Below are 115,343 nucleotides of genomic sequence, written 5' to 3'. Positions count from 1 at the left end.
GGTATTCAGTTCCAAACAATAAAAAACTGTCAAAAGATACAATATATAATGTACTCTTTTGACAGCTTTTTCATTAATTTTTGCTTTTATGATTCATCCATCCATAAATTCTGTTACTATTTTAAGCAAAGATGATACACCGCTGCTAACAATATTGGCAAATTGTTTACCTAATTGAGAGAAAATATTAAAAGCTTCAATTTGTTCTAACTGTTCTTGTTTCTTTTGAAGGTCTTGGCTTGTAACCTCATTCCCCAGGATTGAAGCTTCTACGTCACCAGTCTCATTACTATCAATTTGGAAAGCACCTTGAAAATCAGGGTCATTGTAGCCCTTCATTTTAATCATCCCTTGATTAGCTTGTTGCATCCCTATAAGTACTCCAAAAAGTAGAACAGAACAAAGAACAATGCATTTTAACATAAATTTTACCATCTTGCTTCCCTCACAATAAGTAGTTTACTTTTTTTCAGAAGAAGTTTCCCCATTCACCTTTTCTGCTTGCCAGTAGTATTCACTAAAAACATCTGCCACTGCTGCAATTGTATTTTTTAATTCATCGAGGTTATTATCCACACCACCAAATTCAAGAAGCATGGCATTATTTGATAAATCTTGATTATAAACTCCGTTGTAGCCTTTACCACCTTGTTCAAAAATACCTCTACTTAAACCCGGATATTTTTCTTGTAGTAAATCATGAAGATCTTTTGCAAGCTGTTCATTTTTTTCCGCTGTTGGATTGTCTCCACCTATAACAAATGCAAGCTTCGCGTACGATTTGTCCCCAATTTTTATGGTTGTGACGTCCTTCCTTTGTGAATCACGGTGAATGTCAATCATATACGTTAGGTCCTGATTACTTGCCATTGCACTTTGAACTACGGGACGAGAAGCTGTATAAGACTTGGCATAGTTCCAACCTTTTTGTTTCAAATTGTCTTGGATATCGGTTGTTTCCACTTGACTGCCGATTCCTTCTTCTTTAAGGGCTTTTCCTAATAGTTCACTAACCATTGTTACATTAGCCTTGGAATGAATGGCCCGATTAGGATCGTCTTCACCTTCTAAAAGAGGAAGGTATGACTCCGTATTATGCGTGTTGTAAATGTACACTACTTTTTTGTCACCTGTTGTTAATGCCGGAGGAGTTTTAGGTTCACCATCATCTGCATTGACGACATCATTTTTATCAATTGACGCTTCTCTTTCTTGAAGCAATACTTCTGTTGGTGGTGGTGATTCATACGGCATATTTGTATAGTTTGTCCCATCTCCGGCAACAACAATTTCACTGTCAAAGAGAGAAAAACCCGGTAACTCCCGTCCTAAAAGGCTTCGCGGATCATCAGGGTTAATGCTTGTTGCCACTTTAAACATAATAGAGGATAGTTTTATTGGCTCGGCTTTTTCCGGCATCGCGGAAACAAAATAGCGGTTTTCCGCTCCTAACAATTGCAAAAATGCCTCACTATCAATGTGTTTTGTTAAATCATGAATGGATGAAGAAGTTAATCGGTATTCCGGTTTTAACGATGTTAAAATACCGGAAAGTAAAAAGGTTATGACCAAAACAATGAAGCTTATGACGATTCCCTTTTTTATGCTTGTCCCATTTAAGGTAACAATCATATTGCGACTAGTAGTAGTACGCTTCATTCTTATATCCTCCTTATGCTTGTCTACTAAAATGTATGTCCAAGCATAAGAAAGTAGAACAACGTGTTAATGGGTATAACTGCCTGAATTACTTTGATCCACTTGTTGATGAAGGGCTGAGTTTAAGCCACTTGCAATAACATTTGCCATGTCATCAATAAATGTATCCACCTCTTTAGGTGTTACCATTAAATTATGTCCCAGAGGTGCAAGTACTTCGTGAATGAGCTTACGCTTCTCATCATCCTCCAAGCTCCCGACAATACCCAAAAATTGTTGGCGATGCTCATCACTTGGTAAATCCTCATCTGTTAACACACGGCGTTCGCCAAAATTCATCCCTGCAGGTGTTAATGATCTTGACGGCTTGTTACCTTCGTTCATTTCTCGACCAAAATGCTTTAAGATATAATCGATCGTATCACTTGTTATCGATACAGCGTCTACTACTGTCGGGATACCGATTGCAATAACAGGGATGCCGAATGTTTCTTTACTTAATGCCTTTCGTTTATTTCCTACGCCTGATCCGGGGTGGATACCTGTATCTGAGATTTGAATAGTCGTATTTACTCTTTCTATTGATCTTGCAGCCAACGCATCAATAGCAATAACAAAATCCGGTTTTGACTGCTCGATTACACCCGAAATGATGTCACTTGTTTCAATACCTGTTAATCCCATTACACCTGGTGCTATAGCACTAACCGGTCGGAACCCTTCTTCAACATTCTCGGGTTGAAGCTTAAATAAATGCCTTGTAATTAGGAGGTTTTCTACCGCAAGAGGACCAAGAGCATCTGGTGTTACATTCCAATTACCGAGTCCAACGACTAAACAGCTTGCATCTTTAGGAATATTTAAATCAGAAATAAACTGACTGAAATGTTTTGCAAAAACTTCAATAACTTTTTCTTGAAGCTCTGTGTCTTTTTGTCTAATCCCTTGAACTTCAAGCGTTAAATATTTTCCTGCTTTTTTTCCAACAATTTCAGAACCCTGTTCATCTATCTCCAATGAAGAAAGACCTACTCCCTCTTCCTCCCACTCTTTTATAATAACCCCGCTAATATTGGATGTATTTTCAACCTCTGTCTGCTCAAGTGCCATCGCCCTTGCTTCAACAGCTAAGTCTGTTCGAACCGAATATTTACTTAAATCAAGTGACTTATCCATTTTTCCCATTACCTCCCATTTCATTATTCCTACTATATATCCTTGCCATTTATACACGGAAACATTCTCTAATTTTTGTTCAAAACGGAAGGAGAAATTCACCTGAATCCAAAATGTAATAAATTTTAATGGCTTTCAATGTATTTTCCTTTACATTAGTATTGCAATATGGGTAGCTGTTTGATAGAATATCTTTTGTTCATGTAAAGGAAATGGTCGAGTAATATAGATCTCGATTTACTTCTTAGGAGGTGAAAGATATGCCAAATATTAAATCTGCAATCAAACGCGTAAAAACTAGCAATGAGCGTAATGCACATAACTCTGCTATCAAATCAGCAATGCGTTCTGCTATTAAAAAAGTAGATGCACTAGTTTTAAACAATGATGCTGATAATGCAAAAACTGCACTAGTTGAAGCAAACAGCAAAATTGATAAAGCTGCACAAAGCGGTTTAGTACACAAAAACACTGCTGCTCGTTACAAATCACGTTTAGCAAAAAGTGTTAACGGATTAACTGCATAATATTAAGAGAAAAATATGCTGGAGCTTTAAAGTCCCTGCTATCAAATCTTTCTTAAACAAAAAAACGATCCGGTTTGGATCGTTTTTTGTTATTTTTCATTAAACAACTTTAATAAAAATAGCTCCAAAAGTAGCTGTTTATCTTTTTTCCCTGTCTTCATTTCGTAATCTGCCTCTGCTAACTCCATTAATATCTTGGCCAATTCTTCCGTTTGAAACAGCCTGGCTTGTTGTAAGGCAAGCTTGACTCTGAAAGGGTGTACTTTCACAGTTGTTGCAATCTGCTGCTGACCATATCCTACAGTAGACAATTCCTTAACCTGTAGAATCAGGCGAAATTGATTGACTAACAGAGATAGAATTTTAATTGGTTCTTCATTGTTTTTTAATAGGTCATAGAATATCTGTAAAGCCTGTTTGCCTCTTTTATGAATAACATGATCAATTAAATCAAATATATTTTGTTCGAGTGTCCTGGCGACAAGAAGATTAACCGTATCAACTGTAACGATTCCACCTTCTCCAACGTATGTACTGAGCTTTTGTAACTCTTGATGAATGACCATTAGATCCCCTGCTGTTAATAAAAGCAGCTGATTAACGGCATCTCCCTCTAGTTCAACTTGTGTTTCCCTAGCAACACTTACCATCCACTTTTTTGTATCAGCATCTGATAGTGACTTCATTTCAATTACTGTCGCTTGCTTTTTTAACAGCTTTGTAATCTTTTTCCGCTCATCTAACTTTTCATATGGCGCAACAAATACGACAACTGTATATGGTGCAGGTGATTGTAAGTATTGTTCAAGTTTTTCAATACGGTGTTCCACTTTTTCCTTCTTTTTTTCACTTGTTAAAAATACAGGATTTTTTATTACTACAACACGGCGCTCTCCCATAAATGGCAGAGTTTCCGCATCCTCAATGGCTGTTTCAATTGCCGTATCCTCCATGTCATACATAGATAAATTAAAATCTTTTTCCTCTTCAAGTAAAGAAGCTTGAACAATATAGCGCAATGTTTCTTGCATTAAAAAAGCCTCTTCTCCTAAAAGCAAATATACGGGGTTTAATTTTTTATTCTGGATATCCTTCCATATATCAAAAATCATCTTTATTCTCCAATCGTTCATTTCACTTCACTTATCGTAAAATGAAACCATCACTTTGGCAAGTATGAAAAGGAAACTCTATTTGCATTTACCAGGCTTTTTTTTATAAAATAATTGTAAGGGACCTGAGATTACAGCTCAGATCCCCTTTCATCTATATGAACGTTCCGATCCAGGGCCTAGGTAACCTGAATACGAAACGATGCCACAATGTTATCTATATTGTAGCCATTCCATTTTAAATTATTTGTGAGTAATCAAGGCAACAATGGAAAGAAATAGCCTTTGTTAAGTAGAAGATAATGTAGATTTTTTTAGTGTAATCGCTTATACTAAATATGATATAGGAGGGGTAAACGTGAACGAATTTGAAAAGAACGTCCAGAGTAAGCGTAATGATGCTGTCGATTCAGGTGTAGGATTTGTTGTCTCATTTGGATTCTTCGCGACAATTTTCATTATTGCTACTGTTGTAAAACTAATTGCTACATAACTATGATTGACTACATAAGAGACTGCTCCGTGCAGTCTCTTTTTTCTTTCTATTTTACTTCATCATATGGAGGGTGAATCGAAAAGGTTCCATTTGTTCCTTTAAATTCATATAAAATTCCTCCATGTAAATCAGTCCTAAATATTTTAATATCCCGACTTTTTAATTTTTCAATTACCTCACGATGTGGATGTTGGTATCTGTTGTTATATCCTGCAGAAATAACAGCTACAGATGGTGATAAAGCATCTAGAAACTGTTCAGATGTCGAACCCTTACTCCCGTGATGACCAACTTTTAGAACATCAGCTTGTATGCCCGGGTATTTTCTAAGAAGTTTTTCTTCACTACCGTGTTCAGCATCCCCTGTAAATAACCACTTCACTCCTCCTAACTCAGTCCACAAAACGAGAGAATCATCATTTTTGCTGTCAGTTAGCTCCTGGGGGGATACTATATAAAAAGGAAAATCATTAAACATCAACTGATCACCGGTACGCACAACCTCCACATCAATATTGTTTTCATTTGCTTTATCTATCACCTCTTTTTCAACATCTCCTCTTACAAACCCTTCCGGGATAATCAGGTCCTCAATCTTTATTTGATTTATGAGTTTAACCGCCTCACCAATATGGTCAACATCACCATGGGTTAGAAATAGACCATTTATTTTTGTTATCCCAATTGATTTTAAATACGGTATTGTTATGTTTTCTACAAGAGAATATGTGCTTTTGGTTCTTTCCCATTCTTCTTGCGGAAAAGAAATTCTCCCACCAGTGTCAATCAGGAAAACCCCCTTATTAAACGGTAATTGTATTAACACTGAATCCCCTTGTCCTACGTCGATAAACATAACCTTCCCATATGGATTCACATGAGAAGAGGAAACTTGAATAATAAATAACAGCACTAAAATTCCTACAGAATGACAGATTTTATGTAATGTAACTCTTTGTTCTATTCTTAGAAGAAGAAAATATGTTGCAAGACAATAGAACAAGATAAAAATAATAGACGGTCTCCCAGTTACTAGTGTAGAAAATGGCATTTGCAACACATACAATACAAATTGATGCGAATATGAAAGAATACTATCCAGTAACGAAACAAAGATAGTGCCTAAAGGAGGAAAAGCGACGATGAAAAAAGCAGCGGCAATTGACATCGGCAAAATAAGGTATGAATAGAATGGAACAAACATCATATTTAAAGGTAAACTAATTAGTGACATTTCAAAAAAGTGGAATAACAAAAGTGGTATTGAACAAAGTTGGGCGACGGATGAGACGATGGTTAATATAGCAAAAAAGCTTTTATATTGACTGATTACCTTTGCAGAGAGTAATAAACCTAGACTGACAACAAAAGATAATTGAAATCCAACCTGAAATAGATAATATGGATTAAAAATGAGTAAAAATAAGCAAGTAAAGCTTATGACATCAATAGCCGGGATCTTTAAACGGAAGATTTTAATAAGAAAATAAAGTATTACCATAAAAGATGCACGAATAACAGAGGGAGATCCTCCCGTTATGACCATATATATTGGCAATAATACAAGGAAGATCAATCTTGCTCTTTCATGAGTAATTCCACAATAAATAATGACATAATATACGCCACCTACTAATATAGCTACATGAAGGCCAGAAATGGCTAATAAATGGACAATACCTAAGGCTTGGTACCCTTTTTCAACTTCCTCATCAATTAATTGCCTTTCACCAAATAATAAAGCTTGAACAATCCCCTCTGATGAAGGTGGAAAATGAAGTTCAATTAATTCCAGCCCCTTCAATCGAATATCTAATAAAAAAGTATCCACTTTAAACTGATTTGATGAATAACATCTCTCAATTTTTTCGATTTTATATTGCCAATGAATATGTTGGTCATGAAGGTATTGCTTATAGTCAAATGCATTTGGCATTGTTGCTGCTTTTGGTGTATGTAACTCTCCTTTAAAAATGCATTGATCACCCGGCTTTAGTTTTTTTACCACTTCTTTTTGCTCTATTGTTTCTATCGCATATCGAAAAGTTAGCTTTTCTTTGTCCTCATTTTTCATCAGACCCTGTAGTTGATTTCCATCAACTCTTGGAATGGATATTATTTCACCTAAAGTAAAATACTCCCCTTCAGTTAGACTTGATTGATTATGTTTTTCAGTAACGGTATAAAGAAAAATAAAGAAAAGAATGGTTAAAATATGAAGAATTACGTGGATAGGTTTGAATTTAAGTAGAATATAAAGAAGGAATAATAGAGTGAGACTTAAAGAAAACGGATGATATTGTAAACGGCATAATGATAGGGATAAGGAAGCAGAAATTGCGAAGAAAAGTAGATAACCTTTAATATGCAACACCTCTACATTATTTTCAAATGAAGTTAAGTCAAGTAGAGAAAGAAGTCTAACACTCCACCTCTACTGATCTGACTTAAATTTGGTTATGACAGAATTTGATCTGCTTTGTTTCGAAGAGCTTGTACTACATCATCATCTGTATTTGATTCAGACAGCTTATTAAGTAAGTGTAAGATTAGTTCATCTTTATCCTTGTCAGCCTCACTTATTGTCTTTTCATATTTAACATATTCTATTTTGACATCCGCTTGTTCAAAAAGCTCAATAGCATATGGATGGTTTTTATAATCAGTCGCATAATAAACGGTTTTTATACCTGCTTGAATTAGTGCTTTACAACATTGTAAGCATGGAAAATGAGTGACATAAATTTCAGCGCCCGCAGTCGGCACTCCGAATTTCGCACATTGCAATAGAGCATTCATTTCTGCATGAATTGTTCTTACACAATGATTCTCAATCACATAGCAGCCCTCATCTGAACAGTGAACACCTCCTGCAATTGACCCATTATATCCTCCCGCAATAATACGTTTATCTCTAACAATCGTTGCTCCAACAGCTAATCTTGTACAAGTGCTTCTCATTGCCAAAAGATGGCTTTGAGACATAAAATATTGATTCCATGAAATACGACCCATGATGTTATCCCCCTACTCGACATATTTCTTTCTATAGTGTATCTGCAATACTAAATATTCGTCAATTTAAACTTCCTAAATAAATCATTTTACCGTAATTTCTTCACGTAATTTCTCAAATGATTTGTCTCCAATTCCAGTTACTTCGAGAAGATCTTCAATCTTTGTGAAAGGACCTTCTTCCTCGCGATAAGAAATAATTGCCTCTGCTTTAGAAGGGCCTATTCCTGTAAGTGTTTGAAGTTCCTCACTAGTTGCAAGATTAATATTCACCTTTTTTTGAGAGGGGTCTTCAGCAACATTTTGTGAGATAAAGGGATTTTCTTTTGTTTCTCCTTTAATAGGGATATAAACCACCATTCCATCCTGTAGGGGAGAAGCTAAATTAACTGCTAGTTCATCAGCTTTTTCACTTAATCCACCCGCCTCTTGAATAGCCTCATACACTCTGGCATCCACAGGAACCTCATAAACCCCCGGTTTTAGCACCGCTCCCTTTACATCAATTACAATTGAAGTATGTTCATCTCCATTATCAACGGGTTCCTTTTCATTTACGGAAATGATTTCTTCAAATTCATTCATGTCCATTTCTTCCATCTTAACTACTTCAGATTTCACAGGTTCTTTAGCGTAAAAATAATAAAAACAACAAACAATTAATACACTTATACACATGATTATCATCCATTTTTTGTTTATCTGGAAATTCACGATCTCAAACTCCTTATTACATAATTTTCAGAAAAACTTGGCTTATCACTAAGTCCTAATGGAAAAGTCTTAGTTTTTCTTCTGCTATCATTAATAAAATTTTATCTTCTGATAGTATAAATTAACATTTCATATCATATCGTGTAGGAGAGAATTGCATTCTAAGGAGGGGATATACTTTGAATGTAGGTTTTGTTGGAACAGGGAACATGGGGAGAATCCTTATTGAATCATTCGTTGAGTCGGGTGCTATTAGACCCTCATTCATTTATATGACAAATCGAACAATCACGAAGGCCGAGGTGATAAAAGAAATATATCCAAAGACAAATGTGATGGAAACAGCAGATGAAGTTGTAAAAAGGTCTGATTTAGTTTTTATATGTGTTAAACCATTAGATATACACCCCCTATTAAAAAAACTGGATCACCTTTTAACACCAAACAAGTGCATTGTATCGATTACAAGTCCAATAAGTGTTGAGCAACTAGAATCACTTGTTCATTGTCAAGTAGCCCGTGCCATTCCTAGCATTACAAACCGGGCTTTCTCAGGAGTTTCCCTACTCACATTTGGTAACTCATGCCATAAAGAGTCACAAAGAACGATCGAGGAGCTTTTTGAACAAATTTCAAATCCTGTTCAGATTGAAGATGATATTACAAGGGTTTCATCTGACATTGTTAGCTGTGGACCAGCATTTTTCAGTTATCTACTTCAACGGTTTGTTGATGGGGCTGTAGCTGAAACGAATATTTCAAAAGATCAAGCAGTTGTATTAGCTAGTGAAATGATTATTGGGATGGGTAAATTACTTGAAACAGAATTATACACGTTACCTACCTTACAAGAGAAAGTATGTGTAAAAGGTGGAGTAACAGGAAAAGGAATAGAGGTACTTGAAGAAAATGTTGGAGATATGTTTGAGAAAATATTTCAAGCAACACATAAGAAATTCGATGAAGATCTTGTAGAAGTTTCTGAGCAGTTTAGTAAAATACCAAATAAGTAATTCTACTTAGGAATGATAAACTCCTTTATTTATTTAAAATTTTTTTAAAAAGGTGAACTCACTTAAAATGAGTTCACCTTTTTTTACAAATGAAAAATATTCTCTCAGTCATATCATTAGGATCTTTATTTAATTCGAAGTCTCCACAAATGTTTACTATTTCAAAAGTGGCCTCTTTTAACCACTGTGAATATTGTTCGATAGAAAAGGTACGCTGATAGTGGAGCTCATCGTAGCGTTCATAATACTCATCTCTTTTCACAAAAAAAGTCATATCATGTTCAATACTATTCGGTTCATCACCTAAAAAGGAATTCCAAATAAAACTTACCTCTTCATCTTGATCAGTAAATGTTGCATTCGCGAATACATTGTGAATTTTATGTAGTGAATGGACATCAAAAATAAACAATCCCTCATTTTGAAGCTGTGAATGCACAGCTTCAAACGTTGCTTGTACATCCAGTTCTGTCTCTAAATAATTAAGGGAATCACAACAAATTGTGATGACTTCAAAAGGGGTAGGGAAATCAGTTAAACTTCGCATGTCTTGCTGAAGAAATAAAATGTTTGCTTTATTTTTATCCGCTTTTGACTGCGCGACAGCTAACATATCCTCGCTAAGATCAACACCTGTTACTGACAGCTGTTTATCTGCTAATAAAACCGCAATTTCTCCCGTTCCACAACCTACATCTAATAAGGTTGATGCCCCCGGGTGATAGAGTGAGATCGATTCTTCAATAATATTTACCCACATTTCATAAGGAGCATCCTTCATTAATTGATCATAAATATAGGCGAAGCCTTGATAGATCATTGCTCAAGCTCACTTACAAGATCTTCGATAGGCGCATCTCCCCATAAACGTTCTAAATTATAGTAGCTTCTCTCATCTTTATGAAACACATGGGCTACCACATCACCTAAGTCGATCAATATCCAACGTGCCTCATCAAACCCTTCAAGTCTTCTTACATGAATTCCGTTTTCTTCAGCTTGTTCTTTCATTTCTCTTGCAATGGCCTGTACTTGTTTGTCTGAGTTACCGTGACAAATAAGAAAATAATCAGCAATTAATGAAATCCCATCCATATTGAGTGCAACCAGATCCTCTGCACGTTTACTATCAGCTGCTTTTGCTACGATTGTTAAAATATCTCTACCTGTCATTAACTTGTTTTTCCTCCTTCTAATACTAACGAATTGTATGTCTCTATTGTGTCCGGATATACGGCTTGATTTTTTTTCAGCAAAAATATCATTGTATTTTGTAGAGACTTTAAAAGAGCTTGGTTCAAGCTGGTTTTTGCAAGTTCTCTTACTTCTTCCACCCCTGGAAAATGTCTTCCCGGTTCTATATAGTCTGCCACATAAATGATTTTTTCAAGCATTGTCATATTTGGACGACCGGAAGTATGATATTTTATGGCCTGTAAAACTTCTTTATCCTTAATCCCTACTTCTTTCTTAACTAGATATGCTCCAACAGGTGCGTGCCATAGCTCACTATTATGCTTTAATAAAATTGCAGGCATTTCCTGTTCTTTAATGATTTTTTCCATTTCTTCTTTCGGTCTAAATTTAGCGTAATCATGAAAGATGGCTGCCAGTTCCGCCTTTTTGACGTCTCCCCCATATGTTTTTGCAAGCCGGATAGCCGTCTCCATCACACCTAATGTATGAACATATCGATGCTCTGTTATTTGTTCAGCTACAATTTTTAAGGCTTCCTCACGTTCCATATAATTGATTCTCCTCAATATATCTTCTTACATCATCCTGAATAAGAAATTCTGTATTTCCACCATTTCTTAATCGTTCTCTTAACATTGTTGAAGACACCTCAAACTGTGGTATTTCAACCTCCATTACTGGATAAGGTGTGTTTGTTTGATACCCACTTCTCTTCACACCGACAAAGTTGACCAATTTGATCACTTCATCGATTTTATGCCAGTTCGGCAAATACTCAATCATATCTGCTCCAATGATAAAATAAAACGTATGTTCAGGAAATTCTTCACGTAGCAATCTTAAAGTATCATATGTATAAGATGGTCCTTCCCGTTCTAATTCAATTGTATTAACTGAAAAATCCGCGTGATCCTTTACAGCAATTTTTATCATATTAAGCCGGTGATCACTGTTAGTAAAATGATCCAATTGTTTATGAGGAGGAATTTGATTTGGGATAAACCATACTTCTGATAGTGAAAGAGCATGCTGTACTTCACTGGCAATTAATAGGTGGCCAAGATGAGGCGGATCAAAGGTACCACCTAAAATACCTATTTTTTTTGACATCCTCATACCCCCCTACTTGTTAATTAGGTAGTCGAATTTGTTTATTTTCTTTGGATTCTTTATATAATACAATCGTGTTTCCAATAATTTGAACAAGATCTGCACCTGTTCCATTAATAATTTCTTCAGCCACCGTATTTTTATCATCTTCACAATTTTGCAAAACTGACACTTTAAAAAGCTCTCGTGCCTCAAGCGCATCTGATAATTGCTTAATCATATTTTCATTGACCCCACCTTTACCCACCTGAAAAATTGGATTTAAGTGATGAGCTTCAGAACGCAAAAAACGTTTTTGTTTTCCTGTTAACATGATGTACCTCCTAGTTGGTTATATACAATTTTTGTCATCTTCTCGATTGATGGAGCCTGTTTTGTCCATATCTGGAAAGCTAGTGCTGCTTGATGTACGAACATTCCAACACCAGTATGAACAGTTAACCCAAGCTCCTCCGCTTCTTTCAATAAAGTCGTATAAATTGGGTTATAAATGATATCACTAACGATTGCAGTCTTTTTAGCATTTTTTAGTGATAAAGGTTTCTGATCGATATGAGGATGTAATCCGACAGCAGTTGTTTGGATAATAATGTCGTAGTTTTCAATAACATCCTCCGCTTCCTGTATGGTTAACGCAGTGCTATTATTCGTAAAAGGACACTCTAGAATGAGCTCTTCAGCTTTTGAAATCGTACGATTAGAAATATCAATATCCCGACACCCTTGGTGAGTAAGTGCAAGAAATATCCCTCTTGCTGCACCCCCAGCACCAATAATTAGAATTTTATGATCTGAAATCGGTTTATTCACCATTTCTTTTAGAGATTCAACATATCCATTTCCGTCTGTATTATGTCCAATTAATCGACCATTGTCATTCACTACAGTATTCACTGCACCTGCTATCTTTGCTGTTTCATGCAGTTCATCTAAAAATGGAATAATAGAAACCTTATGTGGAATCGTAACATTAAATCCTTTTACCCCTAATAACTTTAGGGCTTTAATAGATTCCTTTAAATCTTCAGGTTCAACATGAAAAGCATGGTAATGATGTTCCATGTTTTTTTCTTTAAAAGCATCATTATGGATGGCCGGTGACATTGAATGCTCTACCGGACATCCAATTAGTCCATATAAATTCCCCATCCTCAACTCTCCCTAATTAAATTAGCGATTTTCTCAGTGTAACATTTACTCCTTTTGGTGCATAAGCAGTGATTTTTTTACCTGGATTATTGACTGTAACCCATCCTAAACCTGAAAAGACAACATCTGTCTTTCCTTCATGAATCGTTAATTCATGAGGAACTAACTCCGGAAATGTTTCTACATCATCTTTTCTTGGAGGTGTTAAAAGCTCTCCAACATGTTTTTCATAAAGGGAATCCGCATTCTCCAGTTTAGTTCGATGAATATTTAACTCAGTTGGAATATAGCATACGAGTGCTTCTCTTCCACCTGATACATAATCTAATCTTGCCAACCCGCCAAAATATAAGGTTTGCTGTTCATTTAATTGGAATACTTTTGGTTTAATTTCCTTTTTAGGACTTAATAACTTTAGGTCGCGTTTATCAACAAAGTGTGCCATCTGATGGTGATTAATGATGCCGGGTGTGTCATACAAGGAAGCTCCATTGTCCAGAGGTATTTCAATTAAGTCTAATGTTGTTCCCGGATAATGTGATGTTGTAATAACATCATTAACACCTGCAACTTCTTTAATCATTCGATTTATAAATGTTGATTTCCCTACATTTGTACAACCCACAACATAAACATCTTGTCCATTTCGATATTCATCAATTAATTCGGCCACTTCTTTTATGCCATGTCCTTTTGCTGAACTTACCAAACAAACATCAATCGGTTTTAACCCTAGCTCTTTTGCTTCTCTTTTCATCCAGTTAATCAGCTTTTGTTTTTTTACTGATTTAGGCAAAATATCGCTTTTATTCCCTATCAATAAAATGGGATTTCCTTTAACAAATCGTTGAATTCCCTGTAACCAACTACCACTGAAATCAAAGATATCTACAATTTTTACGATTAATCCTTTTGTTTCACCAATTCCGTGTAAAATCTTTAAAAAGTCATCATCTGTTAGTGAAACATCCTGAATTTCATTATAATTTTTTAAACGGAAACACCTTTGACAGATGATATCCTCTTTTTCTAAAGCACTTACTGGAGCATATCCAAGCTTGTCAGGATCTTGTGTTTGAATCGAAACACCACACCCTATACATGAAAATTGCTGTTCAGACACGTTTTTATTCCTCCCATTGAATCAAACCTTTACGTTTCAAATTAGCCATTATCTTGCGTTCAATTCTTCGATTTATTCTAGTGAAAAAACCATCTGTAGAAGCAACTGGAACGACCAAAATGGTCTGAAATCCATTACGATTTCCACCTAATACATCTGTTAAAAGCTGATCTCCAATTACAACAACCTCTTCTTTTTTCAAGTTCATATCTTTAACCGCTTTTAAAAACGCTCTACCCATTGGCTTTCTAGCCTTATAGATAAAAGGAATATTATGAGGTTCTGAAAATGCTTTTACACGTAATTCATTATTATTAGATACAATGGTAATTTTTATATCAAGTTCCTTCACTTCTTTAAACCATTCAATCAGTTGTGGGGTTGCATCTGGTCGATCCCATTCAACAAGAGTGTTATCTAAATCTGTAATAATACCTTTTATTCCGCTTTCCTTTAATTTCATAGGAGATATATGAAAAATACTTTTTACATAATCTCCAGGTAAAAATAACTGTAGCATGAGTTTTTAACACCTCATTATTCATTTTTTTGCCAACTTACATCATATCGAATTTATTTCATTCTTTCAAAACAAAATTAAAGTATATGAAAATTCATCACAAAAAATCACAAAAACTTTTCGACAATTTCCGACCACCTTCAACACTTGTGGATAATATTATACACAATATCCACCCTGTAATACCTCATTTTCATTACCTTATAAACAACATACCCACAATTTATCCACTGTTAATTGTGGATAACAGAACGGTTGTTCTCACTTTTGATTTCTGTTAGATTTAAGTTAATAACAAAATATAACATTTTAGATGTCTTATATCTGATATCTACATATATAAGACCCTAACAAATGTTAGGAGGTGGAGAGCCACGTACTGGCCATTCATATGCGTAAACTTTCTGACGAACTACTAATTGAATCCTACTTCAAAGCGATTGAAATGAAACTAAATGATGATTTTATAGAATTAATTATGATTGAAATCAAACGCCGTTCTTTGGGACATGTGTTAAAAGCTTCTTCTTAAAGCTTAACACTGTCGCCAGACGGCTTTTTTTTATTCATTATTTATACTTTGTCCATTCTGTTTTTACACTACTCTTCAACTACCTATGTAACATCTAATTTGTGAATGTTATTATACCATTTGTTGTGAAGCACCACTATCTTTAATTCCTTACAGGCAAGAAATGAACAAGGAATCAGCATTAAGATAAAAGCCTTCAGGCATTTCTTGAAGGCTTCACATGTCAATTTTTCGTTAACGATAGTGATTGTAGTAAAAATAACCTCCACCAATAACTAGCAACAAAATTAACAATACTACAATAAACGCATACCAATATCCATACCCCGCCGTACCAGCTGCAGGGTAATACGGGTATGGCGCTGGTCCAAATGGTGAATAACCATACATCTGTTTTCCTCCTTTATTAGTCCCTTTTTTATATTACTATGTATGTAACCTAATAAAAGCGTAGGCTGTTACCCTACATCGTCCAAAAAACTCACAAATGTGAGAATATAAATGTTTGTGTAAGAAAAGAATCTGAATAACTTTCATTTGTACAGACACAAACAAGCTTCCTTCAACATACACATGACTTATAGGCACGCGCCTAGATTATGTTTTTAGTGGAGGTGGGGGTATGACAGGGCTCATAACAGCACTAGGCTTCTTTGTAAAAGAATTAGTGTTCTTAGTATCTTATGTAAAGAACAATGCCTTTCCACAGCCTTTGTCTGCTACAGACGAAAAGAAGTATCTACAAAAAATGTCTGAAGGTGATGAGTATGCAAGGAACCTGCTAATTGAACATAACTTGCGACTCGTTGCTCATATTGTGAAAAAGTTTGAAAATACCGGTGAAGATTCTGAAGACTTAATATCGATCGGAACAATCGGGTTAATTAAAGCGATTGAAAGCTATTCACAAGGTAAAGGAACAAAACTTGCTACTTATGCTGCGCGTTGTATCGAAAATGAAATCCTTATGCATTTACGTGCCTTAAAAAAGACTAAAAAAGATGTTTCTTTACATGACCCCATCGGTCAAGATAAAGAAGGAAATGAAATCAGTTTAATTGATGTACTAAAATCTGAAAACGAAGATGTAATTGACACTATTCAGTTAAATATGGAATTGGAAAAAGTTAAGCAATACATTGATATACTGGATGGTAGGGAAAAAGAAGTCATTGTCGGGAGATTTGGACTTGATTTAAAAAAAGAAAAGACACAGCGTGAGATCGCAAAAGAACTCGGTATCTCAAGAAGCTATGTATCTAGAATTGAAAAGCGCGCCTTAATGAAAATGTTTCATGAGTTTTATCGTGCAGAAAAGGAAAAGCGAAATCGGTTAAAAGAAAAATAATACGTAATAGAAGAAGGACACATTCAATTGTGTCCTTCTTTCAACTTTTCTTAAAATTTCATTCTTCCCCTATTGAACTTGGCTAGGCAGTGTCCTTCTCAACAATTAAATGTAGCAGTAATTCGATTTTTAACATATTCATCGCCTCCAGTATTTTTTTCTTCAGCATTCATTTACATGTTGTGAAAGTTCTCAAATTGCTTTGTTTTTACTTCTTCCATTCTTTTTTGGATCTCTTGATCATGTTGAATATCCGTTTTGGTTTTCTTCTTTTTAGAAACAGAAAGTGTCAGCGTAATAAAGAATAAGTTAATTGTCATGTGTATCACCTCCTTTAAGTTATTTAACACCTTAACAGGCTGCCAATTCCTTAGAGGATTCATGAATTCTCTTTGGACGTGATATCTTAATGACTAAAAAAATAAAACACGCCACAGGGGCAACCTGCAGCATGTTTAAATAACGATATAATACGCCACAAGGATTCTAATCATCCCGAGGCGTGTGTTTGCTGATCTTATAGCAATCAATTAAGTAAATAATTAAGATACACCAATTCGGTCGATAAGAATGATTAAGTTATTGTTATGTGAATTTGTTCGCATTTTCATGTTCATTTCCTTCGACCTCCTTTTATTATTTACTATTACAATGGTAATTATATCCACGATTTCCAATTATGTAAATACATAATAAAAAATTTATATATTCAGACAATTAGGATTAGCTTATATCAAAAAAAAAACCAATCTCATATAAATGAAATTGGCAATTTTGCAATATTTATTTGTTTTCTGCTTCATTTAATTGTTTCTTATATTTTAACGACATTCTGAAACTTACAAAAGCTCCAATTAAAAATAGTATGGTCGTAATCATTAAAATAATATCATACATAGCATGCTTTCCTTGATCCGGCAAAACGACACCAATATATAAAAATACGCTTGCTGCTAAAAGAACAAAAGCATAATTTTTAAAATCTGTTACCAGCGCTTGTAATGCTTTTTTATTCATACAATCACCTACTAAATGTGTTATATATAAACAATAACACAGCCTAGCAGACTATTAATCAAGTAAATTAACCCAATGGTGGGATAATTTTTTAAAAATGACTCAAATGTATGAGAGCTTGCTCAACGATTTAAGTCATTTTGAAATTTAGATCGCTTCAACAATTTTCAAAACTAAGTCAGCTGAATGTTTAGCTGCTTGATCTAAAAATTGATCAAATGAAACATTTGATTCTTTACCAGCGATGTCTGATAATGCTCTAATGATCACAAATGGTACTTCAAATTGATGACAAACTTGTGCAATTGCGGCTGCTTCCATTTCACCTGCATAAAGGTCTTTAAACTTACTTCGAATAAAATCTACTTTAACAGGATCATTTAAAAATGAATCACCTGTCACGATTAATCCTTTAGCAACTTGAATATCGGTAATTTCTTCAGCTTTTTTCACAGCAATTTCCACAAGTTTTTGATCTGGAGTAAATGCTGCAGGTAATCCCGGGACTTGTCCATATTCATAGCCAAATGCTGTTACATCCACATCATTGTGGCGTACTTCAGAGCTAATAACAACATCACCAACATTCAATGAAGAATGGAATCCACCTGCAGAACCGGTGTTAATTACGTAGTCGGGCTTATATCGATCCAATAATAATGTTGAACTAAGAGCAGCATTAACCTTTCCAATACCAGACTTAAGGAGAATGATGTCAACTCCATTATATACACCAGTAGTAAATTCACTTCCGGCAATTATTTCTTGCTCACGATTATCCAATTTATCTCTTAAAATTGTTACTTCCTCTTCCATTGCTCCAATAATGGCAATTTTCATCTCACTCAATCCTTCCTTATGTATCATTGTACATTCAAGTTATGTCTTTCTATCTCCACATAGAAGTTTACCTATTTCATTTGTTCAACGCAAGGTGGTTAATTGACTTACATGTAAGTTTTGTTAGTATTTAATAAAGAAAAAGTATATTGAGGTGTCGAACATGGATTTTCAATTGGACTTATTAAAGGATAAAGTTGAATTTTTTGAAGCAACATCTATTAAAGACTTAGAAAAAAAGATAAATGATCAAATCGTACATAACCAAGCTATTTTGTTACACGTGCATTCAGTCTCCCATCAGATGTTTGTTACTGAAGACGGCAAAAGAATATATAGTGCTGTTGTTCACTTTAAGGCCAAAATCTAGTTTAGAACAATTCGCAAGCGCCTTGATCAGCCTTTGGCAAATAAGAAGATTTAGAAGGCGTTCTTTGCCTTCAAATCTAAATTGGCTAGACTATAGAGGGGCTAGGCGATGAGGCTGGATGCCGAGACTTATCCACAGCACAAAGAATTTTATAGTTTTCTAAGAAATAAAAAAAGGAGCTTCTACGTATTAACCGTAAAAGCTCCTAGTTCATTTAGCTTTGTTTTTCAATCTTCGTTGGCATCCAGCCTTTATTTTCAACCCAGGTAATAAAAACTTTATATTTTGCAGATTGATCTTTAGGTGAGATCGTACCTACAGCATCATTCGGACTACCATTGTTTTCAAGGCGCCAAATAATCATTTCTGCTTCAGGAATTCCGGTTGCATAACTGAGCGTTTTTGTCATTTCTTTCCAATCCTGTGAATTCTTATCATAATTTGCTGAATGAGGCTCAGATTGTGAGGTACCTACAGGCTCCCATGCAGGATTTTCAATTGTTTCAGCAACACCTGAACCAGGCTCTCCTTCTGTAATCGTTGCTTGCTCAAAAGGATCTTCTGCACTTTCTTCCTCAGCGGTATCATTGTTCTCTGTTTCCTCTGAACCTTCTTCCGCTTGCTCTTCAGAAGCTTCAGGATCCTCTACTTCCGCTTCCTCATTTTCTTCGGTTTCAGCTGCAGGTTCTTTGTTACTTTCTTCATCACTTGCAAGTTTTATATCAGGCTGCTCATTATATTTAGCTGTCTTTTCAGATTGATTTGCCCCGAGGATGAGTTGTGACCCTATCACAAATATTAGAACCAACACAATCCCTATTAATGTGTTTAACACAATATTCGTTTTTCTTTTTTTATCTCTTTTTTCATAACGAGAGGTGCTAAATTGATTATTACTCAATGCCCTACACTCCTTTTTATCCCTTTACCTTCAGTCTTCATTCTAGCATTTTGGAGATTTTCTATCTAGTCGTATCATAAATCCTAATTGAAAAGATTACTACTCCTAAACTAGTTTTTTCGTTCGTCAATTTTAGACATTTCATTTACAATATCATAAAAAGCGGCATTAGTACCAGCCTCAGCACTGGTTGTATCCATCTCCACAACTACTAATGCATATTTTGGCTGATCTGATGGAAAATAACCTGCAAACCACTTATTATACAACGTTTGATCATCTTCATTTGATTTACCTGTTTGAGCAGTCCCTGATTTACCTGATACCTCCATAGGAGATGTTTGAAACCTTCTACCTGTCCCCTCAGAATCTGTCACAACCAATCTGAGCAGCTTTTGAAGCTTTGCAGCTGTCGTAGGAGATATGGTTTCTCCTTCTAAAGAATTGGACGTAAATGAATACATTTTGGTTCCATTTTTATATAATATATTTTTTACGATTTTCACTTGTTGTTTCTGTCCGCCTCTTGCAATAGTTGCCATCATATTTGCAATAGAAAGCGGAGTAACTTTTACATCTTTTTGCCCAATAGCGGTCTGATCAATCGCTCTAGGGACATTTTTATCTTTTTCATCACTCCAAATATTACCTGTTTTTTCATCAGGAAATTGCTTAAAGTTTTCATAATGAAATACTTCACCAGTCCATCCGACCGGATTGATTATGCCCATTTTGCTTGCTGTATCTTCAATAACATGTTGATCCTTCTCCATTAATTCTCTAGCTAACGTTGTAAATGTGTAATTACAGCTTTTCGCAAAGCTTCTTTCAAAGGTAAGTTGTCCATCATCTTGTCCCCCATCTGCTTCACCATGTAAGTTTAAACTGCAGTTAAACTGTCTTGTGGGATCATCTAAACCATATTCGATTGTTGCAGCAGAAATGACAGTTTTAAAAATAGATCCTGGAAAAAGAGGCTGAAGCATCTGATTTGATAGTGTTTTTGAATCAGATCGATTTAAACTTGGTTTACTAGCCATAGCTAATACTTCATTATTTTCTATATCAAGTAAAACAAGTCCCCCTTTCTCGATATTTTGTTGTTCTAACACATCTTCAGCCATTGTTTGTACTTCCTTATCAATTGTTGTTTCAACAGTTACAGGATAAAACGGATTTGAGTCAGCAATATATTTGACGTTAATACCAAATAAAGGATGGCCGTCTCCATCTACATGATAAAGCAGCTTTGTTTCTGCATCTGGTAACAAAAATTCATCATATGCTTCTTCAAGCCCGGTCACACCAATTTTTGTTTTGTAGGATAAATCTGTACGGTCAGGGTACTTCACTCTTAATGCCTCTGCATTTTCACCAACGATTCCAATGATATGTTCTCCTATTGTCTCGTCTAACTTTGTTTGCTGATAAATACCGAAGACGCCAGGAATTTCAAGATCATTAATTTTTTCAAGTTCTGCTGCTGTTAATGAAACACCATCTTTACTTGATAACACTATCGGCTCTTTCGTATCACTAACTAATTCTTGTAATTTATCAACGGGAATTCCAACAATTTTTGAAAGATCTTCAGAGGGCCACTTCGTCTCCTTTAAAAAAGGAAAAAGAACCAATGAGGGTTCTGCCTGTTTTTGAAGCGGATCTCCATTTCTATCAACAAAGCGCCCCCGCCCATCATCAATCATAACTTCTTGTGTTCTTTGATTAACACTCTCCTGCACAAGATTAACACCTTTTTTAGAAAAGGATTCTGTATTTATTAATTGAATATCAGCTAAGCGATATAAAAAGAGTGATAATACGACTAAATACATAATACCAAAGAAAATAAATCTCTTATTTTGTAACATCATTTCCTCCATTGAGGTCCGATCTTTCCCTTATTATTCCTGAAAATAGAAATAAAAAAGAAACACCTCGTCATCATTTTTGACGAGGTGTTTCTTATATAAACATTTTATTAACTAATATTCACAATTTTCACAAGCATTTCTCCACCAGGTGTTTGAACTGTCACTTCATCGCCTACTTTTTTACCAAGTAAGCTTTTAGCAATTGGAGAATCATTCGAGATTTTACCTTCAAATGGATCTGCCTCTGCACTTCCTACAATTGTGTATGTTTCTTCATCGCCATCTGGAAGCTCAGTAAAAGTAACTGTACGCCCAAGTGATACTGAACTGGTATCAGCTTCACCCTCAATTATTTTTGCATTACGGATCATATTTTCTAAGGTTGTAATACGCCCTTCAACAAATGCTTGTTCTTCTTTCGCTGAATCATACTCAGAGTTCTCAGATAGATCTCCGAAGCTACGCGCGATTTTTATTCTCTCTACAACTTCTTTACGTTTAACCGTTTTCAAATATTCAAGCTCCTGTTCGAGCTTTTCTTTACCTTCTCTAGTCATTGGAAAAACTTTTTCTTGTGCCATGTTTATTCCACTCCTTCTAGTAGACTTCCCGGTCGTACTGAGTCATTCATGCTATTCTTTATCCTTTTGCTTATGTATTAACTAAACATTTACATGATTAAGTAAAAAATTTTTAAGCTTTTTAACCCTTTATCGTTTATCACAGTATGTAAAAAGTAAGGGCAACAATGTGCCCCCGCTATTTTATATAAACGATACTTTTAAAGAAAGCTAGATAATTTTTATTACTTATACATAATATGATCACAGTAGACTTTATCTATGCTATGTTATTACAAAATTGCATTTAGTTCAAGAATTGTTTGAATTTTTGTTACCATTAAATCAATTGCAACGTGATTTTGCCCACCTTCAGGGATAATGATATCAGCATATCTCTTTGTCGGCTCGATAAATTGGTTATGCATTGGCCTTACAACTGAAATGTATTGCTCAATAACCGAATCAATTGAACGGCCTCTTTCTTTGATATCACGAAGAATTCTACGAATAATTCGTAAATCAGCATCTGTATCAACAAATAGTTTGATATCCATTAATTCACGTAAGCGCTCGTCCTCTAAAATGAGGATACCTTCAAGAATTATAACATCTTTTGGTTCCACGATAATAACATCTTCAGATCTAGTATGCAATGTATAATCATAAACTGGTTTTTCAATTGAATTATGATTCATTAATGCATTTAAATGTTCAATTAATAAATCATTATCAAATGCAAGCGGATGATCATAATTTGTGTTTAATCTCTGCTCAAATGGCAGATGACTTTGATCTTTATAATAAAAATCCTGTTCCAGCATTAAGATTGAATGACCTTTAAAATGCTCGTAAATTGCCTTTGTCACGCTTGTTTTTCCTGAGCCTGAACCACCAGCAACCCCTATTACAACCGGCTTCTTCGCCATTTTGTTTAGAACCCCTTTCGCATCATGTTGTTTACGAAGACGGGTTTATCTACTTTAAAAGTCACAATTTGTAGTGGATGGCGAGCTGCATCTAGCTCTTTTCCATCTTCATCCCAAATCTTCTCAACTGTTTGTGTAAAGTTCTCGATTTCCGGACCAAAGAATTCGACTGTTTCACCTATTTTAAAGTGGTTACGTTGCTGCAGGGTAACCATTTGTGTATCTTTGTTATAATCTAATACAAGTCCCGCAAAATCATACTCGGTTTTCTTACTATGCTCGCCAAACATTTGTTGTTTATAGCCGGGAACTCCTTCAAAGAAGGCAGAAGCGGTTTCTCGGTTAGCACATTTATTAAGTTCTTTTAACCATTCAGGGTTTATCTTAAAGTTTTCAGGATCAGCACAATAAGCGTCAATGACTTTACGATAGACACTCACAACTGTAGCGATATAGTGGATTGATTTCATTCTTCCTTCAATCTTTAAACTGTCAATCCCAAGTTCAATCATTTTAGGAATAGATTCAATTAAATTTAAATCCATCGGACTCATGGCAAACGATGCATCATCTTTATTGAATAAAGCTACTTCTTGATTGTTTTCAAGCTTAAACAAGTCATAGTCCCAACGACATGACTGACAGCAACCGCCACGGTTTGAGTCACGTGCAGTCATATGGTTACTTAATGTACAGCGTCCGGAATAAGCAATACACATTGCACCATGAATAAAGGCTTCAATCTCAATATCAACCTTTTCTTTCATTTCCTTTATTTCCTCAGCACTCGTTTCACGAGCTAAAACGACACGCTCTAATCCTTCTTCCTTCCAAAATTGGACAGCTTTCCAGTTTGAAAGAGATTGCTGTGTACTTAAATGAACTTCAAGTTTCGGTGCCACACGGCGGCATGTTTCAATGATTAGCGGGTCAGCAACAATAATTCCTGTTACACCTGCATTCTGTAATCCTATTAAATATTCATCAAGTCCGTCCATGTTTTCATTATGTGCAAAAATATTTGTTGTAACATAGATTTTCGCTCCATATTTATTAGCAAACTGTACACCTTCTGCCATTTCCTCTAAAGAGAAATTACCGGCATTTGAACGAAGACCATATTCCTGACCTCCAATAAATACAGCATCGGCACCATAATGAACGGCAATTTTTAACTTTTCTAAATTACCTGCTGGAGCTAATAACTCGGGCTTCTTCGTTATTACACGATTTCCATCGATGATTGTAGATATTTTATCTATAACTGTCGTCACTTTTTTCACTCCCTTTGTGCACTATAACTATTCAAATTAATAAACTGTTTCTTTAAAGAAAAAGCCTGTATCTAATGAGCGGTTCTTCGCTTGTATGTTTTCAATTTCTTCTAAAAGGACATCTTTTGCTTCTTCGTATTTCGTTTTGTCCTCAACATAAAGATCTATTGCTTTTCTGTACTTTTTTGTGACTTCTATAATATAGTCTGACGTTTGTAATACACCATCAATCTTGAAAGAGTCAATTTCTGCGTCGATCATGTCTCCAAGCTCATCAATGATACACATATCATTTGGGCTCATAATATGTGTTCCATTCACATCTTCAAAGATTGGATATTTGTTATCCCTTTCAGGATCAAATAAAAACATCATTTCCTTGGTATCTGTACGGTTTTCCACTTTTAATGCCTTACCTTGATACTCAAAATAATTACCTAAAAGTGTGCGCTTGGATTGGAACATGCATGTCATCCCGTGTACCTGCACCTCAATTTCAACATCTGCATGCTCTTTTGTTTCAATAATCGAATCCATACTTAATTCGCGTGCAAGTATCGCACGCTTTGCACCTTTTCTGCCCCAATAATTGCAAGTATACCAGTTTGTTGCTGTTGTTTCAGTGTTCCAATGAAGGTTTAAGTCCGGTGCCACTTCTTTTGCTGCCATTAAAACAGCCGGATCACCAAATACAACTGCATCAGGATTTACCTCTGTTAAAAAGGTTAAATAGTTTTCTATATCTTCGATTGCTTCGTTATGGAAAATTGCATTCATGGCAACATATACTTTTTTATTATGGTGATGAGCAATTTCTATTGCTTGTTTCACTTGGTCTCTTGAGAATTCACCTGCAAGGCGTAGCCCAAATCTTTGTTCACCAATCATAAACGCATCTGCACCAGCTTCAATCAATGGAAGAACATCGTTTACTGATTTAGGTGTAACTAATAATTCTGGTTTTTGCATTTTTTCACACCTCTTTATTTCATTTTCTTTGTTACTGCAATTCCATCGCCAACAGGTATAATCGTTGTATTATATCCTTCTAAAGTTGTAAGCATTTGATTATACTCATCCAGCTTTCGAACGAGAGTACGCTGCCTTCTCGTTTTAAGTTCTGAACGATCTCGAGCAACAGTTCCTTTAAATAGCACGTTATCTGAATAGATAATGCCATCTTCAGCTAACATTGGTTCATATAATGCAAAAAACTTTTTGTATTTTGCTTTTGTAGCATCTATAAATAATGCGTCAAATGGTCCGTATTGTTTAACATCTTCTGAAATAGAAAGAGCATCGCCTAAAAAGGTTTTAATTCGGTTTGCTAAACCTAATTCATGGATATGTTTGTTGGCTTGGTGATACCGTTCCTCATCGAGCTCAACCGTAACAATTTGGGTTTGGGGCAAATGTGTCGCCATCCTAATGGCTGAATAGCCAATCGCAGTTCCAATTTCAAAAATTCTCTTTGGTTGCTGCATGGATAAAAGTAAAAGTAAAACCTCAATACCAACCTTCTCCATTATTGGCACTTCATGTAGTTTCGCAAACTCTTCCATTTGCTTAACGTAGGGTGATGATTCCGGTATTAAATTTTCTACATACGTTATAACATCTTGATCTAACATGATTGCCCTCCTGTTCATGTATTGCAATCATAAACCTTAAATTTCTTTTGCTTATATTCATCACAAATGGTAAACACTAAAAAGAAGAGCCTCATACATAGAGAACTCTTGTTAAATAACATATAAAATCGTCGTCCAACTAACAACTCGATATATTTTACCACAACAAGAAAGGGAATGCGAACAGAATAAAGGCGTTCCCTTTCTTTACCTCTAAAAACGACATTTAGTTGTTTGTAATATATTTACTTTTAGCTTTATTATGTTCTTCGAGTGTTTTTGTAAAGATAACTTCTCCCTCACCTGTTGCAAGGAAATATAGGAAATCGGTATCTTCAGGAGTTAGAGCTGCCACAAATGAAACTTCACCTGCATTAGCAATCGGCCCTGGTGGAAGTCCCTTATTTTGATACGTATTATACGGAGAATTCACTTCAAGATCTTCATATAATACTCGATCTTTATGTTCCCCCAACGCATATAAAACGGTTGGATCTGTTTGTAAAGGCATGTTTACGTCGATTCGGTTATAAAACACACTTGAGATCTTTTCACGATCTGCTTTTTCTGTCGCTTCTTCCTCAATAAGTGAAGCCATTGTAACAAATTCATGGACACTCATTTTTTGTTCCTGAAGTTTTGGAATGTACTTTGCTACAACCTCACTGGTTTTTTTCACCATTGGTTCTATCACTTCTTCAATGGTTGGTTTTTCTTTGTAATATGGATAAGTAGCCGGAAACAAATAGCCCTCGAGAGCATATTTCACATTTTCTCCATAAATATCATCTGTTAAAAGATCAGGGTATTTTGCTTTCATCGAGTTAATGAATTCTTTATCTGTCAGTGTTGCAAGAATCTCTGTTTCCTCAAAATCAGTATGATTTGCAATAATTGACGCAATCTCGGTTAATTGTCTACCTTCTGGGATTGTAATCTGAAAGGCTGCTTCACTTAGCAATTTTCCTTCTTTAAGACTTGTAATAATATCCTTAAAAGTCATAGATTTGTTTAATTTATAATTTCCAGCTTGGAAGCCTGACTCATTTTTAAACTTAATATAATACTTAAATACCCGGTCATCCTTAATAATGTCATGCTCTTCCAGAATTCTTGAGATAGTTGATACAGATGAACCAATTGGTATTGTGACATCTATTGCTGTCTGATCATTAGGATCTACTGGTTCTAGAGAAGATTTTATATATAGATAACCGCCTCCGATTATTCCTGAAAAAGCAATAATCAGAATAATAAAAACGGTTAATACAATTCTTCTAACTACCTTTGCCTCACTTTGTTTTTGCATTAGGTTTTTACGGAATGTATCCTTTTTCGGATCTTCAGACATGTATATCCCCCTTTCACCCCATTATTATACTACAATGTTCTGGACGATTCGGCAATAAATTACATGATTTATGGCAATCACACTTACTTTGAGACGGAAAGGAAAAAAGGTGCAAAGGAGATGGTCTCCCTTGCACCTTTTCGTTCTTATTCTTCCTCTTCGTCAAGAAATGTGTTTAACATTTCTTCAATTAAATCCCACTCTTCATCTGTTTCAACCGGCTCTAATTCTCCATCTTCACCATTTGCGTGTGGATTAAAGCTTGAAGCATGAATTTCAATTTCTTCATTATCATCTTCATCTGCTCCAACCGGGTAATAAAGTACATATGATTTTTTGAATTCTTCAGATTCAAAAGTGAACAATACTTCACATAGTTGTTCATTTCCATTTTCATCGATAACTGTAATTTGTTTTTCTCCGTGATCCATGTTTTCACCTCAAAATTTGTTTTGGATTTCTAGTTTAGACTATCTAAATAGCCCTGCAAGATCATCACTGCTGCCATCTTATCAATGACTTGCTTTCTTTTTTTTCGGCTAACATCAGCAGAAATCAGCATTTTCTCGGCTGCCATTGTGGTTAAGCGTTCGTCCCATAAAATTACAGGAAGATTAAACTTTTTTGTCAATATTTCAGAAAACCTTTGACTTGCTTCAGCTCTTGGGCCTATGGTTCCATTCATATTTTTGGGCATACCGAGTACAATTTTCTCTACACTGTGCTGTTCGATAATATCAGAAAGCCTTCCTAATTGATAGTCTCGGCTTTCCTCATTAATTTTAATCGTTTCAATTCCCTGAGCAGTCCAGCCCAGTTCATCACTCACTGCGACTCCAAGTGTTTTGGAGCCTAAATCTAATCCTAGTATTCGCATATTATGCCTCTCGGTTTTTTTGTAAGTAAGACTTAACTAGCTCCTCAATTAATTCATCTCTCTCAAGCTTGCGAATTAAATTCCGGGCATCACGATGTCGTGGAATGTAGGCAGGATCACCAGAAAGTAAATATCCTACAATTTGGTTTATAGGATTATACCCTTTTTCCTGTAACGCATCGTATACAGTATAAAGAACTTCGTTTACATTCGTTTCGACCGTTTCATCAGAAAAGTTGAATTTCATTGTTTTATCAAATGAACTCACCGTTCGCACCTCTTTCTCAGATTCATAATGGGAATCTGCTTGTCCTATCTTACCTACATTTTACACTACTTTTCCTAATTATAAAACGGATTCAACCCATTCTTCGACATATTTAAGTGCTTCTGTCAACTTTTCAGGTTGTTTCGCACCTGCTTGAGCCATTTCAGGACGACCGCCACCTTTTCCACCACAGCGTTCTGCTACTTCTTTTATTAACTTTCCAGCATGATAACCTTTATCGACTAGATCTTTTGTCACACCTGCAACAAGATTCACTTTTCCATCTTCACTAGCTCCGAGAACAACAATAGCTGATTGCAATTTATTTTTCAAGTCATCCATCATACCTCGAAGACTATTCATATCTTTTGCATTCACTTTTGAAGCCAATACAGTTACACCATTTATTGTGACAGCTTGATCAACGATATTACCTGCTTCTAAATTTCCAAGCTTTGTAGTCAAAGACTCATTTTCACGCTGTAGGGCACGGTAATCCTGTAAAAGGCCGGTTATTCTTGACAGGATATCTCTAGGGTTGGATTTTAATAGTTCTGCAGCTTCTTGAAGTCTACCATATTGTTCATTTGTTAACTCATATGCCGCTTTGCCTGTAACAGCCTCAATTCGTCTTGTACCTGCTCCAATTCCTGTTTCTGTGATAATTTTAAAAATACCAATAGAAGAAGTATTTTGTACGTGACAACCGCCACAAAGTTCTAAGCTGTAGTTACCAACTTGGACAACACGAACGATATTCCCATACTTTTCTCCGAACAGAGCCATTGCACCCATCTCTTTTGCTTCTGCCAACGACTTATAATCAATTTGAACGTCAATGCTTTTCCAAATTTGTTCATTTACAATTTGTTCGATTTGAACTAACTCTTCTTGTGTAACTTGACCGAAATGAGAAAAATCAAACCTTAAGCGATCTGACGTTACTAATGATCCTGCCTGATTTACATGTGTTCCTAACACATCTTTTAAGGCTTGATGTAACAAATGTGTCGCCGTGTGGTTTTTAACAATACCACTTCGGTTTTCTTCTGAAACCCTTGCAGTTAGTTGGTCACCTGTTTGAATTGTGCCACTTTCTATAAATACATTATGCAGGTTTTGACCGTTTGGAGCTTTTTGAACATCTTTTACCTTTAGTACAGCTTTTTCACTCGAAAGAGTACCAATATCCGCAATTTGTCCACCACTTTCAGCGTAGAAAGGAGTCTGATCTAGAATTAATTGTACTTCTTCCCCTTCATGAGCTTCTTGAATGACATCTCCATTTTTCACAATAACAATCGCAGTAACATTCTCTACAACAAATTGGTCATATCCTACAAATTTGCTTTCAAGCTTAATCTCGCCTAACATTCCACCTTGGACTTGCATTGAATCAACCTTCTGCATTGCAGCACGTGCACGATCACGTTGTGCTTCCATTTCTTTTTCGAAGCCTTCATGGTCAATTTTCATGCCTTCTTCTTCTGCATACTCTTCAGTTAATTCAACCGGGAATCCGTATGTATCATATAAACGAAAAACATCCTCACCAGGAATTACATCATTGCCATTTCCTTTTTGAGTTTTGATCACTTCGCTTAGAATTGTTAAGCCTTCATTTAATGTCTCATGGAAGCGTTCTTCTTCATTTTTTATCACTTTTTGAATGAAGTCTGTCTTTGCCTTAACCTCGGGATAAAAATCAACCATAACTTCAGCAACAACAGGAACTAGTTCAAACATGAATGGACGGTTGATGTTAATTTGTTTAGCATACCGAACAGCTCTTCTTAATAAACGTCGCAGTACATATCCACGACCTTCATTTGATGGAAGTGCGCCATCACTAATAGCAAAGCTTACTGTACGAACGTGGTCAGCAATTACTTTAAAAGCAACATCTTTTTCTTGATCCTTACGGTACTGTTCGTCAGAGATTTGCTCAGTTGCTCTAATAATCGGGATAAAAAGATCCGTATCAAAGTTTGTTGGGACATTTTGAATGACAGATACCATTCGTTCCAATCCCATTCCGGTATCAATATTTTTCTTTGGAAGCGGCGTATATGTTCCATCAGGATTATGATTAAATTGGGAAAACACAAGGTTCCATACTTCTAAATATCGGTCATTTTCTCCACCAGGATATAATTCAGGATCGCTTGGATCATTCCCATACTCTTCGCCACGATCATAGAAAATTTCTGTATTTGGTCCACTTGGTCCTTCCCCAATGTCCCAGAAGTTCCCTTCTAAACGGATAATGCGTTCTTCTGGAATGCCAATTTTATCTTTCCAAATATCAAATGCCTCATGATCTTCAGGGTGGATCGTAACAGAAAGTTTCTCAGGATCGAATCCAATCCATTTTGCATCTGTAAGAAATTCCCACGCCCATTCGATTGCTTCAACTTTAAAATAATCACCGATAGAAAAGTTTCCTAACATTTCAAAGAATGTATGATGTCTTGCTGTTTTACCAACATTTTCAATATCATTTGTTCTGATGGACTTTTGTGCATTGCAGATTCTTGGATTTGCTGGAATGACACGTCCATCAAAGTATTTTTTTAAAGTTGCGACACCGCTATTAATCCAAAGTAATGTTGGATCTTCATGAGGAACGAGTGAAGCACTCGGTTCAACATCATGACCTTTTTCTTTAAAGAAATCCAAAAACATTTGACGAACTTCTGCAGATTGTAAATTTCTCATATGTATCCTCCATATCTTTTATAATAAATTGTAAACAAAAAACCCTCATCACTGTGAAAAGAATTCTCTTAACACAGGGACGAGAGTTAACTCGCGGTACCACCCTGATTACGGGTATACACCCGTCACCTTTATTAAAACCGTAACGTGGTTCAATACGGCAGGTTTTTCTGCACTTAGGATTAGCTTTCTGCTGTCCTGACTTTAGAATTTTTCTCAGCCATGAAAATTCCTCTCTTAAAAGCGGTATCAGCATACTTCATTCCATCATCGTTTTTCCTTATTCTACCCTAGAATTATAGACAAGCGTTTTCTAAATGTCAATGTTGTCTTCTTAAAAGAGCAAGATGAACAATCATAACCTTTAAAATTACGATAACAGGTACCGCTAACATTAACCCAATTACTCCTCCAATTTCCCCTCCTGCCAGTAATGCAAGCATAATAACAATAGGGTGCATATGTAGGCTCTTCCCTACAATTAATGGCCCCAATATATTTCCTTCTATAAATTGCAGGCTTGCAATAAGAACAATTACGATGATGACTGTTTTTGTCGACATCGTTGCTGCAATAATTAATGCAGGTACAGCACCGATGACTGGTCCGAAATAAGGAATAATATTTGTAGTTCCAATTAAAAGACCAAGAATTAAAGGATATTTAACATGGAAAAACCACAGAGCTAAAAAAGCTAATGATCCAATGATAAGACAAACAAACAGTTGACCACGAATATAATTTCCAAGAGAATGATCAATGTCTTTCAAAAACTGAATGGAATCACTTCTCCATTTTCGAGGGGTTAAATACCATGCAGCTTTTTTGATTTGCTCATAATCTTTTAACATATAAAAGACAAGAAACGGTATTATCGCAAGTAATAACATATAATCAAATATACCTTTTAAGCTATTAATAGCTTTTTCAATTGTAACAGCAAGCCATTCTTCAGTTTTACTAAACATTTGATCAACCCGGTCGTGAATTCCTACCGGCCATGTATCTGTGTGATCATGTATGGAATCCATCCATTGATTATAAATCATGGTAAACTGTGGAAAGTTTTCAGATAAATCTCTAAGCTGACTTATTAAGACAGGAATTCCCTTATAAAAGCCGTAACCTATTAACCCAAAAAACAGGAAATATATAATAAGAATGGAGATTGACCTGGGCAAGCCCTTACGGTGAAGCTTTTCAACTACAGGATGAAGTAAATATGTTATAAACGCACTGATTAAAAATGGAATAATGACCGCTTTAAACATGACTAAAAAAGGAGCCCATACGGAGTAAAGTTTTAAAAATACATACACGGATAATAAGGCTAATAATATTATCGTTATTTGCAGCAGCCACTTAATATGCTTTTCTCTCATTTAACTCCTCCTTACTATATAGTTGTTTGGAGGTCTTATCATTTTTATACATCTATTGCCAATATATAAGGAATAAAATGAGAAAAACTTGGCTTATCACCAAGTCTTTATGGCAAAATATCCTCAATAAAATTCTTTTTCTTTCTGATAGTAAAATCTAAAAAGGAGCTGAACAGATCAGCTCCTTCTTTACTAAAACATTTTCATTACTCTTTTTCTCATTTTCTTCATCGAACGATTATTCGTCATGTTTGTATTTCGTGCATAATGATAAGCAACTGCACCAAGACCCAGAGATACTAATGATGTTAAAGTACGGTTCAAGATGATCTCCCCTTTACATGCTTATTGATCGTTCATCTTCTGAAAATAAATCATCAAGTGAACTTAACGTTCCATCTTCTTCCACTTGATGGGTTAATATTTTTCCTTTTGATACTGAAAGCTCAATAAAGCAACCCCAGCAATAATATTGATTTACACCTATCTTTCCAAGATCTTTACTTCTACAATTTGGACATGAAAACAATTAGGCACACCTCATTCACATTAAATCAATGACGATCGCATCTTTGCTTATCGAAAATGGTTCTCCGGATGCTTTAACCACTTTTTTTCCTTCAGCGATGTCTGCAAAAAATCCGTCCGTCAATTCGTATGCCTCAATTGTGCCCAATTTTTCAGAAAAATATACGTCTTCTAACAACCCTAATTTGTTTCCCTCTTTTGTTAAAACTGCTTTATTCTCGAGGTCATGGTAGGTGTTGTACGTATATTGTTTCTTCATGTCCTGGATGGATAAAAGGGTTTCAATTTGTTCAACCATGACTCCATTTTCTCCAATCGAATATATTGAATGAATTGGAATAAATTTATCACGATGAAAAAAACCCTTTCCTTCCATCATCAGCCCGAAAATAAAGCCTTTTGAAGATAAGCATAAATTCGTTATATGTCCTAGAATCGTTGCATTATGGCAACAGTATACAGGTAGCCCTTTGAGTTTTGAGAATGTCCGCAAAGTCATCTCCACCTTTCCGAACATTCTTATGTTTCACTTGGTTCCATGAAGTCATACGGTGAAAGGTTTTCCATGCCAATATTTGCATCACTAACGGGAAATGGCAATTCCTTTTGAAGTTCATCCATTTCCAAATCAGAATGCATACCGCCTAATTTCTGCCTTAAACTTGTCTGGCGGTCTGAACTGTCATTATTTGACACACCCCATTGAAGAGCTTCTAACTCACCACATATCACAAGCGATCGTTTACTTCTGGTTACTGCCGTATAAATTAAATTCCGCCTTAGCATCCGGTAATATCCTTTTACAATGGGTAACACAACAATAGGAAATTCGCTTCCCTGAGACTTATGTATGGAGCAGCAAAACGCATGTGTAAATTGGTTGAAATCCTGTTTGGTGTAGGTAACTTCATTTCCATCGAAGGAAATGACAATCATATCCTCTTTTTCTGTATTTTCTTTAGCATAAAAGATTGAAACAATTTCTCCAATATCGCCATTAAATACATTGCTATCTGGTTGATTGACCAGTTGAAGAACTTTGTCTCCATTACGATAGACAACCTCACCAAATTTCATTTCTCTTTTTCCGGGAGTTTTAGGATTAAACAGTTCTTGAAGTAATTTATTCAATTGGTCAATACCTGCTGCGCCTCGGTACATAGGTGCTAATACTTGAATATCCTTTGCGGTAAAGCCTTTATTTATTGCACTTTGAATAATTCTTTCAATTACTTCCTTCATTTGTGCTTGTGAACAGCGAATAAAGGAACGATCTGATGTTGGTTTGGCAATATTTTGCGGTAAATTTCCTCTTTTCATTTCATGGGCGAGCTCAATAATGGATGAGCCTTCAGCTTGACGATAGATATCTGTTAACTGAACAGTTGGTATCATTTTAGAAGCCAATAAATCACGCAGGACTTGTCCAGGTCCTACCGATGGAAGCTGATCTTCGTCTCCCACCATGATGACTTGTATTTCCTTGGGCAGCGCTTTGAATAATTGGTTGGCAATCCATATGTCAACCATTGAAACCTCATCAACAATGAGCAGTTTTCCTGATATAGGATTATCTTCATCATGTTCAAAACCGTCTGCTCCATTCCATTTTAACAAGCGGTGAATCGTAACTGCAGGCATACCTGTCGCTTCACTCATTCGTTTAGCAGCTCGACCTGTTGGAGCAACAAGCAAGATTGGAAATGGTTCTTCTTTTTTATAGTCTTTTGGTTCAAGAGAACAGCCATGCAAATCAGAATACAGTTCAACAATCCCTTTAATAACGGTTGTTTTTCCTGTTCCAGGTCCTCCAGTCAATAAGAGCATTGGTGACATTAACGCTTTTTGAATAGCATCCTTCTGAGAAGGTGCATATTGAACCTTCATTCTTTCTTCCAGTTTACCGAGTGATAATAAAAACTCAGACTCAGGGAACAATTCGTCATATTCGGTTTGCTCCAGAACTTTTTTAACGTTCTTGACTAATCCTTGCTCAGCAAAATAAAGAGAGGGTAGATATACCCGTTCTTCTTCTACAATCAGCTTGCCTTCTTCTCCTAATGCAATAATTTCCGTCCCAATGTCTGTCTCATGAATAATGGCTTGCTTCGTATGATCAAGCAATTCCTTCACTTTTACTATTAGCTGCTCAAGTGTTATGTAAACATGGCCATCTTGTACACATAATTGTTCAATAATGTAATGACACGCTGCTTTTATTCTTTCAGAATCTTTTCCTGATATACCCAGCTGTTTACCGAGCTCATCGGCCCTTACAAAACCAATCCCCTCAATATCCTGCACAAGCTGATAAGGGTTATTTTGAACAATTGTTAATGTTTCATCTTTATATGTTTGATAAATCTTCATGGCTAATTGAGGGCCAAAGCCAAACTGATTTAATGCGATCATAATTTGTTCAAGCCCCTGATGAGAAACTAAAGCATCGACTAATTGTTTTGCTTTATCTTTATTTACCTTGGGGATATCATCTAATATCGAAGGGTTTTGCAGGATTTTGGAGATGGCAGATTCTCCCAATTTCTCAACAATCGCCTCCGCTGTTTTTTTCCCAATTCCCTTAAAAAGATCACTTGAAAGATATTGAATAATTCCTTCTTTCGTTTGAGGTATTTCTTTACGAAAATGCTCGGTTTGAAACTGCAGACCGAATTTGGGATGATTTGTTAGTGTGCCATAAAACGTATAAAGATCATCTTCATGCAGGAGTGGAAAGTAACCTGTAACCGTTATTTCTTTATCTTCAATGTTTTCACTTGTTTCATGAACTCTTACTTTTAAAACAGAATATAAATTTTGATCATTGTGAAAGATTACAACTTTAACAAGACCTTTCACATAACGTTCATTTTCACTAAATAAATCGGCACTCTCCTGCATAAACGGCTCTCCTTTCACATATAGATCTTTAATTAGATTGACCATTCATAATTTTTAATGCATGTCCTGCCAGCATATGGTTCGGTTGAATATCCAACGCTTTTTCCAGCATGTGAATCGCTTTATCTGTATTTTCCTTAAAAGCAAACGCAACACCAAGATTATAATATGCATCTGCATGATCCTCATCTAAATGTATCACAGCCTCAAATTGCTTTACTGCATCATCAATAAGTTCCAGCTGTGCCAAGCATAATCCATATTGGAATCTCGCGTCACTATCCTCTTTATTTAATTCAACTGAACGCTGAAAATATGGAAGAGCTAAACGGTTTTGACCGAGATTAAAGAGAGACATCCCAAGCATAAAATGCAGGTCACCTTCATCAAGACCATTTTGCAATGCCTTTTCATACATTTTTTTAGCTTCATCAAAGTTTTCCTGATTAAAATATACATTACCTGCCCCATAATATGCTGTAGCTGCATTCGAATCTATTGCAATTGCCTTTTCATAAAATTTAAGTGCTTTATCTAATTCATTGACTGCTGATAAAAGATTACCAAAATTTATATAGCTAATCGGATTATTTGGATTAGCTTCAATTGCTTCTGAAAAAATAGTTGCTGCTTCTTCAAAATTTCCTTTTTGCATCGCTTCAATTCCACGTTGATTAGTGTCCATCTTAATACCTGCCTTTATTTTCATTACTCGTTCTTTTACGAAGAAAAGGGGTTGACTCTTTATGTGCCAACCCCTTTCATCTTATCAAAAAAAATGTCCCTAATGGAAGAACAAACGATAAAATCATTTATCCTACATACCAAAGCTTTTCGTTATTTTTAAATACATGGTCAATCGTCCCGCCGCCTAAACAAACATCACCATCATAAAACACTACGGCTTGACCAGGAGTCACCGCTCTAATAGGTTCTTTGAAAGTCACTTTAGCAGTTGTATCATCTATCATCGTAACGGTCACCTCATTATCTTGCTGACGATAACGGAATTTTGCCGTACATGATAATTCAGTTACAGGTTGATCTGAAACCCAACTTACATTTGTTGCCGTGATGGAATCAGAATACAATAAATCATTATGAAATCCTTGATCAACATAGAGAATATTCTTTTCTAAATCTTTTCCAACAGCAAACCAAGGATCTCCGCTTCCACCAATACCCAATCCATGCCTTTGACCGATCGTATAGTACATTAATCCATCATGTTTTCCTTTTACTTCACCATCAAGAGTTTGCATGACTCCAGGCTGTGCCGGTAGAAACCCACTTAGGAACTCTTTAAAGTTTCTTTCACCAATAAAACAGATTCCTGTGCTATCCTTTTTAGTTGCTGTGGCAAGATTCGCTTTTTTAGCCATTTCCCGAACTAAAGGTTTTTCAATATCTCCAAGTGGAAACATTACCTTTGAAAGTTGCTCTTGACCTAGTTGATTTAAGAAATAAGTTTGATCTTTGTTTTCATCGACACCACGTAGCATTTTATATTCTCCGTCGCGGTATTCAACACGTGCGTAATGTCCTGTTGCTAAATAATCAGCACCTAAAGACATGGCATGCTCTAAGAATGCTTTGAATTTTATTTCTTTATTACACATTACATCAGGGTTTGGCGTTCTCCCAGCTTTATATTCATCCAGAAAATAAGTGAAAACCTTATCCCAATACTGCTTTTCAAAATTTACTGCATAGTATGGAATGCCAATTTGGTTACATACTTCAATAACATCATTATAATCTTCTGTTGCTGTACATACACCATTTTCGTCTGTGTCATCCCAGTTTTTCATAAAAATACCAATTACATCATATCCTTGCTCTTTTAAACGAAGAGCAGCAACTGATGAATCAACGCCACCAGACATGCCGACTACAACTCTTATATCTTTTGGGTCTTTATTCATCCCATTTCACCTCCGTGTCTTTCTAAGCTGTTACTCGCTTAATCACTTTTACAATCTCTTGTGCAGCATATTGAATATCATCCATGCTCGTCCCAAGTCCAAAACTAAAACGTATGGAAGACAAGATACGATCTGATTCTTTTCCATACATCGCCACCAGTACATGTGAAGGGTCAACAGATCCTGCTGTACACGCGGATCCACTTGAAGCTGCAATACCTGCTAAATCTAAATTAACTAAAAGTGATTCTATATGTGTTTTAGGAAAATATAAATTGAGAACATGTGGAAGACCATTTAAAGAGCCATTTAGATGAAATGAAATGTTGTTGTCTTCAAAAATCCTCATCATTTCTTTTTTAAATCCAATATATTGCTCTTTTTTTTGCTCCCTCTCTTCGATTGATAGCTTTGCTGCATGGCTAAATCCTATAATTCCAGCTACATTTTCGGTACCTGCTCTGCGTTTTAGTTCTTGTTCTCCTCCATATAAAGCAGGCTGAAGCTTAATACCGGCTTTAGCATATAAAAAACCGACACCCTTCGGTCCATTAATTTTATGTGCAGAAACCGTTAATAAATCCACTCCAAGCTCCTGTACATCAATAGATTCCATCCCGTATGCTTGAACAGCATCTGTATGAAAAAAAGCAGGGTAATCTTTTAAATATTCACCGATCTCACGAATTGGCTGAATGGTACCAACTTCGTTATTTCCAAACATTACAGAGACAAGTACCGTTTGATTTGTTACATGTTTTTTAACATCATATAATGATATAAGTCCTTTTTCATCAACAGGTAAATAAGTTACCTCATAACCTAGTTTTTCCAAATACTTACACGCATGTAATACAGCATGATGCTCAACTTGTGTTGTAATAATATGTTTTCCAATTTGGTTATTCGCCAAAACTGTTCCAATTATAGCTAAGTTGTCTGCTTCTGTCCCGCCGCTAGTAAATATAATCTCACCAGGTTTAGCTCCAATTGTGTTCGCTAAACTTCTTCTTGACTCATCAAGAGTTCGACGTGCTTCTCGGCCAAAAGAATGAATACTTGATGGATTTCCAAAGTTTTCAATCATATTATTCATCATTTTTTCAGCAACATCAGGGTGAAGAGGCGAAGTTGCTGCATGGTCTAAATAAATTCTTCTCATTCTGAATACCCTCCTTTCTATTTTATTTGTTCTATTTTTTAGATGTAGAACATATAAGGTTCCTGGTCTCCATCTCCGTTGTAATTAGCAAGATCTTCTAATGTCGTATTGTCTAAAACATCCTTTACCGCATCACGAATTCTGATCCATAGTTGTCTTTTCGCAGGCTCTTCATCATCCAACACTTCAACAGGACTTAAAGGTCCCTCTAAAACCCGAATGATATCTCCTGATGTGATATTTGCAGGTTCATCACCTAAAATATAACCGCCATATGCTCCTCTAATACTTTTCACCAAGCGTGCGTTTCGCAAAGGTGCAATTAACTGTTCTAAATAGTGTTCTGACAAATCATGAGCCTGAGCAATACTCTTTAAAGAAGTAGGACCTTCACCATGTTTTCTGGCGAGCTCGATCATAATTGTTAGTCCGTAACGGCCTTTTGTAGATATTTTCATTGTTTTCCCCCTTACGCCAGGAATTAATATAGGTAAGTAACCTTTAAAAATATATAAACTGTATTAATATTATAAATCTTTTTCTATCATCAGCATGATCTACTATCTGACAAAAGATTCAGTACTTTTAAAATAAGTATTTCAATAGAGATGAACCGTCTCTTTTCAGTACGAAACCCTTTTTCCAATGTATTTCTAGTCTATATACTTTTGAACACTAGCCATTATAGCATAAACTTATCGTATTAAGCACTTAAACCAACTATGCTGCATGGACAAATCATACAACATAAATACTCGTACTACTTTTTCTGGTTTCTAAATTGCTCTAACTTTTCATAGATGGCAGCAAGTCTTTTTTCATCACCGGCATCCAATGGCTGATAATATTTTGTTCCTATTAAATTATCGGGTAAATATTCTTGATTAACCCACCCTCCAAATGTTCCAATCGGATAGTCATGGGGATATTTGTATCCAACATGTCCTAACACTTTTGCACCTGCGTAATGACCGTCTCGAAGGTGCATTGGAATGTTCCCTACTTTTCCAGATCGAACATCTTGAATTGCCAAGTCTAAAGCCTTATAAGCTGAATTAGACTTTGAAGAAAGGCACATTTCAACAACTGCCACAGATAACGGAATACGTGCTTCCGGGAGCCCTAAACGCTCACTTGCAGTGACAGCGGCTAAAACATTATTACCGACAGCAGTGTTCGCTAAGCCGATATCTTCATATGCGATCACAACTAACCTTCGATTGACTGCAACAAGGTCACCTGTTTCTAATAAATGGGCGAGATAATATAGTGCCGCATCTACATCACTGCCTCTAATACTCTTTTGTAAACTTGAAAGAAGATTATAAAAATGGGTTCCTTTCTTATCGCCATATACTCCAACATTTTCTACCATATCATTTACTATTTTATCATCCACAATAAATGTATCATTTACCTTTGATGACGAATAAACAATTGATTCCAATAAAGTTAAGGATTTTCGAGCGTCTCCATTGGACCCAAAAGCAATCATTTTCACTTGTTCCTCTGATATATCAATCTTAACCATACCCAGTCCTTTTCTGTCATCCTGCAGGGCACGTTGAAGAAGGACCTCGATATCTTCAACAGTTAGTCTTGTTAACTGTTTTATCTGTCCACATCGACTTCTAATTGCCGGATTAACATCATGAAACGGGTTCTCTGTTGTTGCTCCAATTAAGATGATGTCTCCCCGTTCAACATGTGGCAACAAGTAATCTTGCTGGGCTTTGTTAAAACGGTGAATTTCATCTAAAAACAAAATAACTTTTCCTGTAATTCTCGTTTCATCAACGACTGCTTCTACATCTTTCTTTCCGGCAGTTGTTGCATTCAGTGCAATAAAGGGGATATTTGTCGTGCCTGCTATGGCAAAAGCGATTGATGTCTTTCCAATACCCGGCTCACCGTACAGAAGCATAGAAGGGACATACCCATTTTTTATCATCTTATAAAGGCTTGTTTCTTCCCCTATCACCTCTTTTTGCCCAACAATCTCATCTATTGTTGAAGGCCTCATTCGGAAAGCAAGTGGTTCTCCGTTCACATTAATACCTCCTGTTCATTTCTAACTTACATTATAAACCGCGTAACGAAACATTGTAATTGAAGGAGCTTGGAAGACATCAGGAATAAACATAATTAATTCGGAAAGGATAAAAATGACTGACTTGTTTGTAAGGTGATAAAGGGGAATCCAGGGAGGTTGTCGTGAAAACTAGACATGATGCGTGGACTTTAGAAAATGATCAACTTCTAGCAGAAACAGTTCTATCATATGTTCAAAACGGCCGTACTCAGTCGGCTGCTTTTAAAGATATTGGAAATCGATTGAATCGTACAGCAGCAGCGTGTGGATACAGGTGGAATGCGAAACTACGCAAAAATTACACAAAAGAGTTTGAACAAGCCAAAATGAGAAGAAAAGAAATTTCTCTTAACAAAAAGGAAACCCAAACTAATCAACAGGTTTTACAACACGGTGAAATTATACAACTAACAATAGACGAATGCATTCATTATTTATCTCAAGTTCGATGCAAAGAGAACCACATTCACATTCTTAATGAAAATATACGATTAACTGAAGAGAATAAAAAGCTGTATGAGAAAAAACAAACCCTTATGAACAAGTATGTGCAACTTACTAATCAAAAACAAAAGATAGATCATAAATATAAGACTTTATTTCGCCTTATTAATGAGGTCCAATTAATAGAGGAGGAAAAGCAACTCTATCATTAATGCTTTTCCTCTCCCAATAAAGAAACTACTTTACTTTTCATCCTTCACACGAGTAATCTTAATATCCTTCAGTAGCTCTGTAATGACATATCCACCCATAATTAACCCTGCAACAGATGGAACAAATGCATTTGATGAAGGCGGCATTTTTGCTTTTCTTATTGGCGCCGCATCATTTCCAACTTCTTTCCGTACTTCTTCACGAATCACAATCGGGCTTTCATCTGAAAATACGACTTTTATGCCTTTATGAATTCCTTCTTTACGTAAGCGAGTCCGAATGACCTTTGCAATCGGATCTGTATGTGTTTTGGAAATATCCGCGACCTGAAATCTCGTTGGGTCCATTTTATTCGCTGCACCCATACTGGAGATAATCGGAATGTTTCTTTTTATACATTCTTTCATTAAATGAATTTTATAGGAAATTGTATCAGATGCATCCACAACATAATCAAGATTATGTGCAAAGAATTGTTCATACGTTTCTTCAGTGTAGAACATTTTTAAAGAAATGACTTCACAATCAGGGTTGATGTCTTTAATACGATCAGCCATCAAGTCTACTTTCGGCTGACCTACTGTTGATACCAGTGCATGAATTTGACGATTTACATTTGTAATATCTACATCATCTTTATCTACCAGTACTAAGCGGCCGACACCTGATCTTGCTAATGCTTCTGCTGAGAAGGAGCCTACTCCTCCAATTCCCAACACAGCGACAGTGCTGTTTTTTAAAATAGTTAACCCTTCTTTACCTATTGCCAATTCATTACGCGAAAATTGATGTAGCAACTAACTCACTCCAATTGATAACCTAAAATTTCTAATCATGTCATAATGACAGTATTTTTACCTGAAAAAGAATATACCATACATCACTAAAAAAGTAAGCCCTTATTATTAGAAAAACTTGGCTTATCGCCCTAATGGAGAAAGCCTAGTTTTTCTTAGACTATCATCCATAAAATTTATATACGTTCTGATAGTATAAAAAAGGACACCTCATTTCACAGTTGGTGAAAGGGGTGCCCCTGTTTTATCTTCTATGTAGCAGTCCCGATTGTGCCGTCGCCATTTCCCTCGTTTTGATCCCGCACTCAGCAGGTGGGTGCTTTGTTCCAGAGGTTTGTAAGTCCTCATGCGAGTGAGAGGCATTTACTCTGTCCGGAAACTTCAAGCTCCCGTATAAAAAATGTTAGGTCAAAACTAGGTGTACAACGAACACATCAGGACTTTCATATATATTACTTAAAAAGATAATAGCATAAGAAAAATTTCATTTCAAGTTCTTGACTCAGTCACGAAGCTCAAGATTTAATTCTTCTAATTGTGCTTCACTAACTGCACTCGGTGCACTTGTTAATAAGTCACTTGCACTAGCTGTTTTAGGGAAAGCAATTGTGTCTCGTAGATTTGATCGACCAGCTAAAAGCATAACAAGTCTATCCAATCCAAGAGCAATTCCTCCGTGTGGTGGTGTTCCATATTCAAATGCTTCTAATAAGAAACCGAATTGCTCTCTAGCCTCATCTTCAGAGAAACCTAACAGCTTAAACATTTTTTCCTGAATATCTTTTTCAAAAATACGGATAGATCCTCCACCTAATTCATAACCGTTAAGGACAATATCATAAGCTTGTGCTTTCACATTTGCCGGATCTGTATCAAACAATTCAATGTCTTCGCGTGCAGGCATTGTAAATGGATGATGTGCTGCATAATAGCGTTTTGTTGCTTCATCATACTCAAGTAACGGCCAATCAACCACCCATAGGAAGTTGAATTTGCTTTCGTCAATTAAGTTCAGGTCCTTACCAAGCTTGGAACGAAGTGCTCCTAAAGCATCTGCAACAACTGATTTTTTATCTGCCACAAAGACAAGAAGATCACCAACAGTAGCCTCTAATGTTTGTAACAGCCCTTTTTGCTCTTCTTCAGTGAAGAACTTGATAATAGGACCTTTTAGGCCGTCCTCTTCAACCTTAAGCCATGCCAACCCTTTGGCACCGTATGGAGCAACAAATTCAGCTAGTGCATCCATATCTTTTCTTGAGTATTTATCCGCTGCACCTTTAACGTTTATCGATTTAACTTGACCGCCATTTGCGATTACAGTGTTAAATACTTTTAAACCACTATTCTTAACAATTTCACCAACATCCACGAGCTCGAGTCCGAAGCGTGTATCTGGCTTATCAGATCCATATCGTCCCATAGCTTCATCATATGTCATTCTAGGCAATGGTAGTTCAATCTCGATATTTTTTGTTTCTTTCATGATGATTGACATCATCTGTTCTGTCATAGACATAATATCATCTTGACTCATAAATGAAGTTTCAATGTCAATTTGGGTAAATTCCGGTTGACGATCAGCACGCAAGTCTTCATCACGGAAACAGCGGGCAATCTGATAGTATTTATCAAAACCAGAAACCATCAATAACTGTTTAAAGATTTGAGGTGATTGTGGTAAAGCGTAAAATTCTCCCTCATGCACACGACTTGGTACTAAATAATCACGAGCACCTTCTGGCGTGCTTTTTGTTAATATCGGTGTTTCAATATCTAAGAAGCCATTTTCATCCAAGAAATTTCTCATAGATCTTGTCACTTGATGACGCAATTGAAGAGTAGTTTGTAAAGCCGGTCTTCTTAGATCTAAATAGCGGTACTTTAAACGGACATCTTCCGATACTTCATCAGATTTATCCTCAATTAAGAAAGGCGGATTTTTTGCTGCATTGATAATTGTCACATTCTCTACAATAACCTCTATTGTCCCTGTTGAAACATTAGGATTGATTGTTTCTTCATCACGCTTAACAATTTTACCAGTTATATCCAACACATATTCACTACGAACTCTTTCTGCGATTGCTAATGCTTCAGCCGAAATTTCAGGGTTAAAAACAACCTGTACAACACCTGTACGGTCACGCAGGTCAATAAAAATAACCCCGCCTAAATCACGTCTTTTTGCTACCCAACCTTTTAAAATGACTTCTTCACCAATTGCTGACTCTGGAACTTCGCCACAGTAATACGTACGGCCAAACATGAAACCCTCTCCTTTTATTACATTGTTTTTTGTTTTAAATATGAGATCACTTGATCAAGTGCAATTTCTTCTTGTGTGCCTGTTTCCATATTTTTAATGGCAATCACATTGTTTGCTAATTCGTCATCTCCTAAAACCGCAACAAATTTAGCTTGATGACGATCTGCAGCTTTAAATTGAGCCTTCATCTTCTTATCTTCGTAATCCTTCTCAGCAACGAGACCAGCATTTCTCATATCGTTCAATAATGATACCGCACGATCTTTTGCTTGGTCTCCCATTGTTACGATATAACAATCAACGCCAGCTGAAATTGGTAATTCTATACCTTCTGCTTCAAGTGCTGCTAATAAACGCTCAATACTTAGCGCGAATCCGATACCAGGAGTTTCCGGGCCACCGATTTCCTGTGCTAAGCCATTGTATCGTCCACCACCGCAAAGTGTCGTAATGGCTCCGAATCCTTCTGCATTGCTCATAATTTCAAATGCAGTATGATTATAATAATCCAATCCTCTAACAAGTCCCGGATCAACTTCAAACTCAATCCCATTAGCAGTTAAATACTCCTGTACCTTGTTAAAGTAATGAGTAGAATCTTCATTAAGGAATTCAAGTATAGATGGAGCTGTTTCCATCAATTCATGATCTCGATCCTTTTTACAATCCAAGATTCTTAACGGATTTTGTTGCAACCTTTTTTGACAATCAGAACAAAATTCCCCGATCCTTGGTTCAAAATGAGCAATTAGTGCTTCACGATGAGCCTTACGACTTTCGCTGTCACCTAAGCTATTGATAACCAGCTTTAAGCTTTTCAAACCAAGTGCTTGATATAGATTCATTGCTAGAGAAATCACTTCCGCATCAATGGCTGGATCATTACTCCCAAGCGCCTCAATACCAAATTGGACAAATTGACGGAAACGACCAGTTTGAGGACGTTCATAGCGGAACATTGGCCCAATATAATACAATTTTGTTGGCTGTGAAGGATTTGCATAAAGTTTTTTCTCTACAAAAGCTCGAACAGTTGAAGCTGTTCCCTCTGGGCGAAGGGTAATACTTCTTCCTTTTCGATCCTGAAATGTATACATTTCCTTTTGGACGATATCGGTACTTTCCCCAACACCACGAGCAAAAAGCTCTGTATGTTCAAAAATAGGAGTACGAATCTCCTTATATTGATATCTCTTACATAAATCACGTGCAGTATTCTCAACAAACTGCCACTTCTCAACCTCTCCAGGTAAAATATCCTGAGTACCTCTAGGAATCTGGAATGACATAATTTACCTCCCTTAAAAAATACAACAAAAAAACTCCCGTCCTACAAAAAGTAGGGACGAGAGTTATACCCGTGGTTCCACCCTAGTTGAAATAATCATCTATTTCCACTCGATCAGTTAACGCCTGTCACGTTCTACTCCTACTAGACTTACTGTTTTTCAGAGAGAAACCTAAGGAGTGTTTTTCAATAAGTCATCATGTAGAAATGCTTTCAGCCTAAGACATTTCCTCTCTTTTCATGTGTTATCTTATTTACTGTTCTCCCTCATTGGTTCACAAAATTATATATGTTGTATTTAGATAATACTTTCGAATTTTATCTTATCATACGTATCTTTGTAGTATATTGTCAAGACCGATTTAAATGTTTTTTTAAATTCTTTACTTCTCTTAAAGAAATTCCAAATTCAGATGCAAGTTCAAAAGACGAGTCATTTTGCTCTTTTGTCATAAAATCATGAAAATTCACCCCGAAAACATCCCGTCTTGAGTGCATTAATTCCCCTTTGTCATTATTTCTCATTGATCATTCCACCTCATCTCGTCATAGTCATTATTATCTTTTCCTATTTTGGAAAAATTTATTTCAAATTTCTAAAGGAATGTCGATATAAGTAGAGAAATGTTTTATTTAACTAATTATTATAAAAAGGAGGTTTATCGTGATTCGCAAAATGATAACCATATCAATATGTTTCACATTAGTGATCCTATCCCTTTTTATCGAAACTTCACCTTCAACTGCAAAGGCTGCTGATCAAGTAACAATTAATGTTGATGCGCTGAATGTGCGAAACGGAGCAGGACTAACATACTCCGTCATTGCCAAAGTAAAAAAAGGACAAACATATGATGTGGTAGAAAAGAAAAATGATTGGATTAAGATTAAATTATCAGCAAGATCTTCTGGATGGGTAGCAAATTGGTTAGTCACCCAGAAAAAAGCAGTAACAAGTTCTTCTACACCTGCTGTTACAACTTCGAAGGGTTCAATCGTTGAATCCGTTGCAACAGGACTAAGGTTTCGTTCAGGACCTGGAACTTCTTTCGGAGTGATCGGTGTATTTGAAAAAGGGAAAACAGCTTCCTATTTGGAGAAAAGCGGGGAATGGATCAAGATTTCCTATTCAGGTAAAACTGGCTGGGTATCTTCAAGCTATGTAAAGGTCAAATATACTTCATCAACACAAGGGTCGACCGGCACATCGTCCGGAAAAAGCGGTACTGTGACCGCATCATCCTTAAATGTTCGTAAAACGGCCTCTACTTCAGGCAGTATTGTTGGAAGCCTTAAGAAAAATGCCACTGTTTCAATTGTAAATGAATCAGGGAAATGGGTTCAAATCCAAACTAAAAATATCTCAGGCTGGGTACATAGTGATTATATAAAGATAAACTCGTCCAATTCGGGGTCAAAAGAAAACACCTCTTCTACATCGAACCAAAGTTCTGCCGCAAAAGGTAGCGGAAAAGTGACAGCCACATCATTAAATATAAGAAATAGCGGCTCACTTAGTGGAAGTGTTGTTGGTTCCATAACAAAAGGAACAAAGGTAAATATTCTTGAAGAAAAAAATGACTGGTATAAGATTGCATACGGTTCAAACAAGGTTGGTTGGGTTGCTGGCTGGTACATTGCTAAAGATACTACACAAACCACAAATACCAATACTAATACAAGCAATAGCAGTCAACAGGTGAAAATTATTTATAACGGTACAAATATCCGCTCAGGAACATCAACTTCTCATTCAATTATTAAACGTGCAAATATTGGTGAGAGTTATAGCATTATTGAAAAAGCAGGAGATTGGTATAAGATCAATCTTGGTGGTAATAAAACTGGTTTTATTGCCGGTTGGGTAGTTGAAACAGCAGGTGTCAGTTCACCTGTTACGAAGCCTGGAGTGTCACAATACATCAAAAACAAGACAATTGTCATTGACCCTGGACATGGCGGTCGTGACAGTGGCGCTGTTGGTGCATCTGGTACATTAGAGAAGAATTTAACACTTTCCACTGCAAAATTAGTATATGATAAGCTTAAATCTGCTGGAGCAAATGTTTTTATGACAAGATCAAATGATACATATATTAGCTTAAATTCTCGTGTGAGCACATCACATTATCGGAATGCAAAAGCATTTATTAGCATTCATTTCGATAGTATAGCAGATCGAAGTGTTTCAGGAACAACAACGTATTATTATCATTCGTTAAAAGATGGTTCTCTAGCAAAGTCTATAAATAATGAACTTGTTAAACAAACCAAACTGAGAGACAGAGGTCAAAAATTCGGGAATTTCCATGTCCTTCGAGAAAATAAAGCTCCTGCCGTATTGCTTGAGCTGGGCTTCTTAAGTAATCGGACAGAAGAATTAACCGTAGCTACTTCAAGCTATCAAGAGAGGGCCTCACAAGGAATTTTTAATGGATTAGCACAGTATTTCAAGTAAATAGAAAAAGGTTATCCTTCATTCAAATACAGAAGAAGGATAACCTTTTTATTTACTTTCTATAATTAATGTTACTGGACCTACGTTTGTAAATTGAACATCCATCATAGCTCCGAAAATCCCTGTTTCAACCTGCAAACCTTTTTCTCTTAACATACGATTAAAAGACTCATAAAGCTCATTTGCTACGTCAGGTTTTGCAGCATTCATATAGTTAGGTCTTCTACCCTTACGGCAATCTCCATATAGGGTAAACTGAGAAACAGATAGAACCTGTCCACCCACATCAAGAATAGAATGATTCATTTTGCCTGTTTCATCTTCAAAAATCCTTAGATGAGCAATTTTTTCAGCTAGGTACTCAGCATCTGATTCTGTGTCATCATGTGTAATTCCAACAAGGACCATAATACCTTTATCAATTTTCCCAACTACTTTTTCATCAACAGTAACCTTCGCTTGAACTGCACGTTGTACAACTACCTTCACAATAAAACCTACCTTACATTAGTTCATTACTCTTCTAACAGAGTATATATCAGAAATCTGTTTAATTCTTTCTACTACTTTTTGTAAGTGATTAATATTGGATATAGCAATAGCCATATTAATCGTTGCAACTTTGTTACGGTCTGATTTACCTGCTACAGACGAAATATTTGTTTTTGTCTCATTTACCGCTTGTAATACTTCATTTAACAGGCCTCGACGATCATAGCCCAAAATTTCAATTTCAACATTATATTCTTTTCGACTTGATGAAGGTTGATTTTCCCATTCAACATCAATTAACCGTTCTTTTGCATCGTCAGTGTGAACATTTGTACAATCAGAACGGTGAACAGATACTCCTCTTCCCTTCGTTATAAAGCCGACTATGTCATCACCTGGAACTGGATTACAGCATTTTGAGAGACGAATTAATAAATTATCAATTCCCTTAACTTGTACACCTGCATCACGCTTTTTCGAAGTTGTAGAGGCAGGGATTTGTTTCGTCTCATTCATAACCTCTTGTATATTTTTTTCCTGTTCTTCCTGATCACGTTTTTTACGCCATTTTTCTGTTAAACGATTCGCAACCTGTAGTGCCGTTACACCATTATATCCAACGGCTGCATACATATCCTCTTCATTAGAAAAGTTGAACTTCTCAGCTACTCGTTGTAAATTATCAGTTGTCATGATTTCTTTGACATTAAAATCTAAATTTTTTATTTCAGTTTCAACCATTTCTTTCCCTTTTTCAACGTTTTCTTCACGACGTTGCTTTTTGAAGAATTGGCGAATTTTGTTTTTCGCTTGAGAAGTTTGAGCAAGTTTCAACCAATCTTGACTAGGTCCATATGAGTGCTTGGATGTTAAAATCTCAATAATATCGCCTGTTTTTAGCTTATAGTCAAGGGTAACCATTTTGCCGTTAATTTTCGCACCGATGGTTTTATTGCCAATTTCTGAATGAATACGATAAGCAAAATCAATCGGAACAGATCCAGACGGCAACTCAATTACATCGCCTTTTGGTGTGAAGATAAATACCATATCTGAAAACAAATCAATTTTTAGAGATTCCATGAATTCTTCTGCATTTGTTACATCATTTTGAAATTCTAATATTTCTCTGAACCAGGAAAGCTTTTTTTCTAATGTTGTTTTTTCATCAACATCTTTTCCCTCTTTATAAGCCCAGTGGGCTGCGATCCCGTACTCAGCGATTTGATGCATTTCAAACGTACGAATTTGCACCTCAAGCGGATCTCCCTTAGGTCCGATCACGGTTGTATGAAGAGACTGATACATATTCGGTTTCGGCATGGCAATATAATCTTTAAAACGACCAGGCATCGGCTTCCAGCAAGTGTGAATAATACCTAATACGGCATAACAATCTTTAATGCTATTGACCACAATTCTAACCGCTAATAGATCATAGATTTCATTAAATTGCTTATTTTGAAGAACCATTTTCCGATAAATGCTGTATATATGCTTTGGTCTACCTGAGAATTCAGCTTCTATGTTGACCTCATCAACCCGTTCTCGAACTTCGTCAATGACTTGATCCAAGTATTCCAATCGTTCTTGACGCTTTTTCTTCATTAAATTTACAATTCGATAATATTGCTGCGGATTTAAATACCTTAATGAAGTATCTTCTAACTCCCATTTAATTTTCGAAATCCCTAAACGATGAGCAAGCGGTGCAAAAATTTCTAATGTTTCATTTGAAATACGTCGCTGTTTCTCCTGAGGAAGATGTTTAAGAGTTCTCATATTGTGCAGACGGTCTGCAAGCTTTATAAGAATCACACGAATATCCTGAGCCATCGCTACAAACATTTTCCTATGGTTTTCAGCCTGTTGCTCTTCTTTTGATTTATATTTTATTTTCCCCAGCTTTGTTACACCATCAACGAGCATTGCCACTTCATTGTTGAACTCTGCTCGCAAGTCATCTAACGTAACATCTGTATCCTCCACAACATCATGGAGAAAACCACCTGCTATTGTAGCGGGATCCATCTCTAAATCTACCAAAATGCCTGCAACTTGAATAGGGTGTATAATATATGGTTCGCCAGACTTACGGAATTGTTCCCGGTGTGCTTCTTCAGCAAAATCATAAGCACGCTGTATAAAATCAGTATCTTCGGCTGACAAATAGCGCTGTGCTTTTTGAATTACTTGCTCGGAGGATAATACTTGTTCATTAGCCATGAAATCACCTTTTTATATTGAAACTTTGATTACAAATCTTTTTCCTTCTTGCTGTTTATATATTGTCATAAAAACCGAATAACGAAGTTCGTTATATCGATTAGAAATTTCACTATATTGTAACTATTATCAATAAAAAAACACGAGATGTAAAGAGAAAACAGTATTTTTCACACTAGCCAGAAAGTGGTATATGACCTTTTACACAAAAAACATTTAATAAATGGAGTAAAATGGATTTTATAAGTCAAGTTAATTGAAATAGTATATGCAATTTGCAAAAAAAGCACCCATTTGAGTGCCTCTAAAAATAATGGGGACCGAGAAGCAAATAACCCGGGTCCCCATATAATTAAAATGTCATTAATGTTAAAACATCATAGCCATCCAATAAATTACGGCCATCTAAATATGATAATTCTATTAAGAAAGCAATACCCGCTACAACTCCACCTAATTCTTCCACAAGCTTGATTGTTGCTTCGATTGTTCCTCCAGTTGCCAATAGATCATCTGTGATTAATACTCTTTGACCAGGCTTAATCGCATCTTTATGAATTGTAAGGACATCTTTCCCATACTCAAGACCATACTCAACACGTACAACCTCACGAGGTAACTTTCCTTCTTTACGAACTGGAGCAAAGCCCACTCCTAGTGAATATGCCACTGGACAACCGATAATAAAGCCACGCGCCTCTGGACCAACAACGATGTCAATCTCTTTTTCACGAGCATATTCCACAATTTGGTCTGTCGCATATCGATACGCATCCCCATTATCCATTAATGTTGTAATATCTTTAAATTGAATTCCTGGTTTCGGATAATCAGGAACGACTGTTACAAATTGCTTTAAATCCATTTTTCCTTTGTCCTCCTTATACACCTACAGGCGCATCTAATGGAAACCTTTGTTCAAACCACTGCTTAAGCTGCATGTAAGATGTATATAATAACGTTTTTTCTAGTTCAATTTGGTTTTGCTTTTGGGTATACGTTTTCGATTCACTTAAATCTCTTTTTTGAGATGTGGAATTTGTCGAAATAACACCATTTTCTATTGTAACAAATTCTAGCTCAAAAAACACCTGTGACATAAATTCTATTGTTTCTTTTGTCCAGCCTTTGTGTTTCGCCAGAAGCTCACCTTGTTCACGAAGCTTAAAGGAGCCTTGCTTTCGCAGGAAACCATAGTACCATTTAAAATGATCCCTTGTCGGTATTGTCGAAAAAAAATGATCCGCTTCTTGTTGAAACACAGAATAAATTCTTGCAGGTTTACCTTTTGAAAAAAGCCCGTCCAATAATTCGATTGAAGAAGGAATGTCAAGTAAAAGAAGATGTTTGTCACGGGCATCAAGATTTTTTGCCTCTTCATCAGATTGTACTCGACGTGCTTTATGATCCAGTCCTCTTTGCGCTAATTCTTCATATGTTTTTGACTGAAATGTAATAATCTGCCCAGCTTCATTGGATGAAAATAAGCTTATGAGATGATCAACATTTCTGGAACCGCGAAAGTCAAACAGCTGCCATTGATTTACTTTTAAATCCTTCAGCATAATTTGCGGTTTTCTCAAGTTATTCCATTCATTTATTGTAAGCTCTCCAATAGCAGATACAGCAACAGCAGGTGAGAGCTCGTCATGAATATACCCCATACCGAAGCCAACACAATCGAGTTGCTGTTCTTCTTGTGAAAAGACGATCTTTAAATGATTTTGCTCTGCCCCTATTTTACGGACATTAGCCAATGTCATATCTTCCAAATGAATAATCGGTTTTGGATTATTCATACCAAACGGTGATAACTGCTGCATCTCTTCTATAGACTTAACAGTTATATCCTCTAGCTTACAGCTAACATCAACTCGTGTAACAGGAATAAAATCATCTTCTGTCAAAATCATCTGTGCTTTTTCTACCAGTCTTTCACGAAGCTCATTTACATCTTCAAGTTGTAATGTCATACCCGCAGCCATAGGATGACCGCCAAAATGAGGTAAAATATCACGGCATGTTGATAAATTTTCAAACAAATCAAAGCCTACGATACTTCGTGCTGATCCCTTTGCGATCCCCTTTTCTTTGTCGATACTTAAAACAATTGTCGGTCTATAAAAACGATCGACTAATCTTGAAGCTACAATCCCGACAACACCTGGATTCCAGCCTTCTTTGGCAATAACAAGGACAGGATTTTGCTCAATTGGAAAGCGTGTATTAACCTCTTGAATAGCTTCCTCAGTCATTGTGTTCACTAGTTTTTGTCTTTCTTTATTACGTAAATCTATTTCTTCAGCGATCATCATAGCTTCTTCTTCATTATCAGAAAGAAGTAAGTCGACAGCTGGATCTGCAGATTGTAATCTTCCAACAGCGTTAATTCTGGGACCAAGAGCAAAACCAATTGTATCTTCATTTATTTCTTGCAGCTTTACATTAGCAATTTTTAACAGAGCTTTTAACCCGATCCGATTTGTAGTTTTTAATTGGTTTATACCACGTTTTGCTATTAATCTATTTTCTCCATGCAGAGCAACTAAATCGGCAATTGTGCCAATTGCCGCAACCTCTAATAGATCTGTTGGAACTTCCCCCAACAGTGCATGGCTTAATTTAAATGCTACACCTACACCAGCCAATTCCTTAAATGGATACGTGCATTCCGGCTGTTTAGGATGTATGATTGCTAGTGCATCAGGTAAAACTGGACCTGGTTCATGGTGGTCAGTGATAATTAAATCCACACCTAAACCCTTCGCAACTTCTGCTTCATGAACTGCAGCAATACCGGTATCAACCGTAATAATTAGTGAAAAGCCCCGTTCATGAGCTAATCTAAATGCTGCCTCATTTGGTCCATATCCTTCCGAAAATCGATTGGGTATATAAAAATCTGCTTTAGCACCTAATTTTTGTAATGTCGTTAATAAAACAGTCGTACTACTTACACCATCTGCATCATAATCACCATAAACCAATATATGTTCATTATTATGAATTGCCTTTTGAATACGTTGTACAGCTTTGTCCATATCTTTTAAGAGAAATGGATCATGAAAAGTTTGTGAGTCCGTATCTAAAAATTCCTTCGCAGCTTCGACAGAGTTAATTCCTCTATTTACTAGTAAAGAAGCTACCAGCGGTGTCACCGATAAATTCTCTCTTAAATTTTGAATGAAGGTTTCATCAGATGATTGAATCATCCACCTTGTATTTGCCTTTAACATAGTTTCACCCCTCAACCTTCTCATTATACAAGAGTGGTCAAGGGGTTTCAATTTAAGGATTCTTCCATTGTATGATGTTAGTGTTTATGATTGATCTGTTTGTAAGCGATGATCATTTTGAACAGCTTGATCTTTTTCTGTTAAAGTTTTCATTTCTTCTTTTAACCTTATGTTTTCTTTTTCTAATGCCTTTAATTTTCGATTGAGTGTAAGGATTCTAACAACTCCTGTAGAGGCTATCATAAAACCGCCCATAAATACTGAGCCCAAAATAATTAGAATCAGCGGCCACTCAGCTTTCCCAAATAAATAATCCACCTCTACAGTTTCCACATTTATGACTGCAAAAATCGCAATAATTAAGGCAAAGATAATAGCCAGGATTATACTCCACTGACGTTTCATCGGCTTCCCTCCTTTTAAGTTAAGTATAATTTGAAGGGCTTTTAGTACACTATTTTGCTCCAAATCAAATAGTGTGACAAACTAAAACACAAAATAAATAAGAATCAACCCATCTCTATTTATTATTACCCCATTCTCATGGCATAGTAACAAAAAGTGTGAGTTGATCCTTTATACAGTCAGTTATACCTGTGGTTCATCACTTACGTGAGAAGCTGTTTCTTTCTTTCTAGTTATTTGCTTACCTTTCCAAATCAACCATAATTGAGCTGCAATAAATAGAGAAGAATAGGTACCGGCAACTAAGCCAACCAGTAATGCAATTGAGAAATTCGTAATAGATGAGCTACCAAAAACCAACAGGGCTGCGACAGCTATAACAACTGTTAACACAGTATTAATTGAACGGGTAAAGGTCTGTTGTAGACTTCTATTTACGATAAACTGTAAATCCTCAATCGTTTTAGCTTTTTTCTTTTTATTTAATTCCCGGATTCTGTCAAAGGTAACGATCGTATCATTTATTGAATACCCGACAATTGTCAACACGGCTGCAATAAATGTAATATCTACTTCTAATCTAGTGATACTAAAAAAAGCAATGATGAAAAACGCGTCATGTAACAAGGCAATAATTGATGCCAGCGCCATATAGAATTCAAAGCGAATAGATACATAAATAATAATCCCAATGGAAGCAATTAACACTCCATACATCGCATTCCTTGCAAGTTCTTTACCTACCGTCGGGGAAACCGTACTTACATTTGGTTCAGAACCATATAATTCATTGAAATGGCTTTTTACTTCAGCAATTTTTTGCGGTTCAAGTACACCTATAAAGCGTGCAACCCCAACCTCTTTGTTTTCTCCTGCAAGGACAACATCATCGACTTCGAGATCCAGCTTACTCATTTCACTCTCAATTTCCTCTGCTGTTAAGCTCTTATCCGCTAATACCTCGATTCGTGTTCCACTTGCAAAATCAATTCCTACATTTAATTTAAATACTAAAATAACAATAACACCTGCAACAACAAGTAATGTCGAAAGCATAAAGAATTTTTTACGGTGTTTTAAGAAATCCACATGATCAAACTTCGTTGGTGCAATTGTATCATCGTCAGTTTCTTCGATACTAAGAATCTCATCCTTTTTCACACCAAAGTAACTTTTTTTCTTATCGAGCCATCGACTTTCAACTAATAATGTCAATAGAATTCTGGATAGGAACACAGCTGTGATAAAGCTGACAATAATACTCAGGATCAGCATTGTAGCAAATCCTTTTACAGAGCTTGTCCCAAAGAAAAATAAAACTCCTCCAGCTAAAATTGTTGTAATATTTGCATCAAAGATTGTTGCAAAGGAACGTCTTGACCCTGCTTTAAATGCTGAACGAACCGAGCGGCCCAATTTTAATTCTTCTTTGATTCGCTCGTATGTAATAATGTTGGCATCTACAGCCATCCCGACACCAAGTATTAATGCTGCTATCCCAGGAAGTGTTAATACACCGTTCATCCAATCAAATACTTGAAGAATTAAATAAATATATGTTGATAATGTTATAACAGCAATTAATCCAGGTAAGCGGTAGAATATAAGCATAAACAAGAAAATAATTGCGATACCAACTATACCAGCTAAAACCGTACTATCCAGAGCTTGTTCACCAAATTGAGCTCCGACAGATGTAGAGTAAAGTTCAGTTAGTTTCACTGGAAGAGAACCTGCATTTAGAAGGTTTGCCAAATCCTGTGCTTCCTGAATTGTAAAGTCTCCTGTAATTGTAACATCTGTTTGATTAAAAACCTGATCAACGTTTGGTGCAGATATAAACTTCGGCTTTTCTTTACTAACTTCTGCTTGGAAAGAATCACCTTCTGCATAATCAAGCCAGATGACAAGCTGATTATAAGGTGCATTTCCAACAATCTCCTGTGTGACCTCTTTAAATTTAGATGCATCTTTTAATTTTATCGCAACATTCGGTTTTCCCTGCTCATCGAATGATTGCTTCGCTCCACCTTCAACCAAGTCAGAACCATTTAACATTTCTTTATCTTCATAATCTCTAAATGTTAATTCAGCTTGTGTCGAGAGGATTTCCCTTGCTTTACTTTGGTCGTTCACTCCAGCTAATTGAACCCGAATCCGGTCATCACCTTCGATTTGGATGTTCGGTTCACTAACTCCCAGTACGTTTGCTCTTTTTTGAAGTGCATTTACTGTACTGACTAATACATCTCTTGTTATTTTGTCACCTTCATTTGCCGGTGAAACCTCATAGAGAATCTCAAATCCACCCTGCAAATCCAACCCTAGTATGATGTTACTTGTTGCCTTATTTGTGTTAAAACCTATTAAGCTTCCCACAACAAGGACAAGAAGAAAAAACGCAACGATGCGTCCACGCTTTACCATTATGTATCCTCCTTAATCTCTAACAAATGAACTATTTGGGAGGCATGCTTATTTTATGTATCTAACGTCAACATTTCCCAATAAAAATTATACGATAGTAAATAAAGCTGAAGCAAACTAAATAAGACCTTTTAGGAGATCCTGTCCTTCCTCACTTTCAAACCAGTTGCCTCCTTTGAAAGATTCAACCGTCGCAAAATTCATAAATTCACCCACTTTAAGAGCAAGCACATCCCGTACAACTTCATGTACATATAGTTCAGGTGTTTTTTTCCACTTCTTCGTTTTTAAGTATGTCCATAGCCTTTCTTCTGTTACATCCTCATAACCAAGTAAAATAAATTCTTCTAGTTTACTTTTAATTGCCGGCCTTACATGATCCCGATATTCATCAAACGGCTGCTTATTCATCATACCACTCCTTTTAGTCGAGTCGATTTCATTTTCTTATATTTCAACAATTCACAATCTGCTTAGAACTTGTCATGCTTGGCCTATTGGCTCGCATATAGTAATTGTATATGATTCCACGTTATTTGAGAAGGCAGGGAGAAAAATGTCAAAGCAGACGTTTCTAAAAGGAACGCTTATTTTAATTCTAGCAGGGTTTATTACTCGTGTCCTAGGTTTTATTAATCGGATTGTTGTTGCTCGTTTTATTGGTGAAGAAGGAGTAGGCCTATACAATATGGCAGTTCCTACCCTGGTGCTGGTCATTACAATTACTCAACTTGGATTACCTGTTGCGATTTCAAAACTTGTTGCAGAAGCGGAAGCACAGGGTGATCATCGGAGAATAAAAAAAATACTGGTTGTCTCACTCTCTGTCACCTGCACATTAAGTCTCATCTTTACGCCAGCCATGATTTTACTTGCACCTTATTTATCTCAGCACGTCTTTACAGATCACCGTACCTATTGGCCGCTTTTGGCCATTGCTCCAGTTGTACCAATTGTCGCCATTTCATCGGTTATTCGCGGATATTTTCAAGGCAAACAAAATATGCGTCCAGCTGCTATTTCTCAAGTATTAGAACAAATTGTCCGAATTTCTCTTGTTGCAGTTTGTACTAGTGCTTTCCTGCCTTACGGTATTGAATACGCAGCTGCAGGTGCAATGATTTCAGCTGTTATTGGTGAATTGGCTTCCCTTTTATACTTAGTGACAATGTTTAAAATGAAAAAGAAAATGAAAATTCGCAGAAAATTTTTCAATTCAGTAAAAAATGGGAAAGAAACATTGAATCAATTAATGAACATCGCCCTTCCCACAACAGGAAGTAAATTCATCGGTAATATTTCCTGGTTTTTTGAGCCAATCGTAGTTGCAAATAGCTTATATATCGCAGGTGTCGCAACGGCCGCCGCAACAAAACAATACGGTGCACTCACCGGATATGCCATACCTTTACTTATGCTTCCATCATTTATTACCTTTTCGTTATCAACCTCATTAGTTCCTGCTATTAGTGAAGCAATGGCGAACAATCAATTAAAAACAGTTGAACACCGATTACAACAAGCTCTACGCTTATCCCTTATTAGCGGAGGATTAGCGTGTGTTATTTTATACGTATTTTCTGATCCGTTAATGACTGTTATGTACGGAACGAATAAATCAGCTATATTTGTTCAGGTAATGGCTCCTTTCTTTATTTTTCATTACTTTCAAGGTCCTTTGCAGGCGGTTTTACAAGCCTTGGATTTGGCAAAGGCTGCTATGATCAATAGTTTAATTGGCTCAGTTGTTAAAACAGCTCTCATCTTTGTCCTTGCCACACGTCCATCTCTTGGAATCATGGGGGCTGCACTCGCTATTGTTATCGGAATAATGCTTGTAACCTTACTGCACTTAGCGACTGTCATAAAGGTTGTGCCATTCACAATACATGTTAGGGAGTATGTAAAGAGTGGTGTAACAATGGTACTTGCAGGATTAGCTGGATTCTTTGCCTATGAGTACATATTCGAAACAACTCCTCTTATCTTTAGGTTACTTACTAGTTTGAGTATCACAACGGTCGTTTACTGTTTACTCCTTCTGGTCTTTAAATTAGTTGAAAAAGATGAAGTAAAACGGATACCCTTTGTTGGTTCTTATCTTTCAAGACTTATTCCTGTTAAATAAGATAAAAAATAAAAGAGAAGCTGTTGTGTTCAGCTTCTCTTTTTTAATTGTTATCTTCATCCTTTAAATCTATATAAAATACTCCATTCCCAAACGTACATAGAGAAATTTGTTTCATTTCTTTATAACCTAGTTTTTTAAGCTGCTGTCTTAACCATAAGTTGTTTTTTTGAATGATATCCAAATTTCTCTCCTGAATGATACCATCAACTATGAGCGGCAATTGTATTTCCGTCTGTTTTTTACCCTTATTTTGTTTTTCTATAACTGATAGTTTTCCAGAAGGTTCAAGAATGGCAAACTCAACATCCGCTACATTATTAATATCTTTGTCCCGAAGCTGAGTCATTAAATCATCGAAATTATATCGTTGTGTCCTCATGGCATGCTCATCAACTTTTCCCTGGTTAATGATAATCGTCGGCTTCCCATCTAATAAATGTCTAATTTTTTGATTCTTCAAGGAGATATAGGCCAAGGAGATTTGAATGATCATTAAGATAAGCATAGGAATGACAGTATGTACGAGTGGATCCTTAGGGTCCTCAATGGCCGTTACAGCCATTTCCGCGATCATAATAAAAACGACAAGATCCAAGATGCTCAATTCACCTATTTCTCTTTTTCCCATTACCCTAAAAATAAAAACAATGAGAAAATATAGAAACAGGGTCCGAATTAAGATCGTTAAATAATATTCCACTATATGTTGTTCTCCTTTCCTCCCTCATACCTTTTTACTTATTTTGAACGATATGCTATGTTTTATGTAAAGAATTCACTTTATACTGCAAAGTGAATTAAGTAACGAAAATAAACATAGACGGAGGATATTCCGAGTGAGATAATGACAATTGGAAAGCCAACTTTTAAGAATTCAATAAATTTAATATCCTCCTTTTCCTTAGCAGCTAAACCTGCTACAACCAGATTTGAACTTGCTCCCAACAATGTACCGTTACCTCCCAAACATGCTCCTAATGCTAAGGACCACCATAATGGGTCAAGGTTTGTCATTCCATAATCTTTGAATTCAAGAATCACTGGTATCATTGCCGCAACAAAAGGGATATTATCCACAAATCCTGATAGGACACCTGTCATCCAAAGAATTAGCATAGACGTTTTAGGTAAATCACCCTCTGTATAAAAAACTAAGCCTCTGGCAAGCTCATCTATAATTCCAACCTCTTCAAGCCCTCCTATTAACATAAAAAGGCCGATAAAGAAAAATAATGTTCCCCATTCTACCTGCTTAAATACCTCATCTGGCTTATATTCATCATGTGTTAATAATAACAATAACAAAGCCCCTGCTAATGCAATACTTGTTAAATCAATATGAAGAAGTGGGTTTAACATAAAACCTATTATCGTCATGATCAAAACAGAAACTGACTTAGGCAGTGCAGGTGTTACCTTTAAATAATCCCTGGCTCTAATGGAAGTTAACTTTTTCTGATCAATATGATCCGCCTTTAATTTATCCCGATAAACAAAAATTAAATAACCAAGTATCACGAAAAAAATGAGTAGAACTATAGGGCTTAAGTGAATTAGAAACGCATTAAATGTTAAATGCTCAACTGCCTGACCAATCATAATATTTGGAGGATCTCCAATTAAAGTAGCTGTCCCCCCAATATTTGAAGCAATGATAATGGAAATTAAATAAGGGATGGCAGGTATATGAATCATTCTTACAATTGTTAGGATGATTGGCACAAGCAATAATACCATTGTAACATTGGCTAAGAATGCTGACCCAATTGCAGTTAGAGTTGAAATAACTATTAGTAATGGAATAGGTCTTCCTTTAACCATCTTAGCCATGATAATTGCTAAGAATTCAAACACACCTGTCTGACTTGTAACGATAACAATGAGCATCATCGCAAATAATAAAGCGATTGTATTCCAATCGATATACGTAACAAATGCCTTGTTAACATCATAAATTCCTACAATAAGCATAGCAATTCCACCTAAGCCGGCTGCTAGTGCCCGATCAATCTTCTCCGTCATAATGACTATATATGTGATAAGAAAGATCATAACCGTTAACAATGTAAACATTTCCTACTCCCCCCTTTTTTACTCTTCAATTTCTCATGATCTATCTGTTAAATCTTTCATTACATTTTCTTTCAATTAAACAGCAAGTCCCCATTACCATCATATGATGCAAGTCCACTAAAATATTTGTAGTCTATTTTTTTCTTCCATGAATATTCTGTAATAAAGACGAGCATAAACAAGCTCGAATTAAATTTGTACAGATTGAAAGGGGGAAGCTTAGTGGAAACAAAAAAGTGGGGAAAAGCGATCCTATTTGGTCTTATCACCATTTTTGTTATGGCTCTTGTTACGAGTCTCATATTTTCTTTGCTTTTAAAATTCACAAGTCTCACTGAATCTTCTATTACATGGCTTATTCTTGGTTTATCTATTTTAGCCTTGTTCATTGGCGGATTTGTCGCAGGAGGAAACGGAAAGGAAAAAGGCTGGCTAATCGGAGGAATTACAGCTATTCTTTTTTCACTCATTATTCTTTTATTTAAATTTTTAGGTCATGGTGAGATCTTCTCGGTGCAAGAGCTCATGTATCATGGAGGATTTTTATTAGTTGCTATGTTAGGTGGTATTTTCGGAGTGAATTTGTCTTCATCGAGGGCATAAGAAATCGCAAGCGCCTTGATCAGCCTCAGGCACGTCCTGAGTTCCGGGGCTAGGTGCTGGAGCTAGACACCAACACTAAGTACAATATTCTTACCTAAAATAAAAACCAGGGCCTATTATGTCCCTGGTTTTATTATGTACTTATTAATCTCTAATAACTTCACGTACAGATTTACGATCGAATGTAAGACGAGTTCCATCTCCAACTTTAAGAACAATTTTGTTCTCGTCAATTGAGTCAAGGATACCGTGTAATCCACCGATTGTTACAATCTTGTCACCTTTAGTTAGGCTATTTTGCATCTCACGAACCGCTTTTTGTTGTTTTTGTTGCGGACGAATCAGCAAGAAGTAAAAAATCGCAAACATTAATACTAACGGTAAGACTGTTCCTAGCATTTCCATTTATATCACCCCTTTCATGCGGGTATTAGAAGTTTTTAGCATTCGGTTTGTTAAAGCCGTAAGCTTCAAAAAATTCATCACGGAAATCGCCTAAGCGATCTTCACGGATAGCTTGTCTAACTTTCTCCATTAAGTTTACCAGAAAATATAGATTATGATAAGAAGTTAATCTCAATCCGAATGTTTCATCACTTTTTATTAAATGACGAATATAGGCACGTGAGTAATTTCTGCATGTATAGCAATCACAATTTTCATCTAATGGACCAAAATCTCTAGCATACTTAGCATTTTTCACGACTAGGCGTCCTTCACTTGTCATGAGTGTACCATTACGGGCAATTCGAGTTGGAAGCACACAATCAAACATGTCAATTCCACGAATAGCTCCGTCGATAAGAGAGTCAGGTGAACCTACCCCCATTAAGTATCGTGGTTTATTATCAGGCATGAGAGGTGTTGTAAATTCCAGCACACGGTTCATCACATCTTTAGGTTCTCCAACCGATAAACCGCCAACTGCGTATCCAGGGAAATCCATGGACACCAAATCCCTTGCACTTTGTTTCCTAAGCTCCTCGTATTCTCCGCCTTGAATAATTCCGAAAAGACCTTGGTCGTTTGGTCTTGCATGAGCCTTTAAACAACGCTCTGCCCAACGGCTTGTGCGCTCTACAGATTTCTTCATATAATCATATTCAGCTGGATATGGTGGACATTCATCAAACGCCATCATAATATCAGATCCTAGATCATTTTGGATCTGCATCGCTTTTTCAGGGGATAGGAAAAGCTTATCTCCGTTTAAATGATTACGGAAATGAACACCTTCTTCTTCAATTTTGCGAAATTCACTTAAACTAAAGACTTGGAAACCGCCTGAATCGGTTAAGATTGCCCGATCCCAATTCATGAAATTATGAAGGCCGCCAGCTTCCTTAACGATTTCATTACCTGGACGTAACCATAAATGATAGGTATTACTTAGAATAATACCTGCTCCCATTTCTTTAAGCTCTTCCGGAGACATTGTTTTTACTGTTGCTAATGTTCCAACTGGCATAAACACAGGAGTCTCAAAACTGCCGTGTGGAGTATGAACTCTTCCCAGCCTTGCCCCAGTTTGTTTACATGTTTTAATTAGTTCGTATCGAATTGGTGAAGTTGACACCTTATTTCCTCCTTAAACCAAGAAGTACGAAAGCACCTCTTATATAACACCATTTTTATTTAAATGATCAGCATCGCATCTCCAAAACTAAAGAAGCGATATTTCTCTTTTACAGCTGTTTCATACGCATTTATTACATATTCTCTAGATGCTAAAGCACTTACTAACATAATCAGCGATGATTTAGGAAGGTGAAAGTTTGTAACCATTCCATCTATTCCTTTAAATTCATAGCCTGGATAAATGAAAATATTCGTCCAGCCACTCTCTGCAACAAATTGACCATTATGCTTAGATGCAATCGTTTCAAGCGTTCTCGTAGAAGTTGTTCCCACTGTGATAATTTTTCCGCCATTAGATCTTACGTTATTTAACAATGCAGCTGTTCCATCGGTTACTTGATAAAATTCTGCATGCATTTCATGCTCTTCTACCGTATCTGCACTTACCGGACGGAAAGTTCCTAAACCAACGTGTAAGGTAATAAAGGCGATATGTACTCCCTTTTCTTTTAACTGGTCAAGAATTTCCTCTGTAAAATGCAACCCAGCAGTTGGAGCAGCTGCAGAACCAATTTCACGCGAAAAAACAGTTTGGTAACGTTCACGATCATCTAATTGTTCTTTTATATAAGGTGGTAAAGGCATCTCTCCTAATTTCTCAAGCACTTCATAAAAAATACCTTCATATTCAAACTTCAGCAAACGGCCGCCATGATCACTAGTTCCGACACATGTTGCTTTCAGGTTACCGGAACCAAATGTAATAACAGTACCATCTTTTACCCTTTTCGCTGGTTTTACCAGTGTTTCCCATATGTCATCTTCCTGCTGCTTTAGTAATAATATTTCGATGCTTGCACCTGTATCTTCCTTGATACCGAATAACCGTGCCGGCATCACCCTGGTATTGTTTAATACTAAGCAATCACCCGCTTGCAAATAATTAATAATTGATTTAAACGATTCATGTTTAAGTTCACCATTATCTTTTTGAAGAACCATTAGTCTTGACGCATCACGTTCTTTTAATGGAACTTGTGCGATTAATTCTTCAGGAAGATGAAAATCAAATAATTCTACTTTCAAACCATTCACCTAATTTCTAACTTACTTATTTAACATTATTTTTTTATTTAAATCGACCAAAAAACGAGAAAACAACGGATAGAATAATACTAACCACAATACAAGTTACGATAGGGAAAAAGACTGTTGTATTTCCTTTCTTAAACACAATATCACCTGGTAGTTTTCCAATAAACTGCAGAAAAAATCCAAGTACTAGAAGGATTCCGCCAATAATCATTAATACTTTTGGAATATCAATCATGATGAGGGGCCTCCATTTGAAAATGTTTATAAACGAGATCTGTAACAATTCTTCCCCTAGGTGTTCGTTGCAGGAAACCTATCTGTAATAAGTAGGGTTCATATACATCCTCAATTGTATGTGATTCTTCTCCTATTGTTGCCGAGATTGTATCAATTCCAACCGGTCCGCCACGAAATTTCTCAATAATTCCTAAAAGTAATTTGTGGTCAATATGATCAAGACCAAGTTTATCTACCTGAAGTCGTTCAAGTGCATCCACCGCTAATTCGGTTGAGATAGTTTCTTCACCCATTACTTGTGCAAAATCTCTCACCCTCTTAAGAAGTCGATTGGCTATTCGTGGTGTTCCTCTTGATCTTCTGGCCATTTCAATCGCTGCTTCGTGTTCCAAACCAATATCAAAGAGATCAGCCGTTCTTTCAATAATATAAGCTAGTTGGTTCTCATTATAATATTCCAGCCTGCTTAAGACACCAAATCGATCACGAAGCGGAGCTGTTAAAAGACCCACTCTTGTTGTTGCACCGATTAACGTAAATGGAGGGAGATCCAACCGGACAGATCTTGCTGTTGATCCTTTACCAATGACGATATCCAAGCAAAAATCTTCCATTGCAGGATATAAAACTTCCTCAATTGATCGATGCAAACGATGAATTTCATCAATAAATAAAACATCACCTGGTTCGAGAGCAGTTAATACGGCTGCCAAATCACCCGGTCTCTCGATCGCCGGTCCAGATGTAGTTCTTATATTAACACCCATTTCATTGGCAATAATGGTTGCCAATGTTGTTTTCCCTAAACCTGGTGGTCCATATAAAAGGACATGATCAAGTGTCTCACTCCGCATCTTAGCTGCTTCAATAAACACTCTTAAATTTTCCTTTACTTTATCTTGACCAATATACTGTGACAGTGATTGTGGTCTTAAGGTTTGTTCTATATAGGATTCTTGTATATCCGCTTCACCCGAAACAAGGCGTTCATCCATGTTATCACCTTACTTTAATAGCTTTTGCAATGCTTTTTTTACATATTGATCTGTTGTTAACGTTTCTTTTTGTAAGGATGGAACAATTTTTTTAATCTCTCGTTCAGCATATCCCAGCACTTTCAACGCTTCTATTGCTTCGTTCAATGCATGATTTGCAGACTCTTTATACTCTATTTCTTCATGGTTAAAGAGATCCGGGGAATATAAGGCAGCCACATCGGCAAGCTTTCCTTTTAAATCCAGAATTATCTGACGTGCTGTCTTTTTTCCAACTCCGGGGAATTTCACTAAAAACGTGTCATTTTCATTTTCAATTGCCTCTATAACCTGGGATGGATTACCAGATGCTAAAATGGCCAACGCTCCCTTTGGTCCAATACCGGTTACATTCAATAATTTCATGAACAGTGCTTTTTCTTCCCTGGAAGAGAACCCGTATAACGCTATTAGATCTTCTCTAACATGTTGATATGTATAGACAATCGTTTCTTCTTTACGACTTTTTGTATAACTAAAAGGATTTGGGGCATGTATCTGGTATCCAATTCCATGATGATCGATCACGATATACTCAGGAGTGATATGATCCACAAATCCTTTAACAAATTCAATCATTTCCTCACCTCTTGTGACTGTACCTCATTGTGTCAAATCATTTCCTTCATCAGAAGAATGTCAGCGCACAATTGTTCTCATCATTATATCATACCATTAATAACAGTTAGTTTGTATTCCAAAATCGTTAATTTTTCTTAAAGAACAAAAAAAGCTAACCCGATATTTATCTCTCAGATTAGCGTTTGTAATGACAATTACTTTTTTTCAATCTTTGAATAGGTTTCATATATTTTTAACACTTCCAGATATTGATCTTTTGACTCAATTCTTATCCCTTCCATTAACTCATCGTGCTTATGGCTCTCCAATTTTTCCACATCTATTTGAAAAAATGACTGTATAATATCATTAGAACCAGGTCTCCCATTAAAAATCGAAAATATACCTTCACCAGTAATGCCAAAATATCCATTTGCTTTTAATAATGGTGATATATCATCAATTTCTCTCTGAAAAACTATACTTTCCCTATTATGATCAAGTAGTTGCCAATCAGAATACATTTCCACTATTTCCCTTAAAGAAGTTACTTTCTCCTGGATAACTTCTTCACTTATCTCTCCATCTAAATATTTTCTTTGTAACACAACTTTTACAGATAAAGGATATTGAAAACTATTTTCTTCTGCCATAACAGGCACGGTAGTATCTATGCTCATGAAACTAATAAGGAGAAAAACAACAAAACTACTTACAGTTAGGATGTGACTGTGATAAGACATTCTCACCTATCTCACCTCATTCAAATAAATTCACATGCAATCATTTATTATTGTAGCCATAAGTAGAAATTTTAACCAAAAGAAACCAAAACTAAAGTAAAAAACAAGAGGCGACGGCCTCTTGCTTTTTATATTAGCGGTTGTTTCCATTAAAAGGACGTTGAACAGCATTTCCAAGATCGTTTAGTAATTTGTTCATATCAGTATCAATGACATCTTTATCGACTCCGTTTTGAATATCATTATCGATGTTACGAACACGGGTAAATGTCCCTTCATCTGTTACAACTTGAACGTTTCTTCCATTGGCCATTTTACGTATTTGACTTGTAATTTTCGCCTTCATAACTTGATTATTTTTATCATTAGAATCAACGGCCACTAACACATTATCATCAGTTACTAATACTCGTGCATTATCAACATTGTCCATTTTTTCAACCGCATTTTTTATTTTTTGAGCAGCCTTGCCATCACCGCGATTATAATAACCAACTTCATTTAAATGTCTATGATAATTCGCATCACCATTACTATAGCGATTATCACGAACAAGACCGGCATCCCTGTCTCCTAGTGGAACTGTAGGATTGCTTATATTTCGGGTGTTATTTCTATTATTTACTTGGCGAAAATAATGATTTCTATTATCACCATCGTTCATCCCATCCATCATCTCAGTAACAGGACCTTCATTATCTGCTCCATTTGTATCTTCGTTTGTATAGTACCCTATCGGTTGAGCTTGATTAGTATTTCTCGTATTTTCTACCGCACCTTGATCTCCATTACAAGCGGTTAAACCCGTTGTTAATAGGGCAATGGCAGTTAAAGCTGAAGTATTTTTACCTTTTGTCAAAACAACAACCTCCCTGGAATATACATACAAGAGTTATGAGCATAAGACATGCTCTATACTATCTTGTACTTTAATAAGGGAGATGACTCTGTTAGTTATCGGTAAGACGATTAAATTTATGGGAAGTGAAAAAAACAGGAGTAAGAGAACCCCTGCTTCACGCTCACGTTTATTTTTAATCTTCATCTTCCTCACGATCATAATTCGGCATCCCAAACATTTGACCACCTGCACCCGGCATTTGTTGCGACGGATTAAATCCATACTGCCCATATGGTGCAAATGGTTGTGGTGCCATCATAGGCTGCTGACCATAGTAAGGTTGCGGTGCCATCATGGGCTGTTGTCCGTAATAAGGTTGCTGCATCGGCATCTGATAGCCATATGGTGCTGGTGCCGGTCCACCGCATCCACAATCTCCCTGATCATACGCAGGAGCCACTGCGTGCGGGTATGGTTGATTCTGCATATTTGAGTGATTTTCATAATCATCATCAGGTGCTTCACCATATGCTCCTAATACCTGATTTGGATACCCTCCAAATCCCGGTCCCGGCATTACAGGTGAAACAGGTACTCCGGCATATGGATTAACCGGGAAGCCCGGTCCATAATGAGCAGGAGCGATTCCTTGAGGATATGGCATATTTGGCATACCCGCGTGATCTTCATAATCATAATCATCATCGTCGTCATCGTCAAATTCAGCCGGGCTAACTGCTGTTGGGTAGGGCTGCGGCTGAGTTGGCGGCATCATTGCCGGATTATAACCATACGGCATCGGATGCATTGGATAATAAGGCGGACAAAGTCCTGAACCCGGTAAAACTGGCGATACTGGAACCATGTACTGTGGTGCAACATATTGCGGTTGATACATGGCAGGTTGCGTTTGTGTTGGCATCTGCATATTCGGAATGTTCGGCATGTTTGGTATATTCGGCATATTTGCCATATCTTTTAAATCCTCCTCATGTTTTTCTTCTGGTAAGTAATATGGCTCTGCTTTTTCTACTTCTGCCTCTTCTTTTGTCATTTCAGGTAACACATTTGCCGGCTTTTGTGGTAAAGGTGGATTAGCCATATTTGGCATCATCGCCATATTCACCGTATAATAATTATTCACATCCATTCCAGTATATACCGGATGTTGAGCATTAGGTACAGGAGGTATAAATGGTTTTGATGGTTTTTCTGTTACAGGCTCTTTTGGAACTGTATCTTCAACATCAACAACTGCCTTTGGCTTTTCTTTTGCAAATGGATGCTCAGCTTTCGGCATTTCCTTCTTAATTGGTGCAGCTTGTTGAATCGGCGCTTCTTTTTTCACTGCAATATTTCCAGAAGGTACTTTAATTTTCATGCCTGGCATAATTAAATCCGGGTTACTTAATTGTGTATTCATACTCTTTAACTCTTCAAAATCAACCCCATATTTTTTAGCAATTTTCCATAAAGTATCGCCTTTTTGGACAATATGAATTTTCAACGCTTTCCCTCCTAAGCAAAGAAATAAATCTACCATCATTTATTCATGATGGAGGAATGAACATAATGATTTTCTTCTTCCAATTCATTGATTTCATTATGTTGAGCAAGTTATAAACAAATGATAATGCCAACAATCTTCATAACAATTTATGAATTGAAAGTGGTGAATATGATAAAAATACTTTTAAAAGTGGATAAACCTATAAAAACAAACTTATTAACATGCATATGAAGATGGCGAAAGAAATATTAACCAAACTCAAAAAGAACCGGCCACTTCAATTTTAGTGGTCGGTTCTTTTCTCTCTTATACATTCGCTAACATACGATCTAAAGCCAAGACAGCATCCTTTGTTATATGGTTCGGCACTGTAATTTGATTAATAATTTCGCCATTTTCCAGACCTTCTAACGTCCATAAAAGGTGCGGTAGATCAATACGATTCATTGTTAAACATGGGCACATAAAAGGATTTAGAGAAACAACCCTTTTGTTTTCGTGGTTTTGAATTAATCGGTTTACAAGATTCATCTCTGTTCCTATCGCCCATTTTGTTCCTTCTTCTGCCGCTTCTATCATATCAATAATATACTTTGTGGATCCCGCATAGTCAGATAACTCCACAACTTCACGGCTGCATTCCGGATGAACAATAATCTTCATATCCGGTTCTGTTTTACGGATATGCTCAATATTTTTTACTGTGAAATTTTCATGGACCGAGCAGTGGCCTTTCCAAAGAATAACAACAATATCGTCTACATTTCCACTATACTCAAGCTCATTTGTAATCGGGTTCCATATCGCCATTCGATCTAATGGAATTCCTAAATCAAACGCAGTATTTCTCCCTAGATGCTGGTCTGGTAAAAATAAAATTCTTTCTTTTTGCTTAAAGGCCCACTCCAGCATTTTTTTTGCATTGGAAGAGGTGACCGTTGCTCCACCATTTTTTCCAACAAAAGCTTTAATAGCTGCTGTGGAATTAACATATGTTAAAGGTAATATTGTATCTCCAAAAGTATTTTGAAGTTTTTCCCATGCACGATCTGTTTGTTCAATATCCGCCATATCTGCCATAGAACAACCTGCCCTCATGTCAGGGAGAATGACTTTTTGATTTTGGGATGTAAGCATGTCCGCTGTTTCAGCCATAAAGTGAACACCGCAAAAAACAATAAATTCTGCTTCTTTATTTAATGCTGCCGCCTGTGCCAGCTGCAGGGAATCTCCAGTTACATCGGAAAATTGGACAACTTCATCTTTTTGATAGTGATGTCCTGGAATATAGAGCTTTGAGCCAAATTTTTGCTTTATTTCGAGGACTCGTTGTTCCATTTCCTCTATTGTTAAGTTCTTATAGGTTTCAGGCATCATTTCTCTTTTTTCATGTTCTAAAATATCCAGTAATTCCATCTTCCATTCCCCCTATTTAACGTTCAAACTAATATCCAACGATTGATAGGAATGAGTCAGCATCCCTAACGAAATATAATCTACATTTGTGTTTCTATAGTCAGCAAGATTATGAAACCCAATACCACCTGATGCTTCTGTAATAATTGATTTTGGCGTGATTTCAACGAATCTTGCCACTTCTTCAGGTGATCGATTATCAAACATAATAACATCTGCTTTTGCATCAATTGCTTCATGAAGTTGTTCTTCCGTCTCAATTTCAACTTCAATCTTTACCATATGGCCTGTTTGATTCCTCACTTTTTTTACTGCGTTTGAAATTGAACCAGCAAACGCAATGTGGTTATCTTTTATCATGACTCCATCGTAAAGTCCAAATCGGTGATTAAAACCTCCACCACAACGTACCGCATATTTTTCAAACATTCTAAAACCTGGTGATGTTTTTCTGGTGTCACAAATTCTCGTGTGATTAGAATTTAGCTTCTGAACAGCTGTATTGGTTAAGGTAGCAATCCCACTCATTCGTTGTAAAATATTCAAGATCACACGTTCTCCACTTAAAATAACAGAAACAGGGCCCCTTATTTCAGCGATAATGTCTCCTTTCTTTACTTTTTCTCCATCTTGTTTTTTTACATTTACTTGAAGATCCGTTTGGAACAAAGAATAACCCATTCCGATTATATCTGCTCCTGCAAAAAGACCATCTTCTTTTGCTAATATAATGGCTTCACCATTGGATTCCTTGTCAAAAACTGTTTGACTTGAGATATCCATTTCTCCAAGATCCTCTAAAAAGAATTCTTCCAACTTCTTTTTTATTTTGATCGTATGCATGTTAAACCCCCACAAACATTTCGGATTTTGTTATCATTACTTGTTTTCTTTGCCAATCATGATCATTTCGTTCAGGATAATCAATTCGATAATGTCCGCCTCTACTTTCTGTTCTTTTAAAAGCAGATGTTGCAATAATCCAACCAATTGTTAACATATTAATGACTTCTATTTCATTTATTGTGAAAGTCTTCACATTGTTTTTTTGAAAAGATATTTGATCTCTGTATTTCTCAAACCACTTTATTGCAAGCATTAATCCTGTAGTAGACCTTTGAATTCCAACATATGTGGTCATGATTTCTTGTATTTGTTTTTTTGTTGGTAATTTTGGCTTTTCATATACTTGTTTAACTGTATTTTTTGTTATTCTTGACTGAGGTACTTCTGCCGATATGGATGAGATATAGGTTGCTATCCTTTTTCCAAACACAAGCCCTTCCAACAGGGAATTACTTGCTAATCGATTAGCGCCATGTACACCCGTACAAGCTGCCTCACCTACTGCAAATAGATGTTGAATATTTGTCTCACCATTCTCATTTGTTTTAATCCCCCCCATTAAAAAATGCATTCCCGGGGCAACTGGGATCTTACCACTTGCTAAATTAATACCATTTTGTTTACAAAGCGCTGTTATTGTTGGAAATCTGGAATTGAAGTTATTTATTGAGGAAATATCAAGAAATACCTGATTTCCTTTTTCCATCTCATCAAATATCGCTCGTGACACTACATCTCTTGGAGCAAGATCTCCTTGATGGTGGATGGTATGCATAAATGCTTCTCCATTTTGTGTAACTAAAGAAGCACCTTCTCCTCTAACTGCTTCAGAAATAAGGCCAACACACTTCCCGTTAATATGAAGCATTGTTGGATGAAATTGGACAAATTCCATGTCTGCTAACTCAGCACCAGCCCGAAAAGCCATGGCGATTCCATCACCGGTAATGACATCTGTATTTGATGTTTGGCCATAAACCGCTCCACACCCTCCACTTGCTATGATGACATGACTTGCAAAATATGAGTTTATTTCACCTTGATTATTTTTCGTATTAACTCCTTGACAACAATTTTGTTCTATTATTAAATCTATCGCTATTTCATTTTCAACAATTTGTACATAAGGTTTTGATTGATAAAATAGAAAACTAGTCAACTCTTTCCCTGTTGCATCTCCGCCAGCATGAATAATCCGATGGTGGCTATGTGCACCTTCTTTACCGAGTAAAAGCTGTCCCTTTGTATCACAATCAAACTTTACACCTCGTTGAATCCACTCGTTTAATTCTCTAGGACCTTCTTGAACGAGATATTCTACGTTTTTCACGTCATTGTGATAACACCCGGCAGCAATTGTGTCCTCGAAATGATTTTTCCATGAGTCATTATTAGCAACTGCTGCTGCAATACCACCTTGAGCAAGCATTGAATTACTTTGTGTCCATGAAGATTTCGTGATTATTTTCACATGTTTATGACGTAGATGGTATGCAACAGTTAGAGCCGCAAGTCCACTACCGATTATAATAACATCTGTTTGAGGCATAGCACCCTCCTGTAATTTACACCTGTCTTGACACCTATATTTACATAAATTTAAAATAATGACAAGAGTTTTTATTTATAGTCCGAAAGATTAAGAGAAACTGGGAGTGAAAAAATTGATCTATTTTGATTACGCTGCAACAACACCAATTAGCGACAATGCACTAAATATATATGCAAAAGCTGCAAAAAATGCCTTTGGCAACAGCAGTAGCCTTCACGATATTGGAGACATTTCGGCACGTACTCTTTCTGCCTCCAGGAAAGTTATTGCAACGATTATCAATGGACATGAGAAGGGAATTTATTTCACTAGTGGCGGCAGTGAAGCAAATATCTTAACTGTCCAATCTTTATTAAATGGTATCCAGCATAAAAAGCACATTATTACAACAACAAATGAACATTCGTCTCTTCATACGTTCTTTAAAAACCTCGAATCAAAGGGCTATGAAGTGTCGTATTTAAAGCCGAATCAGCAAGGTATTATTACACGAGACCAGATTCAAAGTGAAGTAAGTAAGGATACAGCCCTGGTTTCCATTCAGCACGGAAATTCCGAAATTGGTACCATTAATCCTATTGAAGATATTGGCCTATTTTTAAGAGAAGAGAGGGTTCTTTTTCATAGTGATTGTGTCCAAACATTCGGCAAAATACCTATTGATGTTAAACATATTGATGCAATTAGCATCTCAAGCCATAAAATATACGGACCTAAAGGTGTGGGAGCAGCTTATATTAGCCCTTCAGTTCATTGGCAGCCTATTTTACCCGGAACTACACATGAATCAGGCTTCCGGCCCGGTACGGTCGACGTTCCTGCAATAGCAGCTTTCGCTACGGCTGCCGACGATATTTCAAAAGATCAACAAAAGTTGTATGATCATTTTGTTCAATTAAAAAATCACCTTATTGAGTCTCTGAAGCCTTATCACGATAAAATCAGCTTAATAAACGCTCATTTACCATACACACTGCCAAATATCCTTCCCTTTCTTTTTAATGGAATTGAGGGGCAATATGTCATGTTGGAAGCAAATCGTTTTGGTATGGCCATTTCAACAGGAAGTGCATGTCAAGTTGGCATGCAGGCACCTTCACGTTCTATACTGGCTATAGGATATAACGGACAACAAGCGAAACAATATGTTAGAATCTCTTTAGGTAAGGACACAACACTTGCACAAATCGAGAAATTAGGGAAAGTACTGATCAACATCGTTGAAAACTTTCGAAATTGAAAGGAAGATAAAATGAATTCCGGGAAATTACTAGGGGAAGAAAGAAGAAATCTATTACTGGATAAATTATTAAAAGCAAGCAACCCCATTACAGGTGGCGAGCTTGCTGCATTTGCCAATGTAAGCAGACAGGTGATTGTTCAAGATATTTCATTGTTAAAAGCAAAAAACCACCCCATTATCGCAACAAGTCAGGGGTACGTGTATTTAGAAAAAAATAAACAAGATCAGCCATTACATGAGAGACTCATTGCTTGCAAGCATTCACCTTCAGATACAAAAGAAGAATTAAATATTCTTGTTGACCATGGTGTTTTTGTAAGAGATGTCATCGTGGAGCATCCTGTCTATGGGGAATTAACAGCATCTATTAGAGTTGGAAATCGTATTGAAGTAGAGGAATTCATAAAAAAGATCAGCTTAAACAAGGCCTCCTATCTTTCACAATTAACAGAAGGACTGCACTTGCATACAATACAAGCAGATTCGATTGATAAACTTAACCGTGCTTGCCATGATTTAGATAAGGCAGGAATTTTGGTAAAAGAAGAGGATAATTAGCCATAAAAAGGATAGCGCCGCAAAATGAATATTTACCCATTTGCGGCGCTTATTATATGTTTCAAAAAAAAAGGGGATCGTTAGACACCTTCTTCAATTTCCTGGCGAATAAAATAGGCCTCATAAGTACCTAACAGCTTTACTCTGCATCCTAAAGCCTCCAGCTCGGCAATCGCTCCCGGAATCAGAACCTCATCTACTCTCATATCGATATCTATAATAAAGAAATAATTCCCTAAGCCTGTTTTCATAGGTCTTGATTCTATTTTCGAAAGGTTTAGCTTTCGCCATGTAAAAGCCGATAATACTTGATGAAGAGCACCTGACTGATCAGACGGTAACGTCACCATGAGTGTTGTTTTTTCTTTTTCAGCTGTAAGCTTCTTACTAGGATATTTACCATCTACTGATGGATGTACAATTGCAAACCGGGTATGATTATAATGATAGTCATGAATATTTGATTGTACAATCTCTAAGCCGTATTCCTTAGCAGCAAGTTTATTTGCTATAGCTGCCACTAATTCTTCAGGATTATTTTTTACATATTGAGCAGCTGCCCCTGTGCTTGTTGCATAATCATATGTAATCCCCTTAAAGCTTTTATGCAAAAATTTATGACATTGCGCAATGGCATGGGAATGAGAATATACACGAGCGACATTTCTCCAAGCCTCTTTATTAGCAGGATGCACCATAAAATGTTGTTCAATCGGTGATACTATTTCACCGACAATATATAAGGGTTGTTCATGTATTAAATAATCAATCGTTAAATTAACTGAGCCCTCAAGTGCATTTTCTGTCGGCACAACAGCTAAATCAATTTCACCCTCTGCTACAGCATCAATACATTGAGGAATGGTTGAATAGGCAATCTGCTCAATTTCGTCCCCGAAATATGATTGCACAGCTAAGTGGGTAAATGTTGCTCTTGGACCTAAAAATCCTACTCTAATTGACAACTATCTTCAACTCCTTATGCTCCCTGACCTAAAATCTCTACTTTCTCTACAAACTCTAAACGCTTTAATTTCGCCATTAAGTGATTGATATCTTCATTCATTCCATTCGTATTGAGAGATAATGTCACATTGGCTCTCCCCTGTATCGGGATTGTTTGATGAATCGTCAGGACATTACATCCTGCATTTGCAACGACTGATAACAATTGTGAGAGTGTTCCGCTCCGATCTTCTAAATGAAAAAAAAGGGTGATTAATTTTTCTTTTACCATTGTATGAAAAGGGAAGACAGCATCACGATATTTATAAAAAGCACTGCGACTCATATCTACCCGTTGAACCGCTTCTGCAACTGAGTCAACCTTGCCTCGTTCAATTAATTTCTTTACTTCAAGCGTTTTTTTCATTGCTTCCGGAAGTATATCTTCTCTCACTAAATAAAAGGTATCATCCTTCATGTTTTTCCTCCCACAATTTTCTCAATGTAGATAATTTATCACAATATTGGCTAAATTTCTTCTGTTTTCCTAAGAAAAACTGAAGATTTGTCCAAAAATCAACATATGTATGTGGTTCATACGTAAAAAGAGAGCCGTATTCAGCCCTCTTCTTAGTTCTTCTATGTTATTCAACAAATTCAAATTCATAATCCAATAATTTCACGATATCCCCATCTTCAGCGCCACGTGCTCTTAGTGCTTCATCAACCCCTAAGCCGCGAAGCTGTCTGGCAAACCGTCTAACTGACTCCTCACGTGAGAAATCTGTCATTTTAAATAATTTCTCAATCTTCTCACCTGTTAACACATAGGCACCTTCACTATCACGTGTAATAGCGAAATTTGGTTCTTCTTTCTTGAATTCGTAAACCACACGGTTTTCTGTTGCTTCTTCTTCATAAAGCGGGAACTCCGGCGTCTGTTCAATCGCATCTGCTACTGCATATAAAAGCTCACGAACACCATCTCTAGTGATTGCAGAAATCGGGAAAATTTGAACATCTTCATCAAGCTTTTTCTTAAATTCAGCGAGATTTTCTTCTGAATCAGGCATGTCCATTTTATTGGCAACAATAAGCTGAGGTCGTTCTGTTAATCGTAAATTATATTCTTTAAGCTCTGCATTAATTGTTAAATAGTCTTCATAGGGATCTCTTCCCTCTAAACTGGACATATCAATAACGTGTACAATAACACGCGTACGTTCGATATGCCTTAAAAATTGATGACCTAATCCAACACCTTGATGGGCACCCTCGATTAATCCTGGTAAATCGGCCATAACAAAGCTTCGACCATCTTCTGTTTCTACCATTCCGAGATTGGGAACAAGAGTTGTAAAGTGATACTCTGCAATTTTTGGTTTTGCAGAAGATACAACCGATAACAACGTAGATTTTCCTACACTTGGAAAGCCTACCAACCCAACATCAGCAAGAACTTTTAATTCTAAGATTACATTGCGCTCTATTCCGGGCTCACCATTTTCCGAAAGCTCCGGAGCAGGATTTGCCGGAGTAGCAAAACGTGAGTTTCCACGCCCTCCACGGCCGCCTTTTGCAATAACAGCCTGCTGCCCATGTTCTGTTAAGTCAGCAATGATCTGCCCTGTTTCTTCATCTGTCACTACTGTCCCTGGTGGAACTTTAACGATCATCGGCTGTGAATTTTTACCGTGTTGATTTTTTGACATTCCATGCTCCCCACGCGGAGCTTTGAAATGACGCTTGTAACGGAAGTCCATTAATGTACGTAATCCTTCTTCTACTTCAAAGACTACATCCGCTCCGTTTCCACCGTCACCTCCTGCCGGTCCACCCTTTGGAACATATTTTTCACGACGGAATGCAACCATACCGTTTCCACCGTCGCCACCTTTTACATAAACCTTGACCTGATCGACAAACATTTGTCTTCCTCCGTTCTATATAACCCTCATAAAGAAGTATCCTTCTTCAGCTTAGATTCTCGTATCATCCAGTGATACTGTTACTGTTATTTGATATGTACCAATAGTAGTTTCCTCTATACAAATTGGACTATGGTCATTATTTTGAAGCCATGCTGTAACTTGTTCTTTCTCTTTTATTATCCCTTCAAAATCAAAAAAGAAACGCACAGTTTCTCTTGATGTATGTCCAGTATGTAATGTAATACAGACGCGATTTTCACCCGAATAATCAACTACATGATCCAGTATTTCCAAAAACTTTTTACTCCATTGGGTGATTGGTTTATCATATTGAGCAATATTTCTTGTCTCTCCCAGTACCTCATATTCCAATAAAAAATGATGGTTACTCCAATTAAATGTCATCAGGTAACTAGCAAAAAGAGGTAATTGCAAATTACACAGTTTTGATTCCTGTTGTGCTTCAATGACTATCTCCTCGAGAATTTCTTGGACACGATCGTATTTTTGTAAAGAAAGATTTCCCTTAATTAATTGCAACTTGTTCATCCAATCATGACGAGAATGACTTAAAATATTGACTATATCTATTTCATTTTGTTTATTTTCCATACATTTTCTCCTACTAGGTTATTTTCATCAAGGAGTTAATTACCGTATTTAGGCTGTATTAAAAATTATAACAAACATTGTTTTGGAAAAGAGCTTTTTAATAAAAACTTTCTATAAAACATCATGGAAATTTATTACGTATCTTTTGTTTAAAACCGGAGTTAATAGAAGATTAGATATAGAAGCATTATGTAGAAATTTGTTTGTCTTCATTAACTAAAATCCATTTAGGAGTTAGCCTCATGAATAAATGAAAAGAAGTCTTTAAAAAAACTCTAACCTGGTGTTAGGCTAGAGTTTTTCATAAGCTTATGCTTCTTGAGCTACTGGATATACGCTAACTTTTTTGCGGTCACGTCCGAAACGTTCGAACTTAACAACACCATCAACTTTAGCAAATAGCGTATCATCACCACCACGGCCAACGTTTTCACCTGGGTAAATTTTTGTACCGCGTTGACGGTAAAGAATTGAACCACCAGAAACAAATTGACCATCTGCACGCTTAGCACCAAGACGTTTTGAGATAGAGTCACGACCGTTTTTAGTCGAACCTACCCCTTTCTTAGATGCGAAGAACTGAAGATCTAATCTTAACATGAAGTTTCACCTCCTGCTTTATTCATCTGATACCGAGATATATTGTCCATAGTCTCTTTCAATTGTTTGGAGAGAGACAACCATACCCTCTAACAATAATTGAACTTTTTCACTTGCAGATCCGTCGAGATTTGAAGGAAGTTTAACTTGTAAAAATCCTCCTTCTCCACCTTGATCAATTTGTGGTTCAATATTTGTTAGTGAAAGTACTGCATTCACAGCACCAAAGGTAACAGCAGAAGCTCCAGCACAAACAATATCTTTGCCGTATTCATCGAATGCAGCATGTCCAGAGAGTGTGAACGATGTGATAAGTCCCTCATTTGAACGATAAATTCTAGCATTTATCATATCAAATCGCCTTACGCGTTGATTTTTTCAATCATAACTTTTGTGTATGGCTGACGGTGACCTTGTTTTTTACGGTAGTTTTTCTTTGCTTTATATTTGAAAACAGTGATTTTCTTTTGACGACCTTGCTTTTCAACTTTCGCTGTAACAGTCGCACCGCTCACAGTTGGGCTACCAACTTGAACGTTGTCACCACCTACAAATAAAACTTTGTCAAACGTTACCGATTCACCTTGGTCAGCACCTAGCTTTTCAACGTAGATTACTTGACCTTCTTCAACCTTGATTTGTTTTCCACCAGTTTCGATAATTGCGTACATTCTCTGCACCTCCTATAAACTAAGACTCGCCAAAATCAGGTGAATGCCTGGCATTGCTTTAAAAACCATGATTTGAGCGGTTGTAGCACGGGTGCGCTACAAGTCATAACATGTTACATAATAACAAATCATATTAAATTATGCAACTAATTTTTATTTGATTTAATAAGGGGGTGATGACAGCTTTTCCTTTAGTAATCGTTCATCACCCATTTGCTTAATACGATACGTTGGGACATGTGATAATATCTCTGAGAATAGAATATTAAATTTCAACATATCTTGAAGCCTTTTTAAGTGTTCTTCATTTGTTCCTTTTAATAGGTCGATGACTTCCCCTGTTGCTTCAATCCACATGGCTTCTTCATCCATAAATTGATATTCCCATAGTTCTCTCTCTAATTTGTATGCAACAGACTCAGCGGAGGCAATACGTCCCGAGCCACGACATGTTTTACAAAGATCTGTCACATTACTTTCTAACGACTTGCGCATTTTCTTTCTTGTTATTTGTAATATATTTAATTCTGTAAAGCCGATGACTTTATGCTGAACACGATCCTTATTCATTTCCCGTTTCATCGTCTCAAGTATCTTGTTTTGATCTTGTTTATGCTTCATATCAATAAAATCAATCAAGATGATTCCACTAAGATTCCTCAACCTAATTTGTTTCGCAATTTCGATAGCAGCAAGTTCGTTCGTTTTCAAAACTGTGTCACGCATCGATAATTTCCCGGAAAATTTTCCGGTATTAACGTCAATAATTGTCATAGCCTCGGTTTGCTCAATTAAGATGTATGCACCGTTTTTCAACCATACTAAAGGCTTGAGTAATTTTTCGATTTCTTGTTCTATTTTATATGTAGAGAAAACCGCCTCTTTATGTTCATGATAGTGAACAGATGTTTTAGGAAACAGCAGCTTTAGTTGCTGGACGCGTTCAATTTGATCACAAATTAACAAATCCTCATCTTTTATGACGATCTCAGATAAAATCCTATCAATAAAACGTTTAGATTCAAATACACAAATAGGCTTATCATGTGTTTGTTTCTTTACCTCTTTAAATGTCTGTTTTAAGTGATTATACTCTTTTTCCAGCTCCTCCTTTGATTGTTCCTTAGAAGCTGTACGAAAAAGAACCCCTTCTTGATCCTGTATAAACGTTTGAGCTACGGTTAAAAGTCGGTTTCTTTCCTGTTCATCTTGAACTTTTTTCGAAACCGCCAAATAGTTACCATAAGGCATGTAGACAAGTAAATGGCCACCAAATTCAAGGTTCATGGTCAACTTTGGTCCCTTTTGTTCTGTCCCAACTTTAGCAACCTGAACGAAAATCATTTCTCCTTCTTTAATATAGTGAGAAATTGATGGATTTGACTCAGATTGATTTGCTTGCTGAAAGCGTAAAATGTCGTTCCGATGAAGGTACCCATTTTGTGATAGCCCAATATCCACAAACGCTGCCTGCATGCCTGGTAATACCTTTTTTACTCGACCAATATATATGTTTCCAACAATATCGTCTTCAAAGGAATATGATTGGTGAATTTCTGCTAATTGTTCATGTTCAAAAATTGCACAACGAGTTTCTCTGCCTTTTTCATTTATAATAATTTTACGCACGTTATGTTAAACTCTCTCTTTCTTTGGCTTTGTCACTATTTTACTACAAGGTGCTTTTTCTAGCATCTTATCTAAGTAGTAGGAAGTTTTGCACCCTTTCCTTTTAGGTTAATCGAAGCTGCAGGATGCTCGCTTCGATCAACCTAAACGTTTATTCATAGAACTTTTAAGAACTTCCATTTTAATAGTCATACACAAGGTCTCCTATTTTAGAGTCTGTTAGTTTATTTGCAAAGTATGCATGTAATAGTTCATTTTCATCCATTTCTGACACCTTTGTTCCATTTCGTTCAACTATAATTAAGTGTTTGCAGCCGCGTTGGAATTGCAGGAGGACATGGTACACTAATTCAGATTCATCCACGACAATCGGTTTAATACGGTTTATTTGGGTTTGTTTTCCGTAATATCTCTCCATTAAAAAACGTAAACAGCTGTACATTTTATTTTTATGTTCATGATAAAGACTATAAACGAGAAACGTTGTGATAATCCACATATTTAAGTGGGTAGGAGAAAATAAGAGAATAGCTGTTACGTAAAAAACTAAAAAGATAATAGATGTGATCATCATATAGGAATGAGCTTTTTGATATGACCAATGTTTTGAAAATACAATAAATAATAGCTTACCACCATCTAATGGCCAAACAGGCAATAAATTAAACAATAAAACGGATAAGTTATAAAATGTGAATAATTGATAGTCACTTATATGAATTATATGAGAAATATAAAGGAGAAAAGCTGCTCCTTGAAGCCATAGATGCTGAATAGGTCCTGCAAGCACAACCATGCATTCTTCCCTTAATGAACGATTTCCATGCTCATCAACCTCAGCAACTCCTCCAAAGGGGAGAAGCATAATGGACTTTATCCTCCAAGAAAAAAAATGAGCACTGATTGCATGGCCCATTTCATGTACAAAAATAATGATCATTAATAGAAATAATGGTTTAAAGTTAGCTGTAATGACACTAATTGCAATCATGACCCATAACAAAGGATGTATATGTATTTTTTGGAGAAGTGATAAGTATCTATTCAAATTGTATCACCTGTATTGGGTCAATAAATGAATCTCCCTTTTTGATCGCGAAGTAATACGTTCCCTTTTGATTTTCTGAAAGCTTAATTTTGCCTAATTCTTTTCCTTTTTCCACAAAATCATAGAGTGGTACATCTATTTTGTCTAAATTTCCATACCAGGATTTGGTACCATCTGCATGCTGCAGAACAATTGTAAGGCCTGTATCTTCTTTTTCACCTGCCTCAATAATAATTCCTTCATTCATCGCTTCAACAGAAGGCAGATTCGTTTCCACCATAATTCCTTGACCATTATCTTTGAACGATTCCAACACCTTCCCTGATGCAGGAACAGCTAGCTGGGCCACCTCTGTTTCATTTTCAGCTTTTTCACTGTCAGTCGTGCCATTGTTAAACAATGCTAATGGTTCGCCAAACTGATCTCGATACCATTTGGATACAGTCGCAAATTGAAATTCTTCTTCAAGAGAATAGTGTACAACCTCTTTCGCCTTATCAAACAACGGAGATCCATTTTTAAAGACAATAGCTGTTACTAATACCAATACCGCTGAAAATAGAATTTTAAAGATAAAAACTTCAGTACGGAAAAGTGGGTGGGCTCCTCTTTGATTTCCTGGGCCACCTTCATAGGTAGGGGGTGAATATACACCGCCATATCGCTCTTCCTCACTCATAAAAAGTGATGTTCTTTGTGATGTCTCGTTGGTTTGACTACCTGCTATTCCTCGATCCCTCTTTCTTTTTGCAATTCTTTTTCTTATTTCGTCCGCTCGATGACTCATCCCCATCCATCCTTTTAGCAAGTTTGTACAAGTGTATGCCTTGTCCTTATGGAATATGAATGTTTTTATAGGAAATAGATACAGATTAAGAAGCAAAAGAAAAAGACTAGAATCCTTCATTTTGAAAGAATCTAGTCCGTAATCTATGTATCTATGAATGTATGTTTTAAACACGAACACCAAAAAATCTTTTTAACTTAACAAGCATCCCTTTGTTTGGTTCATCTAATGATTGTAATGGAACAGATTCACCTAAAATACGTCGTGAAATATTTCTGTAGGCAATCGCTGCACGGTTGTTTGGGTCCATAGCAATTGGTTCACCATTGTTAGACGCTTTAATGACATCGTCGTCATCAGCTACGATTCCAATAAGATCAATAGATAAATGAGTAACAATTTCGTCAACATCAAGCATGTCCCCATTTTTCACAAGATGATTTCGGATACGATTGATCACTAACTTTGGCGGTTCAATATCCTCCTGCTCTAATAAACCGATAATGCGGTCTGCATCACGAACAGCTGATATTTCAGGTGTTGTTACAACAATTGCTTTATCTGCCCCGGCAACTGCATTTTTGTACCCCTGTTCAATACCCGCAGGACAATCGATCACGATATAATCATAATCCTGTTTTAATTCATTCACCAGTTTTTTCATTTGCTCTGGCTTAACAGCTGTTTTATCACTTGTTTGTGCAGCTGGAAGTAAATATAACAGATCTTCAAAACGTTTATCTTTGACGAGAGCTTGATGCATTTTACAACGCCCTTCCACAACATCAACCAAATCATAGATAATCCGATTTTCAAGTCCCATTACGACATCAAGGTTTCGAAGACCGATGTCTGTATCTACTAGACAAACCCGTTTGCCTAATATAGCTAAAGCTGTCCCAATATTTGCCGATGTCGTTGTTTTCCCAACGCCACCTTTACCTGAGGTTATGACAATTGCTTCACCCATTGTTAGATTCCTCCTTCAAACCTTGTTAAATTTGGTCGTAGATGAGTTAGTTGTTGTAATCTCTCAATTACCATTTCTTCATCTTCATTTAAATAAGCACATTCCATCTCAGAACCCTCATGAGGGGTATGATCTGGTGCCCGATTAATGATCTCACCGATTCGCAGTTGAGACGGTTTCATAAGAGAAGCAGCAATCACTGCCTGGTTATTTCCATCATTGCCAGCATGAGCAATCCCTTTTAAAGCACCTAATACAAAAATATTTCCGGAAGCATTTACTTCTCCACCAGGATTAACATCCCCAATGAGCAGTAAATCTCCCTTTACTTTTAATATTTGCCCGGAACGAACAATTTTGGTTACCGGCACAATTTCTGTTTCTTTTTTTAATCTCAATGCCTCATCTTTTGTAATGACATTGCTTTCTATTGATTCAACTAAAAGATTTCGCTTTTGTTTTATAACTGTTTCTAGTTTTTCTCGCTGATTCGTATTAATTAAACGGTTTCCAACCTTAACATTCACTCCAATAACAGGGCCAGTTTGTTGAACATACTGTTTTAAAGATAGCATTTCCTCTAATTCTTGGAGCAATTGGTCAAAAGAACATGAATCATCGAGATGCAACGTTAAGCCATCTTTCGTGCCTTTAATCGTAACATATTGTTGTTTTTGGACCTTCATGACGTTCACCTCAACGATTTTACTATTCGACAGAACTGCCCGAATTCCTTTTTTTACGAGATAATAAAGTAATCATTTTTTCATATAGTTGCTCTTTTAGCTTTTTTGTGTGCAGTCAACCATACATATCATTAATCTTCTAATTCAGCTTTTTTTAATTTCGTTAAAAACGACTTGAGCGGGAAAATAAAGAGTAACGCAAAAATGAAGTTTAGCCCAAGGGTTGTAAGTAACCTTTTGGTTGTAAAATCGTATAGCGACATATCGGTGGCACCAATTGCGTAATTAATGCCAAATACGTAAAACTCCAGTATAGCGATGGCAAGAGTCGACAAAAAGATGACAATCAAAACATGTTTATGAAGCACCTTCATCGCCTTTGAAACTAGATAAGCAAGAAAAGCATAGGAAAAAAGATAGATCCCTATTACTTCAATATAGACTACGTCATGTAAAAAGCCAAATATTAACCCGAATAACATACCTTGGGTTCGATTTAAATACACCGTAATTAAGATAACAAAGACCAGCAAAAATCTAGGTATATAAATATACTCTTCACCTAAAAAGGAAATATCCACAAGTTGAGCGAAGGTACTTTCACTTATAAAAACAAAAAGAACTAGAAAAGGAAGAATAAAACGTCTCAAAACTATTCCTCCTCTTCCTCGGCTAGCGCGTCAACAGGATCCTCAGATGAAGCAACACGATCTGCAACCCATACCCGATCAACATCATAAAAATCTGCTGTTGGTTTAATATAAGCCATTTGTTCTAATCCATATGAATCAGGCTCTACTTCCATTATTTCCCCAATTAATATCCCTCGTGGAAAAACTCCACCCTTACCTGATGTTATGACTTTTTGACCTTCAACAAGCTTTACGTCAGACTCTATTTTTCGTAGTAAAAGGGCGCCTTTTTCTTTGTCATACCCCTCTATTAAGCCTGTTACGGTTTCATTGCTTTTGGTTGTCTCTTTGTTTTCATCTTTGTTTTCTTCATTGTTTTCTTCTTCTTCATTCTCTTTGACTTCTACAGGCTGAACTTCAGCTGAAATTCTATTTTTTAAATCTGTTGCGCTTAATAACTGGACTGTTGAAGAAAATTGGGAAGTTGATTTCACTTTCCCGATTAAACCTTGTGCTGTTACAACAGCCATATTTGGCTCGACGCCGTCTTGTTCACCTTTATCAATTGAGATATAGTCATACCATTTATCAGGATTCCGCCCTATAACAGCTGAATAAATAGGGTTATATTTTCGTAAATCTGAGACTTCTCCCAGCTCAATTTTCAATTTTTCATTTTCAACTTTATAATCTTGAAGATCTGCCTCGAGCTGCATATACTCATCGAGCCTGCTTTTTAACAGCTCATTTTCTTCGTATGTATTTTTAAGGTCTTTTATGTTACCAAAAACATTTGATACATAAGTAGCAGGTTTATGAAAAATAGACTGAAAAACACTTACCGTATCTTGTAAGAATTGCTCTGGCCATGACAGCTGTCGGTCGTCCTTTAACGAAAAACCAATTAATGACACTAACACAATAACACTAACGAGTAACAAGATTAGGCGTTTGTTTAGAAAAAACTGCGGCATGATGAACACCTTCTTATTTACAATTTAAAAACACACCGGTACGTGTACGTGTAAGCAGAATATCCTTACATCCTATTACCGGTGTTTCAAAACTTATTTCGTGGTTTACTTAACGGCTGTCTCTTGCTTTATTTTTAAATAGATGAATGTGTTCTAACGCTTTACCAGTTCCAATTGCAACACAATCCAGCGGATCTTCAGCAATCAATACCGGCATATTGGTTTCTTCCCCGATAACTTTGTCAAGATTTCGAAGCAATGCTCCGCCACCAGTTAACACGATTCCTCTGTCCATAATATCTGCAGCAAGTTCAGGAGGAGTTTTTTCTAATGTATTTTTTACAGTGTCTACAATTGTATATACTGTATCTTTTAGTGCTTCCGCAATTTCTGCTGCTGTAATTTCAATGGTTTTAGGTAACCCGGTTAAAAGATCGCGTCCTCTGATGTCCATGTTTTCTACACCATCTGGTGAACCAGCAGATCCTATTTCAACCTTAATAGCTTCAGATGTACGATCACCAATCATTAAGTTATATGTTTTCCGAATGTATGTAGTAATCGCCTCATCCATTTCATCTCCTGCGACACGAATAGATTGACTTGTTACGATACCGCCAAGTGATATGATGGCTACTTCTGTTGTACCTCCACCGATATCAACAACCATGCTTCCCGTTGGCTCCCAAACAGGTAAATTAGCCCCAATAGCGGCAGCAAACGGCTCCTCAATTGTATAAGCATCTCTGGCTCCGGCTTGCCTTGTTGCATCAATAACTGCTCTTTCCTCAACAGCGGTAATTCCGGATGGTACACATACCATGACATAAGGCTTTCTTGCGAACACACCTTTTGTCGTTGCTTGCTTAATATAGTACTTCATCATCGTAGCGGTTGTTTCATAATCTGCAATAACTCCGTCTTTCATAGGTCGAAGGGCCACAACATTTCCAGGTGTACGACCGATCATATTTTTCGCATCATTACCTACGGCTACAATTTGTTTTGTGTCTGTTTGCAAGGCCACAACTGATGGCTCACGAACAACAATTCCTTTTCCTTTTACAAATACTAGTGTATTTGCAGTCCCTAAATCTATCCCAAGGTCTCTTGTCCCAATTCCGAACATAGGGTGTATCTTCCTTTCTGAAACGAATGTACTTTTTTTACTTATTATTTTCAGGAAAATTGACAGAATACAACTTTCTTCTTTGTTAGATTAACGTGCGTGTCAAAACAAATCGATATCGATTTCACGTTTTGACATGTTTCCTCACTCTTCCCCAAAACAAAGAGTCTTTTGGTTCTTTCCTAAAAAAACTCATAAATCTTATTATATCGTAATTACTCAAAAAAAAAAGTATTAGATATAGCCTTTTTCTTTCAAACTTACATATTTTTGTTCACCAATGATAAGATGGTCCAAAAGTTCTATTCCTAACATCTTTCCACATTCAGTTAGACGCTTGGTTACTTCGATATCCTCCCGGCTTGGTGACGGATCTCCGGAAGGGTGATTATGTATACAAATTAAAGAAGCAGCAGACCTCTTTAAAGCTTCTTTGAATACCTCCCGTGGGTGAACAATCGATGCGTTAAGACTGCCGATGAACACTGTTTGTTTATGAAGAACTTGGTTTTTGGTGTTTAAGTATAAGCAGACAAAGTGTTCTTGACTTAAAAAACGCATCTCCTCCATGACATAATTGGCTCCGTCTTGTGGAGAGCGAATGACAAACCGATCATCATATGTTAATCGGTTCATACGTCTGCCCAACTCTAAAGCAGATAAGATTTGCACAGCTTTTGCTGTACCGATGCCTGAGATCGTTGTAATTTCTTCAACTGATGCATCCTTTAACATTCTCAATCCTTCAAAATGCTTTAACAATTTCTGTGACAATTCTAAGACGGATTCCTTTTTCGTACCAGTTCGGAGAAGTATAGCTAATAACTCCTGATTTGACAGCTTATCAGCTCCTTCATTTAAAAGACGCTCTCTTGGTCGTTCATCTTGTGGGAAATCCTGGATTTTAAAGGTTGACGGTTCCATTTATCCTCCTTCGTTCCCCTTTCTGCTCATAAACTTTTCTCTATGTGTACTATCATGTTCCTACACTATTGTTTTATGCCATAGCTGACTTAAAAAAATTTGCTGCTACCACTTAAAACCTGAACGTAGAAGTTCTCTTTTTGTTCTAGCAATCGGTAAACCCATTACAGCATAATAATCACCTTTTATCTCTTTCACTAAAAGAGCACCAAATCCTTGTATACCATAGGCCCCTGCCTTATCCATCGGTTCTCCTGTATTAACATATTCTTCAATTTCTCTTTGAGTTAATGGATAAAATGTGACACTTGTTTGTTCACAAAAGGAATGGTGATTTCCGTTGTGAACAATTGAAACACCTGTATACACCTCATGTGTTTGTCCTGAAAGCATTGTCAGCATTTCCCGTGCTTCTTGTTCACTTTTTGGCTTTCCAAGCATTTTCCCTTGATACACAACAAGGGTATCAGAACCTATAACATAGAAATTCGATTTTGTTTTTGCAACACTTTCTGCTTTTTGTTGGGCCAATGACTGAACCATGTCTGCCGGATGAAGATTCTCATCTACAACCTCCTCAACCTCACTACTTATCACTTCAAAAGGAAGTTGCAGAAGCTCTAGAAGTTCTTTTCTACGGGGAGAAGCTGAAGCTAAAATGAGGTTTGAATTCATGTAAAAAACATCCTTTCTTCGTTTCAGATTAGAAGATACTTCTATATCTTACCAAAGGAGGTTTTTTTGGACAATTTTTCATTTTTTAATTTTGTGTATAAAAAAGACAACCCCAAATCCCCTCTATATGTAGATAAAGGAGCTTTGGAGTTGTGTTAACTTCCCTGTAAGGTTTGAACAACGTCAAGGATGGATTGTTGTGCTTTCCAACCTTTATTTTCCTTAATATTCGCTGAAGCTTGAGATAACTTTTCAATTAAAGCTTTTTCATTTTCATTTCCTGTTTCAATTGCGTTCAATTGTTCTTCTATTTTTACCAGTTCATCAGCATTAATACTCTGATTATTCGTTACAGATGCTGAGAATGCAGCTAACGTTGTAATGGTGCTTACCCACTCTTCAGGTGTTTTTGTAGTTGAAATAGATAGAGATAGCTGCTTTCCTCCCCAAAAATCCGGAAATTCCTGTTGTTTATATTGCTCATTCATGGCACTAGTTTCTGTTTTTTCTTTCCCTAATCCTGCTAACACCGTAAAGGAGCCATCTGTTTCAATAACGGTTGAGGCCAGCCCCTTTTCTTTAATTTCCGCTGCTACAGTTTCCGCTCCTTCTTTTGACGAGAAAATTCCACCTTGTACCGCATAAAGCTGTAATGATGCTGTTGAGGTGGCGGTGCTTGTCGATTGTTTGTCATCTTTTTGATCCGAAGGATTATCCGCCTTTGAATCGTCTGTCACAATGACGTCTGTTGGAGTTGTTGCAGCCGGCATATCTTCATTTGACAAGAAATTTAAAGCAATATATCCAAAACCGACCCCAAGTCCTACAGCTAACAATACAATGGTTGTCATCTGTTTCATTGGAAAACCAAGATTACGATTGGTTTTCTTTTTAGGAGAATATTGAAATGGCGTCACATTTTGATTTGAAAGTAATTTCTTCTTTTTAGAGGGTATTACCACTTTTGGATCCTCTTCAAAAACAGGATCATCCTCAGGTAAAAGCCATGGAAAATCATCTTCTTCTTTTTTTGCTGAAGCCATTTCCTTTTCGGCTTTACGTTTTTCTTCCCATGAGGATATTTGGTATTGATCATTCGTTTCCTTTTTTTCTGATAAGGAACGGTCCTTTCCATTTATTTTAATTTTCACAGTATCTGAGGTCTGCTTGTCCATATGCCTACCACCCTTCTTATTGCACGAGCATTCATATTGATCTTATGCTAACAAAAGCACACAAAAAAAGAACAAGACATTTGTCGTCTTGTCCATAATATTTTCCGCCATTTTCTGACAGTTTCCTACTGATCTTCATCTACTAAATTCGTAAACCACCTATATTATTTGAACTTATCAAGTTTTTTTATTCGACAATCTATCTAATCCTTTTAAAGAAAATTTTAAAAGAATGAGTAAAGGAATAATGGCTCAGAACCATTACACACGTTTAAAAGAAGTAAGGAAAGAAATTTGTTACATACAACTGGATTAGATATTGACCAAAGAAATAAGATATTAAAGCACCTAGCACGAGGAATGGACCAAAAGGAAAAGGTTTTCCCGTTTTAATAAAACCCATCATCATTCCGATAATCCCAATAACTGTGCCGATTAATGTAGCTAGAAAAAAACTTAATAAAACAGGTTTCCACCCTAAAGCAAGACCAAATACAGCCAATAGCTTCATATCGCCCCCACCCATGCCCCCACGACTAACCAAAATAACGACAAGCGGCGCAAAGGTTCCAATTACTAAGCCTGCAAAAGGATCCCACCAAGGATCTGTTGGAATAATAAGGCGTTCTCCTAAAAATAAAAATAGAAAAAATACATTTACTTTATCAGGAATAATCATATATTTTATATCAGAAACAATTACAATCATACATAACGAGATAAGTGTCCAGGAGATAACCAATTCTTTTGACCATCCCACCAGTATCGGTGAAATTGTAAAAAGAATTGCAGTGAGAAACTCCATTGTAGGATATAAAGGTGAAATAGATGTTTTGCAGTTTCGACATTTACCGTTTTGAAATAGGTAAGATAGTATTGGGATTAATTCAAGTACTGATAGTTTTTTGTTGCATACTGAGCAGGATGAGCCAGGGTATGTGATCGATTTTTTTAATGGGACGCGTAGTCCTACAACATTATAAAAGGAGCCAAGGACTGCACCTATGATGAAGATGTAGGTGTGTAGAATGAAGGGTGTTAGCATTTCAAGGGCTCCTTTTCAATAGAAAAATACACAATAACTATACTTATTTTTATAGAAATTATTTCAATAATAAATTAAATTTCTTACAGTAACCACCACTTCTTGAATAACCTCACAGCTCAAGTTGGTTTACTTTTCAACCTTAGCATCCTCCCAGTCTATCAAATCGCCGTTTTTTTTCAGAATATGAAACCTAGGTCAATTATACCAATTCAATAAACTTAATATAATGAATTTGTTTAATCTTTACAAAAAGATAACAAATTAGTCGATAATTGTGTAGGGAATATTTCTTATAATATGAAATGTAAAGAGCAAGTGAAAAAATGACAAGAATTCTTTAACCTTCCTATTAATCACCTTCCGTATATTCGAATTACTTAAATATCCACCTATTTTAATACTTAATTTATTAAGTACTTTTATTATTAGAATCTTTTTTAAGCAGGTAATTTCGAATAGCGGAAATAAAATAAAGTGATCCGGTAACAATTATTAGATCATTTTTTTTATTTTCATTTGACACTAGCAACTCATTCAATAGTCCCTGCCAAGACTTAGAAAAAGACTTTTTATCAAACTCACATGCAGAATATAAGTCTTCAGCCCTTGCTGCTCTCGGAAAATCAAACGTCGTAAAATGCATGGTGGTCGCAACAGTACTCAATCGATCAATCATTTTCTTATAATTTTTATCACTCAGTGCACTGAATAAAAAATGAATTCGATTATGGGAATAATGCCTTTTAATCGTATCAATTAAACTTTCAATTCCTTCATCATTGTGTGCACCGTCAACGATCACGACCGGATTTTGATGAATAAGCTCAAAGCGGCCTTTCCACATTGATTTCTTTATTCCTTTCACAACTTCATCATAGGTCATTTTTACGGCCCCTTGCTCTTTTAAATAATCAATAACAGAAATAGCAAGCGCTGCATTTTTAATTTGATGATTTCCTCTCATCTTAATTTTGACATCTTCATATGTGTTGGTTTCTGTTTTTACTGAGAACTTTTCACCATGTTCCCAAGGAGAAAGGTTCTTTACACTTATATCTTTACCAAGTGAGTAATAAGGAGCATTTTTATCTTTTGCTGATTGCGAAAGCACCTCAAGTGCATCTTCTTTTTCTGCTGCTGTGAAAATTGGTCTTCCCTTTTTAATGATACCTGCTTTCTCACGAGCAATATCAGTTATCGTGTCACCGAGTATAGTCATGTGGTCATACCCTATGTTTGTAATAACAGATAAAATAGGATCTATGACGTTAGTAGAATCCAACCTGCCACCAAGTCCTGTTTCTAGTAATAGAAAGTCAGGTTTATTAACTTTTCCAAAATATAAAAACATCATCGTTGTAATGATTTCAAATTCGGTTGGTGAACCTAGGTCAGTATTTTCTATTTTCTCTGCATATGGCTTTACTTCATTTACTAAAGATAACATCTCATCATCTGTTATAGGCTGACCATTTACACTTATTCGCTCATTAAATGTTTCGATATAAGGTGAAGTAAAGGTTCCTACCTTGTAACCTGCTTCCATAAGCATATGCAGCATATAAGAAATTGTGGACCCTTTACCGTTCGTTCCTGCTACATGAATGGTCGGGATTTTTTTTTCTGGATGGTCTAGCTTATTTAACAGCCATTCCATTCTTTTGAGGCCTGGTTTCACACCAAATTTTAAACGGTCATGAATCCAGTTTATTGCATCATCATACTGTGAAAACACACACATAGCCTCCTTTGTCCATGTAAAAACTCGGGGGAACTAATAGTTAGTACCACCCGAGTCACACTTCTATTTAAATCTTAACTGACAGTAATATTTTATCAATTAGCTTGTTATTAAGGTATCAATTATCCTCTTAGCTCTTGAATTCTAGCTAAAACGATGTCACGTTTTTCCAGATAATCTTTTTCTTTTGCTTTCTCTTCCTCAATAACCTTTTCAGGTGCCTTCTTAAGAAAACCTTCATTACCCAATTTCTTCTGAACGCGTTCCACTTCTTTATCGAGTTTTTCACGTTCTTTTTCAAGACGTTTAATTTCTTCTTCAATGTTGATTAATCCTTCAATTGGCAGGATGATTTCAGCACCCGTCACAACAGCTGTCATGGATTTTTCGTTCGCTGTAACTTCTGTCACGATATTTAAAGAACTTGTGTTACAGAATTTCTCAATATACGCAAGGTTATTTTCCAGTTGTGCTAACACACCTTGATCTTTCGCCTTGATTGTCATTGGAATTTGCTTGCTCATTGGCGTATTTACTTCAGAACGAATATTACGGACAGCACGAATGACTTCTACTAGAAGTTTCATTTCTGTTGCCGCTTTATGATCTGTTAAATCTTCATTAACAGTTGGCCATGCTGCGATTGTAATCGACTCGCCTTGATGTGGAAGAGACTGCCAGATTTCTTCTGTAATAAATGGCATGAATGGATGCAATAACCTCATTGTGTTATCTAGTACATAAGCAAGGATTGAACGCGTTGTTTTCTTCGCTGCTTCGTCCTCACCATATAATGGCAGCTTCGCCATTTCAATGTACCAATCACAGAAATCATCCCAAATGAAGTTGTATAGTAATCGTCCTACTTCACCAAACTCATACTTATCAGCCAGTTTTGTCACATTTTCAATCGTTTCATTTAAGCGGGTTAAAATCCATTTATCAGCAACTGACTTTTCACCTGATAAGTCAATTTCTTCAAATGTTAAACCATCCATATTCATGAGAGCAAATCGGGATGCATTCCAGATTTTGTTCGCAAAGTTCCATGTTGATTCCACTTTTTCATAGCTGAATCGTAAATCTTGACCAGGCGAGCTTCCTGTTGATAGGAAGTAGCGTAGTGAATCTGCCCCATATTGATCAATGACTTCCATCGGATCTACACCATTTCCTAAAGATTTACTCATTTTACGACCTTGCTCATCCCGTACAAGTCCATGTATTAATACATCCTTGAATGGACGTTTACCTGTGAATTCAAGTCCTTGGAAGATCATGCGAGATACCCAGAAAAAGATAATATCATAGCCTGTTACAAGAGCATCTGTTGGATAATAACGTTTAAAGTCAACTGATTCTGTATCAGGCCAGCCCATTGTTGAAAATGGCCATAATGCAGAACTGAACCAAGTATCTAGAACATCATTATCTTGTGTCCAATTTTCAATATCTGCCGGCGGCTCCTGGTTTACATATACTTCCCCTGTTTCTTTATGGTACCAGGCAGGAATTCGATGTCCCCACCAGAGCTGACGGGAAATACACCAGTCACGAATGTTTTCCATCCAACGTAAATACGTTTTCTCAAATCGATCAGGAACAAAATTTACTTTTTCATCTTCTTCCTGAAGTTTAATTGCTTCATCTGCCAGTGGTTGCATTTTGACAAACCATTGTGTGGAAAGATATGGTTCTACAACCGCGCCGCTTCTTTCACTATGACCAACAGAATGCATATGTTCTTCAATTTTGAATAATACACCTTGTTCTTGTAGGTCTTTTACAATTTTCTTTCTACATTCAAAGCGATCTAAGCCATTATAAGTTCCAGCATTTGAATTCATTGTTCCATCTTCGTTCATGACTAGAATTCGTTCAAGATTATGACGGTTTCCAAGTTCGAAGTCATTCGGGTCATGTGCAGGCGTTATTTTAACAGCACCTGAACCAAACTCCATATCTACATAATCATCGCCAACAATTGGAATCTCACGTCCAACAATTGGTAAGATAACTTTTTTGCCGATTAGGTGTTTATAACGTTCATCTTCAGGGTGAACAGCGACAGCCGTATCTCCAAGCATTGTTTCTGGACGAGTCGTTGCTACTTCGATTGAACCGGAACCATCAGCAAGTGGATAGCTCATATGATAAAAAGCACCTTGAACATCTTTATAAATAACTTCAATATCGGAGAGAGCTGTTTTTGTTTGCGGATCCCAGTTAATGATGTACTCTCCGCGATAAATAAGTCCTTTTTTGTAAAGTGTAACGAACACTTCACGAACGGCTTTTGATAAGCCTTCATCAAGGGTAAAACGTTCGCGTGAATAATCTAAACCTAAACCAATTTTCGCCCATTGCTCACGAATATGGCCAGCGTATTCTTCCTTCCACTTCCATGTTTCTTCAACGAATTTTTCACGACCTAAATCATAGCGTGATTTACCTTCTTCACGTAGCTTTGCCTCTACCTTTGCTTGTGTAGCGATACCGGCATGGTCCATTCCCGGCAGCCATAATACATCATAGCCTTGCATTCTTTTCATACGAGTCAAAATATCTTGTAATGTTGTATCCCACGCATGACCTAAGTGAAGTTTACCTGTAACATTTGGCGGGGGAATGACAATTGTGTATGGCTGTTTTTTCTCATCCCCTGTTGCCTCAAAGTATTTTCCTTCCAACCAAAAGGAATAACGATTTTTCTCAATTGCATTTGGATCATATTTTGTTGGTAATGAAAGCTGTTGTTCATGATTTTCCATTTTGTTTCCTCCTTCATACATCTATCTCCCTGGATTCTTCGATAGTAAAAATAAAAAACTCCCTTCATCCCTAAAAGGACGAAAGGAGAAAATTTCGCGGTACCACCTTTTTTCATAGACTAATCATCATTAAAAGATGCATCAAGCCTATACACTCAATATGATAACGGTTTTCACCGACCTCTTCTACTATTCTTTCAAGGAAGTAACTCCTGGGCGACCTTCCAAAGCCTCAACATAAGAAATCTTCCAGCAAATGATTTCTCTCTCTGTAAAGTGAAGACAATGTACTCTTCCCAATCAACGTTTACTAAATATGTAGTTGTTTCTTTTCATCTATCTTATATTACTAAATAATACATTTTACCGTCAATATTTTCTCCATTTTTCCTTCCATTCATACAGGCACTTATCACATTTTTTGGAATACCTTACATTAGTGGCGATTTGTACGAAAATTCGATGTTGAACGTATTTTATGAACATGTGTAAAAAAAGGTGAGAATTTTTTCGAAAATGAGTGTAAGGAGGAGTTATGATATGAAGAAGCGTTATAATCCATATTCTTTACCACCCTGGGTTAGACAAATCCGTGAGGTTGGTATTCAAATCATTATTCCGTTAACCATTTTTCAAGGAATACGTACTGTATTTTTTCCTACAACATTTGATGTTCTTCTATTAGGGATCTTAATCGGTTTAGCTATTGCTTTACGTTATGATTGGATTTAAAACAAAAAGAGGGAAGGCTTTTCTCTCCCTCTTTAAAACGTTTATGATTGTTCCTCTGCTTCCATTTTCTTTTTCTCTTCAATCTCAGATACTTTCATCACAAAATATTCTACATTTTTAAACTGCCAATATGCCTTTACTAAATGTTTGTTTCTGTCCAACTCTGAGCGCTTTTTCTTCTCCTTCCTATAAGTTTTGATTAAATGACATATACGATCGGGATATGCCAAATAGCTTAAAAACAGGCTCATTTCCTCAGCAGTATAAGAGTATCCCTTTTGATACGTATAAAACCAGTTAACACAATCGTCACTTTGAATCGGATAGGTGGTTGCCGTTCGATTCATAAACAGCAAAAAATCATCAATCGGGGAGGCATATTTTGAGCGCTCAAAATTCGTTAAATACCCGTTTCCATCATCATCATATAAAAAATGGCGTGCCGATATTTTTCCATGAATTAAGACAACTCTAGTTGACTTTTCTTCTTCCATCAGATTGGACCATTCTTCAAGTTTTTTCTTAGAAAAATCTATCGCACGGGATACTTCTGTATAGTAGGTGACTGCTTGTAATTCAAAAGGTGAAAGATAGATTTTTTGTTCACATTGCTCGACGAATGTTTCGTACATTTCTTTTGCCTCATCCCACCGTTTTACTGTTTCTTCATAATGATTTAATACATCCTTGGTACTGATGTCGTGTTTCTTTTCTGTTTTTTTATGAAGAGTGGCTACCTCTTTAAATAAATATTGATGTCTGGCGTCCCGTTCCTCTTCTTGTTCATTTGATAACCATGGCATTAGATAATAGTATTCACCATTATAGTACGATAATAGTTGCTGTTGGTTATTGCTGACTAGTGGTACATGATGAGAATATTTATTATCTTTTAGAATTCTTAAGGAATCTACAAAGTAAGGATTAAACCCTTTCGAGAGCTTTTTTAATACAAATGGACCTGTATCTGTATATATCTTTATTGCTTTTTTACTTAATTCCTCAGTGTATTCAGGGGATAGGTTATAATCATGTAACAGCGGCCGAATTTCACTTAATGACAATTGCACAGTTTTGTTCACCTCAAATCATCGGCTTGAACTGAAAAAAACAGCTGAGGATCAGGTAGCCCCCATGCTGTTTTAGTTACTTCATACTCAAATCAGTTCGTTTTATTTGCTAGTTGAGTAGGCTGGAATATAGAGAATTTGTCCTTCATATACATCTTGATCAGCTTGAAAATCATTAACACGTACAATTTGCTGTATTGATATTTCGTATCTATCACAAATTGAATTGAGTGTATCACCCTGTTGAACAATGCACATTTTTAGACGAGAAAAGTCTTCTTCGTCATCTCTAGCAAATAAACTGGTTAAATAATGTGCATCCTTCTGATCTTTCTGATCTCTCTCATCCTGATCTTCAAGCTCTTCCACTTCCTTAACCTCAGCTTCAGATTTTGAAAAGAAGGAATATTGGACTTCTTGTGGTTCTTCATTTTGTTCTTCTTTTCTTACTTCTACAGAGAACGGATCATAAAGATCTTCCTGCTCTTTCTCTTCGTCTTGAATTGGCTCACTATTAAGTACCTCTTGCTGTTCAATCTCTTCCGGTTCTTCTACTTGTGCTGAAAGATCCTGTGAAGAGATTTCAGTAAAGGTCTCTTCTTCATTTTCTTCACGACTTTCCGTAACCTCTTTTTGAATGGAAATCGATGGTGGTGACAATTTGTCCATGTCCGAATCATCCGATTCATTTACATCATAAAATGATGAAAAAGGAGATACTGCTGTCCTTTCAGCTTGAGCAAATGATTCCTCATCATTTGCTTCTGTTTCATCTTGGCTTTCCCTGTATAATGGTTCAAGCTCTTCTTCTCTAGTTGTTTCAACCTCTTCATTTTGCACAGCTTCACTATCTGAAATCCCGCTTATCGACAAATCTGCTATTAATTTCAAACATTTTAGTTCAGGGAGATCATAATCAAAGGACTCAATCGAAACATAAACATCATCTAATTGTGAAATGCGATTCCTTGGAATGGTAATATCTACTGGAAAGCGATGACTTAATTCACTAATCCCATCTTCCCTTGTTTCAACCTCATTTACATATCTTACGTTTGCATATTCAAAGGAATCCCCTTCACTACCATCTTGATCTATTTTGTATTCACCTGTCAGCAGTAGTGCTCCACGAATTGAGATGTACTGATCGTGTTCATGAATTGAAATATCAGGATCTAAAGAAATAGATAAAAGTTCAGATACTTCCTGTCCTTTTTGAAACCATACAGATTCTTCAACAGAAAAACGCAGTTGCTGTTCCTGTGACAAAATAATTCCTCCTTTCAAATAGCCTAGTAAAATAACTATGACATTACAGATGTATGTCTGGAAGGAGGAAAATATGAATTAATTTTATCTTTTTCCTTGTATAGAAAAGCCAAGAATGGCGGAAGTCGATATCTCTTCTTATACTTTAATTCTTAATATATTTAACTTTTCTTAAAGTACAAAAAAGATTCACCACATTTTGTGATGAATCTTTTTTTATTTTAATAAAGAAAATGCTTTTTTAGCAGCTTCAATAGTACGATCCAAATCTTCTTCTGTGTGAGCTGTAGACAAAAATAAGCCTTCAAATTGTGAAGGAGGAAGGAATATTCCTTCATTTGCCATTGTTTGATAATACTTGGCAAAATACTCCAAATTTGATGTTTTAGCTTTTTCATAATTTGTTACATCTTCGTTTGTAAAGAAGAAGCCAATCATAGATCCTGCACGATTGATTGTATGAGGAATCTCATATTCTTTCGCAGCCTTGGATAAACCTTCTTCAAGTCGGTCTGCTTTACGTTGAAATTCCTGATAAGTTTCTCTTGTTAGCTGCTTTAATGTTTCATATCCTGCTGTCATAGCTAATGGATTTCCTGATAATGTTCCAGCTTGATAAATTGGACCACTTGGAGCGATTTGCTGCATAATTTCCGCTTTCCCGCCATATGCTCCAACAGGTAGACCTCCACCTATGACTTTACCAAGACAAGTTAAATCTGGAGTCACTCCATAAAAATCTTGTGCACATCCATAGTCAACACGGAAGCCTGTCATGACCTCGTCAAATATCAATATAGAACCATATTGATCTGTTATTGAACGCAAGCCCTCTAGAAAGCCTGGTTGAGGAGGTACAACTCCCATGTTACCTGCTACCGGTTCTACTATAACGCCTGCAATATCTTCTCCAAATTGCTCAAAAGCGTATCGAATGCTTTCTAAATCATTATAAGGAACTGTAATTGTATTCTTAGCAATTCCCTCCGGTACACCCGGGCTATCAGGCAATCCTAGCGTCGCAACACCAGAGCCTGCTTTAATTAATAAAGAATCACCATGTCCGTGATAGCACCCTTCAAATTTCACAATCTTATTGCGGCCAGTAAAGCCTCTTGCTAATCGCAAAGCACTCATAGTAGCCTCAGTGCCTGAGCTGACCATTCGTACAACTTCAATTGAAGGCACGCGATCAATGACAAGCTTTGCAAGCTCATTTTCTATTAATGTAGGCGCACCAAAGCTTGTTCCTGATTCAACAACCTTTTTGATCGCTTCAACCACCGTATCATTGGAGTGACCGTGGATAAGTGGTCCCCATGATAATACATAATCTATATACTCGTTTCCATCAATGTCATAAATTTTTGAACCTTTTCCCCGTTCCATAAAAATTGGGTTCATACCAACTGATTTGAAAGCTCTAACAGGACTATTTACTCCTCCTGGCATTAACGTTTGTGCTTCCTTAAATGCTGACTCACTTTTTGCGTAACTATTCATCGGAGTGTTCTCCTTTCAACTTTTTGTAAGAGGTTGTTTAGTTTTCTTCTTTAAGCCAGCGGGCAACGTCTTTTGCAAAATATGTAATCATTAAATCCACACCAGCACGCTTCATTCCGACAAGCATTTCTGTAACGATGGCTTTTTCATCTACCCATCCATTTTGAGCTGCCGCTTTTATCATTGAATATTCTCCACTAACATTATAAGCGACAACAGGTACATTAAACTGATTTTTCACATCACGGATAATATCGAGATATGCTAAAGCAGGTTTCACTATTAAGAAATCCGCACCCTCTTCAAGATCTGACTGTGCCTCTCTCAATGCCTCATCACGGTTAGCAGGATCCATTTGGTATGTTTTACGGTCCCCAAACTGTGGTGAACTGTGTGCTGCATCTCGGAACGGTCCATAGAATGCACTCGCGTATTTGACTGCATATGACATAATTGGAATATGCTCAAAGCCAGCTTCATCCAATCCATGTCTAATTGCGGCTACAAAGCCGTCCATCATGTTTGAAGGAGCAATGATATCCGCACCTGCTTTTGCTTGACTTATTGCCGTACGAGCAAGCAAATCAAGTGTTGGATCATTTAACACCTGACCGTTCTCAACGATACCGCAATGTCCATGATCAGTGTATTGACATAGGCACGTGTCAGCTACAACAACTAAATCGGGAAATGCTTCTTTTATTTGTCTTGTTGCTCTTTGAACAATCCCTTGATCGTGATAAGCTTGTGTTCCCACTTCGTCTTTCTCGGCTGGAACTCCAAACAAGATAATTGATTTAATTCCCAATGAAACAATCTCTTCTATTTCTTTATTAAGGAGATCTAGTGATAAATGAAACACTCCGGGCATGGATGGTACTTCATTTTGTTTATTTTCTCCTTCTACAACGAAAATTGGATAAATAAAATCTTCATGGCGAAGATGTGTTTCTCTCATCATTGCTCTTAAATTATCACTGCTACGTAATCTTCTATGTCTTGTAAATTGAATCTTCATTGAATACCCTCCTTATTTTCCACTACCTCTATCATCACTTTTATCATATCCTCAATTGTATAAGAGTCCGGCATTACCCCGGTAAATCCATACTCCATTAACGTATTATTTGTAATTGGACCTATGCAGATAAAGGTTACTTTTTTAAGATATTCCAGGAATTCTCTTTGATAGAGTACCTTCATAAAGCTATCAACAGTTGAAGAGCTTGTAAACGTTATAAAATCTATTTGATCACGTTCAATACATGACAATAGTTTGCTTGTCTCTGAATCATTATGTACCGTTTCATAAACAACTAAGTCTTTCACATAGAATCCATGAGCTGTTAATTGTTCAATTAATACGGGTCTTGCGAGATTACCGCGTATGACAAGTATTCTTGTCTCACGCTGAAGCTTTTCTTTTATTTTTTCAGCTAGCTTTTCAGCCACAAATTCTTCAGGTATGACCGAAACCGTTAAATCAATCTTTTCCATTTGCTTACTTGTTTTTCTCCCAACAGATGCGGCAGCCATATGTTGTAAAGCAGAATAAGGTATGTTCCATTGGTCAAGATATTTCTTAAAGAATGTAACACCATTGGCACTTGTAAAAACAATACAATCAAACTCGTCCAAACAATTTAATGTTTGTTTTATATTTTCTTCGTTCGACTCATTCTTTTTTATTTCTAGCAATGGAGTAGATATCGCAATTCCACCCACTTCTTCAATCTTTTGGATAAACTCTTCCACCTGAGCTTTAGCCCTAGTTATTAACACTTTCTTTCCTTGCAATGGAAGAATGGTATCCATTATTGATCAAGCTCCTCTTTTACTCGATCAATCAAGGCTTTTGCCCCCTGATTTGTTAGAAGTTCAGCAACTTTGCCGCCGATTTCATTAGGATCAGTGCCAGAGACCTGTTCTTTATATACCTCTTTACCATCTGGTGAAGCAATTAATCCTGTAAATAGTATTTCTTTTTGATTGTTCACAGTGGCAAAACCAGCAATGGGCACTTGGCAGCCGCCTTCCATCTTTGTTAAAAAGGTTCTTTCTGCTGCTACCGCTAATTGTGTTGGTTTATCTGTAAATTTTGCTAATAAGTCTAATAGCTCATGATCATTTTCACGACATTCAATAGCTAATGCACCTTGTCCAACTGCTGGTAAACAAACCTCAGGTTCTAAAAACTCAGTTACGACTTCTTTACTCCAACCCATTCTTGATAAGCCTGCAGCTGCTAAAATAATCGCATCATAGTCTTCTGTTTTCAGCTTTTCAAGCCTAGTGTCGATATTTCCTCTAATCCATTTAATTTCTAAATCAGGTCGCTCAATTAATAGTTGGGCACTTCTTCTTAAACTACTCGTTCCGATAACAGCTCCGCTTGGTAAATCAGAAAGTTTTTTGTGATCTTTAGAAATAAGTACATCTCTATGGTCTTCACGGTTTGGAACACACCCAATCGTTAAACCTTCAGGAAGAATTCCTGGCATATCTTTCATACTATGAACAGCCATATCAATGTCTCCATCTAACATCGCTTGTTCAATTTCTTTCACGAACAACCCTTTTCCGCCGACCTTTGATAATGTAACATCAAGAATTTTGTCACCTTTCGTAACAATTTCCTTAATTTCAAACTCAAAAGGTAATCCAAATGATTTTAATTGATCGATCACCCAATTTGTTTGAGTTAATGCTAATTTACTACGTCTAGAACCTACTACTAATTTTCGCATAATTGCCTCCTACATTGAAATGCGCAAGCGCCTTGATTAGCCTTGGGCAAATAAGGCGATTTAGAATAGAAGGCGTTCTTTGCCTTCAATTCCAAATTGACTAGACCCTAGAGGGGCTAAGACGCTGGACACCAAACTAAATAAAAAAGTGGTACTTCCCCTTACATGTTAAAAAGCCTTATCATGAATCCCAAAAATGAAATCTCGATAAACTACCGAACAAGAAAAAGTTAATTAATAACACCAGAAAGGACGCTAAGTTAAGTAAGGCAACAGATTTACCTTGCAATTCCTTTACAATTCGCATATATAAATAGACTCCATATGTAAAAATGACCATAAAAGAACCAAGCACCTTTGCATCATACCAATGAAAATTTTGTACTTTTATATAAGCCCAAATAATACCAAGTATTAGACTTAGTAACAGCATTGGTACTCCAATGACATTTAATACATATGACATATGATCAAGTTTTGACAAATCTTCAATTCTAAGAAGGCGCTTTCCCCACTTTTTCTTTTTCAATAAATTATATTGAATGGTATAAAGAATAGAAAAAACAAAAGACAAGGAAAATGCCCCATAGGATAAAATCGCCATTGTAATATGAATTAACAATAATTCTGATACGAGCTGGCTTGAAACAGCAGCAGATTCATATTGCGTTGGAGCAAAGGTATGTAGAGCCATCATGATAAACCCGATCACATTTGTAAAGAAGATGATAAACTCCGCTTTTAAGAAACGATTTAACACGACAGACAAAGTAACGAGTACCCACGTATAGAAATACAATCCTTCAAAAACATTTAATACAGGAAATCTTCCTGTTTCAAACATGCGTGCAAATAAAAAAATTGTTTGTAAGAGCCAAACAATAGAAAGCAACCAGAAGGCAGCTTGTTTCGCCTTCCGGTTGTTATTTAAAAAATCTATAAAATATAAAAGTACACATACTGCATAAAGAATAATGGTTACTTCATTAATTCTACTTAAGCTCATCTCCATAAAAGAAAAGTCCTCTCACTTACGATTGAAGTGAAGCACGATAAATCTGTTGGTTCGTACCAACCTCATGACTCTCTGATTTATCTATTTTCATTTGCTCTTCAACAGCATCTTCAATATTAAAGATTTTCATAAATAAATCTAATGATTCCTGAGCATTTGCTTCTCCGGAAAGTTCTTTCACTTTTACAATTGGATCTCTCAGCAACTGATTAATAATACTTTTGGTATGCTTGCTCAGTACCTTTCTTTCACGATCAGTTAAATTAGGCATTTTACGTTCTATACTTTCCATTGTTTCAGCTTGAATCGCTAAAGCCTTCTGGCGTAAAGCTGAAATAACTGGTACAACTCCAAGAGTATTAATCCATTGCTTAAATTGAACAATTTCTTCTTCAATCATTAGTTCAATTTTTTCTGCAGCGATCTTTCTTTCTTGTAAATTTGCTTCAACGATCCCTTGCAAATCATCTATATCATATAAAAATACGCTATCTAATTCAGCGAGTCTAGGGTCTAAATCACGTGGAACAGCAATATCCACCATGAATAATGGTCGACCTTTTCTCATTTTCTCAACATGTGTCATCATGTCTTTCGTAATCACAAAATCTTTTGCACCTGTTGAGCTAATAAGAATATCTGCTTCAATAAGGCCACATTGAAGTTCATTTATACCCTTTGCATATCCGTCAAATCGACTTGCCAGTTGCTCTGCCTTTTGAAGAGTCCTGTTCATAACAGTCACTTTACCAACACCGCTGCCATGTAAATTTTGGGCTGCAAGCTCTCCCATTTTCCCGGCACCTAATATAAGTACATGTTTAGAGCGAAGGTCACCAAAGATCTTTTTCGCAAGCTCAACTGCTGCATAACTAACTGAAACTGCATTTGCGCCAATCTCTGTTTCAGAGTGGGAACGTTTCGCCAGTGTAATCACTTGTTTAAACAACTGATTGAAAACCGTTCCAATAGTATGGTTCTCTTGTGCTTGCAAAAAGCTCGACCGAACCTGACCAAGAATTTGCGTTTCTCCCAGAATCATTGAATCTAAGCCACAGGCAACTTTACATAAATGTTCAAGTGCACCATCCTGCTCAAGGATCGTTAAGTATGGTGATATGTTTTCTTTATCTAATCCGAACCAGTCAGCCAAAAAGGCCTTTATATAATAACGACCTGTATGAAGTTGATCAACGACAGCATAAATCTCTGTTCTATTGCATGTCGACACGATCACATTCTCAAGGATACTTTTTTGTTTTTTTAACTGTTTCATCGCATCAGTAAGCTCATTTGGTTGAAATGAGAGCTTCTCGCGAATTTCAACAGGGGCTGTTTTATAATTTAAGCCGACAACTAGTATATGCATTTTCTTATACACCCCCATGTACAAGGATCTCTACTTATTAGTATATCACTCTTCATTTTAATTCCCTCAAAAAAATGTGAACAGTCTTTGAAACTGTATGTTATGATAATTTATGTTTGTATGTTTGACTGTGGCACTTTATCTGTGTAATACTTCACAAAGATTCTACACAGTTTGACACTATTCTCAACTATTCTATCTGTACAATATCAGATATTATGCTGTTAATCAAGTTATTGGTTTGGATATGCTTACAGTATTTACTAGTATGTACAATTATGATTATCATTATTTGACAAGAGGTGCACAATGAAAAAAATCACATTATTACCAGCTATTATATTGTTTAGTGTTGGCATTTTTTATTCTATCCAAAAATTAAATATTCATTTATTTGAAGGACAAAGCAGCTGGGAATTCTTATTAATTTTACTTGGCTTTGCATTTTTAATTAGCGGCCATTTCGAACAGGATTCAAGTGCTATTTTACCTGGAATTATTTTAGCGGGAGTCGGGGTTCATTTTTTCTTTTATGAAAAAGTTCCATCATGGCCGGCACATTCAGCTTCCTTTTTATTTATTATCTCAGCGGGCCTTATTTTAACAGCTATAAAAACCAAGTCCCGGTATTTACAAGGAGTAATCTTACTAGCAATCGGCTTGTTTTTGCACTTTTTCCCTGCAATAATGGGGTCCCTCTCTATTGTTGAAAATGGAGTGAACAGCATTGAAACATATTGGCCATTTTTATTTGTGGTTATTGGCGGCGTTCTATTAGTAGTTATACGTAAAAAGTAAGAGACTCTGGTTATGACCAGAGTCTCTTTTTGTACTATCAAAAAGTATATAAATTTTATGGATGATCGTATAAGAAAAACGAAGGCTCTCGCCATTAGGACTTGGAGACAAGCCAAGTTTTTCTAATTATTCCGATGTATATTCTCCGATTACCTTCCAGGCTTCGTCTTTTCCTAATCCTGTTTCAGATGAGAAAATAACAAATTCATCGGATTTTTCCATATTCAAGGCGTCTTTAATTACTTTTGCGTGCTTTTGCCATTTTCCTTTTGGGATTTTGTCCGCTTTCGTTCCAACAATTATAGTCGGGATGTCATAATGTTTTAGGAAATCATACATCAGCATGTCATCATTTGTTGGCGGATGGCGAAGGTCGATCAGTAAAATAACGGCTCGAAGCTGCTCACGGGTCGTAATATATGTTTCAATCATTTTCCCCCATGCTTCTCTCTCTTTTTTACTAACCTTCGCATATCCATAACCAGGAACATCTACAAAATGTAATTGTTCGTTGATAATGTAGAAGTTTAACGTTTGGGTTTTCCCAGGTTTTGATGAAATCCTAGCAAGAGCCTTCCTACCTAGCATTTTATTTATAAAAGAAGACTTTCCAACATTCGATCTACCAGCTAAAGCAACTTCAGGTAAATCTCCTTCTGGGTATTGTTGTGGCTTAACAGCACTAATCACGATTTCTGAACTTGTAACCTTCATTCTTTCTCCTCTGTTAGCGCATGTTTTAACACTTCATCTAAATGTGAGACAAGGACAAAGGTCAATTCTTTTCGGACACTTTCCGGAATATCGTCCAAGTCTTTTTCATTATCCTTCGGTGCAATGATTTTTGTTAATCCTGCCCGATGTGCACTAAGTGTTTTTTCTTTTAACCCGCCAATTGGCAGTACTCGGCCACGCAGTGTAATTTCACCAGTCATCCCAACTTCTTTACGAACTGCTCTACCGGTTAATGCTGAAATCAACGCTGTTGCCATTGTGATACCTGCTGATGGCCCATCCTTTGGTACAGCACCTTCTGGTACATGTATATGGATATCATTCTTTTCATGGAAGTCCCGATCGATATGAAGCTCTTCAGCACGGGAGCGGATATAACTAAACGCAGCTTGAGCTGATTCCTTCATAACATCTCCAAGCTTACCTGTAAGAATGAGCTTTCCTTTACCAGGTGTTACCGACACTTCAATTGAAAGTGTGTCACCACCTACAGTTGTATAAGCTAAACCAGTTGCCACACCGACCTGGTCTTCTAATTCCGCTTGTCCGTATCTAAATCGTTTTTTCCCAAGAAAACCTTCAATATTTTTATCAGTAATAACGATTTTCTTACGTTCTTGCTTAACAATCATTTTAGCCGCTTTTCGGCAAATACCTGCTAGTTGGCGTTCTAAGCTACGAACACCAGCTTCTCTTGTGTAATAACGAATAATGCTTTGAATGGCATCATCTCGTAATTGAAGATGTGATTTTTTTAAGCCATGATCTTTTAACTGCTTCGGCAATAAATGATCTTTTGCTATATGAACCTTTTCCAGTTCAGTATAGCCCGCTATATTTATAATCTCCATACGATCACGAAGTGGACCCGGAATCGTAGCAAGATTATTTGCAGTTGCAATGAACATAACTTTTGATAAGTCATAAGTCTCTTCAATATAGTGATCACTAAAATTATGATTTTGCTCTGGATCCAATACTTCAAGCAACGCTGATGAAGGATCACCTCTAAAATCACTGGACATCTTGTCAATTTCATCTAAAAGGAAAACAGGGTTTACTGTTCCTGCTTTTTTCATGCCTTGGATGATTCTGCCGGGCATTGCTCCTACATATGTTCGTCTGTGACCACGTATCTCTGATTCGTCTCTTACACCGCCAAGTGAAATTCTGACAAAATGACGATTTAAAGATTTTGCCACTGACTTAGCTAATGACGTCTTACCTACACCAGGTGGTCCTGCAAGGCAAAGAATTGGCCCTTTTAGCGAGTTTGTCAGCTGTTGGACGGCTAAATATTCAATTACCCGGTCTTTAACTTTTTCAAGGCCGTAATGTTCTTCATTCAAAATTTCTTCTGCAACATTCACATCAAGACGATCTTCGGTTGCTTTTGTCCAAGGTAATGAGATTAGCCATTCAATATAATTTCGAATCACGGCACTTTCAGCAGAACTTGACGGTACTTTTTCATATCGATCAAGTTCCTTTAAAGCAACTTCTTTTACATGTTCCGGCATTCCAACTTCATCTAAACGCTCTTTAAGTGTGGAAACTTCCCCCAGCTTTCCTTCTTTTTCACCAAGCTCCTTTTGGATGGCCTTCATCTGTTCACGTAAATAATATTCTTTCTGTGTTCGCTCCATTGATTTTTTTACACGTTGACCTATTTTTTTCTCAAGTTGGACAACTTCTTTTTCATTATGGAGGATTGAAATCACTTTATTTAATCGCTCTGTCACATCAAGTGTCTCTAGTACCTCTTGCTTATCTTTAAGTTTTAAAGGTAGATGTGATGTGATAATGTCTGCCATTCTTCCAGGTTCTGTAATATCAGATACTGTTGCATATGTTTCTGCTGAAATCTTCTTCGAAAGCTTTATGTATTGCTCAAAATATTCTAGCATGGTTCTCATTAACGCTTCTTCTTCAACACTTTTTTCTTCCGGGTCCGGATATACAGCAACTTCAACAGAGTAATACTCATCTTCATCTACAAAGCGTTGGATTTCACCACGCTCTAATCCCTCAACAAGGACACGAATTGTTCCGTTAGGTAATTTTAACATTTGCTTAATTTTCGTTAATGTTCCTATTTCATAAATATCTTCTTTTTTTGGCTCATCTATCGAAATCTCTTTTTGTGTCGTTAAAAAGATAATATGATCATCCATCATCGCCTTTTCTAACGCCTGTACAGATTTATCTCTCCCTACATCAAGGTGTAGTACCATTGTTGGATATACTAACAAGCCTCTTAATGGTAGGAGGGGTACGATTTGAGTAGTTGATTTCGCCATGCGTTTACACCTCCATGACAATATAGTTCATTCTTGTACAATTCTATCTTATTCTTTTTATAGTGTCTATTTTAACCACTTTTAGTCAATAGGTAGTATACCCTAAACTAATCTACCTGAAAAAAAATATGATATATGAAGCATCGGTTAAATTCATAAAGTGTTAAGAAAAAGAATAATGACTATTTTACACTAAAATTCCTGCTTAGATAATATTTATTTATAGAATAAACATGAAAACATGAGTAGAGACCTCCTTCTATAATGACCAATACGATATGGTCTTAAGTTGGTAGGTCCCTTTATGAGATTAAACTGATTCCTGATGTGGAAAGTTTTGTGAACTTTTTTGAATTCTATTAGGTAATTCAGTTGGCGGATCAACGAGAGCTATATCAAATACCTCTTGTAAATGTGTGACAGGCATAATCGTAATTCCTTCAATATCTTTCAGAATCGATTGGACATTCTCCTTAGGTATAATCACAGTGTCTGCTCCTGCCTTTTTTGCTGCCTTGATCTTTGGTATAACCCCACCAATCGGCTTAACATTTCCGTGAATACTGATCTCTCCTGTCATCGCAACTTTATTGCTGATCGGGATTTTATGGATAGCTGAAAAAATACCTGTAGCCATTGCAATACCTGCAGAAGGTCCATCAATTGGTGTACCTCCTGGAAAATTCACATGGATGTCATAATCTGCAGCCTGAATTCCCATCGAGCGTAAAACAGTGATCACATTTTCCACTGAACCTTTTGCCATACTTTTTCTGCGAATGGATTTTGAACGGTCACCTATGCTTTCTTCTTCCACGATACCTGTAATATTAATTGTGCCCTTTTCTTTTTCAGCTGGAATAACCGTTACTTCTATTTCAAGTAATGCACCCGTATTCGGTCCATAAACTGCAAGACCATTTACTAAACCAACCTTTGATGTTTCTTCAATTTTCTTTTCATGACGTGGCGTTAATTGACTTGAATGTATGACCCATTCTATATCTTCAACAGTAATTTCCTTACGATCTTCTGACATGGCCATTCCTGTTGCAATTTGCATTAAGTTTACAACTTCACGTCCATTTCGAACATAAGACGTCAGCAAGTGAATTCCTGATTCACTGACTTCCATTTCAACCTTATCAGCTGCTTTTCTAGCAACAATAGCGAGTTCTTCCTGCTCTAAATCTCTAAAAAAGACTTCGAGACATCTTGAACGAATTGCCGGTGGAATTTCGTTTGGTGTTCTTGTAGTAGCTCCTATTAAGCGGAAATCTGCTGGTAGACCATTTTTAAAGATATCATGAATATGAGTTGGAATCTGTGTGTTCTCTTCGTTATAATAAGCACTTTCTAAGAAAACTTTCCGATCCTCTAACACCTTTAATAGCTTATTCATCTGTATTGGATGTAATTCTCCAATTTCATCAATAAATAAGACACCGCCATGTGCGTGTGAAACTGCTCCCTGTTTTGGTTGAGGAATTCCAGCCTGTCCCATTGCCCCGGCTCCTTGATAAATAGGATCATGAACTGATCCGATTAACGGATCTGCAATTCCCCTTTCATCAAATCTCGCTGTTGTTGCATCGAGTTCAACAAAAACAGCATTTTCTTTGAAAGGAGACCTCTTATTACGTTTCGCTTCTTCTAATACCAATCTCGCCGCTGCTGTTTTTCCAACTCCGGGTGGTCCATAAACAATAACATGCTGAGGATTAGATCCACAGAGGGCAGCACGCAAGGAACGAATCCCATCTTGTTGTCCTACTATATCTTGAAAGCTCTTTGGACGAACTTTTTCAGCTAAAGGTTCTGTAAGTCTAATAGCCCTCATCTTCCTTAGCTGTTCCATTTCTTTTTTAGATTCTCGATCAATTGAAATCTTTTGAGTTCGTTGATTTTTTAATAAGTTCCAAAAATACAATCCAATAACAATCCCAAAAAATAACTGAATAAACAAAGCAATACTAGTCCAGCTCATTTGTCGGTCCCTCCTACCATGATGTCGTCTTACCGCTACGATGGAAAATAAAACTACATATATGACTTCGTTGAGAGGTCTTTTCCAATCCTTTTGTCCTAAACAATTTTTACACTAAACTTATTAAATATGATCTGTTTTTTCTATATGTATAGGAAGATTTTCTCCCCATAGATGGACAAAAGGGCAAGCTTAGCTTGCCATCTTTTTGTAGAAGCGGTTATTTATAGCTAGTATCTCCTTTGTTTCTTTGGAATAAACATCACTCTAAGGAAAGTTTTAGCTTATGAAAATGTATAAATGGAACTTATTAGTTATGGCGGTAGAACAAGCTTACCGTACAAAAAAGGAAGCCGGTCATTATGCGGCTTCCTTTTTGTATATATGTTATGCAGATGTCTTTTTATCTTCCTGGATTACAGTTCCATCACTTAAAACAAGTTTAGGAGGTGTTTCTCCCAGAACAGTTTCAGCTGTAATGACAGCTTTTACAATATCTTCACGGGATGGTAAGTCAAACATCATATCAAGCATAATGCCCTCAATAATTGATCTTAAACCACGTGCCCCTGTTTTTCTTTCAATCGCTTTTTTAGCAATTTCTAAAAGAGCTCCATCTTCAAACTCGAGTTCAACACCATCTAAATCAAGCATTTTTTGGTATTGTTTTACAAGTGCATTCTTTGGCTTAGTTAAGATTTCAACTAATGCCTCTTCATCTAGTGGCTCTAAACTTGCAATAACAGGTAACCGACCAATAAATTCCGGTATTAAACCAAATTTTAATAAGTCTTCCGGTAGTACTTGGGAAAGTAATGCTTTCTTATCAAGATCAGCATTTTTGTTATCTGAACCAAAGCCAATTACTTTACGTCCTAGGCGACGTTTGATAATTTGCTCAATTCCATCAAATGCTCCCCCACAAATAAATAAGATATTAGTTGTATCAATTTGAATAAATTCTTGATGTGGGTGTTTTCTGCCACCTTGTGGAGGAACACTCGCCACTGTACCTTCAAGAATTTTCAAGAGTGCCTGTTGAACACCCTCACCAGATACGTCACGTGTAATAGATGGGTTTTCGGATTTACGGGCTACCTTATCAATTTCATCAATATAGATGATTCCTTTTTCAGCCTTTTCTACATCATAATCTGCAGCTTGAATAAGTTTAAGTAAAATATTTTCAACATCTTCTCCAACATATCCTGCTTCAGTTAGAGACGTAGCATCAGCAATCGCAAACGGAACATTTAATATTCTAGCTAAAGTTTGAGCTAATAAAGTTTTCCCGCTACCAGTTGGCCCGATCATCGAAATATTACTTTTTGAAAGCTCAACATCATCAATTTTACTATTAGAGTTAATCCGTTTATAGTGATTATACACGGCTACAGCTAATGATTTCTTTGCTTGATCTTGACCAATAACATATTCATTCAGGATCTCTTGGATCTCTCTTGGCTTCGGTACATCTTTAAATTCAACTTCTTCTTCTGTTCCCAACTCTTCTTCCACAATTTCAGTGCAAAGCTCAATACATTCATCACATATATAGACTCCAGGTCCAGCTACAAGCTTTCGAACCTGATCTTGAGTTTTTCCGCAAAACGAACATTTTAATTGTCCTTTTTCATCGTTAAATTTAAACATTGTTTCACCCCTTATATCTTTATCTCAAACAAGCTATTCCATCTTACCCTTATGGTTTTAACAAACAGGAAAATAGGTAGATGATGATGGACCAAAGAAAAACAATTGTCTAGAAAAACTTGACTTGTCGCCAATGCCTAAGGCGGAGCCTTTAGTTTTTCTTACTACTGTCAACTTTAAAGTTTGAACCTTTTTGACAGTTATAAATAAGTATGTACTGCATTTTACCATAACTGGAACACTAAAAGGTAATAATACCACTCGAGTAAATTGAAAAAGCTTACACACCTTATTGTTTATTGCTCCATTTAATTATTCTTTACTATATGTATGTATTGACTTTCTAATATCATTCCCAAAGGAATATAAATAAAACATGATTGTATAAAACAAGGCACGATCTGCTCGCGCCTTGTTCTTATATCCCATTCTTAATGTGCAGTATTATTCCTTCTTAGTGATTCAAGGAAGAAATAATGTAGTTCTGGGAAAACTGCACGTAAAGATCTCATAAGTTTCACTATCATCATTTTTAAAAAAACGCCTCAATGATGAAAGTCTCACTTTATTATATTATGCAACAACCTTGCTGTTTTCCACAAGAAAATCGATTGCTTTACGAACTTTTAGATCTTCTTTAAGTCCTTCAGCGTTTCCACCTAAAGCTTGTTTAATGTTTTCAATCGGCATATTGTACATTTCAGCCATTTTTGCTAATTCTGCTTCTACATCTTCATCAGAAACTTCAATGTTTTCAGCTTTAGCAATTGCTTCTAGAGTTAAGTTATATTTTACACGCTTCTCAGCATCCTCTTTCATTTGAGCTTTTAAAGCCTCTTCGTCTTGACCAGAGAATTGGAAGTATAACTCAAGATTCATTCCTTGCATTTGTAGACGTTGTTCAAATTCCTGCATCATACGAGAAATTTCATTGTCAATTAAAGCATTTGGAATATCAACTTCAACACCCTCAGCAGCTTTTTCTACTAAAGTATCACGCAGATTGTTTTCTGATTCGGATTTTTTCGCTTCTTCAAGGCGAGTTCTTGTTTGAGCTTTTAATTCATCAAGAGTTTCAACCTCTTCATTAACGTCCTTAGCAAACTCATCATCTAAAGCTGGAAGTTCTTTTGTTTTAATTTCATGTACTTTCACTTTGAATACTGCTGGTTTACCAGCAAGATTTTCAGCATGGTATTCTTCTGGGAATGTTACTTCCACTTCTTTTTCTGCTCCAGCTTCCAAACCAACTAGTTGCTCTTCAAACCCTGGAATGAAAGAACCTGAACCGATTTCTAATGAATAGTTTTCAGCAGCTCCGCCTTCGAATGCTTCACCGTCAACATAACCGTCAAAATCGATTACAGCTGTATCACCATTTTCAATTGTGCCTTCTTCTTTTACAACTAATTCAGCATGACGTTCTTGTAATTGTTTTAGTTCGCTTTCAACATCTTCGTCTGTTACAGTATCGTCTAATTTTTCAACTTCTAGACCTTTGTATTCACCTAATTTCACTTCAGGTTTAACAGTTACTTTTGCAGTGAAAATTAAGCTTTTTCCCTTTTCAATTTGTTCTACATCGATTTCCGGACGATCAACTGGCTCAATACCAGCTTCATCAACTGCATTTGGATATGCAGTTGGTAA

113 protein-coding genes, 1 other RNA gene, 1 pseudogene and 4 other annotated features (1 of these 119 only partly in view) are annotated in these 115,343 nt (G+C 36.5%); of the genes and pseudogenes, 14 read left to right on the top strand and 101 right to left on the bottom strand.

Features of this window, described 5'->3' with window-relative positions:
* Positions 1-93 precede the first annotated feature (93 nt).
* The 3 genes from LC095_RS00860 to gpr form a co-directional block, all read right to left on the bottom strand.
* Positions 94-423 (bottom strand): YqxA family protein, encoded by a 330-nt coding sequence (locus LC095_RS00860; protein ID WP_226526723.1) that lies wholly within the window; start codon positions 421-423, stop codon positions 94-96.
* A gap of 36 nt (positions 424-459) precedes the next feature.
* The gene (gene spoIIP / locus LC095_RS00855; protein ID WP_226526388.1) at positions 460-1,659 is read right to left on the bottom strand and encodes a stage II sporulation protein P; all 1,200 of its coding nucleotides are present in this window, start codon (positions 1,657-1,659) and stop codon (positions 460-462) included.
* Between the two features lie 66 nt (positions 1,660-1,725).
* The gene (gpr, locus tag LC095_RS00850; protein ID WP_226526387.1) at positions 1,726-2,835 is read right to left on the bottom strand and encodes a GPR endopeptidase; all 1,110 of its coding nucleotides are present in this window, start codon (positions 2,833-2,835) and stop codon (positions 1,726-1,728) included.
* A 260-nt stretch (positions 2,836-3,095) separates the two neighbouring features.
* Between gpr and rpsT the strand changes: the two genes are divergently transcribed.
* Complete coding sequence (gene rpsT / locus LC095_RS00845; RefSeq protein WP_078432395.1) at positions 3,096-3,362, top strand: 30S ribosomal protein S20; 267 nt, start codon at positions 3,096-3,098, stop codon at positions 3,360-3,362.
* 89 nt (positions 3,363-3,451) lie between these two features.
* Here rpsT and holA read toward each other — a convergent pair whose 3' ends face one another.
* On the bottom strand, positions 3,452-4,474 hold the full coding sequence (holA, locus tag LC095_RS00840) for a DNA polymerase III subunit delta (RefSeq protein ID WP_226526386.1): 1,023 nt from the start codon (positions 4,472-4,474) through the stop codon (positions 3,452-3,454).
* Between the two features lie 358 nt (positions 4,475-4,832).
* On the opposite strand from holA, the gene LC095_RS00835 reads away from it, so the two are divergent.
* Entirely contained in the window at positions 4,833-4,967 is a 135-nt protein-coding gene (locus LC095_RS00835) for a YqzM family protein (protein ID WP_078432397.1), read from the top strand.
* A gap of 49 nt (positions 4,968-5,016) precedes the next feature.
* Here LC095_RS00835 and LC095_RS00830 read toward each other — a convergent pair whose 3' ends face one another.
* From LC095_RS00830 to LC095_RS00820, 3 genes are all read right to left on the bottom strand, one after another.
* Positions 5,017-7,344: a DNA internalization-related competence protein ComEC/Rec2 gene (locus tag LC095_RS00830; RefSeq protein ID WP_226526385.1), complete on the bottom strand. Its 2,328-nt coding sequence runs from the start codon at positions 7,342-7,344 to the stop codon at positions 5,017-5,019.
* Positions 7,345-7,427: 83 nt separating this feature from the next.
* Positions 7,428-7,985, bottom strand: coding sequence for a ComE operon protein 2 (locus LC095_RS00825; protein WP_226526384.1), 558 nt, complete (start codon positions 7,983-7,985; stop codon positions 7,428-7,430).
* 84 nt (positions 7,986-8,069) lie between these two features.
* Positions 8,070-8,699 carry a helix-hairpin-helix domain-containing protein gene (locus tag LC095_RS00820; protein WP_226526383.1) on the bottom strand — a complete coding sequence of 210 codons (630 nt, stop codon included), beginning with the start codon at positions 8,697-8,699 and terminating at the stop codon, positions 8,070-8,072.
* Positions 8,700-8,878: 179 nt separating this feature from the next.
* Between LC095_RS00820 and comER the strand changes: the two genes are divergently transcribed.
* Positions 8,879-9,712: a late competence protein ComER gene (comER, locus tag LC095_RS00815; RefSeq protein WP_226526382.1), complete on the top strand. Its 834-nt coding sequence runs from the start codon at positions 8,879-8,881 to the stop codon at positions 9,710-9,712.
* 73 nt (positions 9,713-9,785) lie between these two features.
* Here comER and LC095_RS00810 read toward each other — a convergent pair whose 3' ends face one another.
* From LC095_RS00810 to LC095_RS00775, 8 genes are read right to left on the bottom strand one after another with little or no spacing between them, the layout of a single operon-like run.
* On the bottom strand, positions 9,786-10,532 hold the full coding sequence (locus tag LC095_RS00810; protein ID WP_226526381.1) for a class I SAM-dependent DNA methyltransferase: 747 nt from the start codon (positions 10,530-10,532) through the stop codon (positions 9,786-9,788).
* Complete coding sequence (gene rsfS / locus LC095_RS00805; RefSeq protein ID WP_078432402.1) at positions 10,529-10,885, bottom strand: ribosome silencing factor; 357 nt, start codon at positions 10,883-10,885, stop codon at positions 10,529-10,531. Before rsfS ends, LC095_RS00810 begins: the two co-directional genes overlap by 4 nt.
* Complete coding sequence (gene yqeK / locus LC095_RS00800) at positions 10,885-11,457, bottom strand: bis(5'-nucleosyl)-tetraphosphatase (symmetrical) YqeK (protein ID WP_226526380.1); 573 nt, start codon at positions 11,455-11,457, stop codon at positions 10,885-10,887. The genes rsfS and yqeK overlap by 1 nt, the downstream gene beginning before the upstream one ends.
* Entirely contained in the window at positions 11,447-12,019 is a 573-nt protein-coding gene (locus LC095_RS00795; RefSeq protein ID WP_226526379.1) for a nicotinate-nucleotide adenylyltransferase, read from the bottom strand. Before LC095_RS00795 ends, yqeK begins: the two co-directional genes overlap by 11 nt.
* A 19-nt stretch (positions 12,020-12,038) precedes the next feature.
* Positions 12,039-12,332, bottom strand: coding sequence for a ribosome assembly RNA-binding protein YhbY (gene yhbY / locus LC095_RS00790; RefSeq protein ID WP_226526378.1), 294 nt, complete (start codon positions 12,330-12,332; stop codon positions 12,039-12,041).
* Positions 12,326-13,168, bottom strand: a complete 843-nt coding sequence (gene aroE, locus LC095_RS00785; RefSeq protein ID WP_226526377.1) for a shikimate dehydrogenase — start codon at positions 13,166-13,168, stop codon at positions 12,326-12,328. The genes yhbY and aroE overlap by 7 nt, the downstream gene beginning before the upstream one ends.
* A 16-nt stretch (positions 13,169-13,184) precedes the next feature.
* Positions 13,185-14,291, bottom strand: a complete 1,107-nt coding sequence (gene yqeH / locus LC095_RS00780) for a ribosome biogenesis GTPase YqeH (protein WP_226526376.1) — start codon at positions 14,289-14,291, stop codon at positions 13,185-13,187.
* Positions 14,292-14,295: 4 nt separating this feature from the next.
* Entirely contained in the window at positions 14,296-14,811 is a 516-nt protein-coding gene (locus LC095_RS00775; RefSeq protein WP_226526375.1) for a YqeG family HAD IIIA-type phosphatase, read from the bottom strand.
* Between the two features lie 391 nt (positions 14,812-15,202).
* Between LC095_RS00775 and LC095_RS00770 the strand changes: the two genes are divergently transcribed.
* On the top strand, positions 15,203-15,343 hold the full coding sequence (locus LC095_RS00770; protein ID WP_026558670.1) for a sporulation histidine kinase inhibitor Sda: 141 nt from the start codon (positions 15,203-15,205) through the stop codon (positions 15,341-15,343).
* A gap of 234 nt (positions 15,344-15,577) precedes the next feature.
* Here the strand turns inward: LC095_RS00770 and LC095_RS00765 are convergent, their stop codons facing one another.
* Positions 15,578-15,733 carry a hypothetical protein gene (locus LC095_RS00765; RefSeq protein WP_226526374.1) on the bottom strand — a complete coding sequence of 52 codons (156 nt, stop codon included), beginning with the start codon at positions 15,731-15,733 and terminating at the stop codon, positions 15,578-15,580.
* A gap of 232 nt (positions 15,734-15,965) precedes the next feature.
* Here LC095_RS00765 and sigK point away from each other — a divergent pair, with 232 nt between their 5' ends.
* On the top strand, positions 15,966-16,691 hold the full coding sequence (gene sigK, locus LC095_RS00760; RefSeq protein ID WP_226526373.1) for an RNA polymerase sporulation sigma factor SigK: 726 nt from the start codon (positions 15,966-15,968) through the stop codon (positions 16,689-16,691).
* Between the two features lie 173 nt (positions 16,692-16,864).
* On the opposite strand, the gene LC095_RS00755 is transcribed toward sigK, so the two are convergent.
* The 3 genes from LC095_RS00755 to mtnN form a co-directional block, all read right to left on the bottom strand.
* Positions 16,865-17,011: a YrzI family small protein gene (locus LC095_RS00755; protein ID WP_078432409.1), complete on the bottom strand. Its 147-nt coding sequence runs from the start codon at positions 17,009-17,011 to the stop codon at positions 16,865-16,867.
* Positions 17,012-17,474: 463 nt separating this feature from the next.
* Positions 17,475-17,708, bottom strand: a complete 234-nt coding sequence (locus LC095_RS00750; protein ID WP_226526372.1) for a YrhC family protein — start codon at positions 17,706-17,708, stop codon at positions 17,475-17,477.
* A 147-nt stretch (positions 17,709-17,855) separates the two neighbouring features.
* The gene (gene mtnN, locus LC095_RS00745; protein WP_226526722.1) at positions 17,856-18,548 is read right to left on the bottom strand and encodes a 5'-methylthioadenosine/S-adenosylhomocysteine nucleosidase; all 693 of its coding nucleotides are present in this window, start codon (positions 18,546-18,548) and stop codon (positions 17,856-17,858) included.
* 163 nt (positions 18,549-18,711) lie between these two features.
* Between mtnN and LC095_RS00740 the strand changes: the two genes are divergently transcribed.
* Positions 18,712-18,918 carry a YrzA family protein gene (locus LC095_RS00740; RefSeq protein WP_226526371.1) on the top strand — a complete coding sequence of 69 codons (207 nt, stop codon included), beginning with the start codon at positions 18,712-18,714 and terminating at the stop codon, positions 18,916-18,918.
* Positions 18,919-19,132: 214 nt separating this feature from the next.
* Here the strand turns inward: LC095_RS00740 and LC095_RS00735 are convergent, their stop codons facing one another.
* From LC095_RS00735 to LC095_RS00630, 22 genes are all read right to left on the bottom strand, one after another.
* Positions 19,133-19,819 carry a YrrS family protein gene (locus tag LC095_RS00735; protein WP_226526370.1) on the bottom strand — a complete coding sequence of 229 codons (687 nt, stop codon included), beginning with the start codon at positions 19,817-19,819 and terminating at the stop codon, positions 19,133-19,135.
* Positions 19,820-19,929: 110 nt separating this feature from the next.
* The gene (locus LC095_RS00730; protein WP_226526369.1) at positions 19,930-21,690 is read right to left on the bottom strand and encodes a peptidoglycan D,D-transpeptidase FtsI family protein; all 1,761 of its coding nucleotides are present in this window, start codon (positions 21,688-21,690) and stop codon (positions 19,930-19,932) included.
* Between the two features lie 110 nt (positions 21,691-21,800).
* On the bottom strand, positions 21,801-22,274 hold the full coding sequence (greA, locus tag LC095_RS00725) for a transcription elongation factor GreA (protein ID WP_026558663.1): 474 nt from the start codon (positions 22,272-22,274) through the stop codon (positions 21,801-21,803).
* A gap of 272 nt (positions 22,275-22,546) precedes the next feature.
* On the bottom strand, positions 22,547-23,182 hold the full coding sequence (gene udk / locus LC095_RS00720) for a uridine kinase (RefSeq protein WP_226526368.1): 636 nt from the start codon (positions 23,180-23,182) through the stop codon (positions 22,547-22,549).
* Between the two features lie 5 nt (positions 23,183-23,187).
* Positions 23,188-24,456, bottom strand: coding sequence for a peptidase U32 family protein (locus tag LC095_RS00715; protein WP_226526367.1), 1,269 nt, complete (start codon positions 24,454-24,456; stop codon positions 23,188-23,190).
* Positions 24,457-24,492: 36 nt separating this feature from the next.
* The gene (locus LC095_RS00710) at positions 24,493-25,425 is read right to left on the bottom strand and encodes a peptidase U32 family protein (RefSeq protein WP_226526366.1); all 933 of its coding nucleotides are present in this window, start codon (positions 25,423-25,425) and stop codon (positions 24,493-24,495) included.
* A 14-nt stretch (positions 25,426-25,439) separates the two neighbouring features.
* Entirely contained in the window at positions 25,440-26,087 is a 648-nt protein-coding gene (locus LC095_RS00705; protein WP_226526365.1) for an O-methyltransferase, read from the bottom strand.
* A 226-nt stretch (positions 26,088-26,313) separates the two neighbouring features.
* Complete coding sequence (gene mltG, locus LC095_RS00700) at positions 26,314-27,396, bottom strand: endolytic transglycosylase MltG (protein ID WP_413467443.1); 1,083 nt, start codon at positions 27,394-27,396, stop codon at positions 26,314-26,316.
* A gap of 188 nt (positions 27,397-27,584) precedes the next feature.
* Positions 27,585-27,869: a DUF1292 domain-containing protein gene (locus tag LC095_RS00695; protein ID WP_026558657.1), complete on the bottom strand. Its 285-nt coding sequence runs from the start codon at positions 27,867-27,869 to the stop codon at positions 27,585-27,587.
* Positions 27,870-27,898: 29 nt separating this feature from the next.
* Positions 27,899-28,315, bottom strand: a complete 417-nt coding sequence (ruvX, locus tag LC095_RS00690; protein ID WP_026558656.1) for a Holliday junction resolvase RuvX — start codon at positions 28,313-28,315, stop codon at positions 27,899-27,901.
* Between the two features lies 1 nt (position 28,316).
* Positions 28,317-28,583: an IreB family regulatory phosphoprotein gene (locus tag LC095_RS00685; RefSeq protein ID WP_026558655.1), complete on the bottom strand. Its 267-nt coding sequence runs from the start codon at positions 28,581-28,583 to the stop codon at positions 28,317-28,319.
* Positions 28,584-28,661: 78 nt separating this feature from the next.
* Entirely contained in the window at positions 28,662-31,301 is a 2,640-nt protein-coding gene (gene alaS / locus LC095_RS00680) for an alanine--tRNA ligase (protein WP_226526363.1), read from the bottom strand.
* Positions 31,302-31,373: 72 nt separating this feature from the next.
* Positions 31,374-31,581: a binding site (T-box leader), on the bottom strand.
* 40 nt (positions 31,582-31,621) lie between these two features.
* Positions 31,622-32,683 (bottom strand): AI-2E family transporter, encoded by a 1,062-nt coding sequence (locus tag LC095_RS00675; RefSeq protein WP_226526362.1) that lies wholly within the window; start codon positions 32,681-32,683, stop codon positions 31,622-31,624.
* 192 nt (positions 32,684-32,875) lie between these two features.
* The gene (locus LC095_RS00670) at positions 32,876-33,007 is read right to left on the bottom strand and encodes a YrzQ family protein (protein ID WP_078432422.1); all 132 of its coding nucleotides are present in this window, start codon (positions 33,005-33,007) and stop codon (positions 32,876-32,878) included.
* Between the two features lie 13 nt (positions 33,008-33,020).
* Positions 33,021-33,212, bottom strand: a complete 192-nt coding sequence (locus tag LC095_RS00665) for a hypothetical protein (RefSeq protein ID WP_026558652.1) — start codon at positions 33,210-33,212, stop codon at positions 33,021-33,023.
* A gap of 15 nt (positions 33,213-33,227) precedes the next feature.
* Positions 33,228-33,704 (bottom strand): PRC-barrel domain-containing protein, encoded by a 477-nt coding sequence (locus LC095_RS00660; RefSeq protein ID WP_216775601.1) that lies wholly within the window; start codon positions 33,702-33,704, stop codon positions 33,228-33,230.
* A 26-nt stretch (positions 33,705-33,730) separates the two neighbouring features.
* Entirely contained in the window at positions 33,731-36,112 is a 2,382-nt protein-coding gene (locus LC095_RS00655; protein WP_226526721.1) for an ATP-dependent RecD-like DNA helicase, read from the bottom strand.
* Positions 36,113-36,140: 28 nt separating this feature from the next.
* Positions 36,141-36,797, bottom strand: a complete 657-nt coding sequence (locus LC095_RS00650; protein WP_226526361.1) for a tetratricopeptide repeat protein — start codon at positions 36,795-36,797, stop codon at positions 36,141-36,143.
* A gap of 127 nt (positions 36,798-36,924) precedes the next feature.
* Entirely contained in the window at positions 36,925-38,037 is a 1,113-nt protein-coding gene (mnmA, locus tag LC095_RS00645) for a tRNA 2-thiouridine(34) synthase MnmA (protein WP_226526360.1), read from the bottom strand.
* 22 nt (positions 38,038-38,059) lie between these two features.
* Positions 38,060-39,199 (bottom strand): cysteine desulfurase family protein, encoded by a 1,140-nt coding sequence (locus LC095_RS00640; RefSeq protein WP_226526359.1) that lies wholly within the window; start codon positions 39,197-39,199, stop codon positions 38,060-38,062.
* 38 nt (positions 39,200-39,237) lie between these two features.
* On the bottom strand, positions 39,238-39,657 hold the full coding sequence (gene cymR / locus LC095_RS00635) for a cysteine metabolism transcriptional regulator CymR (protein WP_026558646.1): 420 nt from the start codon (positions 39,655-39,657) through the stop codon (positions 39,238-39,240).
* Between the two features lie 302 nt (positions 39,658-39,959).
* The gene (locus LC095_RS00630; RefSeq protein ID WP_226526358.1) at positions 39,960-41,249 is read right to left on the bottom strand and encodes a replication-associated recombination protein A; all 1,290 of its coding nucleotides are present in this window, start codon (positions 41,247-41,249) and stop codon (positions 39,960-39,962) included.
* 164 nt (positions 41,250-41,413) lie between these two features.
* Here LC095_RS00630 and LC095_RS00625 point away from each other — a divergent pair, with 164 nt between their 5' ends.
* On the top strand, positions 41,414-41,947 hold the full coding sequence (locus LC095_RS00625) for a hypothetical protein (protein ID WP_226526357.1): 534 nt from the start codon (positions 41,414-41,416) through the stop codon (positions 41,945-41,947).
* A 30-nt stretch (positions 41,948-41,977) separates the two neighbouring features.
* Here LC095_RS00625 and LC095_RS00620 read toward each other — a convergent pair whose 3' ends face one another.
* The 5 genes from LC095_RS00620 to LC095_RS00600 form a co-directional block, all read right to left on the bottom strand.
* Positions 41,978-42,745 carry a ThiF family adenylyltransferase gene (locus tag LC095_RS00620; protein WP_226526356.1) on the bottom strand — a complete coding sequence of 256 codons (768 nt, stop codon included), beginning with the start codon at positions 42,743-42,745 and terminating at the stop codon, positions 41,978-41,980.
* Positions 42,746-43,002: 257 nt separating this feature from the next.
* Positions 43,003-43,189: non-coding RNA, 6S RNA (gene ssrS, locus LC095_RS00615), on the bottom strand.
* 58 nt (positions 43,190-43,247) lie between these two features.
* On the bottom strand, positions 43,248-45,014 hold the full coding sequence (gene aspS / locus LC095_RS00610) for an aspartate--tRNA ligase (protein ID WP_226526355.1): 1,767 nt from the start codon (positions 45,012-45,014) through the stop codon (positions 43,248-43,250).
* A gap of 17 nt (positions 45,015-45,031) precedes the next feature.
* Positions 45,032-46,303, bottom strand: a complete 1,272-nt coding sequence (gene hisS / locus LC095_RS00605) for a histidine--tRNA ligase (protein ID WP_226526354.1) — start codon at positions 46,301-46,303, stop codon at positions 45,032-45,034.
* 49 nt (positions 46,304-46,352) lie between these two features.
* Positions 46,353-46,582, bottom strand: a binding site (T-box leader).
* A 71-nt stretch (positions 46,583-46,653) separates the two neighbouring features.
* On the bottom strand, positions 46,654-46,827 hold the full coding sequence (locus LC095_RS00600) for a hypothetical protein (protein WP_026558640.1): 174 nt from the start codon (positions 46,825-46,827) through the stop codon (positions 46,654-46,656).
* A gap of 139 nt (positions 46,828-46,966) precedes the next feature.
* On the opposite strand from LC095_RS00600, the gene LC095_RS00595 reads away from it, so the two are divergent.
* Positions 46,967-48,760 carry an SH3 domain-containing protein gene (locus LC095_RS00595; RefSeq protein ID WP_226526353.1) on the top strand — a complete coding sequence of 598 codons (1,794 nt, stop codon included), beginning with the start codon at positions 46,967-46,969 and terminating at the stop codon, positions 48,758-48,760.
* A 48-nt stretch (positions 48,761-48,808) separates the two neighbouring features.
* On the opposite strand, the gene dtd is transcribed toward LC095_RS00595, so the two are convergent.
* The 7 genes from dtd to LC095_RS00560 form a co-directional block, all read right to left on the bottom strand.
* The gene (gene dtd / locus LC095_RS00590; RefSeq protein ID WP_226526352.1) at positions 48,809-49,249 is read right to left on the bottom strand and encodes a D-aminoacyl-tRNA deacylase; all 441 of its coding nucleotides are present in this window, start codon (positions 49,247-49,249) and stop codon (positions 48,809-48,811) included.
* 18 nt (positions 49,250-49,267) lie between these two features.
* A complete protein-coding gene (locus tag LC095_RS00585) occupies positions 49,268-51,478 on the bottom strand; it encodes a RelA/SpoT family protein (RefSeq protein ID WP_226526351.1) in 2,211 nt (736 codons plus the stop codon).
* 352 nt (positions 51,479-51,830) lie between these two features.
* Positions 51,831-52,343, bottom strand: a complete 513-nt coding sequence (locus tag LC095_RS00580) for an adenine phosphoribosyltransferase (protein WP_216774516.1) — start codon at positions 52,341-52,343, stop codon at positions 51,831-51,833.
* 16 nt (positions 52,344-52,359) lie between these two features.
* Positions 52,360-54,714: a single-stranded-DNA-specific exonuclease RecJ gene (gene recJ / locus LC095_RS00575; protein ID WP_226526350.1), complete on the bottom strand. Its 2,355-nt coding sequence runs from the start codon at positions 54,712-54,714 to the stop codon at positions 52,360-52,362.
* 84 nt (positions 54,715-54,798) lie between these two features.
* Positions 54,799-55,119 carry a lipopolysaccharide assembly LapA domain-containing protein gene (locus tag LC095_RS00570; protein WP_226526349.1) on the bottom strand — a complete coding sequence of 107 codons (321 nt, stop codon included), beginning with the start codon at positions 55,117-55,119 and terminating at the stop codon, positions 54,799-54,801.
* Positions 55,120-55,302: 183 nt separating this feature from the next.
* Positions 55,303-57,546, bottom strand: coding sequence for a protein translocase subunit SecDF (gene secDF, locus LC095_RS00565; protein WP_226526348.1), 2,244 nt, complete (start codon positions 57,544-57,546; stop codon positions 55,303-55,305).
* Positions 57,547-57,663: 117 nt separating this feature from the next.
* Complete coding sequence (locus LC095_RS00560; protein WP_226526347.1) at positions 57,664-57,957, bottom strand: post-transcriptional regulator; 294 nt, start codon at positions 57,955-57,957, stop codon at positions 57,664-57,666.
* 145 nt (positions 57,958-58,102) lie between these two features.
* On the opposite strand from LC095_RS00560, the gene spoVB reads away from it, so the two are divergent.
* The gene (spoVB, locus tag LC095_RS00555; protein ID WP_226526346.1) at positions 58,103-59,674 is read left to right on the top strand and encodes a stage V sporulation protein B; all 1,572 of its coding nucleotides are present in this window, start codon (positions 58,103-58,105) and stop codon (positions 59,672-59,674) included.
* A gap of 43 nt (positions 59,675-59,717) precedes the next feature.
* On the opposite strand, the gene LC095_RS00550 is transcribed toward spoVB, so the two are convergent.
* Entirely contained in the window at positions 59,718-60,377 is a 660-nt protein-coding gene (locus tag LC095_RS00550) for a DUF421 domain-containing protein (RefSeq protein ID WP_226526345.1), read from the bottom strand.
* 80 nt (positions 60,378-60,457) lie between these two features.
* Positions 60,458-61,750 (bottom strand): ArsB/NhaD family transporter, encoded by a 1,293-nt coding sequence (locus tag LC095_RS00545; protein ID WP_226526344.1) that lies wholly within the window; start codon positions 61,748-61,750, stop codon positions 60,458-60,460.
* A gap of 222 nt (positions 61,751-61,972) precedes the next feature.
* Here LC095_RS00545 and LC095_RS00540 point away from each other — a divergent pair, with 222 nt between their 5' ends.
* Entirely contained in the window at positions 61,973-62,353 is a 381-nt protein-coding gene (locus tag LC095_RS00540; RefSeq protein ID WP_226526343.1) for a TIGR04086 family membrane protein, read from the top strand.
* A gap of 144 nt (positions 62,354-62,497) precedes the next feature.
* Here LC095_RS00540 and yajC read toward each other — a convergent pair whose 3' ends face one another.
* From yajC to nadB, 12 genes and pseudogenes are all read right to left on the bottom strand, one after another.
* A complete protein-coding gene (yajC, locus tag LC095_RS00535; RefSeq protein ID WP_078432446.1) occupies positions 62,498-62,758 on the bottom strand; it encodes a preprotein translocase subunit YajC in 261 nt (86 codons plus the stop codon).
* 25 nt (positions 62,759-62,783) lie between these two features.
* Positions 62,784-63,929, bottom strand: coding sequence for a tRNA guanosine(34) transglycosylase Tgt (gene tgt, locus LC095_RS00530; protein ID WP_078432447.1), 1,146 nt, complete (start codon positions 63,927-63,929; stop codon positions 62,784-62,786).
* 59 nt (positions 63,930-63,988) lie between these two features.
* Positions 63,989-65,017, bottom strand: a complete 1,029-nt coding sequence (gene queA, locus LC095_RS00525; RefSeq protein ID WP_226526342.1) for a tRNA preQ1(34) S-adenosylmethionine ribosyltransferase-isomerase QueA — start codon at positions 65,015-65,017, stop codon at positions 63,989-63,991.
* A gap of 43 nt (positions 65,018-65,060) precedes the next feature.
* Positions 65,061-65,261, bottom strand: coding sequence for a DUF2905 domain-containing protein (locus tag LC095_RS00520; protein ID WP_226526341.1), 201 nt, complete (start codon positions 65,259-65,261; stop codon positions 65,061-65,063).
* Positions 65,254-66,258 carry a Holliday junction branch migration DNA helicase RuvB gene (gene ruvB / locus LC095_RS00515; RefSeq protein WP_226526340.1) on the bottom strand — a complete coding sequence of 335 codons (1,005 nt, stop codon included), beginning with the start codon at positions 66,256-66,258 and terminating at the stop codon, positions 65,254-65,256. Before ruvB ends, LC095_RS00520 begins: the two co-directional genes overlap by 8 nt.
* 9 nt (positions 66,259-66,267) lie before the next feature.
* Positions 66,268-66,876 (bottom strand): Holliday junction branch migration protein RuvA, encoded by a 609-nt coding sequence (gene ruvA, locus LC095_RS00510; protein ID WP_026558623.1) that lies wholly within the window; start codon positions 66,874-66,876, stop codon positions 66,268-66,270.
* A gap of 197 nt (positions 66,877-67,073) precedes the next feature.
* Positions 67,074-67,538 (bottom strand): BofC C-terminal domain-containing protein, encoded by a 465-nt coding sequence (locus LC095_RS00505; protein ID WP_226526339.1) that lies wholly within the window; start codon positions 67,536-67,538, stop codon positions 67,074-67,076.
* 196 nt (positions 67,539-67,734) lie between these two features.
* Positions 67,735-68,460 carry a YhcN/YlaJ family sporulation lipoprotein gene (locus LC095_RS00500; RefSeq protein WP_226526338.1) on the bottom strand — a complete coding sequence of 242 codons (726 nt, stop codon included), beginning with the start codon at positions 68,458-68,460 and terminating at the stop codon, positions 67,735-67,737.
* A gap of 1,338 nt (positions 68,461-69,798) precedes the next feature.
* Positions 69,799-69,949: pseudogene (gene safA / locus LC095_RS27210) on the bottom strand (SafA/ExsA family spore coat assembly protein); the annotation flags it as partial.
* 309 nt (positions 69,950-70,258) lie between these two features.
* A complete protein-coding gene (gene nadA, locus LC095_RS00490; protein ID WP_413467442.1) occupies positions 70,259-71,359 on the bottom strand; it encodes a quinolinate synthase NadA in 1,101 nt (366 codons plus the stop codon).
* A gap of 21 nt (positions 71,360-71,380) precedes the next feature.
* Positions 71,381-72,211, bottom strand: a complete 831-nt coding sequence (gene nadC, locus LC095_RS00485; RefSeq protein WP_226526335.1) for a carboxylating nicotinate-nucleotide diphosphorylase — start codon at positions 72,209-72,211, stop codon at positions 71,381-71,383.
* A gap of 1 nt (position 72,212) precedes the next feature.
* A complete protein-coding gene (gene nadB / locus LC095_RS00480) occupies positions 72,213-73,763 on the bottom strand; it encodes an L-aspartate oxidase (RefSeq protein WP_226526334.1) in 1,551 nt (516 codons plus the stop codon).
* A 115-nt stretch (positions 73,764-73,878) separates the two neighbouring features.
* On the opposite strand from nadB, the gene LC095_RS00475 reads away from it, so the two are divergent.
* Together LC095_RS00475 and LC095_RS00470 are read left to right on the top strand one after the other, a co-directional pair.
* A complete protein-coding gene (locus tag LC095_RS00475) occupies positions 73,879-75,006 on the top strand; it encodes an IscS subfamily cysteine desulfurase (protein ID WP_226526720.1) in 1,128 nt (375 codons plus the stop codon).
* 12 nt (positions 75,007-75,018) lie between these two features.
* Complete coding sequence (locus LC095_RS00470) at positions 75,019-75,567, top strand: transcription repressor NadR (protein ID WP_226526333.1); 549 nt, start codon at positions 75,019-75,021, stop codon at positions 75,565-75,567.
* 80 nt (positions 75,568-75,647) lie between these two features.
* Here LC095_RS00470 and pheA read toward each other — a convergent pair whose 3' ends face one another.
* The 21 genes from pheA to LC095_RS00365 form a co-directional block, all read right to left on the bottom strand.
* Positions 75,648-76,526 (bottom strand): prephenate dehydratase, encoded by an 879-nt coding sequence (gene pheA, locus LC095_RS00465; RefSeq protein ID WP_226526719.1) that lies wholly within the window; start codon positions 76,524-76,526, stop codon positions 75,648-75,650.
* Between the two features lie 20 nt (positions 76,527-76,546).
* Positions 76,547-76,990 carry an ACT domain-containing protein gene (locus tag LC095_RS00460; protein ID WP_026558616.1) on the bottom strand — a complete coding sequence of 148 codons (444 nt, stop codon included), beginning with the start codon at positions 76,988-76,990 and terminating at the stop codon, positions 76,547-76,549.
* A 166-nt stretch (positions 76,991-77,156) separates the two neighbouring features.
* On the bottom strand, positions 77,157-78,440 hold the full coding sequence (gene obgE / locus LC095_RS00455; RefSeq protein WP_226526332.1) for a GTPase ObgE: 1,284 nt from the start codon (positions 78,438-78,440) through the stop codon (positions 77,157-77,159).
* A 51-nt stretch (positions 78,441-78,491) separates the two neighbouring features.
* Positions 78,492-79,055: a Spo0B C-terminal domain-containing protein gene (locus tag LC095_RS00450; RefSeq protein ID WP_226526331.1), complete on the bottom strand. Its 564-nt coding sequence runs from the start codon at positions 79,053-79,055 to the stop codon at positions 78,492-78,494.
* A 309-nt stretch (positions 79,056-79,364) separates the two neighbouring features.
* Positions 79,365-79,655: a 50S ribosomal protein L27 gene (gene rpmA, locus LC095_RS00445; RefSeq protein WP_026558613.1), complete on the bottom strand. Its 291-nt coding sequence runs from the start codon at positions 79,653-79,655 to the stop codon at positions 79,365-79,367.
* 18 nt (positions 79,656-79,673) lie between these two features.
* Positions 79,674-80,006, bottom strand: coding sequence for a ribosomal-processing cysteine protease Prp (locus tag LC095_RS00440; protein ID WP_226526330.1), 333 nt, complete (start codon positions 80,004-80,006; stop codon positions 79,674-79,676).
* An 11-nt stretch (positions 80,007-80,017) separates the two neighbouring features.
* On the bottom strand, positions 80,018-80,326 hold the full coding sequence (rplU, locus tag LC095_RS00435) for a 50S ribosomal protein L21 (protein WP_226526329.1): 309 nt from the start codon (positions 80,324-80,326) through the stop codon (positions 80,018-80,020).
* Positions 80,327-80,338: 12 nt separating this feature from the next.
* Positions 80,339-80,418: a sequence feature (ribosomal protein L21 leader region), on the bottom strand.
* Positions 80,419-80,488: 70 nt separating this feature from the next.
* The gene (locus LC095_RS00430; RefSeq protein WP_226526328.1) at positions 80,489-81,955 is read right to left on the bottom strand and encodes an Rne/Rng family ribonuclease; all 1,467 of its coding nucleotides are present in this window, start codon (positions 81,953-81,955) and stop codon (positions 80,489-80,491) included.
* Positions 81,956-82,136: 181 nt separating this feature from the next.
* Complete coding sequence (locus LC095_RS00425) at positions 82,137-83,003, bottom strand: M50 family metallopeptidase (protein ID WP_226526327.1); 867 nt, start codon at positions 83,001-83,003, stop codon at positions 82,137-82,139.
* Positions 82,996-83,790: a M23 family metallopeptidase gene (locus LC095_RS00420; RefSeq protein WP_226526326.1), complete on the bottom strand. Its 795-nt coding sequence runs from the start codon at positions 83,788-83,790 to the stop codon at positions 82,996-82,998. Before LC095_RS00420 ends, LC095_RS00425 begins: the two co-directional genes overlap by 8 nt.
* 166 nt (positions 83,791-83,956) lie before the next feature.
* The gene (gene minD, locus LC095_RS00415) at positions 83,957-84,760 is read right to left on the bottom strand and encodes a septum site-determining protein MinD (RefSeq protein WP_226526325.1); all 804 of its coding nucleotides are present in this window, start codon (positions 84,758-84,760) and stop codon (positions 83,957-83,959) included.
* A gap of 2 nt (positions 84,761-84,762) precedes the next feature.
* A complete protein-coding gene (gene minC / locus LC095_RS00410) occupies positions 84,763-85,446 on the bottom strand; it encodes a septum site-determining protein MinC (protein ID WP_226526324.1) in 684 nt (227 codons plus the stop codon).
* 131 nt (positions 85,447-85,577) lie between these two features.
* Positions 85,578-86,096 carry a rod shape-determining protein MreD gene (mreD, locus tag LC095_RS00405; protein WP_226526323.1) on the bottom strand — a complete coding sequence of 173 codons (519 nt, stop codon included), beginning with the start codon at positions 86,094-86,096 and terminating at the stop codon, positions 85,578-85,580.
* A gap of 2 nt (positions 86,097-86,098) precedes the next feature.
* Positions 86,099-87,052: a rod shape-determining protein MreC gene (gene mreC, locus LC095_RS00400; RefSeq protein ID WP_226526322.1), complete on the bottom strand. Its 954-nt coding sequence runs from the start codon at positions 87,050-87,052 to the stop codon at positions 86,099-86,101.
* 109 nt (positions 87,053-87,161) lie between these two features.
* Positions 87,162-88,181, bottom strand: coding sequence for a rod shape-determining protein (locus LC095_RS00395; protein ID WP_026558603.1), 1,020 nt, complete (start codon positions 88,179-88,181; stop codon positions 87,162-87,164).
* Positions 88,182-88,415: 234 nt separating this feature from the next.
* A complete protein-coding gene (radC, locus tag LC095_RS00390) occupies positions 88,416-89,105 on the bottom strand; it encodes a RadC family protein (RefSeq protein WP_226526321.1) in 690 nt (229 codons plus the stop codon).
* A 105-nt stretch (positions 89,106-89,210) separates the two neighbouring features.
* Positions 89,211-89,780: a Maf family protein gene (locus LC095_RS00385; RefSeq protein ID WP_226526320.1), complete on the bottom strand. Its 570-nt coding sequence runs from the start codon at positions 89,778-89,780 to the stop codon at positions 89,211-89,213.
* 155 nt (positions 89,781-89,935) lie between these two features.
* Positions 89,936-90,955, bottom strand: a complete 1,020-nt coding sequence (locus tag LC095_RS00380; protein WP_226526319.1) for an SPOR domain-containing protein — start codon at positions 90,953-90,955, stop codon at positions 89,936-89,938.
* 271 nt (positions 90,956-91,226) lie between these two features.
* Positions 91,227-92,000 (bottom strand): prepilin peptidase, encoded by a 774-nt coding sequence (locus LC095_RS00375; RefSeq protein ID WP_226526318.1) that lies wholly within the window; start codon positions 91,998-92,000, stop codon positions 91,227-91,229.
* A gap of 412 nt (positions 92,001-92,412) precedes the next feature.
* Positions 92,413-93,738: a bifunctional folylpolyglutamate synthase/dihydrofolate synthase gene (locus tag LC095_RS00370; RefSeq protein ID WP_226526317.1), complete on the bottom strand. Its 1,326-nt coding sequence runs from the start codon at positions 93,736-93,738 to the stop codon at positions 92,413-92,415.
* A gap of 128 nt (positions 93,739-93,866) precedes the next feature.
* Positions 93,867-96,515 carry a valine--tRNA ligase gene (locus tag LC095_RS00365; protein ID WP_226526316.1) on the bottom strand — a complete coding sequence of 883 codons (2,649 nt, stop codon included), beginning with the start codon at positions 96,513-96,515 and terminating at the stop codon, positions 93,867-93,869.
* A gap of 71 nt (positions 96,516-96,586) precedes the next feature.
* Positions 96,587-96,828 (bottom strand) — a binding site (T-box leader).
* A gap of 227 nt (positions 96,829-97,055) precedes the next feature.
* On the opposite strand from LC095_RS00365, the gene LC095_RS00360 reads away from it, so the two are divergent.
* Positions 97,056-97,247: a hypothetical protein gene (locus LC095_RS00360; protein ID WP_026558584.1), complete on the top strand. Its 192-nt coding sequence runs from the start codon at positions 97,056-97,058 to the stop codon at positions 97,245-97,247.
* A 41-nt stretch (positions 97,248-97,288) separates the two neighbouring features.
* On the opposite strand, the gene ysxE is transcribed toward LC095_RS00360, so the two are convergent.
* The 8 genes from ysxE to hemA all read right to left on the bottom strand — a co-directional run bounded on the left by ysxE (position 97,289) and on the right by hemA (position 106,220).
* A complete protein-coding gene (ysxE, locus tag LC095_RS00355; protein ID WP_226526315.1) occupies positions 97,289-98,317 on the bottom strand; it encodes a spore coat protein YsxE in 1,029 nt (342 codons plus the stop codon).
* A gap of 102 nt (positions 98,318-98,419) precedes the next feature.
* Positions 98,420-99,586, bottom strand: a complete 1,167-nt coding sequence (gene spoVID / locus LC095_RS00350) for a stage VI sporulation protein D (protein WP_226526314.1) — start codon at positions 99,584-99,586, stop codon at positions 98,420-98,422.
* Between the two features lie 216 nt (positions 99,587-99,802).
* Positions 99,803-101,089 carry a glutamate-1-semialdehyde 2,1-aminomutase gene (gene hemL / locus LC095_RS00345; RefSeq protein WP_226526313.1) on the bottom strand — a complete coding sequence of 429 codons (1,287 nt, stop codon included), beginning with the start codon at positions 101,087-101,089 and terminating at the stop codon, positions 99,803-99,805.
* A 37-nt stretch (positions 101,090-101,126) separates the two neighbouring features.
* Complete coding sequence (gene hemB / locus LC095_RS00340) at positions 101,127-102,107, bottom strand: porphobilinogen synthase (protein ID WP_226526312.1); 981 nt, start codon at positions 102,105-102,107, stop codon at positions 101,127-101,129.
* The gene (locus LC095_RS00335) at positions 102,104-102,904 is read right to left on the bottom strand and encodes a uroporphyrinogen-III synthase (RefSeq protein WP_226526311.1); all 801 of its coding nucleotides are present in this window, start codon (positions 102,902-102,904) and stop codon (positions 102,104-102,106) included. Before LC095_RS00335 ends, hemB begins: the two co-directional genes overlap by 4 nt.
* Positions 102,904-103,836 carry a hydroxymethylbilane synthase gene (hemC, locus tag LC095_RS00330; RefSeq protein ID WP_226526310.1) on the bottom strand — a complete coding sequence of 311 codons (933 nt, stop codon included), beginning with the start codon at positions 103,834-103,836 and terminating at the stop codon, positions 102,904-102,906. Before hemC ends, LC095_RS00335 begins: the two co-directional genes overlap by 1 nt.
* 181 nt (positions 103,837-104,017) lie before the next feature.
* The gene (locus LC095_RS00325) at positions 104,018-104,848 is read right to left on the bottom strand and encodes an inner membrane protein YpjD (RefSeq protein ID WP_026561732.1); all 831 of its coding nucleotides are present in this window, start codon (positions 104,846-104,848) and stop codon (positions 104,018-104,020) included.
* A gap of 19 nt (positions 104,849-104,867) precedes the next feature.
* The gene (gene hemA / locus LC095_RS00320) at positions 104,868-106,220 is read right to left on the bottom strand and encodes a glutamyl-tRNA reductase (RefSeq protein ID WP_226526309.1); all 1,353 of its coding nucleotides are present in this window, start codon (positions 106,218-106,220) and stop codon (positions 104,868-104,870) included.
* A gap of 309 nt (positions 106,221-106,529) precedes the next feature.
* Between hemA and LC095_RS00315 the strand changes: the two genes are divergently transcribed.
* Positions 106,530-107,018, top strand: a complete 489-nt coding sequence (locus LC095_RS00315) for a hypothetical protein (protein WP_226526308.1) — start codon at positions 106,530-106,532, stop codon at positions 107,016-107,018.
* Between the two features lie 126 nt (positions 107,019-107,144).
* On the opposite strand, the gene yihA is transcribed toward LC095_RS00315, so the two are convergent.
* From yihA to tig, 5 genes are all read right to left on the bottom strand, one after another.
* Positions 107,145-107,732, bottom strand: coding sequence for a ribosome biogenesis GTP-binding protein YihA/YsxC (gene yihA, locus LC095_RS00310; protein WP_226526307.1), 588 nt, complete (start codon positions 107,730-107,732; stop codon positions 107,145-107,147).
* Positions 107,729-110,053, bottom strand: a complete 2,325-nt coding sequence (gene lon / locus LC095_RS00305) for an endopeptidase La (RefSeq protein ID WP_226526306.1) — start codon at positions 110,051-110,053, stop codon at positions 107,729-107,731. The genes yihA and lon overlap by 4 nt, the downstream gene beginning before the upstream one ends.
* Before the next feature lie 310 nt (positions 110,054-110,363).
* Entirely contained in the window at positions 110,364-112,040 is a 1,677-nt protein-coding gene (lonB, locus tag LC095_RS00300) for an ATP-dependent protease LonB (protein WP_226526305.1), read from the bottom strand.
* A gap of 387 nt (positions 112,041-112,427) precedes the next feature.
* A complete protein-coding gene (gene clpX / locus LC095_RS00295; RefSeq protein WP_226526304.1) occupies positions 112,428-113,693 on the bottom strand; it encodes an ATP-dependent protease ATP-binding subunit ClpX in 1,266 nt (421 codons plus the stop codon).
* Between the two features lie 573 nt (positions 113,694-114,266).
* Positions 114,267-115,343 carry the 3' portion of a trigger factor gene (tig, locus tag LC095_RS00290; RefSeq protein ID WP_226526303.1) on the bottom strand. It continues 213 nt past the right edge of the window, so 1,077 of the gene's 1,290 nt are visible here — the last part of the coding sequence; the start codon falls outside the window, past its right edge — the gene reads right to left on this strand; it ends in the stop codon at positions 114,267-114,269.

The sequence above is a fragment of the Metabacillus niabensis genome (genome assembly GCF_020524345.1).
Classification (GTDB): Bacteria; Bacillota; Bacilli; order Bacillales; family Bacillaceae; genus Metabacillus; species Metabacillus niabensis_B.
The sequence above is the reverse complement of the archived record's forward strand: the minus strand, read 5'-3'. Positions and strand labels throughout refer to the sequence as shown.

Excerpts from the sequence above, each read along its gene's own strand:
- LC095_RS00860 (WP_226526723.1), bottom strand. The coding sequence starts at position 423 with ATGTTAAAATGCATTGTTCTTTGTTCTGTTCTACTTTTTGGAGTACTT.
- spoIIP (WP_226526388.1), bottom strand. The coding sequence starts at position 1,659 with ATGAAGCGTACTACTACTAGTCGCAATATGATTGTTACCTTAAATGGG.
- gpr (WP_226526387.1), bottom strand. The coding sequence starts at position 2,835 with ATGGATAAGTCACTTGATTTAAGTAAATATTCGGTTCGAACAGACTTA.
- rpsT (WP_078432395.1), top strand. The coding sequence starts at position 3,096 with ATGCCAAATATTAAATCTGCAATCAAACGCGTAAAAACTAGCAATGAG.
- holA (WP_226526386.1), bottom strand. The coding sequence starts at position 4,474 with ATGATTTTTGATATATGGAAGGATATCCAGAATAAAAAATTAAACCCC.
- LC095_RS00825 (WP_226526384.1), bottom strand. The coding sequence starts at position 7,985 with ATGGGTCGTATTTCATGGAATCAATATTTTATGTCTCAAAGCCATCTT.
- LC095_RS00810 (WP_226526381.1), bottom strand. The coding sequence starts at position 10,532 with ATGATCTATCAAGGCTTCGCCTATATTTATGATCAATTAATGAAGGAT.
- rsfS (WP_078432402.1), bottom strand. The coding sequence starts at position 10,885 with ATGACAGGTAGAGATATTTTAACAATCGTAGCAAAAGCAGCTGATAGT.
- yqeK (WP_226526380.1), bottom strand. The coding sequence starts at position 11,457 with ATGGAACGTGAGGAAGCCTTAAAAATTGTAGCTGAACAAATAACAGAG.
- LC095_RS00795 (WP_226526379.1), bottom strand. The coding sequence starts at position 12,019 with ATGTCAAAAAAAATAGGTATTTTAGGTGGTACCTTTGATCCGCCTCAT.
- yhbY (WP_226526378.1), bottom strand. The coding sequence starts at position 12,332 with ATGTTAACAGGAAAACAAAAACGTTTTTTGCGTTCTGAAGCTCATCAC.
- aroE (WP_226526377.1), bottom strand. The coding sequence starts at position 13,168 with ATGGGGAATTTATATGGACTAATTGGATGTCCGGTAGAGCATTCAATG.
- LC095_RS00775 (WP_226526375.1), bottom strand. The coding sequence starts at position 14,811 with ATGCTACAGTTATTTTTACCTGGAGATTATGTAAAAAGTATTTTTCAT.
- LC095_RS00770 (WP_026558670.1), top strand. The coding sequence starts at position 15,203 with ATGCGTAAACTTTCTGACGAACTACTAATTGAATCCTACTTCAAAGCG.
- LC095_RS00765 (WP_226526374.1), bottom strand. The coding sequence starts at position 15,733 with ATGTATGGTTATTCACCATTTGGACCAGCGCCATACCCGTATTACCCT.
- sigK (WP_226526373.1), top strand. The coding sequence starts at position 15,966 with ATGACAGGGCTCATAACAGCACTAGGCTTCTTTGTAAAAGAATTAGTG.
- LC095_RS00755 (WP_078432409.1), bottom strand. The coding sequence starts at position 17,011 with ATGACAATTAACTTATTCTTTATTACGCTGACACTTTCTGTTTCTAAA.
- LC095_RS00750 (WP_226526372.1), bottom strand. The coding sequence starts at position 17,708 with ATGAATAAAAAAGCATTACAAGCGCTGGTAACAGATTTTAAAAATTAT.
- mtnN (WP_226526722.1), bottom strand. The coding sequence starts at position 18,548 with ATGAAAATTGCCATTATTGGAGCAATGGAAGAGGAAGTAACAATTTTA.
- LC095_RS00740 (WP_226526371.1), top strand. The coding sequence starts at position 18,712 with ATGGATTTTCAATTGGACTTATTAAAGGATAAAGTTGAATTTTTTGAA.
- LC095_RS00730 (WP_226526369.1), bottom strand. The coding sequence starts at position 21,690 with ATGTTACAAAATAAGAGATTTATTTTCTTTGGTATTATGTATTTAGTC.
- greA (WP_026558663.1), bottom strand. The coding sequence starts at position 22,274 with ATGGCACAAGAAAAAGTTTTTCCAATGACTAGAGAAGGTAAAGAAAAG.
- udk (WP_226526368.1), bottom strand. The coding sequence starts at position 23,182 with ATGGCGAAGAAGCCGGTTGTAATAGGGGTTGCTGGTGGTTCAGGCTCA.
- LC095_RS00710 (WP_226526366.1), bottom strand. The coding sequence starts at position 25,425 with ATGCAAAAACCAGAATTATTAGTTACACCTAAATCAGTAAACGATGTT.
- LC095_RS00705 (WP_226526365.1), bottom strand. The coding sequence starts at position 26,087 with ATGTTAGATCAAGATGTTATAACGTATGTAGAAAATTTAATACCGGAA.
- mltG (WP_413467443.1), bottom strand. The coding sequence starts at position 27,396 with ATGCAAAAACAAAGTGAGGCAAAGGTAGTTAGAAGAATTGTATTAACC.
- LC095_RS00695 (WP_026558657.1), bottom strand. The coding sequence starts at position 27,869 with ATGGATCACGGAGAAAAACAAATTACAGTTATCGATGAAAATGGAAAT.
- ruvX (WP_026558656.1), bottom strand. The coding sequence starts at position 28,315 with ATGCGAATACTAGGATTAGATTTAGGCTCCAAAACACTTGGAGTCGCA.
- alaS (WP_226526363.1), bottom strand. The coding sequence starts at position 31,301 with ATGAGAAATTTACAATCTGCAGAAGTTCGTCAAATGTTTTTGGATTTC.
- LC095_RS00675 (WP_226526362.1), bottom strand. The coding sequence starts at position 32,683 with ATGAGAGAAAAGCATATTAAGTGGCTGCTGCAAATAACGATAATATTA.
- LC095_RS00655 (WP_226526721.1), bottom strand. The coding sequence starts at position 36,112 with ATGCAGGAGAGTGCCGATTTATTTAGTGAAAATGAACGTTATGTGAAA.
- LC095_RS00650 (WP_226526361.1), bottom strand. The coding sequence starts at position 36,797 with ATGGACACTAATCAACGTGGAATTGAAGCGATGCAAAAAGGAAATTTT.
- mnmA (WP_226526360.1), bottom strand. The coding sequence starts at position 38,037 with ATGAATAAAGACCCAAAAGATATAAGAGTTGTAGTCGGCATGTCTGGT.
- LC095_RS00640 (WP_226526359.1), bottom strand. The coding sequence starts at position 39,199 with ATGAGAAGAATTTATTTAGACCATGCAGCAACTTCGCCTCTTCACCCT.
- cymR (WP_026558646.1), bottom strand. The coding sequence starts at position 39,657 with ATGAAAATATCTACAAAAGGCCGTTACGGACTAACAATTATGATCGAG.
- aspS (WP_226526355.1), bottom strand. The coding sequence starts at position 45,014 with ATGTTTGGCCGTACGTATTACTGTGGCGAAGTTCCAGAGTCAGCAATT.
- hisS (WP_226526354.1), bottom strand. The coding sequence starts at position 46,303 with ATGTCATTCCAGATTCCTAGAGGTACTCAGGATATTTTACCTGGAGAG.
- LC095_RS00600 (WP_026558640.1), bottom strand. The coding sequence starts at position 46,827 with ATGAGAAATAATGACAAAGGGGAATTAATGCACTCAAGACGGGATGTT.
- LC095_RS00585 (WP_226526351.1), bottom strand. The coding sequence starts at position 51,478 with ATGGCTAATGAACAAGTATTATCCTCCGAGCAAGTAATTCAAAAAGCA.
- LC095_RS00580 (WP_216774516.1), bottom strand. The coding sequence starts at position 52,343 with ATGGATTTAAAGCAATTTGTAACAGTCGTTCCTGATTATCCGAAACCA.
- recJ (WP_226526350.1), bottom strand. The coding sequence starts at position 54,714 with ATGTTAAAGGCAAATACAAGGTGGATGATTCAATCATCTGATGAAACC.
- LC095_RS00570 (WP_226526349.1), bottom strand. The coding sequence starts at position 55,119 with ATGAAACGTCAGTGGAGTATAATCCTGGCTATTATCTTTGCCTTAATT.
- secDF (WP_226526348.1), bottom strand. The coding sequence starts at position 57,546 with ATGGTAAAGCGTGGACGCATCGTTGCGTTTTTTCTTCTTGTCCTTGTT.
- LC095_RS00560 (WP_226526347.1), bottom strand. The coding sequence starts at position 57,957 with ATGAATAAGCAGCCGTTTGATGAATATCGGGATCATGTAAGGCCGGCA.
- spoVB (WP_226526346.1), top strand. The coding sequence starts at position 58,103 with ATGTCAAAGCAGACGTTTCTAAAAGGAACGCTTATTTTAATTCTAGCA.
- LC095_RS00545 (WP_226526344.1), bottom strand. The coding sequence starts at position 61,750 with ATGTTTACATTGTTAACGGTTATGATCTTTCTTATCACATATATAGTC.
- yajC (WP_078432446.1), bottom strand. The coding sequence starts at position 62,758 with ATGGAAATGCTAGGAACAGTCTTACCGTTAGTATTAATGTTTGCGATT.
- LC095_RS00520 (WP_226526341.1), bottom strand. The coding sequence starts at position 65,261 with ATGATTGATATTCCAAAAGTATTAATGATTATTGGCGGAATCCTTCTA.
- ruvB (WP_226526340.1), bottom strand. The coding sequence starts at position 66,258 with ATGGATGAACGCCTTGTTTCGGGTGAAGCGGATATACAAGAATCCTAT.
- ruvA (WP_026558623.1), bottom strand. The coding sequence starts at position 66,876 with ATGATTGAATTTGTTAAAGGATTTGTGGATCATATCACTCCTGAGTAT.
- LC095_RS00505 (WP_226526339.1), bottom strand. The coding sequence starts at position 67,538 with ATGAGCATAGATACTACCGTGCCTGTTATGGCAGAAGAAAATAGTTTT.
- nadC (WP_226526335.1), bottom strand. The coding sequence starts at position 72,211 with ATGCATACGATCAAAATAAAAAAGAAGTTGGAAGAATTCTTTTTAGAG.
- nadB (WP_226526334.1), bottom strand. The coding sequence starts at position 73,763 with ATGCCTCAAACAGATGTTATTATAATCGGTAGTGGACTTGCGGCTCTA.
- LC095_RS00470 (WP_226526333.1), top strand. The coding sequence starts at position 75,019 with ATGAATTCCGGGAAATTACTAGGGGAAGAAAGAAGAAATCTATTACTG.
- LC095_RS00460 (WP_026558616.1), bottom strand. The coding sequence starts at position 76,990 with ATGAAGGATGATACCTTTTATTTAGTGAGAGAAGATATACTTCCGGAA.
- obgE (WP_226526332.1), bottom strand. The coding sequence starts at position 78,440 with ATGTTTGTCGATCAGGTCAAGGTTTATGTAAAAGGTGGCGACGGTGGA.
- LC095_RS00450 (WP_226526331.1), bottom strand. The coding sequence starts at position 79,055 with ATGGAAAATAAACAAAATGAAATAGATATAGTCAATATTTTAAGTCAT.
- rpmA (WP_026558613.1), bottom strand. The coding sequence starts at position 79,655 with ATGTTAAGATTAGATCTTCAGTTCTTCGCATCTAAGAAAGGGGTAGGT.
- LC095_RS00440 (WP_226526330.1), bottom strand. The coding sequence starts at position 80,006 with ATGATAAATGCTAGAATTTATCGTTCAAATGAGGGACTTATCACATCG.
- rplU (WP_226526329.1), bottom strand. The coding sequence starts at position 80,326 with ATGTACGCAATTATCGAAACTGGTGGAAAACAAATCAAGGTTGAAGAA.
- LC095_RS00420 (WP_226526326.1), bottom strand. The coding sequence starts at position 83,790 with ATGAGTCATCGAGCGGACGAAATAAGAAAAAGAATTGCAAAAAGAAAG.
- minD (WP_226526325.1), bottom strand. The coding sequence starts at position 84,760 with ATGGGTGAAGCAATTGTCATAACCTCAGGTAAAGGTGGCGTTGGGAAA.
- minC (WP_226526324.1), bottom strand. The coding sequence starts at position 85,446 with ATGAAGGTCCAAAAACAACAATATGTTACGATTAAAGGCACGAAAGAT.
- mreC (WP_226526322.1), bottom strand. The coding sequence starts at position 87,052 with ATGCCGCAGTTTTTTCTAAACAAACGCCTAATCTTGTTACTCGTTAGT.
- LC095_RS00395 (WP_026558603.1), bottom strand. The coding sequence starts at position 88,181 with ATGTTCGGAATTGGGACAAGAGACCTTGGGATAGATTTAGGGACTGCA.
- radC (WP_226526321.1), bottom strand. The coding sequence starts at position 89,105 with ATGGAACCGTCAACCTTTAAAATCCAGGATTTCCCACAAGATGAACGA.
- LC095_RS00385 (WP_226526320.1), bottom strand. The coding sequence starts at position 89,780 with ATGAATTCAAACCTCATTTTAGCTTCAGCTTCTCCCCGTAGAAAAGAA.
- LC095_RS00380 (WP_226526319.1), bottom strand. The coding sequence starts at position 90,955 with ATGGACAAGCAGACCTCAGATACTGTGAAAATTAAAATAAATGGAAAG.
- LC095_RS00375 (WP_226526318.1), bottom strand. The coding sequence starts at position 92,000 with ATGCTAACACCCTTCATTCTACACACCTACATCTTCATCATAGGTGCA.
- LC095_RS00365 (WP_226526316.1), bottom strand. The coding sequence starts at position 96,515 with ATGGAAAATCATGAACAACAGCTTTCATTACCAACAAAATATGATCCA.
- LC095_RS00360 (WP_026558584.1), top strand. The coding sequence starts at position 97,056 with ATGAAGAAGCGTTATAATCCATATTCTTTACCACCCTGGGTTAGACAA.
- hemL (WP_226526313.1), bottom strand. The coding sequence starts at position 101,089 with ATGAATAGTTACGCAAAAAGTGAGTCAGCATTTAAGGAAGCACAAACG.
- hemB (WP_226526312.1), bottom strand. The coding sequence starts at position 102,107 with ATGAAGATTCAATTTACAAGACATAGAAGATTACGTAGCAGTGATAAT.
- LC095_RS00335 (WP_226526311.1), bottom strand. The coding sequence starts at position 102,904 with ATGGATACCATTCTTCCATTGCAAGGAAAGAAAGTGTTAATAACTAGG.
- hemC (WP_226526310.1), bottom strand. The coding sequence starts at position 103,836 with ATGCGAAAATTAGTAGTAGGTTCTAGACGTAGTAAATTAGCATTAACT.
- LC095_RS00325 (WP_026561732.1), bottom strand. The coding sequence starts at position 104,848 with ATGGAGATGAGCTTAAGTAGAATTAATGAAGTAACCATTATTCTTTAT.
- hemA (WP_226526309.1), bottom strand. The coding sequence starts at position 106,220 with ATGCATATACTAGTTGTCGGCTTAAATTATAAAACAGCCCCTGTTGAA.
- LC095_RS00315 (WP_226526308.1), top strand. The coding sequence starts at position 106,530 with ATGAAAAAAATCACATTATTACCAGCTATTATATTGTTTAGTGTTGGC.
- yihA (WP_226526307.1), bottom strand. The coding sequence starts at position 107,732 with ATGAAGGTTACAAGTTCAGAAATCGTGATTAGTGCTGTTAAGCCACAA.
- lon (WP_226526306.1), bottom strand. The coding sequence starts at position 110,053 with ATGGCGAAATCAACTACTCAAATCGTACCCCTCCTACCATTAAGAGGC.
- lonB (WP_226526305.1), bottom strand. The coding sequence starts at position 112,040 with ATGAGCTGGACTAGTATTGCTTTGTTTATTCAGTTATTTTTTGGGATT.
- clpX (WP_226526304.1), bottom strand. The coding sequence starts at position 113,693 with ATGTTTAAATTTAACGATGAAAAAGGACAATTAAAATGTTCGTTTTGC.